This window comes from Butyricimonas sp. Marseille-P3923, assembly GCF_900184685.1.
GTDB classification, from domain to species: Bacteria; Bacteroidota; Bacteroidia; order Bacteroidales; family Marinifilaceae; genus Butyricimonas; species Butyricimonas muris.
Window position 1 is genome coordinate 173014 of sequence record NZ_FXXL01000004.1, and the last position, 115343, is coordinate 288356.

At 47.7% G+C, this 115343-nt stretch carries 95 protein-coding genes and 1 pseudogene (2 of these 96 only partly in view); 37 read left to right on the forward strand and 59 right to left on the reverse strand.

All coding sequences use genetic code 11. The features are described from left to right. The 30 genes from CS948_RS02415 to CS948_RS02560 all read left to right on the forward strand — a co-directional run. On the forward strand, positions 1-1096 hold the end of the coding sequence (locus tag CS948_RS02415; RefSeq protein WP_099290164.1) for an ATP-binding protein. Its footprint begins 2009 nt before the window's first position; the window shows 1096 of its 3105 coding nt (coding positions 2010-3105); its start codon lies off the left edge, out of view; the stop codon is at positions 1094-1096. Between the two features lies 1 nt (position 1097). Continuing rightward, a complete protein-coding gene (locus CS948_RS02420; RefSeq protein ID WP_099290165.1) occupies positions 1098-2111 on the forward strand; it encodes an endonuclease in 1014 nt (337 codons plus the stop codon). Positions 2112-2261: 150 nt separating this feature from the next. Further along, positions 2262-3188 carry a magnesium transporter CorA family protein gene (locus tag CS948_RS02425; RefSeq protein ID WP_099290166.1) on the forward strand — a complete coding sequence of 309 codons (927 nt, stop codon included), beginning with the start codon at positions 2262-2264 and terminating at the stop codon, positions 3186-3188. 145 nt (positions 3189-3333) lie between these two features. Beyond that, positions 3334-4419 carry an efflux RND transporter periplasmic adaptor subunit gene (locus tag CS948_RS02430; protein ID WP_099290167.1) on the forward strand — a complete coding sequence of 362 codons (1086 nt, stop codon included), beginning with the start codon at positions 3334-3336 and terminating at the stop codon, positions 4417-4419. Between the two features lie 115 nt (positions 4420-4534). After that, the gene (locus CS948_RS02435) at positions 4535-7585 is read left to right on the forward strand and encodes an efflux RND transporter permease subunit (RefSeq protein WP_099290168.1); all 3051 of its coding nucleotides are present in this window, start codon (positions 4535-4537) and stop codon (positions 7583-7585) included. Between the two features lie 61 nt (positions 7586-7646). After that, entirely contained in the window at positions 7647-9011 is a 1365-nt protein-coding gene (locus CS948_RS02440; protein WP_099290396.1) for a TolC family protein, read from the forward strand. A gap of 95 nt (positions 9012-9106) precedes the next feature. After that, the gene (locus CS948_RS02445; RefSeq protein WP_099290169.1) at positions 9107-9637 is read left to right on the forward strand and encodes an RNA polymerase sigma-70 factor; all 531 of its coding nucleotides are present in this window, start codon (positions 9107-9109) and stop codon (positions 9635-9637) included. Positions 9638-9925: 288 nt separating this feature from the next. Continuing rightward, the gene (locus tag CS948_RS02450; protein ID WP_099290170.1) at positions 9926-11086 is read left to right on the forward strand and encodes a FecR family protein; all 1161 of its coding nucleotides are present in this window, start codon (positions 9926-9928) and stop codon (positions 11084-11086) included. Between the two features lie 144 nt (positions 11087-11230). Then, complete coding sequence (locus CS948_RS02455) at positions 11231-14614, forward strand: SusC/RagA family TonB-linked outer membrane protein (RefSeq protein ID WP_176554877.1); 3384 nt, start codon at positions 11231-11233, stop codon at positions 14612-14614. Positions 14615-14625: 11 nt separating this feature from the next. Then, on the forward strand, positions 14626-16026 hold the full coding sequence (locus CS948_RS02460) for a RagB/SusD family nutrient uptake outer membrane protein (protein ID WP_099290172.1): 1401 nt from the start codon (positions 14626-14628) through the stop codon (positions 16024-16026). 44 nt (positions 16027-16070) lie between these two features. Further along, a complete protein-coding gene (locus CS948_RS02465) occupies positions 16071-16841 on the forward strand; it encodes a DUF4843 domain-containing protein (protein ID WP_099290173.1) in 771 nt (256 codons plus the stop codon). A gap of 17 nt (positions 16842-16858) precedes the next feature. Then, entirely contained in the window at positions 16859-18493 is a 1635-nt protein-coding gene (locus CS948_RS02470; protein WP_099290174.1) for a PKD-like family lipoprotein, read from the forward strand. A gap of 44 nt (positions 18494-18537) precedes the next feature. Then, entirely contained in the window at positions 18538-19719 is a 1182-nt protein-coding gene (locus CS948_RS02475) for a TlpA disulfide reductase family protein (RefSeq protein ID WP_099290175.1), read from the forward strand. Between the two features lie 251 nt (positions 19720-19970). Further along, positions 19971-20501, forward strand: a complete 531-nt coding sequence (locus CS948_RS02480) for an RNA polymerase sigma-70 factor (protein WP_099290176.1) — start codon at positions 19971-19973, stop codon at positions 20499-20501. A gap of 360 nt (positions 20502-20861) precedes the next feature. Beyond that, positions 20862-22028: a FecR family protein gene (locus CS948_RS02485; RefSeq protein ID WP_099290177.1), complete on the forward strand. Its 1167-nt coding sequence runs from the start codon at positions 20862-20864 to the stop codon at positions 22026-22028. Between the two features lie 86 nt (positions 22029-22114). Beyond that, complete coding sequence (locus tag CS948_RS02490; protein ID WP_176554878.1) at positions 22115-25684, forward strand: SusC/RagA family TonB-linked outer membrane protein; 3570 nt, start codon at positions 22115-22117, stop codon at positions 25682-25684. Positions 25685-25695: 11 nt separating this feature from the next. Further along, a complete protein-coding gene (locus CS948_RS02495; protein ID WP_176554879.1) occupies positions 25696-27144 on the forward strand; it encodes a RagB/SusD family nutrient uptake outer membrane protein in 1449 nt (482 codons plus the stop codon). Positions 27145-27175: 31 nt separating this feature from the next. Next, complete coding sequence (locus CS948_RS02500; RefSeq protein ID WP_141560865.1) at positions 27176-28171, forward strand: hypothetical protein; 996 nt, start codon at positions 27176-27178, stop codon at positions 28169-28171. A gap of 51 nt (positions 28172-28222) precedes the next feature. Then, positions 28223-29317 carry a thioredoxin family protein gene (locus CS948_RS02505; RefSeq protein WP_099290181.1) on the forward strand — a complete coding sequence of 365 codons (1095 nt, stop codon included), beginning with the start codon at positions 28223-28225 and terminating at the stop codon, positions 29315-29317. A 354-nt stretch (positions 29318-29671) separates the two neighbouring features. After that, on the forward strand, positions 29672-30205 hold the full coding sequence (locus tag CS948_RS02510) for an RNA polymerase sigma-70 factor (protein WP_255301841.1): 534 nt from the start codon (positions 29672-29674) through the stop codon (positions 30203-30205). Between the two features lie 170 nt (positions 30206-30375). After that, complete coding sequence (locus CS948_RS02515) at positions 30376-33723, forward strand: hypothetical protein (protein WP_141560866.1); 3348 nt, start codon at positions 30376-30378, stop codon at positions 33721-33723. A gap of 100 nt (positions 33724-33823) precedes the next feature. Next, on the forward strand, positions 33824-34996 hold the full coding sequence (locus CS948_RS02520; protein ID WP_099290184.1) for a FecR family protein: 1173 nt from the start codon (positions 33824-33826) through the stop codon (positions 34994-34996). Positions 34997-35087: 91 nt separating this feature from the next. Continuing rightward, entirely contained in the window at positions 35088-38492 is a 3405-nt protein-coding gene (locus tag CS948_RS02525; RefSeq protein ID WP_099290185.1) for a SusC/RagA family TonB-linked outer membrane protein, read from the forward strand. An 11-nt stretch (positions 38493-38503) separates the two neighbouring features. After that, positions 38504-40081 (forward strand): RagB/SusD family nutrient uptake outer membrane protein, encoded by a 1578-nt coding sequence (locus CS948_RS02530; RefSeq protein ID WP_099290186.1) that lies wholly within the window; start codon positions 38504-38506, stop codon positions 40079-40081. Positions 40082-40100: 19 nt separating this feature from the next. Next, positions 40101-40856: a DUF4843 domain-containing protein gene (locus tag CS948_RS02535; RefSeq protein ID WP_099290187.1), complete on the forward strand. Its 756-nt coding sequence runs from the start codon at positions 40101-40103 to the stop codon at positions 40854-40856. 18 nt (positions 40857-40874) lie between these two features. Beyond that, entirely contained in the window at positions 40875-42461 is a 1587-nt protein-coding gene (locus tag CS948_RS02540; RefSeq protein WP_099290188.1) for a PKD-like family lipoprotein, read from the forward strand. Between the two features lie 36 nt (positions 42462-42497). After that, complete coding sequence (locus tag CS948_RS02545; protein ID WP_099290189.1) at positions 42498-43433, forward strand: ABC transporter ATP-binding protein; 936 nt, start codon at positions 42498-42500, stop codon at positions 43431-43433. A gap of 1 nt (position 43434) precedes the next feature. Further along, the gene (locus CS948_RS02550; protein ID WP_099290190.1) at positions 43435-45747 is read left to right on the forward strand and encodes a Gldg family protein; all 2313 of its coding nucleotides are present in this window, start codon (positions 43435-43437) and stop codon (positions 45745-45747) included. Between the two features lie 7 nt (positions 45748-45754). Then, positions 45755-46687, forward strand: coding sequence for an ABC transporter ATP-binding protein (locus CS948_RS02555; protein ID WP_099290191.1), 933 nt, complete (start codon positions 45755-45757; stop codon positions 46685-46687). Positions 46688-46701: 14 nt separating this feature from the next. Then, entirely contained in the window at positions 46702-49002 is a 2301-nt protein-coding gene (locus CS948_RS02560; protein ID WP_099290192.1) for a Gldg family protein, read from the forward strand. A 71-nt stretch (positions 49003-49073) separates the two neighbouring features. Here CS948_RS02560 and CS948_RS02565 read toward each other — a convergent pair whose 3' ends face one another. Beyond that, entirely contained in the window at positions 49074-50366 is a 1293-nt protein-coding gene (locus CS948_RS02565) for a carboxymuconolactone decarboxylase family protein (protein WP_176554880.1), read from the reverse strand. Between the two features lie 183 nt (positions 50367-50549). Between CS948_RS02565 and CS948_RS02570 the strand changes: the two are divergent. Next, positions 50550-51158: pseudogene (locus tag CS948_RS02570) on the forward strand (AraC family transcriptional regulator); the annotation flags it as partial. A gap of 207 nt (positions 51159-51365) precedes the next feature. Continuing rightward, entirely contained in the window at positions 51366-52685 is a 1320-nt protein-coding gene (locus tag CS948_RS21810; protein WP_240053562.1) for a phage integrase SAM-like domain-containing protein, read from the forward strand. A 332-nt stretch (positions 52686-53017) separates the two neighbouring features. On the opposite strand, the gene CS948_RS21545 is transcribed toward CS948_RS21810, so the two are convergent. After that, complete coding sequence (locus CS948_RS21545; RefSeq protein ID WP_176554881.1) at positions 53018-53245, reverse strand: hypothetical protein; 228 nt, start codon at positions 53243-53245, stop codon at positions 53018-53020. A 338-nt stretch (positions 53246-53583) separates the two neighbouring features. Between CS948_RS21545 and CS948_RS02590 the strand changes: the two genes are divergently transcribed. After that, a complete protein-coding gene (locus tag CS948_RS02590; RefSeq protein WP_099290195.1) occupies positions 53584-53802 on the forward strand; it encodes a hypothetical protein in 219 nt (72 codons plus the stop codon). 23 nt (positions 53803-53825) lie between these two features. Here the strand turns inward: CS948_RS02590 and CS948_RS02595 are convergent, their stop codons facing one another. The 23 genes from CS948_RS02595 to CS948_RS02705 all read right to left on the reverse strand — a co-directional run bounded on the left by CS948_RS02595 (position 53826) and on the right by CS948_RS02705 (position 73125). Continuing rightward, positions 53826-54413 carry a hypothetical protein gene (locus CS948_RS02595; RefSeq protein WP_099290196.1) on the reverse strand — a complete coding sequence of 196 codons (588 nt, stop codon included), beginning with the start codon at positions 54411-54413 and terminating at the stop codon, positions 53826-53828. A gap of 8 nt (positions 54414-54421) precedes the next feature. Then, positions 54422-54703: an HU family DNA-binding protein gene (locus CS948_RS02600; RefSeq protein WP_099290197.1), complete on the reverse strand. Its 282-nt coding sequence runs from the start codon at positions 54701-54703 to the stop codon at positions 54422-54424. A 206-nt stretch (positions 54704-54909) separates the two neighbouring features. After that, positions 54910-55191: an HU family DNA-binding protein gene (locus tag CS948_RS02605; RefSeq protein WP_141560867.1), complete on the reverse strand. Its 282-nt coding sequence runs from the start codon at positions 55189-55191 to the stop codon at positions 54910-54912. A 32-nt stretch (positions 55192-55223) separates the two neighbouring features. After that, positions 55224-55679: a co-chaperone YbbN gene (locus CS948_RS02610; protein ID WP_099290199.1), complete on the reverse strand. Its 456-nt coding sequence runs from the start codon at positions 55677-55679 to the stop codon at positions 55224-55226. Positions 55680-55691: 12 nt separating this feature from the next. Next, a complete protein-coding gene (gene arsB, locus CS948_RS02615) occupies positions 55692-56732 on the reverse strand; it encodes an ACR3 family arsenite efflux transporter (protein ID WP_099290200.1) in 1041 nt (346 codons plus the stop codon). Between the two features lie 16 nt (positions 56733-56748). Next, positions 56749-57204 carry an arsenate reductase ArsC gene (locus CS948_RS02620; protein ID WP_099290201.1) on the reverse strand — a complete coding sequence of 152 codons (456 nt, stop codon included), beginning with the start codon at positions 57202-57204 and terminating at the stop codon, positions 56749-56751. Between the two features lie 21 nt (positions 57205-57225). After that, a complete protein-coding gene (locus CS948_RS02625) occupies positions 57226-58224 on the reverse strand; it encodes a hypothetical protein (RefSeq protein WP_099290202.1) in 999 nt (332 codons plus the stop codon). Positions 58225-58230: 6 nt separating this feature from the next. After that, positions 58231-59571 (reverse strand): permease, encoded by a 1341-nt coding sequence (locus tag CS948_RS02630; RefSeq protein ID WP_099290203.1) that lies wholly within the window; start codon positions 59569-59571, stop codon positions 58231-58233. Positions 59572-59580: 9 nt separating this feature from the next. After that, positions 59581-59817, reverse strand: coding sequence for a thioredoxin family protein (locus tag CS948_RS21815; protein WP_227225891.1), 237 nt, complete (start codon positions 59815-59817; stop codon positions 59581-59583). Positions 59818-59987: 170 nt separating this feature from the next. Beyond that, complete coding sequence (locus CS948_RS02640) at positions 59988-60695, reverse strand: aromatic aminobenezylarsenical efflux permease ArsG family transporter (protein WP_099290205.1); 708 nt, start codon at positions 60693-60695, stop codon at positions 59988-59990. A gap of 5 nt (positions 60696-60700) precedes the next feature. Further along, complete coding sequence (locus CS948_RS02645; protein WP_255301833.1) at positions 60701-61117, reverse strand: nitrophenyl compound nitroreductase subunit ArsF family protein; 417 nt, start codon at positions 61115-61117, stop codon at positions 60701-60703. 21 nt (positions 61118-61138) lie between these two features. After that, the gene (locus CS948_RS02650) at positions 61139-61645 is read right to left on the reverse strand and encodes a TlpA disulfide reductase family protein (RefSeq protein WP_176554882.1); all 507 of its coding nucleotides are present in this window, start codon (positions 61643-61645) and stop codon (positions 61139-61141) included. 59 nt (positions 61646-61704) lie between these two features. Next, positions 61705-62031: a helix-turn-helix transcriptional regulator gene (locus tag CS948_RS02655; protein WP_099290207.1), complete on the reverse strand. Its 327-nt coding sequence runs from the start codon at positions 62029-62031 to the stop codon at positions 61705-61707. A 153-nt stretch (positions 62032-62184) separates the two neighbouring features. Further along, positions 62185-63081, reverse strand: coding sequence for a permease (locus CS948_RS02660; protein ID WP_099290208.1), 897 nt, complete (start codon positions 63079-63081; stop codon positions 62185-62187). Between the two features lie 61 nt (positions 63082-63142). Next, positions 63143-63601, reverse strand: coding sequence for a MerC domain-containing protein (locus CS948_RS21550; RefSeq protein ID WP_176554883.1), 459 nt, complete (start codon positions 63599-63601; stop codon positions 63143-63145). A gap of 187 nt (positions 63602-63788) precedes the next feature. Further along, positions 63789-64091 (reverse strand): helix-turn-helix transcriptional regulator, encoded by a 303-nt coding sequence (locus tag CS948_RS02670; protein ID WP_099290210.1) that lies wholly within the window; start codon positions 64089-64091, stop codon positions 63789-63791. A 149-nt stretch (positions 64092-64240) separates the two neighbouring features. After that, positions 64241-65260 carry a hypothetical protein gene (locus CS948_RS02675; RefSeq protein ID WP_099290211.1) on the reverse strand — a complete coding sequence of 340 codons (1020 nt, stop codon included), beginning with the start codon at positions 65258-65260 and terminating at the stop codon, positions 64241-64243. A 15-nt stretch (positions 65261-65275) separates the two neighbouring features. Further along, positions 65276-66862 (reverse strand): phage terminase large subunit, encoded by a 1587-nt coding sequence (locus CS948_RS02680; protein WP_099290212.1) that lies wholly within the window; start codon positions 66860-66862, stop codon positions 65276-65278. Then, positions 66853-67299, reverse strand: coding sequence for a DUF5675 family protein (locus CS948_RS02685; protein ID WP_099290213.1), 447 nt, complete (start codon positions 67297-67299; stop codon positions 66853-66855). The genes CS948_RS02680 and CS948_RS02685 overlap by 10 nt, the downstream gene beginning before the upstream one ends. 118 nt (positions 67300-67417) lie before the next feature. Beyond that, positions 67418-67684 carry an HU family DNA-binding protein gene (locus CS948_RS02690; protein ID WP_176554884.1) on the reverse strand — a complete coding sequence of 89 codons (267 nt, stop codon included), beginning with the start codon at positions 67682-67684 and terminating at the stop codon, positions 67418-67420. Between the two features lie 45 nt (positions 67685-67729). Then, on the reverse strand, positions 67730-68980 hold the full coding sequence (locus CS948_RS02695; protein ID WP_240053686.1) for a TolC family protein: 1251 nt from the start codon (positions 68978-68980) through the stop codon (positions 67730-67732). Positions 68981-69004: 24 nt separating this feature from the next. Beyond that, the gene (locus tag CS948_RS02700; RefSeq protein ID WP_255301834.1) at positions 69005-72112 is read right to left on the reverse strand and encodes an efflux RND transporter permease subunit; all 3108 of its coding nucleotides are present in this window, start codon (positions 72110-72112) and stop codon (positions 69005-69007) included. Beyond that, positions 72109-73125: an efflux RND transporter periplasmic adaptor subunit gene (locus CS948_RS02705; protein ID WP_099290216.1), complete on the reverse strand. Its 1017-nt coding sequence runs from the start codon at positions 73123-73125 to the stop codon at positions 72109-72111. The genes CS948_RS02700 and CS948_RS02705 overlap by 4 nt, the downstream gene beginning before the upstream one ends. A 177-nt stretch (positions 73126-73302) precedes the next feature. Between CS948_RS02705 and CS948_RS02710 the strand changes: the two genes are divergently transcribed. Next, on the forward strand, positions 73303-74151 hold the full coding sequence (locus tag CS948_RS02710) for a helix-turn-helix domain-containing protein (RefSeq protein WP_176554885.1): 849 nt from the start codon (positions 73303-73305) through the stop codon (positions 74149-74151). A 271-nt stretch (positions 74152-74422) separates the two neighbouring features. On the opposite strand, the gene CS948_RS02715 is transcribed toward CS948_RS02710, so the two are convergent. From CS948_RS02715 to CS948_RS02765, 12 genes are read right to left on the reverse strand one after another with little or no spacing between them, the layout of a single operon-like run. After that, positions 74423-75016, reverse strand: coding sequence for a DUF6549 family protein (locus CS948_RS02715; protein WP_099290218.1), 594 nt, complete (start codon positions 75014-75016; stop codon positions 74423-74425). Next, the gene (locus tag CS948_RS02720) at positions 75009-75221 is read right to left on the reverse strand and encodes a hypothetical protein (protein WP_099290219.1); all 213 of its coding nucleotides are present in this window, start codon (positions 75219-75221) and stop codon (positions 75009-75011) included. The genes CS948_RS02715 and CS948_RS02720 overlap by 8 nt, the downstream gene beginning before the upstream one ends. An 8-nt stretch (positions 75222-75229) precedes the next feature. Continuing rightward, positions 75230-75703 carry a glycoside hydrolase gene (locus CS948_RS02725; protein WP_099290220.1) on the reverse strand — a complete coding sequence of 158 codons (474 nt, stop codon included), beginning with the start codon at positions 75701-75703 and terminating at the stop codon, positions 75230-75232. Next, on the reverse strand, positions 75700-75990 hold the full coding sequence (locus CS948_RS02730; protein WP_099290221.1) for a hypothetical protein: 291 nt from the start codon (positions 75988-75990) through the stop codon (positions 75700-75702). The genes CS948_RS02725 and CS948_RS02730 overlap by 4 nt, the downstream gene beginning before the upstream one ends. Continuing rightward, positions 75987-76163, reverse strand: a complete 177-nt coding sequence (locus CS948_RS21555; protein ID WP_176554886.1) for a hypothetical protein — start codon at positions 76161-76163, stop codon at positions 75987-75989. The genes CS948_RS02730 and CS948_RS21555 overlap by 4 nt, the downstream gene beginning before the upstream one ends. Next, complete coding sequence (locus CS948_RS02735; protein WP_240053675.1) at positions 76156-76680, reverse strand: hypothetical protein; 525 nt, start codon at positions 76678-76680, stop codon at positions 76156-76158. The genes CS948_RS21555 and CS948_RS02735 overlap by 8 nt, the downstream gene beginning before the upstream one ends. Before the next feature lie 29 nt (positions 76681-76709). Further along, positions 76710-76976, reverse strand: coding sequence for a hypothetical protein (locus tag CS948_RS02740; RefSeq protein WP_099290222.1), 267 nt, complete (start codon positions 76974-76976; stop codon positions 76710-76712). A gap of 4 nt (positions 76977-76980) precedes the next feature. Then, a complete protein-coding gene (locus CS948_RS02745; protein ID WP_099290223.1) occupies positions 76981-77754 on the reverse strand; it encodes a PolC-type DNA polymerase III in 774 nt (257 codons plus the stop codon). Positions 77755-77775: 21 nt separating this feature from the next. Then, on the reverse strand, positions 77776-79953 hold the full coding sequence (locus CS948_RS02750) for a hypothetical protein (RefSeq protein ID WP_099290224.1): 2178 nt from the start codon (positions 79951-79953) through the stop codon (positions 77776-77778). Then, entirely contained in the window at positions 79950-80489 is a 540-nt protein-coding gene (locus CS948_RS02755; RefSeq protein WP_099290225.1) for an NUMOD4 domain-containing protein, read from the reverse strand. Before CS948_RS02755 ends, CS948_RS02750 begins: the two co-directional genes overlap by 4 nt. Continuing rightward, the gene (locus tag CS948_RS02760) at positions 80479-82203 is read right to left on the reverse strand and encodes a PHP domain-containing protein (protein ID WP_099290226.1); all 1725 of its coding nucleotides are present in this window, start codon (positions 82201-82203) and stop codon (positions 80479-80481) included. Before CS948_RS02760 ends, CS948_RS02755 begins: the two co-directional genes overlap by 11 nt. 1 nt (position 82204) lies before the next feature. After that, positions 82205-83242 (reverse strand): toprim domain-containing protein, encoded by a 1038-nt coding sequence (locus tag CS948_RS02765; RefSeq protein ID WP_099290227.1) that lies wholly within the window; start codon positions 83240-83242, stop codon positions 82205-82207. Between the two features lie 140 nt (positions 83243-83382). Between CS948_RS02765 and CS948_RS02770 the strand changes: the two genes are divergently transcribed. Then, the gene (locus CS948_RS02770; RefSeq protein ID WP_099290228.1) at positions 83383-84882 is read left to right on the forward strand and encodes a hypothetical protein; all 1500 of its coding nucleotides are present in this window, start codon (positions 83383-83385) and stop codon (positions 84880-84882) included. A gap of 27 nt (positions 84883-84909) precedes the next feature. On the opposite strand, the gene CS948_RS02775 is transcribed toward CS948_RS02770, so the two are convergent. The 13 genes from CS948_RS02775 to CS948_RS02835 all read right to left on the reverse strand — a co-directional run bounded on the left by CS948_RS02775 (position 84910) and on the right by CS948_RS02835 (position 98792). Further along, complete coding sequence (locus CS948_RS02775; protein WP_099290229.1) at positions 84910-86283, reverse strand: DnaB-like helicase C-terminal domain-containing protein; 1374 nt, start codon at positions 86281-86283, stop codon at positions 84910-84912. Beyond that, positions 86280-86900, reverse strand: coding sequence for a hypothetical protein (locus tag CS948_RS02780; protein ID WP_099290230.1), 621 nt, complete (start codon positions 86898-86900; stop codon positions 86280-86282). Before CS948_RS02780 ends, CS948_RS02775 begins: the two co-directional genes overlap by 4 nt. After that, a complete protein-coding gene (locus CS948_RS02785) occupies positions 86884-87486 on the reverse strand; it encodes an RNA polymerase sigma factor (protein ID WP_099290231.1) in 603 nt (200 codons plus the stop codon). Before CS948_RS02785 ends, CS948_RS02780 begins: the two co-directional genes overlap by 17 nt. A gap of 86 nt (positions 87487-87572) precedes the next feature. Further along, positions 87573-88058 carry a crossover junction endodeoxyribonuclease RuvC gene (locus tag CS948_RS02790; RefSeq protein WP_099290232.1) on the reverse strand — a complete coding sequence of 162 codons (486 nt, stop codon included), beginning with the start codon at positions 88056-88058 and terminating at the stop codon, positions 87573-87575. Beyond that, a complete protein-coding gene (locus tag CS948_RS02795; protein WP_099290233.1) occupies positions 88033-90357 on the reverse strand; it encodes an AAA family ATPase in 2325 nt (774 codons plus the stop codon). The genes CS948_RS02790 and CS948_RS02795 overlap by 26 nt, the downstream gene beginning before the upstream one ends. Then, positions 90345-91412, reverse strand: a complete 1068-nt coding sequence (locus tag CS948_RS02800; RefSeq protein WP_099290234.1) for a phosphoesterase — start codon at positions 91410-91412, stop codon at positions 90345-90347. The genes CS948_RS02795 and CS948_RS02800 overlap by 13 nt, the downstream gene beginning before the upstream one ends. Before the next feature lie 75 nt (positions 91413-91487). Further along, positions 91488-92714 (reverse strand): hypothetical protein, encoded by a 1227-nt coding sequence (locus tag CS948_RS02805; RefSeq protein ID WP_099290235.1) that lies wholly within the window; start codon positions 92712-92714, stop codon positions 91488-91490. Positions 92715-92998: 284 nt separating this feature from the next. Further along, the gene (locus tag CS948_RS02810; protein WP_099290236.1) at positions 92999-93532 is read right to left on the reverse strand and encodes a hypothetical protein; all 534 of its coding nucleotides are present in this window, start codon (positions 93530-93532) and stop codon (positions 92999-93001) included. A 116-nt stretch (positions 93533-93648) separates the two neighbouring features. Further along, a complete protein-coding gene (locus CS948_RS02815; protein WP_099290237.1) occupies positions 93649-95718 on the reverse strand; it encodes a hypothetical protein in 2070 nt (689 codons plus the stop codon). Then, entirely contained in the window at positions 95715-96287 is a 573-nt protein-coding gene (locus CS948_RS02820) for a hypothetical protein (RefSeq protein ID WP_099290238.1), read from the reverse strand. Before CS948_RS02820 ends, CS948_RS02815 begins: the two co-directional genes overlap by 4 nt. Then, a complete protein-coding gene (locus CS948_RS02825; protein ID WP_099290239.1) occupies positions 96277-97164 on the reverse strand; it encodes a hypothetical protein in 888 nt (295 codons plus the stop codon). Before CS948_RS02825 ends, CS948_RS02820 begins: the two co-directional genes overlap by 11 nt. Positions 97165-97168: 4 nt before the next feature. Continuing rightward, positions 97169-98110, reverse strand: coding sequence for a hypothetical protein (locus tag CS948_RS02830; protein ID WP_099290240.1), 942 nt, complete (start codon positions 98108-98110; stop codon positions 97169-97171). Beyond that, complete coding sequence (locus tag CS948_RS02835; protein ID WP_240053680.1) at positions 98103-98792, reverse strand: hypothetical protein; 690 nt, start codon at positions 98790-98792, stop codon at positions 98103-98105. Before CS948_RS02835 ends, CS948_RS02830 begins: the two co-directional genes overlap by 8 nt. Positions 98793-99056: 264 nt before the next feature. Between CS948_RS02835 and CS948_RS02840 the strand changes: the two genes are divergently transcribed. After that, the gene (locus CS948_RS02840; RefSeq protein ID WP_099290241.1) at positions 99057-102188 is read left to right on the forward strand and encodes an SIR2 family protein; all 3132 of its coding nucleotides are present in this window, start codon (positions 99057-99059) and stop codon (positions 102186-102188) included. Positions 102189-102256: 68 nt separating this feature from the next. Here the strand turns inward: CS948_RS02840 and CS948_RS02845 are convergent, their stop codons facing one another. The 7 genes from CS948_RS02845 to CS948_RS02875 form a co-directional block, all read right to left on the reverse strand. Beyond that, entirely contained in the window at positions 102257-102571 is a 315-nt protein-coding gene (locus tag CS948_RS02845) for an RNA-binding protein (RefSeq protein WP_099290242.1), read from the reverse strand. 23 nt (positions 102572-102594) lie between these two features. Continuing rightward, positions 102595-102897 (reverse strand): hypothetical protein, encoded by a 303-nt coding sequence (locus tag CS948_RS02850; protein ID WP_099290243.1) that lies wholly within the window; start codon positions 102895-102897, stop codon positions 102595-102597. Positions 102898-102962: 65 nt separating this feature from the next. Further along, positions 102963-106802 carry a hypothetical protein gene (locus CS948_RS02855; protein WP_141560868.1) on the reverse strand — a complete coding sequence of 1280 codons (3840 nt, stop codon included), beginning with the start codon at positions 106800-106802 and terminating at the stop codon, positions 102963-102965. Positions 106803-106922: 120 nt separating this feature from the next. Continuing rightward, positions 106923-107096, reverse strand: a complete 174-nt coding sequence (locus CS948_RS02860; protein WP_099290245.1) for a histone H1 — start codon at positions 107094-107096, stop codon at positions 106923-106925. A gap of 66 nt (positions 107097-107162) precedes the next feature. Further along, positions 107163-109418 carry a hypothetical protein gene (locus CS948_RS02865; RefSeq protein ID WP_099290246.1) on the reverse strand — a complete coding sequence of 752 codons (2256 nt, stop codon included), beginning with the start codon at positions 109416-109418 and terminating at the stop codon, positions 107163-107165. A gap of 8 nt (positions 109419-109426) precedes the next feature. Continuing rightward, positions 109427-111109, reverse strand: coding sequence for a hypothetical protein (locus tag CS948_RS02870; RefSeq protein WP_099290247.1), 1683 nt, complete (start codon positions 111107-111109; stop codon positions 109427-109429). Beyond that, a complete protein-coding gene (locus CS948_RS02875; RefSeq protein WP_099290248.1) occupies positions 111106-111999 on the reverse strand; it encodes a hypothetical protein in 894 nt (297 codons plus the stop codon). The genes CS948_RS02870 and CS948_RS02875 overlap by 4 nt, the downstream gene beginning before the upstream one ends. Before the next feature lie 88 nt (positions 112000-112087). On the opposite strand from CS948_RS02875, the gene CS948_RS02880 reads away from it, so the two are divergent. Then, positions 112088-113407 carry a hypothetical protein gene (locus tag CS948_RS02880; RefSeq protein WP_099290249.1) on the forward strand — a complete coding sequence of 440 codons (1320 nt, stop codon included), beginning with the start codon at positions 112088-112090 and terminating at the stop codon, positions 113405-113407. Positions 113408-113415: 8 nt separating this feature from the next. Here the strand turns inward: CS948_RS02880 and CS948_RS02885 are convergent, their stop codons facing one another. Both CS948_RS02885 and CS948_RS02890 read right to left on the reverse strand, forming a co-directional pair. Continuing rightward, positions 113416-114768, reverse strand: coding sequence for a hypothetical protein (locus tag CS948_RS02885; protein WP_099290250.1), 1353 nt, complete (start codon positions 114766-114768; stop codon positions 113416-113418). Next, positions 114759-115343, reverse strand: the 3' portion of a protein-coding gene (locus tag CS948_RS02890; protein ID WP_099290251.1) for a DUF6046 domain-containing protein. Its footprint extends 408 nt past the window's final position; only the last 585 of its 993 coding nucleotides appear in the window; its start codon lies beyond the right edge, outside the window — the gene reads right to left on this strand; the stop codon is at positions 114759-114761. The genes CS948_RS02885 and CS948_RS02890 overlap by 10 nt, the downstream gene beginning before the upstream one ends.

Sequence of the window (115343 nt, forward strand, 5' to 3'; positions counted from 1 at the left end):
GAAGTCGGCTTTCCTCGCGAATATGAGCCACGAGATCAGAACGCCGTTGAATGCTATTGTCGGTTTTTCCAATATATTGGCTTCTGCGGAAGAGGAGCGTGAAAAGCAGGAGTACGTGAATATCATCGAGAATAATAACAAGTTGCTCTTGCAGTTGATTAATGATATTCTCGATCTCTCGAAAATCGAATCCGGTTCGATGGAGTTCGTTTATTCGGATTTTGATTTGAACGCTTTGTTGCATGAACTGGAGCAAACTTCCGCATTGCGATTGACAACTTCCGCGGTGGAAATTGTTTTCGAGGAAGGATTGCCGGAATGTTGTATACATATGGAGAAGAACCGATTGACTCAAGTTATAGCGAATTTGATTAATAACGCGACGAAATTCACGGAAAAGGGAAGTATTCGCTTCGGGTATCATTTACTGGAAAAGAATACCTTGTATTTTTACGTGACGGATACCGGTTGCGGAATTAGTGCCGATAAGAAAGAGGCTATCTTTGAACGTTTCGTGAAGTTAAATTCTTTCGCCCAAGGAACGGGGTTAGGATTGCCGATTTGTAAAACTATCGTGGAACGGATGGGTGGAAAAATAGGGGTGGAGTCGGAAATCGGTAATGGTTCTACATTTTGGTTTACAGTACCTTATAATCCCGTGAAATTACATCGCGAGGAGAACAAAAAAGACGAGTTTGTCATACAGGAAGCGGTGGAAAAGGACAAATTGAAAATTCTGATTGCCGAGGACAACCCGAGTAATTATATGCTTTTCGAGTCTATTCTGAAGAAAGATTATAAGCTGGTACACGCGTGGAATGGGGTAGAAGCGGTGAATTTGTTCGAGGAACATCGCCCGCATTTGGTGTTGATGGATATTAATATGCCGGAATTGAATGGATACGAGGCGGTTCAAAAGATACGTAAAATATCTTCAACCGTACCCGTTATTGCCGTTACGGCGTATGCTTATGCCTCGGATGAAGAGAAAATCATGGCGAGTGGTTTTGATGCTTATGCCGCCAAGCCGATTAACGCGAATGTGTTGAAAAGTAAAATTATTCATTTGCTGGAAAAAAGGATTATTTTATTGTAGCATGCAGTCGAGATGTGTCTTTGGATGTTTTGTTCTTCTTTTCTGCCTGTTTCACTGGAGAGCGTCGGGACAGACGGATTCTTATCGTGTGGTGTTTTATAATGTTGAAAATCTGTTTGATACTCGTAAAGATTCTTTGAAAGTGGACGGAGATTTTACCCCGCGTGGAAAAATGTATTGGACAAAAGAACGTTATCACGGGAAAATATTGAATATATCAAGGGCGTTGCTCGCGAGCGAAAGATTGCCGACGATTATCGGTCTCGCAGAAGTGGAGAATCGACAGGTTTTATTTGACCTGATTCGAAAAACCGGATTGGCTGACGGGAATTACGGGATTGTACACGAGGATTCGCCCGACGCGAGAGGGATTGATGTGGCTCTTTTGTATAATACAACGGTGTTGCGGGAATTGAGAAGTCAATTTTTCCCCGTGGAATTGAGGAAAGGGGAAACTACCCGGGATATCCTTTATTGCAAGGGGGTATTGAGGGAAGTCGATACGTTGCATTTTTTTGTCTGTCACTTCCCTTCCATGCGGGGCGGGGAGGCTAAAAGTGAATGGAAACGGGTGAAAGCGGCTTCTGTTGTAAAGGAGAAGGTCGATTCAATACAATCGTGTCAGCCGGAAGCGATGATCGTGATTATGGGGGATATGAACGGACGGGCAAATACTCGTGCACAACAGGCGTTGGGGACTAAAAATCCGGAGGGACAAGAAATAAACTCCCGCGACCTTTATAATACCGGTTATTATTTGTTGGGAAAGACTCGGGGAAGTTATCGTTTCAAGGGAGAGTGGCAGACGCTGGATCACGTGATTGTTTCCGGGACTTTGTTGGACGGAAAGCATGGTTTGCGTTCTTCCGGGCGAATGGAAATTGTGGCTTCCGATTTTTTGATGGAGGAAGAAAAGGGAAGTTTTGGAAAACGTCCGAAACCGACTTACAGGGGGCCAAAGTATATCGGTGGGTATAGCGATCATCTTCCCGTGTTTATTGATCTGAAAAAATAAAACCAGTTGTAAAGCAACTATCTTAAAAATAAAAGATTACTTTTGTGGCAAAATTCATAGAACAAGATATGGACGACTATCATCAACGGTATTAATCTGAGTAGGGGTTCCGAATAAAGCCTCTATTCATAAATTGAAGGAGGAATTATTATGAGAACTTTCCTAATGGGTAAAGTAGGGTTCGTTGAGAAAAAAATATGGGAACCCAATTGCTGGATTAATGTTGTTTCACCAACTCAAGAAGATATTCGATATTTAATCGACGAAAAGGGTGTTCCCGAGGCTTTTATTGATGACATCGAGGACGTTGACGAGCGTTCCCGTCTGGAAGTGGAAGAGGGATGGACGCTGATGATTATGCGTATTCCTTTCAAATCGGTAGATAACAGTATTCCTTTTATCACGGTGCCTCTGGGTATTATCGTGAAAGGAGATGTGTTCGTGACCGTGTGTTACCACCAGACGGATATGATACCGGATTTTATCAATTACGTGATCCGGAAGAATCTGGAGATTGCGAATAACTGGGACTTGGTGTTCCGTCTTTTCCTGTCTTCTTCGGTTTGGTACTTGAAATACTTGAAGCAGATCAATGCGCAGATGCACATGGCGGAGGTGGAACTGGAGAAGTCCATTCGTAACGAGGAGTTGCAGCGATTGTTGAAGATCGAAAAGTCTTTGGTCTTTTTTATCACTTCGTTGCGAGGAAATGATAATTTGCTGATCAAGATGAAGACGTTGAAGGTGCAACGGCAATTTTTTGACGAGGATCTGGTGGAAGACGTGGAGATCGAGTTGCGGCAGGCACAAGATTCCGCTCGAATATACAGCGATATATTGAGCGGGACGATGGATGCTTACGCTTCGGTGATATCCAATAATTTGAATATCGTGATGAAACGATTGACTTCTATCTCTATTATCTTGATGTTGCCGACGTTGATAGCCAGTTTGTACGGGATGAACGTGCCCAATTCACTGGAGGAAAACCCGTATGGTTTTTTGATCGTGATCGTGATTTCCATTCTTTTTTCCGTGTTCGGGTTCGTGGTGTTCAAGTGGAGGCATTGGTTCTGAAATTAAATTTAAAATCCTTGGTATTTTAACAAAGTCTTAACGGTTTGCCAATAAACTTTTGAAGATATTTGATGTCTTAACAATAGTGTCGTGAATGCCTGTGAAGTAAGCGAACACTAAGGTAATTGTATGTAATGTTTTTAATATGAACAAAGGATTAAAAAGAGTTTTACAGATAGGTATACCGATTGTTGTTGTGGGTATTATATTGATCCCTCGTTTGGATTTTTCTTCAAGTGATAGTGCTGACGATAGCCCGAAAACGGCTGCATCACCCCGTGCCGCATCGAGGGGGGCGCTACCGGTAACCGGTATTGTGGCTTCTCTTGCAACTTCTTCAACCGGTATTCCGGTGACGGGATCGTTGGTGGCTAACGAGGAGGTGGAGTTGGTTTCGGAAACTGCCGGGAAAATTGTTGAGATTGCGTTTAAGGAGGGAGCTCGTGTAAAGAAGGGTGATTTGTTGGTGAAGGTGGACGATTCCGATTTGAAGGCTCAGTTGGAGCGGTTGGAGTTTCAAAAGAAATTGCAGGAAGCGAAGTTGGAGCGTTTGCGGGTGTTGTTGAAGCGGGAGTCGATAAGCGTGGAAGAATTTCAGCAGTTGGAAACGGAGTATAATATGAATCTGGCGGATATCGAACTTCTGAAGGTGAAGATTATCCGTACTGAGATTCGGGCTCCTTTTGACGGACAAATGGGTTTTCGATACGTGAGCGTGGGGAGTTACCTGCAACCCAGCACGAAAGTATCCACAATCGTGGATAATTCTTTTCTGAAAGTAGAATTTGTGATACCCGAGAAATATACCGTGGGAGTTCCTATCGTGGGCAGGAAGATTGCTTTTGAAGTGGCGGGATTGGAGCATGATATTAGCGCGGAAGTGTATGCCGTAGACCCGCAGATCAATGATAAGCATGCAGCTATATTGCGTGCCCGTTATCGAAACACGGATAACCTGATGGCGGGAATGTTCGTGAAGGGACAATGGAACACGGCGGAAGGATTGAAATTTATCTTGATTCCCACGGAAGCCGTGGTGCCCGAAATGAACGGTAAGCGTTTGTGGGTACTGAAAAACGGCAAAGCAACCAGTGTCGCCGTGCAGACGGAAAGCCGCGATAATAAGTTTGTTGAGGTAACGGCAGGAATCCAAATCGGGGATACTGTGTTGACCGGCGGATTGATGCAGTTACGTGAAGGGATGGCGGTGAATGTAAGCCTTAATAATTGAAAGTTGAAAATTGAAAATTGAAAATGAAAAGGTGCGGGGCTTATGGAGGTGAAATCCTAAGCGTCGGTCTTGTGCGGTAGGAATCTAAAATCTAAAATTTAAAATCTAAAATTAGATGAGTTTATCTTCGACATGTATAAAACGTCCCGTGTTGGCTACCGTGTTGAACCTGCTTTTGGTGATTGTCGGTTCAATCGGGTTGTTGTATTTGGGAGTACGCGATTACCCGAGTGTTGATCCCCCGGTGATTTCGGTTTCCACGTCTTTCGTGGGGGCGAATGCCGACGTGATCGAAACGCAGATTACCGAGCCGTTGGAGTCGGCGATTAACGGTATTCAAGGAATCCGTTCGCTAAGTAGTACCAGCCGTGACGGGCAGAGTCGAATCACGATAGAATTTGAGTTGGACGTGGATTTGGAAACTGCCGCTAATGACGTGCGTGATAAGGTTTCCGGTTCTTTGCGGCGTTTGCCGAAAGATATAGACCCGCCTACCGTTTACAAGGCAGATGCGGATGCTCAACCGATATTTGCTATTTCTTTGCGAAGCGGACAACGTTCTCTGATTGACTTGAGCGGTTATGCCGAACGTTATTATAAGGAACGGTTGCAGACGATTCCCGGGGTTAGTAGCGTGGATATTTGGGGAGAGAAGCGTTATTCGGTGCGCTTGCGGATGGACCCGGCGTTACTGGCAGCTTACGGGCTGACGCCGATGGACGTGCAGAGTGCTGTGGAAAAAGAAAATATCGAGTTGCCTTCCGGTCGTATAGAAGGAGATAACACGGAATTGACGATTAGGACGTTGGGGCGTTTAATGTCGATAGATGATTTCAATAATCTGGTGATAGCCCGCAATGGTGCACAGATTATCCGGTTTAGCGATATCGGTGTCGCGGAAGTTGATGCCGAGAATACCCGAAGTATAGCCAAGCGTAACGGGATTCCGATGGTGATGTGTGCCTTGATACCGCAGCCGGGTGCAAACTATATCGATATCGCGGATAGGGCATACGTGGTGATGAAGGATTTGGAGAAGGATTTGCCGGATGATATTGACGCGACAATCGCTTTTGATAATACGGTATTTATCCGTAGTTCTATCAACGAGGTGCAGGATACCATATTCGAGGCGTTTATCATGGTGGTATTGATTATATTCTTGTTCCTGAGGAGTTGGCGGACGACATTGATTCCCGTGCTGGCAATCCCGATATCATTGATAGCCTCTTTCTTTATCATGTATATTGCCGGTTTCACGATCAATATTCTGACCTTGCTTGCCGTCGTGCTGTCGATCGGGTTGGTGGTGGACGATGCTATCGTGGTGATGGAGAATATCTTTACGAAGATAGAGCAGGGAATGTCGCCTTTGCAAGCGGGATTCAAGGGGGCTAACGAGATTTTCTTTGCCGTAATCGCTACCACGGTGGTGCTGGTGGCGGTGTTCTTTCCAATTGTATTTTTGGAAGGGACGACAGGACGGTTGTTCCGTGAGTTTAGTATTGTTATTGCCGGGGCGGTTTGCGTGTCGTCATTCGTGGCGTTGACGTTTACCCCGATGATTTCCACTAAATTATTGACCCGGGATGCTGCCAAGAATTGGTTCTACCGGAAAACGGAACCTTTCTTCGTGGGGATGACTGATATGTACAGACGATGGTTGCAGATGTTCTTGAAAGTGCGTTATGTATCTATTATTATCCTTTGCGCTTCCGGGGTGGCTATTTATTTTCTTTGGTTGTTGATACCGTCAGAGATGGCTCCTTTGGAAGACCGTTCCAATATTCGCTTGAATTCAGTGGCGCCGGAGGGTGCGACATACGAATACATGAGCCGGTATGCGGATGAGATTTCAACTTTTGTTGAGGATTTTGTGCCGGAGCAGGAGAAAGTCATCGAGTTTATCGGGGGCGGACAGACGAATCGGGCGAGCTTGCAGTTGTGGTTGGTTGATGCGGATGACAGGAAACGTACACAACAGGAGATTGCCGATGAACTTGCTTTGAAGGTAAGACAATTTACAGGGGCTCGTACTTTGGTTTCACAACAACAGACGTTCGGAGGACGTCGCGGTGGATTGCCTGTGGAATACGTGATTCAGGCGAAGAATCTGGAAGATTTGAAAGAGATGTTGCCCGTGTTTATGGATGAGGTGAATAAAAGCCCGATGTTCTCGGCTTCTGATTTGAACTTGAAATTCACGAAACCGGAGTTGACCGTGAACATTGACCGCGATAAGGCGGCAGCCATGGGGGTTTCCGTGCAGGATATCGCTCAAACGTTGCAGTTGACGATGAGCGAGCAACGTGTCGGGTATTATATTATGGACGGGAAGCAGTACCAGATATTGAGTCAGTTGGAACGTAAAGACCGGAATAAACCGAGTGACCTGCAAGGTATATACGTGAGAAATGCCAATAAAGAGTTGGTGCATCTGGATAACTTGATTTCTATTAGCGAGAGTTCGATGCCGCCGCAATTGTATCGTTACGATCGTTTCGTGTCGGCAACCGTGTCGGCAGGATTGGCGAAAGGGGTAACGCTTTCACAAGGATTGGAGGAGATGGACCGGATTGCGGATCGGGTGTTGAATGACGATTTTAAAACTACCTTGTCCGGTACTTCGAAAGATTTCGTGGAAAGTTCTTCCAGTTTGATGTTTGCTTTCATGTTGGCTTTGGTATTTATTTATCTGGTATTGGCGGCGCAGTTCGAAAGTTTCCGGGATCCGTTGATTATCATGTTTACCGTGCCTTTAGCCTTGATAGGGGCAATGGTGACCTTATGGTACTTCGGGCAGACGATGAATATTTTCAGCCAGATCGGTATTATCATGTTAGTCGGATTGGTATCTAAAAACGGTATTCTGATCGTGGAATTTGCGAATCAACGTAAGGCGGCAGGCTTATCCATGAGGGAAGCAATCGAGGATTCTGCCGTGGCACGTTTGCGCCCGATTCTGATGACCAGTTTATCCACGATATTAGGTATTTTGCCGATGGCAATGGCGACGGGAGCCGGGGCAGAAAGCCGTGTCGCTATGGGTATAGCCGTGGTGGGTGGTATGGTCTGTTCCACGTTATTGACTCTTTTTGTGATTCCGGCTATTTACACGTATTTGTCTGCAAAGAAAGTGCGGATCATAGAAGAAATTGAAAATTGAAAATGCAAAATTGAAAATGGATATATTCATGAGTTTTTTGAAAGGAATAAAACAAGTTGATATGATAAAATGTGGGTTACAATATAAGAGAATTGCATTGAAGTCAATATTTTTATTGCTCATTTTCAATTTTCAATTTTCAATTTTCAATTGTTTCGCCCAAGAGCGAAAGACTTTGCCGGAATGTATAGCGCAGGCGTTGGAGTCGAATTATTCTATTAAGATTATCCGGAATGAAGCCCGTATGGCAAAGAATGATTTGAATTACTCTACTTTTTTACCTACCGTGGACGCGAATGCAAAGCAGACACAAACACGTAATGATTCCAAAACGGAAAATAGTGCGGGAGAGGTGAATAAGATGTCCGATATAAAGACGGATAATTATTCTGCCAGGGTTGCACTGAACTGGCGTTTGTTCGACGGGTTGGAGATGTTTACCACGCACGAGAAGCAGAAAGAGTTGCTGGCGATAGGAGAACTTGCCGTTCAGCAGGCGGTGGAGAATCTGATCGTGAATGTAAGCGCTGCCTATTATAACGTGCTGGTGCAACAGCATAAGTTGAAGGCGGCTTTTCGTTCGTTGGAGGTTTCTAACGAACGCTACGAGGAAGCACAGACCCGCTACGAGGTGGGTAATCGTTCCGGTTTGGAAGCCCAACAGGCAAAGATAGATTTAAACGCGGACAGTTCTGTTTACGTGAAACAGAAAGAAGCGTTAAAAGGAGCCTACATCACGTTGAACAAGTTGATGAATACTGACTTGCAGTTGGTGGAATACGTGCGGGATACGATTTTATTGGGACCTCTTTTGTCTTTAGGTGTATTGGAACAAAGGACGTTACAAAGTAACACGACTTTGTTGCTGGCAAAAAAGGAGCAGAAAATCTCGGCTTTGGATTTGAAAAATACCCGGGCTGTGTTGTTCCCCACGTTGGATTTTACTTCCGGGTATAACTATAATAAAACGGATGCACCGTCTTCCGCGACCACGTTAAACAGGACGAACGGATTTTACTGGGGCTTCTCGCTGAACGTACCTATTTTTAGTCGTTTACAGAATCGTACGAAGATCAAAAACGCGAAGATCGAGTTGGAGAATACCGAGCTTTCATACCAAGAGGCAGAAAAAGAGATGCTCGGGGATTTGGCGTTGTTGTATAACACGTACGAGAATAACTTGTTGATGGTGAATTTCGAAAACGAGAGTGCTGATGTTGCGGCGGCAAATCTGGATGCGGCTTTGGAAAAATACAAGATCGGTTCTCTTTCGGGAATCGAGTTCCGTGAATTTCAACGTAGTTATATTGATGCCGTAGACCGGAAATTGTCGGCTATATATCAGGCAAAGGTTTCGGAGTTGTCGTTATTGCTGGTGAGCGGGGAAATCCGTGATTCTATTGTGATGGAGAATGTCGAGGAATAGCGGTTGTTCGCGTGAAATATAAAAATGTTTGTTTGTCATATCCGAAAAAAGTTTACTTTTGTGGTGACGTGTGATTGTTACTGAGACATACAAACATGGGGAATATTGATTTTAATGATAGCACTTTTGAAGATTTATTCAAATCTTATTTCCAAGATTTGATGCGATTTGTATGTAGCTACGTGAATGACGAGGAGGTGGCGAAAGATATCGTTCATGATGTATTTTTTGCCTTGTTGAGAAACAAGAAGCGTCTGGATGTTTCCTATTCCATGAAATCGTATTTATTTACTTTAGCCCGGAATTATGCGTTGAATTATCTGAAGCATTTACGGGTGGTGGCAATGAACGAGAGGGAGGTTTCGGATTTGTTGGAGAATGCAGGTGAAGAACTGGGAGTTTACGAGGAACGTCTAAACCGTTTGAATGAAAAATTGGCGGAATTGCCGGAGAAGCAGCGGGAAGTATTGATGAAATGTTTTGTCGAGGGACGGAAATATAAAGACGTGGCGGACGAGATGGAGATCAGTGTAAATTCCTTGAAAACTCATATATCCCGCGGATTGAAATTCTTGAGAAACGAGTTGCGGGAAGATGTGGTGTTGCTGATGTTCACTTTAAAATAATCATTGGAAAAGTATAAGAAATGAGTTGAGGACATCAAATGTTCAAAATCGAGAGTGCTTTAAGGAGCACTCTTTTTTGTGCCATTCCGAAAAAGTTGTGATTTTTGGGGATTTGATTCCGAAAAAGTTGTATTTCTGAAAGAAGTGAATTGAGAAGTGTTGGGTATTTTGATGAATAACAGATTGTTATAGTCGGTTGGTCGGAATGAAAGAAAAGTATAAAATAATTGTAGTTGTTTGTCACCCATTTCACGGGTGTTGTTGTGTTATTGTAAAATTTAAATAATCATGAGATATTGTGATGAAGATATAGAGTTTGCCGGACAGATATTGACGAATCGGGAAGAATTGGATGATGCTGCCGTTGAATTGTGGATGAAAGATAAGGAACACGTGCGGTTGCTGGATGAGTTGGCTACCATGAGGGAGAGGTTGGCTGTTGAAGAGTTCGGGCATTTGGAAACGGAGGAGTTGACTCGTTTGAAACAATCCGTGGCTGACCGGAGAAGCCGGAGGATGACATTGCGTTGGTCCGTGGCGGCTTCAATTATCTTGATTGTGGCTTTGTATGTTGGTCGAGGTGTAGATGAATGGAAAAATTTGAACGAGGAAAGATTAATGGTTCAGACAGAAAGGGCGATGCCGGGTGTAAAAGCCGAACTGTTGTTAGCGACAGGGGAAAAAGTGCGATTGGGACAAAGAAATGAAATGATTGCCGGTAAGAAGGAGATTGGTATTCGAAACGATTCGTTGGGTGGTTTGGATTATGCCATGGCAGGGTTGTATAAAGATGCGGAAGAGGTGTATAATACACTGGTGACACCTATCGGGGGGGAATATCCTTTGGTGTTGTCGGACGGAACGAAAGTGTTTTTAAACGCAGAAACCGAGTTAAAATATCCGGTGGTTTTTGTAGGAGATAAGAGAATCGTCGATTTGAAAGGTGAGGCTTATTTCGAGGTGGCAAAGGATGCGAAGAAACCTTTTATCGTACGGGTAAATGGAGCCGAGATAACCGTGTTGGGTACATCATTTAACGTGAATACTTACGGGGATGACGGACACGTGTACACGACGCTGGTGAACGGGAAGGTACAAGTCGTTTCCGGGAAAAACGGACAGGAGGAGGTGTTGGCTCCGGGAATGCAGGGAATTATGAATATGGAAACCGGGGAGTTGACAGTGCGGGAGGTGGACGTCGATCTTTACGTGTCTTGGCGGGAAGGACGATTCGTGTTTCGGGCGATGACACTGGATTTGATTATGCGTCAATTGCAACGTTGGTATGATTTTGATGTGTTTTACCAGAATCCGGAGTTGAAAGATTACGAGTTTTGGGGAGTGATTCGGCGGGATATGGATTTGAAAGAGGTGTTGTCCGTGATGGAGGCAACGACAAATGTAGATTTCAAGGTGAAAGGAAAAGTAATAACTGTGATAAGACGTTAGAGGAGAAACGAGGATTGCCGTTAACAATCCTCGCCAAACTTCTTGATGAAGTATTTTTATTAATTAGTACACAAAACTATGAAAAAAAAGCGAAGTGTGTGCATAAATGGCACATTCAGGGAATTATTTAGTCTATTCCGAGTGATGAAAATCATGATTTTATGTATGTTAGTGGGGCTTACACACCTTTCGGCACAGGAACAAGAGCAAAATGCGAGGGTTACTTTGAAGCTAAAGGATGCCACGGTGGAGCAGGTTGTGCTGGAAGTGGAGAAACAGTTGAAACAAGCTTTCTTTTTCAGTAAGCGGGAGGTTGATGTTACTCGTAAGATTTCCGTGAATTTTAAGCGGGCGTCATTGAACGAGGTGGTGCTGGGGATTTTTGGAGAGGGGTATAGGTATCGGTTACAAGGCAATATGATTGTGATTATGCCTAAAGTCCCGGAGTCGAAAAAAGAGGAGAAGTCGGTGTTGATGAAAGGTGTCGTGGTGGACAAGGATGAGGTGCCGTTGCCGGGGGTGACTGTGTTGATAGAGGGAACCACGGTGGGGTGTGCCACCGATGTGGATGGAAAGTTTAGTTTATCTCTACCGAAAGAGTTGAAGGGCGTGGTGGTGATTTTTCGGTTCGTGGGAATGGAAACTCGGAGCGTGAATCTGGAAGATATTCGGGATAAAGGGATTCTGGCGGGGACGAAGGAGTTGAAAGTGGTGATGCAGGAGCAAGCGGAGGAGATGGATGAGGTAGTGGTGACGGGTATTTTTACCCGGAAGAAGGAAGGGTTTACGGGATCGGCAACACGGGTGTCCGGGGAGGAGTTGAAACGGATGACTTCGGGTAACGTGTTGAAGGCATTACAGATGTTGGATCCCGGTTTTAAGATGAACGCGAGTAACTTAATGGGCTCGAACCCGAACGCTATTCCCGATTTCCAGATGCGCGGCCAAGCGAGCATGGGGAATTACCAGAGTGATGACGTGGTGGTATTACGTGGTGACGTGAACACCCGTCCTAATCAGCCGTTGTTCGTGTTGGACGGTGTGATTGGGGTGGATGCCACGACAATTATGGATTTGGATCCGGAGCAAGTCGAGTCGATAACATTGTTGAAAGATGCGGCAGCCACGGTTATTTACGGTTCGGAGGCAGCTAACGGGGTGGTCGTGGTGGAAACGAAAGCTCCCGTTTCCGGGAAGTTGAGATTCACGTATAATGGGAATTACGAGTTGCAGTGGCCGGATTTAAGTGTTTATGATTTGATGAATGCGAAGGAAAAGTTGGAAGTAGAAGAATTGGCAGGTTATTATATAACTAAGGATGATGTTGAATTAATGAATTATTACACTCGTCTTAAACAGGAGGTTATGAGAGGGGTGAATACCTATTGGTTGGCAGAGCCTGTACAAACAGCTTTTGCGCATCGGCACGGGTTGACGGTAGAAGGGGGTGACCGGATGTTGCGTTACAAGATTTATTTGGGTGCAAGGTGGGCTCCCGGTGTGATGAAGAAGTCGGATTTGAACACGAAGACGGGGAAGATTGATTTGAATTATCGAACAAATAAAATATTGATTAATAATTCTTTGTCCGTGGATTATTCAGATGGAGCGAGGACTTCTCCTTACGGGAGTTTTCAAGATTATGCTCAAGTGAATCCTTATTATCGCAAGAGAGATGAACATGGAAATGTTAAGCAAGTGTTGGATGATTATTATGCCGGGGGAACGAGTAAGATACTCCCGACGCTGAACCCGTTGTGGAATGCGCAATTCGAGTCGAAGGATGATAGTCGTAATTTTGGGGTACGGGAGGCTTTGAAAGTGGAATATTTGCCCGTGGAAAGTTTACGATTGAGTTTGGATTTCACGTTAAGCCGGAGTGACGGGACAGTGGAAGTTTTCAAGTCTGCACAGCATAATGATTTTTATTTTGAAGCGGATCCGGCTAAAAAAGGGAGTTTTGAATCGACGAAGAGAGAAGAGAATCAGTACAGATTGAGTTTATCGGGGGCGTATAATAAGTCCTTTGGAGATCATTTGTTGGCTGCTTTTGCTCGTTATAGTATAAATGAGAGTTCCATGAAGACGACAGCCTTTTCCATGAAGGGTTTTCCCAATGATAAATTGAGCGAGGTGTATATGGGTACAGAGTTTCGGAACACAACGGGGAGCGAGAGTGTTGCCCGGTCGTTGGCTTTTGTGATGACGTTGAATTATTCTTACAAACAACGGTATGCGTTGGATTATAGCATGAGCGTGAACGCTTCTTCGGAGTTCGGGAAGAATAATCGTTACGCTCCTTTTTGGTCGTTGGGTGTACGTTGGAATTTGGATCGGGAGAATTTTATCCAAAAATTGGGGATTTTTGATGAGTTGATATTGCGGGGAACGTATGGAATCACGGGGGCGCAGGGTTTCACTCCTTATCAGTCGTTGCAGATGTACACTTACACGAATTTGATGAAGACATACAAAAGTTCGGATGTGGTGGGTACGGAGATTTACGGTTTGGGAAATCCCGATTTAAAATGGCAACAGACAGAGAACTATAACGTGTCGTTGGATTTCTTGATGTGGCGTAATATCTTGAGTGCCAAGTTAGAATATTACGAGAAATACACGAAAAATACGTTGTTGGATTATTCGATGGCACCTTCAGTGGGTTTTTCCACGATGAAGGAGAATTTGGGAAAGATATCCAACAAGGGATACGAGGCGACATTACGAGTGATGCCGTATAGTAACCCGGCAAAACAGGCTTATTGGAATATTATTTTTACCGGAAGTCATAATAAATCACGTATCGAGGAAATTTCTAACGCATTGAAGGTGATGAATGAGAAGCAGATGGAGATTGCAGAGAGGGAGGAAGATGTTACAGATAAACGCAAGAAACGTCCGTTACCTCGGTATGAGAACGGTTATTCACAAACCACGATTTGGGCTGTACGTTCCATGGGAATTGATCCGCAGACTGGGCGTGAAGTGTTCATGACTCGAAACGGGCAGTTAACGAATGAGTATTCGGCTGTAGATCAAGTGCCGGTGGGGGATACTGAGCCAAAATTTCAGGGTACGGTTTCCACGACGTTTACTTACAAAGGATTCAGTTTGACTCTTGCAGGGCAATACCGTTGGGGAGGACAGGTTTTTAATCAAACTTTGATAGATAAGGTCGAAAATGCGAATTTACATATGAACACGGACAGGAGAGCTTTGTACAACCGTTGGAAGAACCCGGGGGATCAAGTGTTTTTTAAGGCGATTGATGGAAACGTGTCTAGGGTAGACACGAAGGAAAGTTCTCGTTTCGTGATGGATGATAACGAATTTTATTTTTCCACGATAAATTTGTCTTATCGTATGGAGGGACAGAAGTTTCAGTGTTTGCAACGAGTCGGTATCAGTTCGGTAACGTTAGGTCTGTACATGGAGGATATTTGTCGTTTCTCCACGGTGAAAATGGAACGGGGTATTGATTACCCGTTTTCTCGCGGGGTGTCTATGTCGTTGAATGTAACCTTTTAAATTTATAAGGTATGAGAAATTGTATTGTTAGTATTTTTTGGGGAATGTTGCTTTTTTGTTCTTGTTCCGACTGGTTGGATGTAAAACCAAAGACGACAGTGGAGGAGAATGATATATTTAGTCGTGAATTGGGGTTTAAGGAAGCTTTGACTGGAATATATATTAAAATGGCATCAACCGATTTGTATGCCAGAAACTTGAGTTATGGTTTTCTGGATATATTGGGACAACGTTATGAAAATGACGAATTATTTTACAGCGGAGCATTGTTTTATACTTTTCCTTCCACTAAAACAGAAAGTTATACCGAGAAAATATGGGGAGAAATGTATAATGTGATCGCTAACGTGAATAATCTATTGTATTATTGTGACAAGAACCGACAGGTGTTTACGACCGAACATTATTACGAGATTATCAAGGGTGAGGTCTTGGGGCTGCGTGCGTTTTTGCATTTTGATTTGTTGCGGATGTACGGACCGATATACAAAGATCATCCAACGGCTAAGCGGATTGCTTACCGGACGAAGTTTGATAATGAACCCAAAGAGATGCAGGCGTCGAACGTGGTGGTGGATAGTATTATTGCTGATTTGAAAAAGGCCGAAATATTGCTTAGAGATACCGATCCGTTGTATTTTGAGTTTCCTGTAACGGATGAGAGTGAAATGATGTCGGACAAGGATGCTTTTTTGGTGTATCGGCATAAGCGAATGAATCTATATGCGGTGAAAGCTCTATTAGCACGAGTGTATCTATATGCGGGGAATAAGAGTGAAGCGGAAAATTATGCCAACCAAGTGATTGAGAGTGATTATTTCGAGTTAGTTGGAGAGGCTTCGGATATTTTGCGTTCGAAGGAGATTGTTTTCTCTGTTTACGTGGACAAGTTTGACCAGCAAGTAGAGGAAATAACAAATAATACATTTTATAGTATCATGAATAAAAGTTTTCTGAATGAGATGTTTGATGTCGCTAATGACGGTATGAATGATGTGAGAGTACGAGAAGGTGTGGCGTTTGATTACGCTAGTAATGGTCGGAGCACCATGCGGAAGTATAAACAAGAGAATTTATGGGTATCCACGAAAGGTACCGTCGTTTTGATACGTTTATCAGAAATGTATTATGTATTAGCCGAATGTGCTAAAACACCGGAAGAGGCTGCCGTGTTCTTGAATAAAGTTAGGGAGATACGTGGTATTGATTACGTGGTATGTACTGAGAGTAATCTATTGAACGAGATCGAGAAAGAATATCGAAAAGAGTTTTATGGGGAAGGACAATTATTTTTCTTTTACAAACGACATGGTTATCCGACATTCTTGCATTGTCCGGTGAATAATATGGTTGAGAATAATTATATGTTCTCGTGGCCGGATAACGAGAGTTTATTTGGCAAGACGAATTGAGTAATGATAAGGTTTGAGAATATTTACAATCAAATAAGTGATGTATGAAAAATTTGACGACTGTATTTCAACTATTGGTTCTGTTTGTATTTCTTCAGAGTTGTGAAGAATATAAAATGGTACAGTATGACGAGGGGGAAAGAATTAATTTCATGGGTGATTATTACAGAGGTAAAAATGAGAAGCCACATTGGGGTGACGATAAGGATTATTTGAATTACGAGAATAATTTCGGGATTAATCCTTTAGGAGATTCTTTATTGATGGATACGGTACAAATCGGGGTTAAAATTAGTGGACCTATAACAGATTATCCCCGTAAAGTAGTATTCACGACAAGGGGTACCGGGAAGAACGCTTTGGAGGTTATTTTCCCGGAAGAGTATTATGTTCCGGCAGATACGGGGATAGCCGTATTTCAAATTTGGTTGAAACGTCCGGCAACTCGTAATGTAGAATATTCGGTTGATTTGACATTTGATTACGAGAAATCCGATTTTAAAGCCGGTACGGTGGAGCGACAGGTTTTTAACTTAAAAGTGGAAGATTCGGTAAGTTTGGAATTATGGGGATCGGACGAGAAAGAGTGGAACGATTATTACTCCTTGTTTTTCGGGGCTTACAGTGAAACGAAGGTGCGTTATCTGATCACAAAGTATGGAGAAACGGACTTGAAAAAGTGGAATTATAGTGCAATCCTTAATTCGAATGGTTTTTATCGGGATTTCGAGGCATATAAAGCTAATCCGGCAAACAAACCTTTGATTGATGAAAATACAGGAGAATGGATTGAAATACCGGATTACCGAAATTGATTTAATAATAAGCTGTTATGAGAAAATTGATATATGTAATAGCCATATTGCTAGCTTCTTGCTATGATGATAAGGGGAATTATGATTATAAGGATGTGAATACTTTGAATGTAACAATGGATGACGTTTATACTGTTCGTCTGGATAGGGACACGGTTATTACGATAACACCCCGGCTGTCGCAGACTTTGCAGGATAACGAGGAAAATCTGAAATACACGTGGATACATTCGGATATAAATTATAATTTTTATAATCTGGCCTTGATATATGGAACAGATTTGGATACAGTAGGTACCGAAAAAACATTACGTTTCCATGTTGATCCGAATGCGGGAAATTTGAAATACAAGCATTATTTTCGGGTGAACGTGTATGATGAATCCACTGGACTCGAGTATCCGGTAAATACGACTTTACAATTGACTAAACCGTATGATGGGGCTTGGATGATTTTGCATAGTAAAAATAGCCAGACGGAATTAGGATCGGTAGAGTATATTGGGGGCGATATTGTGGTTGAAGATGAAGCTTATTTTAAAAGTTCCGGCAAGAGGTTGGTGGGTAAACCGCTTTGTCTTGGGCAATACACGACGGTAGTTAAATATTACGGATATGGGACTTGGAATATGTTTTATGTTTTGACAGATGTTCCCGATGAAGCCGGGGTGTATTGTCAATGGGAAAGGTTTGCGAAGAAGGATAGTCTTTCACGAATGGTGGCACCAATGGCAAAACCCGGTTTTGATTTCCAACGTATTAAGTTGATGGATGGAGATGGGTCTGCTTGTGCGTTTTTATTGTCCGAGGGAGGAGTTTTTTATCAAACTCCTAGGGCAGGAAAGTTTTATAAACCGGCTTACGAGTTGGAAGGTGACGTGAAGTTTACCTTGGCTTCTAAACTGATGAACACGGTTTTGTTGTATGATGAAGCAGGACATCGTTTCGCGTATTATTATAATACCGACGATTCGGGTATGTTGTATTATGATCCTTTGCGTTTTAATGAAGGTTGGGAGAATTGGGATGCGATTACATTAATTCCGATTCGTGATGGTAGTACGGTGATGATAGATCCTAATAATTTACCGGCGGATCAAAAAGTATTGTATGTGGGTACAGGGTATCAGTTTGATTTTAGTGGGACTGGCGTGTATGGTTATGCTTTGGCTACAAGCGGTGATAAGTGTTTTGTTTACGAATTTAATTTGAAAGGTTTAATCTCGTCTGCGGCTGCAGCATTTAATGCTTATTATCAGATTAACTTACCAGAATCTTTGGATGAAAGTACTTGTTTTGCATCAACTCCATCTTATAATGGTATCATTTTTTACGCGTCGGGTAATACGGTGTATCGATTGGATTTTAAACAGGCGGGAGGAAAAGCCACGCCAGTGTACACGCACCCGGGAGGTAAAGCGGCAAAGATGAAGTTTGCCAAGAGAAGCATTCCATCCGGAGATTTGTTTGCTGCGTATCAGTTTGATGTATCGCGGAGTTTGGGGGTATCATTCGATATGGGGAATGGAAAGAGTGAATTTGTTGTTTTAAATTTATCGCTAACAGGAGGCATCGGTTCTGATAGTGAAGATTATCCGGCAACGCAGGTGTATTCGGATTTCGGCGAAATAGTAGATTTTGTGTTTATTTGAAAAAGGAATAAGGAAAAATTAGTATTTATAAAAAGAAAAGTAAAATGAAATCAGTAGTTACATTTAGTTTTTTGTTGACTTTATTGTCATTGATGGCTTTCCAGAGTAAGCCGAAGGGATACGTGATCAAAGGAATGATTGAAGGAGCCCCGAAAGATGCATGGGTATACATGACAGGAGAGTTTGATTCCCCGATGCATTATTATGATAGTGTGAAATTGAAAAATGGTCGTTTTGTGTTTAAGGGAGAAGTGGACGGTCCGGAATTGCGGTATATCACGTATTTTAAGAATCCTTCTCAGCGGGTTTCTGGTTGGAAGGATATAATTATGATTCCGTTTTATATAGAAAATTCGGAAATCCGCTTTTCTATACCTTTCGAGGAATTACCTTCCAAATTGGTTTTGGAAATACCCCGCAATTTACGAATCGAGGGTTCTCGTTCACATGATTTGTACGCCGCGTATCAAAAACAAGTGAATCCATTAATATTGAAAGATGATAGTCTGTTTTGGGCATACGGGCGTGCGTATTATCATAACAAAGGTACGAAGGAAGATGCGGTGCGGTGCGTGAGAGGGATGAAGGCTATGCAGGATAGCATTCATAAGATTGGTGTAGAGTTTATCCGTCGGAATCCGGAATCTCCTGTCGCCTTGTATGTTGCGCAGAATCTGGGTGTTAGGGCTTATGGAAGAGAGGAAGCTAAAAGAATTGCAACATTTTTCCCGGAATCGGTAAAAACAACTCCCCAAGGTCAAGAAACGATGAAGGCGTTGTTGGAGAGACCCGTTTACGTTGGGGACGTGCTACCTGATTTTGAGGTATTGAATACGGATTTACAAGCGATGAAATTGTCGGAATTGGTGAAAAAAGGGCATTATACATTGGTCGAGTTCTGGGCTTCTTGGTGCGGTCCTTGTCGGGCTGATATCCCGCATTTGAAGGAAACTTACGAACAGTATCGTGAGGATGAGTTTGATATAATTAGTGTTTCTATTGATGATGATCGGGCGGCTTGGAAGGACGCCGTGGAAAAGGAGAAGATGAAATGGACGCAAGTGTGCGGGGCGAAGGGAAAGAAGTTTGATAAAGAGTGTGTGAAGTTGTTTGGTTTTAATGGTATTCCATCATGTGTGTTGGTGGATAAAGAAGGACGAATCTATAGCTTGAGTTCCCGGGGTGGTTGGCTGAATATGCACTTGGAGAATATATACAAACATTGAGTTCTTACTCGACCCGCAAGGTAAGAGCATGTTGACGAATGCTCGCGGCGGGTGGCTGGATACGAAATTGATGGAATTATTTAGTAGATAACAATACTCATTTTTGATGTTTGGAGAGGAATTGTCTTGTGAAAAAGATAATTCCTCTTTTTTTGTAAACATATAATTTCTCAGACTCTTTTTTTAATTTAATAAAAAGTATATTTTTGTGAATGTGAAGTTGGGAGCGTCCATTACGAGAAAAATGTAAAATGAAGCAGGAACTTTTGGATAATCGTGGTTTTGAGGAGTTATTCGGGTTGCATTTCAACAACCTTGCGGGGTTCGTGTATAATTACGTGCGGGACGAGGAGGTGGCGAAAGATATCGTGCATGATGTTTTTCTGACGCTCTGGAAGAACCGGAAACACTTGAATCCGGTGTATCCGGTAAAGTCTTACCTGTTTACTCTGGCACAAAACAGCGCGTTGAATTATTTACGTCATTTGCGGGTAATCGAGGTGAACGAACGAATGGTTGGGGAGTTGTTGGAGTCGGCGGCGGAAGAGTTGGATGATTACGAGAAGCGTCTGGAACGTTTGGAGGAAAAATTGGCATTGTTATCCGAGAAACAACGGGAGGCGTTGGTGAAATGTGTCGTGGACGGGAAGAAATATAAAGAGGTGGCGGAAGAGATGAACATCAGTTTGAACACGGTGAAAACGCATATTACTCGTGCGTTGAAATTCTTGCGGGACGAATTGCAGGATGATTTGGTACTACTTTTTATATTGGGAAAATAAAGTATAATTCGGGGTTGACCTACCCCGTTACTGGGGTATTACTCTATTTTTAGGTGGCTTTTGCTAGGGTTTTAGGCGACTTTTAGGCGGCATCGCCCACTCTTAGCCCGTAGTTCGCCCACACTTAGCCCACGTTTTAGTGAAAAATAAACAAGTTTAACACATCTGGTGTTTCTGTGGATTTGCCTTTTGCCGGGGCTATTCAAAAATCACGGGGATATTACGTTATAGGATAACGGGAGCGTATCCTCTTTATTGGTATCGGTCGGGTTGATTCGTGATAAAAAAAGGAAAAAACTTTATTTTTCTTGTCGCCCATTTTCGGGGGGTACGTGTATTAGCTGTGAAAAGCGAAAAGAAATGAAGCATAGAGAAGAAGATATAGAGTTTGCAAATCAGATACTTGTGCGCCGGAATAAGTTGGATGACGGGCTGGTGGAGAAGTGGATGGACGAGCCGGGACACGTGGAGTTGTTGAAGGAATTATCGGCACTTCACGGGCAATATGTTCACGTGGATTTCGAGAAGGAGCGGGCGAAAGAGTATACCCGGTTCGAGAAAGCGATCGGGAGAAAAAGTCGTCGTCGGATTATGACGTGGTCATCGGTTGCGGCTTCAATTATTCTGTTACTGGGGTGGTATGTAATTTGGATGGCGGGAGGTCTGCCGGGAGAGAGGAGTATAGGGGTGGCTGAGCAAGCCGGGAGTTTCAAGCCGGGAAGCAACGCGGTGGAGTTGATTCTGGATAACGGGGAGAAGGTCGTGCTTGACGGGAAAGGGAAACGTATCGGGAATGATGTCGTGTCCGGGATACGGGATGATTCCTTGCGGGGATTGACTTACGTGCAGGCACAAGTGAACGAGAGCGAAGAATTGGTGTACAACACGTTAAAGGTGCCGACGGGCGGTTTCTACCAGCTGGAACTGGCGGACGGGACGAAAGTGTGGCTCAATTCCGAATCCGAGTTACGGTTTCCCGTGCGTTTTGCCGTGAACGGGCGGAATGTATATTTGAAGGGAGAGGCGTATTTTCAAGTGAAGCGGGATACGATGAGTCCGTTTCGGGTTTATTTGAACGAGTCGAGCGTGACGGTGCTGGGGACATCTTTTAATATAAAGGCTTACAAGGACGAAGAGAATATATACACTACATTGGTGGAAGGTTCCGTGCGTTTCTCGGAAGAGAGGGGCGGGGAACAAATTGTGTTGCAACCGGGAATGCAGAGTGTCTGGAACGTGGAATCCGGAAAAACGGAAGTGAAGGAAGTGGATGTGAACCAGTTTATCGCTTGGAGGGACGGACGCTTTGTATTCCCCTCTACCACCTTGGAGGAGTTGATGCACCAATTGAAACGCTGGTATGATATCGAGGTGAAGTATCAGGCTCCCGAGGTAAGGCGGTATGAATTTCGGGGAGCGATCAACCGGGATATGGATTTGCGCAAGGTGTTGTCGCTCGTGGAGAAGACGAGTAACGTGATATTTAATGTTCAAGGAAGAAAAATATATGTAGCAATTAAGAACTGAACCGGAGAAAAATGAGGATTGCCGTCAACAATCCTCATCTGATTCTCCCGAAGAAGAACCTCAATATTAATTTGAAATTCAAAGTTATGAAAAAAGTACGAAAGTTGTGCCATTCCGGCACGAACAGGGAATTTTTTAACTTATTCCGTGTGACTAAAGTAGTGTTTATGATCTTGTTGGTGGGGCTGGTACACGTGTCCGCCACCGTGGTGAGCCAGACGGTGCTCAACCTTAAATTAAAAGATGTTACGTTGGAAGAAGCCGTGCGGGGAGCGGAAAAGCAGTTGAAACAGGACTTCTTTTTCAATAAACAGGAGATCGACGTGAACAGGAAAGTATCCGTTGAGCTCGTGGACGGCTCGCTGGCTGATTTCGTGCGGTTGGTGTTCGGGAGGAATTATAGTTATGAGGTGGTGGATAACGTGATCGTGATTTCTTACAAACCGGTGAATCAGGAACAGGTGAAGTCCGTCACCATCACGGGGATGGTCATGGATAAGGATAGCGTGCCGCTGCCGGGTGTGACGGTTCTCGTGAAGGGGACGAGCACGGGTACGGCGACGGATATTAACGGGGAGTATAAATTGTCGCTCCCGGAACAGGCTTCTATCGTGTTGGAATTTTCTTTTATCGGTATGAAGACGAGAGCCGTGACGTACACGGGGCAGAAAGTGATAAACGTGGTGCTGGAAGAGGACGTGAGCCAGATGGAGGAAGTGGTGGTAACGGGATACCAGAAGATAGAACGTCGTAAATTGACTTCTTCTATCACGACGGTGGATATGGAGCGCTTGAAAATGGTAAATCAGCCGAGTATCGACAAGTTGCTGCAAGGACAGGTGCCGGGTATGACGATCGTGAGCACGAGCGGTGCCCCGGGTGCTGTTCCGCAAATCCGGATACGGGGTACTTCCACGATTAGCGGGAACGTGCAGCCGTTGTGGGTGGTAGACGGTATCGTGCTGGAAGACCCGGTAGACGCGAACGTGGACGATTTGCTGAATAACCGGAACTTGATCGCTTCCGGTATCGGGGGTGTGAACGTAGATGATATCGAGTCGATCAACGTGTTGAAGGACGCGGCTGCCACGGCTATTTACGGTACGCGAGCGGCAAACGGTGTCATCGTGATTACCTCGAAGAAGGGAACGGCGGGGAAAACCCGTGTGACTTATAACGGTAGCGTGAGCGTGGGAATGCGTCCGAAGTTGAAAGACGCGTATATGTTGAACTCGAAGGAACGGGTGGATATTAACATGGAGATGTTGGAAAAAGGATTGCTGAAGGCAAATTCCAATAAAGCGGGCGAATACGGTACGGTTTCCGATTTCGAGCGTTATTTTATCGACGTGCATGATCACAAGATGACGTGGGAACAGTTCCAGCAGAAAGTGAATCGGTTGGAAACGGTGAACACGGATTGGTTCAAGTATCTTTTCCGTAACGCGATCACGCAACGGCATAGTATCAGTATTTCCGGCGGCTCGGAAACGACGACGTTCTATCTTTCCGGTAGTTACATGGACGAGCAGGCAACCGCGAAGGATGTCGGGATGGAAACGTACACGATGGCAGCCAAGGTGTTTACCAAGTTAAGGCATAATTTACGGGTAGGCGGAATGCTCGACGTGAATATGCGCAATAACAAGAGTTTCTTCGCGGTGGATTCACGGGAGAATCCTTACGAGTGGGCGATTTACACGACTCGTGCCCATAACGCTTACGACGAGAACGGGGATTTTAATTACATGTATTATAATGATTTGAAATTTAACTTTCTAGAGAATCGGGAACAAAGTTGGCGCAAGTCAAAGAGTTACGGGTTGAAAGGAACGGTGGATATCGAGTGGAAGATATTATCCGACTTGACATTCAGCAGCTTGTTCTCGTTCTCGAAACAGAATACCACGGACGTGGATATCGCCACGGAGGATAGTTATTTCGTGCGTTCCCGCCAGAAGACGATGCAGGATAACACGACGTACGAGTCCGTGTGGCATGACGGGGGATACCGCCGGAGCAGGGGAACGAATAACAGTTCGCTTACTTTCCGTAACCAGCTTACTTATATGCCGGTGATTAACGAGGAGCATCGCTTCGACGTGATGGTGGGACAGGAGATACGGACCACGAAGTACGAGGAGGAAACCACGCAGATTTACGGTTACGCCCATGATAGGGGACACCAGCAAATTTTGCAATTGGATTTGATGGCGAAAATCGGGGAGCCTTACTGGGTGGAAAACTTGAACGAGTCGGCTGCCGTTTCGTGGTTCGGCGTGGCGGGGTACACGTTTATGAATCGCTACACGGTGAGTTTCAATGCCCGTACGGACGGCTCGAATCGTTTCGGGGTGAAGACCAACGATCTTTTCCAACCGCTGTGGTCTGTCGGTTTCAACTATCAGGTGAAGGAAGAGAATTTCTTGCGGGACGTGAAATGGTTGACTTACCTGACGCTGAAAGGTTCTTACGGCAGTCAGGGGAACGTGGCGGATGCTTATTCCGATCTGGTAGCGAAGGTAGGTACTATCGATGCCGTGAAGAAGGAGAATTATCTGGTGATCGAGGCGCCGAAGAACCCGAATTTGAAGTGGGAAAAGAATTACTCGACGAATTTGGCTTTGGAATTCGGGCTTTTCAACCGGAGGGTGTACGGTTCGTTGGAATACTATTACAAGAAGGCTGTGGATTTGTTGGGTAAGAAAGAGGTATCTCTCGTTTCCGGTTTCCCGTCGGTGTCGGTGAACTGGGCTTCGATGAAAAACACGGGGTGGGAGTTTGCCTTGAACACGGTGAATGTTGATTTGCAGGATTTTCGGTGGACGTCCAACTTGAATTTCGGTTATAATAAAAACGAGATACTGGACGTGTATTCCACCCCGACGTATGGTTCTATGACCAATGCCCAGCGGACGGATTATGCGTCGGCGGCTATCGTGGGTAAGCCGATCAACGGATTGTGGTCATACCGCTATGCCGGGTTGAATGAAGACGGACGGGCGCAATTCTATGACGCCGAGGATGAAAAAGTGTTGAAGGGTATGCATGATGTCGAAGGCTTGGTGTATTCCGGGACGACGATGCCGAAGATACAAGGGGGATTCACGAATACTTTCGAGTACAGGAATCTGGCGTTGTCCGTGTTGCTCGTGGGCAATTTCGGGAACGTGATCCGCTTGAGGAATATGACCACGGGACAGGCTTTCGCTTACCCGGAAGCGACACAGAATATGTCGAGAGAATGGGCGAACAGATGGCGGAACCCGGGTGACGAGGCACACACGGATATCCCGCGGTTGGAAGCGAACGAGTTCGACGATGCCGTGTTCTACCCTTATCCGTCAAATGCCACGATGTACAATAATAGTGATCTGCGGACGGTAAAAGGTGATTTCGTGCGGTTGCAGAATGTTTCTTTGAGTTATGACCTGAAACTGGCAAAGTTGAAAGAGTGGGGGATACAGAATATCCGTTTCATGTTGCAGGGAAATAATTTGCACGTATGGAAGAATTCTAGGCTGAAAGGACAAGACCCGGAAGCGACGGGGGCTATCATGAAATATAGTTCGGCAAGTAATGCGAATGTTTCTTTCGGGAATACCTATTTGCCGTTGCCCCGTTCTTATTCGTTCTCAGTATCTGTACAATTTTAATGCTTTTGATTATGAAGAAGATATTTTATACATCCGTGTTTTTGCTGCTGACGTTGTTCAGCGGTTGTGATTTGCTCGATATAAAACCGGTGAACAGTATGTTGCCGAAGAGCGTGGAGGATTTCGAATCTGTCCTGCTGGGCGGCTATCCCCGGGAGAATTTCTTTATCAATACCGATTTGGCGACCGATAACGTGTACGCGAACCTGAGCGTCACGTCGGCTGTTACCAAGTCGTATGAACCGTGGTTTGTCTGGGCGGCAACGCACCAGTATAACGAGGCGGAGGATACGTATTGGAAACAATTGTACTCGTCTGTATTTTACGCCAACACGGTGCTGGACGAGTTCGCCGGGAAGACTCCCACTACGGAAGAAAAGGCTTTGTTCGAAACGGTTCGGGGGGAGGCTTATGCCCTGCGTGCCTATTGCTATTTTTATCTGGTGAATCTTTACGCCGAGAATTACGCGGACGAGAACATGGATAAACCGGGTGTCCCGATGCCGCTGAGTGCCTCGGACGTACACCAGAATACCCAGAATAACGTGCGCGTGTCCGTCGGGAAGGTATGGGAACAGATCGAAAAGGATTTGGACGAGGCTTCCAAGGACTTGGTAGGCAAGGAAAGTAAAGGCAAGTATCGTTTTGATTATATCGCCTTGCAGGCTTTCAAGGCTCGTGTCTATTTGTTCACGGGTAAGTACAGGGAAGCGATCGAGGCAGCAAGTTACGTGATCGACGCGAAGTCTTTGTTCGACATGAACGAGATTCAGTCTTACTTGGACGGGTTGGATAAGATTTCAAACGCTTTCAGCTATACTTACGGGTTTATTGACACGGATTACCGGAACGAGGTGTTGTTCTTCGTGGGCGGCAAGGGAAACGGGAACCCGTATTATTATTACAAAACCCGTTTTAAACCGACGGAAGAGTTGTTGAATCTTTGCAAGCGTGATCCCGGTGTGGTGGATTACCGGAGGTATATTTTCGAATCGAATGCCGATCCGGGGAGTGCCGATTACGCGGAACAGGGACCGACGGTGTACCGGATGTTCGCGACTCAGCAGAGTGATTGTTATTATAGCGGGTTGAAGTTGAGCGAGGCTTACGTGACTCGCGCGGAATCTTACGCCCGGACGGGAGAGAAGGATTTGGCTATCGAGGATTTGAACCGTTTGCTGGTGACTCGTATCAAGAAAACGGATTACGTGGCACTGGATAAGGCTGATTTCACGGCAGAAACCGCCTTGCAGCGGGTTTTGGAAGAACGTCGGGTGGAATTGGCATTCGACGGGGGAATGCGCTGGTTTGATTTGAGGCGGCTCGGTAAGCCGGGTATCCGGCATGCTTACGAGAACGGGCAGGTACACACGTTGAATCAAGGGGATTTGCGTTACGTGTTACAGATACCGTTGTCTGAACAATTGAATAGCCCGAATATGCCGATAAACCCGAGATAGATGACGGATTATAAATTTGTAAATGTATATCATGATGAAATCTAAGACTATATATTTGATGTTGACCGCGCTCGTGTTGTTTTTGAGCGGTTGTAACAAGGAGAGTAAATTGTCCCCGACGGATGATTTGGGGATCGTCGAGATGTTTGGTCCGGACGAGAATGCCGATCCCCGGGTGAAATCGATGTATAACGATTACGGGGTTTGGGTGCGTACTTATTTCAGTAGTATCGACGAGTTGACGAATGCTATCCTTGCACAGGACGCACTTGTTGCCATGAGAGGGGCGCAGAATCTGGACGAGGAGAAAATCCCGGAAGTGTTGTATTACTCGGAAGCATTGTTGAGTAACGTGTCGAAAGAATACGCTAACTCGTATTTCCCGTTGGAGTTGTTTTACGTGAAGGAATACGGTTCGCTTTATTGGATTTACCCGGTGAAAGCGTTGGGGCGGAGCAGGCTGATTCTGATGTGGCCGAACACGTCGGAAGGGGCGATAGAGGTGACCGATCCCGTGAATCACTATTACCGGGATTCCGTGTTGGCGTCGGAGGTGTGGAGAAAAATAGGTACCATGATTGTTGCCCGGATGGAGGAGCCTCTGAAAGATTTCGTGGCGGCAGGCAAGGCGTATGATGACGGAGTGGCTTACGAGAAGCTGGGAGATGAGTTCGATAAGGATGAGGATGCTTGGAAAGAGGAGAATCCGGACGCGAATGATGATGACGAAGATGAGGTGAACAGTCGCCCTTACGTGATCAAGTATAAAAAAGCCGTGGCTGAATTGTGTCGAAACGGGGGATATATTACAGGAGGCTCTTCCCGCTCGTTCGAGGGGGATTTCGCGGAATGGCTTCGCTTGTTGGTTACGGAATCTTACGAGAATATTAAGAAGGAGTATCTGGATAACAGTAAATCCCGTGCTTTGAAATACGAGGTGATTACCAAATATTTCAAGGAATACAATTGGGATATTCAGGCTGCCGGTAATAGGTATCGTGAGAGATTTGACGGGTATAAGGAGTAGAATGGGGGACTTTATGGACCTTATAGACTTTACGGACTAAAAAAATACATCATGAAAAGAACATTTTTAATATTGATAATATCTCTGTTGTCCGGATGGCTTTGGGCGCAGGAGGGGGTGAAGTTTGAAGAGTTGACATTTCAGGAAGCCTTGGAGAAAGCGAAAGCGGAGAATCGTTGGATTTTTCTGGATGCTTATACATCTTGGTGCGGTCCTTGCAGAATGATGGCAGAGAAAGTGTTTACACGAGCGGAGGCAGGGGACTTCTTCAATATCCATTTTGTCAACGTGAAGTATGACATGGAAAAAGGAGAAGGACCCGCTTTAGCAAAGAAACTGGGAATTGGAGCTTACCCTACATTCGTGTTGATAAAACCGGACGGGACTGTGCATGATAAATTGGTCGGCGGTTCGGATGTTGCCGGAATTATCAACCGGGTGGAAAATTCCATGAAAAGCGAGAAGACCGTGGGGACTTTAACCGTGCGTTACGAGCGGGGAGAACGGGATAAACAATTTCTATTGGAGTATTTGGAGGCTTTGTTGAAGGTAAGCGATATCCGGCAAGTGAGGGAAGTTGCCGCATTGTTGACAGAGCAATTGACTGACACAGAAAAGGTTGAATCGGCGTGTTGGAGTTTGTTTGATAATAATGATCTGGCTCCTTTCGGTTCTGCTAATTATCATTTTTTACTGGAAAACAGAAAACAGTTCTATCGGCACGTGGGGCGAGAAAAGGTAGATACCCGCTTGGCAAATCTATACGCGGGAGTGCTTTCCTCTATTGTTTGGGGACGGGATACTAAAACGACCCCGGACGATGTTAAAGTGATGGAACGTGTTATCCGTGAGTTGCAAACAGACCGGAAGAAACAATTATTAGCCTACGTGGCTATGGCAAATGCCTATAAAAAGAAGGATACGGGTAAGTTGTTGAAGCTATGCTGCAAGGAATTTCCCCGCTTCTCGGATGCCGATGTGATGATGATGGTTATGCCTGTGTCTGTTTATTTCCGGTCACAGGAAGATAAAGAGGCGTTGAAGGAATTCGTGGAGATTGGGAAAGCGTTTATTCCGAATTTGAATATTCAGGCTAATGTTGATTACGTGTCGTATTATTTCACGGAGTTGGAGAGGCAGTTGTAAGATTATTTGTTTGTTTTCGGTTTATAAGACCGCCCTGTTTACGGGGCGGTTTGTTCGTTTTAAATAAACGGTTCAAAAAAAAATGAGATGAGGTGTTGTGTGAACGGAATTTCTAGCTATTTTTGATAGCAAGAAATGAACGTTTGATGATGTGCCAAAAAACGAATTTCATTATTTACTAAGGTCTAAGTCTTTTTTATACATTAATTTGTAACACAACAACTTATCCATATTCGATATTTTGGATAATCTTTATGATTTTATATCTTAACAAACGTTCATTTAATGGAATTTAGATGTGAATATAAATAATTGGAGTTGACTGATTTATCTAATCCGGATGATGTACATGGGTTGCGAAAGCGAGATCCTCGTGTTTATGAGATAATATTTAAGAAATATTATCCGAAACTTCTCGTGTTTGTGAATCGACATGTTGGAGATCAGGATGTTGCGCAAGATATAGTACAGGATATTTTTTTCAAATTGTTTGAGAGTAGCCGTTCTTTACCGGATAACTTTAATTTGAAATCGTGGCTTTATAAAGTTGCTCGAAATGCCGCACTGGATTATTTACGTCATTTGCAGGTGATAGACCGTCATAAATTTTTGATGGCTGACGCTATGATCGTGGCTGAGGATGTGGACGAGAATGTTGATGAGGAAATATATGATCGGGTAAATCAAGCTGTTGAAAGTTTACCGGAACAATGTCGCTTGATTATAAAATTGAATGTAATCGAGGGCAAAAAATATTTGGAAATCTCGGAAGAGTTAGGAATATCAATTAATACGATTCGTACACAAGTTTCCCGGGGATATAAGAAATTAAGGGATATATTGTCCAATGAAAGGGATACATTAATTCTTGTCATTTATATACAGTGAAGAATACTCTTTGGTAGTAAATTAGTTGTAGTTTTCAAAAAAAATAAAATTCTTGTCACACAAAACAAGAGGCAAGCCGTTATAGGAGTGCGTTTGAACATTGAATTGTGAGAAACAAGGAGGGGAGTATAGAAGACAAGTTTGTACTTTTTTATAAACAACTCGAAAGCATGAACAAAAGTAACATTTGGATTGAGGCATTGTACGAATTTAAACGTGCACGCAGGAGTATCTTATTTCGATTATTTCTGGTTTTGGCAATTTGTGGGCTTATCCTTTACCAGTTCACATCTTTAGGAAGCAGTGATTCCGGTTCGGTAAAGCATGCGTTGCAATTTGCTCCGGATTGGACTTCTTTAGCCTTATCCTCGGCAATACCTTTTAAAAGTGCTTATTACTTTAATGTTATCCAGTTACTTTTTGTCGTGTGTTTTGTGGTGAACGATTGGAGAATGCTAAACATGGGTACCAGAGATGCGTTGTACGTTCGTTCACAGGGGAACAGCGAGATGGTTACGGGGTATGCTTTGGGGCTATTGCTTGTTTTTACCCTGCTCAATTGGTTTTTATTCCTGACTTCAATTATTTTTAATCTTGTCTTGTATCCCGGGTCTTTTAATTTGTTTTATTATTTATTCTATTGGATCACTCTTACGTTACCTGCTTCTGTTTATTTTCTTGGTTTTTCTTGTCTTGTAATCCGTGTTATCCGTAACCCGGGGATAAGTTTAATTGTGTCGTTTTTGTTACTGGGCGGGATAACTTTTTTAGGGGCTGGATTTTTGCATGGGGTGTTGGATCCTTGTGCCCGTTATCTCCCGAATATGTTTTCAGATTTCACGGGACACGTGAATCCGGGGAATTATTTGTTGCAAAGAGGAAGTATTTTGTTGACGGGAGGTAGTTTTGCGGTGTTTTCGATTATCCCTTACCCGAGAATCTTTAATTATGCGCGGAGTCGGAAAGTCTGTTTAAGCATTGCTTGCATTTTACTCGTGTTTGCCGCGGGAGGAGCGTTTATTTATCTTGGTCGGTACGGGAAAAAAGAGGAGTTAAGGGAAGTTTACAAGGGAGTGTACGAGAAATATGAACGAGATTCCAAGATTCGGGTGGTAAGCAATGGCTTGCACGTGAAGGAACTTGCAGACGGGGGGATTTCCGTGAATAGCCGGATGACTGTTAAGAATAGGACTTCGGGCGAGGTGCCTTTGATCATGTATTTGAATCCGGGTTTGAAAGTTGCTTCTATCAAGGTGGAGGGACAGCCTGTTTTTTTTCGGAGGGAGCATCAGGCTGTGCTTGTGGACGAAAAACTGGTTCCCGGCGATTCGTTGGAAGTTTTGATTGATTACGAGGGGAATATTGAAAATACCTTTTGTTATTTGGACGTATCTTCCGACGAGTATTATTCCCCGGACGTGAATGTCGGCGGGATCTTTCGTCACGGTAATACTTCAGCCTTTTGCGAGAAAGGGTACAAATTGTTGCCCCCGAAGTGTTTGTGGTATCCCGTGGGACTTCCCCCGTACGGTGCCTCGGGAGGAATGGATTTGAATTTTACCCGGTATTCGTTAAGGGTGGAGCATGATCCCGCGTTAACCGCGATAGCCCAAGGAGAAACAATTGAAGAGGGAAAAGGGGTAACTTCGTTCCGTTTTACTCATGACATGCCCGGCATTAGCCTTTGTATTGGTAATTACAAAAAGCGGACAATAACGATCGCACTAGGTCTTCAGTTTGATACAACCCGATTGACACTCTATTATCATCCGGGGCACGAGTATCTTCTCGAACGATATGATTTTCCCGATGAAGAAATTGCCATGAAATTGAAGGATATGAAGGGTATATTGGAACAAGAGGAGTGCTTGAGTTTTGGTGAAGAATTCACGAAGGAAGATTGGGTGATGGTGTACAAGTTGAAAGACAGTTCCAGAGATTTAAAAGAGGCTTTTGAAATCGTTCTCGAGAGGAAAGGTTTTGACCCGACCCGTCATTACCCGTACCGGTGGTTTACCCTTTTGGAAGTACCGTGTGGCTATCATGTTTTCCCCGATTTGATGCAATTAACCGGGGAAAGAGAACAGGCCGGTCTTGTGTTTCTCCCAGAAAAATTACATACCGTGAGAAATTACCGGTATGAGGTTCCAAAGGGGGAAGAGGAGAAAAAAGGAGTAATGAGGATGTTCAAGTACGAGACGTTTGACCCGATTTTCGGGAAAGGAAGTTGTAATATAAGACCTGCATTCTGCGGAAAAACGACTTTTATTTCCTCTGCCGAGATACCACTAATCAATGAAGCTATAAATTATGCGTTGTTTCGTTGTCAACGGAGTATTGTTTATTTTGAAGAGAATAATTTTGACGTGATAGAATACTTGAAACATGGAAGTTTAAAGGATGCGTTGCATGATAGGTCGTTATCCCCGGAAGTGTTGCGAAGTATAATTCAAAAGAAAAGCGAAGAATTATGTATGTCTATCATGTTAAATGTCAAAAGTGACTCATTCCTTAAATTTCATCATGACATTTTGAAGAAAAATAGTTTTAAAGAGATGGCTTGGGAAGAGTATTGTCAACAATTTTATCAATCTTTCGGTTTGCGTTTGGATTCTCTCGCTGAGCGCTGGTATGGCTCCAATCGGTTACCTTTGTTTGACATCCGGGATGCACGTGCAATCAAGTTCGGGGAGAAAAATACCGACGTGGTGTTCTGTTTTAAAGTGTTTAACCGGGGTGATGTGCCGGGGCTTATTGCGACAAGTGACTTTCAGGTATGGACAATCCCACCGCACGAGGGGAGGATGATCACGGCAAGGGATCGAGGGAGGATATGGAATTTTTATTGTATCGAGACACCTTTAGCTCAAAATCTTCCGGATAGTTGGAAGTTGTCGTTAGAGAAGGATGTTCGAGGATGGGTGGATACTGCGACTCGTGTGGTTAGTGTCGATTCTTCCGTTTTCTTTCAAAATAGAAATGCGGATGAGATTATCGTTGATAATGAGGATCCCGGCTTCAGGGTGGTGAAGTCAAAAGATTTTAATCTCTTGTCTTTGCTGCGAAAAGATGAAGAACGTCCTGAATATGATGCCAAATATTCTCGTCAAACTACATGGACTCCCGTGATAAATGGCGGTTTTTATGGTTATCCCATTCGAAGCGCGTATGTGAAGCAGGCGGGGACAGGCAAGCAAAAAGTGGAATGGAGTATCGAATTGCCTCGAGAGGGTAAATATGAAGTATTTTTTCATCATGCAAAACCAACGTATATCGATATGGATGGAAAACAAGAGTTTTATTACTCCATTTTCGACGGAAACGGGGAGCATGAGGTGGTGGCGTTCGTGAATGGAGATGACGTGGGATGGATCTCTTTAGGTGTGTTTGATTTTACGAAAGAGGCGAGAGTGACCTTAAGTGACAGGGATAGAAAAGAGCAAATAAAAATGAACGATAGAGTTATTTCTCAAGAGTTAACCGCCGATGCAGTGAAATGGGTTTGGCTAAAAGAATAATTTACACGAGTGAAAAATGATTTTTTCCCGAAAAAAATAAAATTCTTGTCACACAAAACAAGGGGCAAGCCGTTATAGGGGTGTATTTGAACATTGAATTATGGGAAACAGACAAATATCAACCCGGTTAATATATCGAAAGATAGAAGGACTTCTCTCTCCGGCAGAGGAGGAGGTTTTTGACACGTGGTTGAATGAAGACGTGAAACATCGTCGTTATTACGAGAAGATACGGGACGAGTTGCTACGGGATGAAAAACGGGAGTTGTCGAAGACCGAGTTACAGGAAGCATGGTCGATATTTGAAAACCGGATGCAGAAGCAGAGAAAAGTAGAGAAGAAGCGTTTTTTTATCTGGAGTGCGGGAATTGCGGCGGCTGTGGCTGTCGTGTTGGGTTGTTGTCTGTTTTTGTACACGTATAAACGCTCGGAGCTTAAAATACAATCTGTCGTTCAAAAGATTGTACCCGGGCAGAATAATGCGGTATTGGAGTTGGCAGATGGGTCAGTGTATTATCTGGGAGAGAAACATTATTCACTTCAAGAGAAAACCGGAAACCGGATTATTGCGGATAGTACAAGATTGAGTTACGTGTCGCCACAAGAAGAACAAGGCACAAGAGAAATCGTGTATAATAAATTGAGTGTACCGAGAGGGGGAGAATACCAGATTGAACTGGAGGACGGGACTAGGGTGTGGCTTAACTCTGCTTCCCGGCTGAATTACCCGGTTGCTTTTGCCGGAGAGAGCCGGGAAGTGTACTTGGAGGGTGAGGCTTATTTCGAGGTAAAGCGGGATACGGCAAGACCGTTTGTCGTTCATGCCGGGGAACAGGATATCACTGTTCTGGGAACAAGTTTTGGCGTTACTTGTTACGCGGGTGAGGTGAGCGACTATACGACTTTGGTTTCGGGAAAAGTGAAAGTCAATTTTAGAAAAACGGATAAAAGCTATGTTTTACAACCGGGGATGCAAGTTGCTTTTAATAAGGAAAGCGGTGTGGTGACGGAACGGAATGTGGATGTGGCGGAATACGTTGCTTGGAAAGATGGTGTGTACGTGTTCAAGCAAAAGCGTTTGGAAGATATTCTTACCACGTTGGCACGTTGGTATGATTTTCAAGTTTTCTACCGGAGTGAAGACGTGAAGAATGTTATGTTCTCGGGAGAAATAAAGCGATTCGGTGATTTCAGCTATTTGTTGAGTTTGATAGAACGCACGAGTGATGTGAAATTTGTAATAGATAAAAAAGTAGTACAGGTGATGAGATAGAAAAATGAAACAGGAGAATACGGCAATATTCCCCTGTCACACGATAAGCCGGCAAGCTTATTCGATTGTTTAATTTTTACAACACAAATCTATGAAAAAAAGAGGTAAAATGTACACGCCTTTCAAAAAAAGGTGGTGTAAAAAAATGATTTTATTAATGAAACAGCTTTGTATCTTTTTGCTGGTGTTTAATTTCGGATTGAATGCCGCCGTTCATTCACAAAATCAACGGGTCACGGTTGATTTGAGGAATGCGGGAATCGAGGAGTTGATTACCGTTATCAAAAGTCAGTGCGACATGGGATTCTTGTATGATTATAACAAGATCAAAACGGTGAATAATATCACTGTAAAAATGCGGAATGCCTTGTTGTCCGAAGTCCTTGTAAACGCTTTGAGAGGTACCGGATTTATTGCGGAGATCGAGAATGACATGATTATTATCAAGGAGGCTCCCAAGGATGAGAAAAAGGAAGCCAAGACGATCATGGGAAAGGTCACGGATCATAAAAAAGAAGCACTTCCGGGAGTCACAGTGTTGATCAAAGGTACTTCAGTAGGTGTGGTGACGGATACGGCTGGAGTGTATAAAATCACGTTGCCGGATCAGAAAGACATCACGCTGGTATTCTCGTTTATAGGTATGATTTCCAAGGAAGTGAAGGTGACGAATCAGAAAGAGATTAACGTGATGATGGAAGAGGACGTGGAGGCTTTGGATGAAGTGGTCGTGACGGGGTACAACAATATCAGGAAATCGAGTTTCACGGGAAACGCGACTGCGGTGACAAGGAGTGAGTTAATGAAAACGAATAATAAGAATATTATCAGTGCGCTTCAGGTGTTTGATCCTTCTTTTCGTATCCGGGAAAATTCGATGTGGGGTTCAGACCCGAATGCTTTGCCTGAGTTTAATATTCGGGGTGAATCGAGTATCGGTATGAAGAAAGGGTTGGATGTAGAACAAATGAAACAAGAACAACATACCGATTTGAAGGATAACCCGAATCTCCCGATATTTATTATGGATGGTTTTGAAGTAGACGTGCAGAAAGTGTATGATATGGATATGAACCGGGTAGAGGGAATTACCATATTGAAAGATGCTGCGGCCACGGCAATGTATGGATCCCGTGCCGCGAATGGTGTTGTGGTTATCACGACAATCGCACCCAAACCGGGACAATTGATGGTGAGCTATAATGGAACATTCTCTTTAGATCTTCCGGATCTTTCTGATTATAATGTATGTAATGCCGCGGAGAAACTTGAATTGGAACGTTTGTGTGGGGTGTATAGTTCAGATAATGAGTCCCTTGCTGTGGATTACGAGATGAAATATAATGAGTTGTTGCAACAAGTGTTAAGAGGGTATGACACGGATTGGATGGCTCAACCTCTGCGGAATGTGTTTAATCATAAACACAGTGTATATGTCGAAGGAGGTGTTGAAAGCATTCGTTATGGGGTTGATTTGAAATATGAAACGAATGGGGGAGTGATGAAGGGGTCATATCGGGATCGCATGGGGGCAGGATTAACCTTGGATTATCGCTATAATAAATTGCAAATACGTAATTATGTTTCTTATAATTCAACCCGTTCTCAAAATTCTCCTTATGGAAATTTTAGTACCTACGTTGATATGTTGCCTTATTGGCGAATTCATGATGATGAGGGTAAACTGATACAATCGTACAGACCTCTATTAGGTCGTGATATTGCTAATCCGTTATACAGTGCTACATTAGATAGTTATAGTGGAAAGACCAGATATAACGAGTTGATAGACAATTTTAATATTAATTGGTATTTAGCGGAAGGATTGCAGTTTAAAGGACAGTTTAGTATCACGAAAACGGATACCAAAACAGAAACGTTTAAGGACCCTCGGGACCCGTATTTCGACACGCAAAGAGTATTTAATACTATTGACGAATTGGGACGACTGGATCGAGCTTTGACAGAAAGTTACAGTTGGACGGCAAAAGGTCTTTTTCTGTACAATCGTCAGTTTAAAAAACATTTTATTAATGCAACTGCCGGAATTGAAGCGGTGGAATCCCACTCTTCAACGAATAGTATGACTTTTGAGGGCTTTCCTATGGGAACGGTACATTCTTCCGAATTTGCCGCTCAGCAAAAGGACAAAACAAAACATGATGAAACGAACTCTCGTTTGTTCGGTTTATTGGCTAGTGTGAACTATTCTTATAATGATATTTATCTTTTTGACGGATCATGGCGTTTGGATGGTTCTTCTCAATTTGGTGCGGATAAGCGTTTTGCTCCTTTTTGGTCTGTGGGTGCCGGTATCAATATTCATAACTATGATTTCTTGAAAAACATGGGAATGATTACCTTGTTAAGGATTCGCGGATCATACGGAAGTACCGGTAAGGTGAATTTTCCTTCTTATACGGCAGTAACTACTTATTCAATGGATAGTGACGCGTGGTATTACACGGGACCTGCTTCTTATCTTTATTATTTAGGAAATGAGAAATTGAAGTGGGAAACGACTAACACTCTTGATGCCGGGATTGAATTCGGTTTATGGAATGGATTGTTGGACGTGAAGGTAAATTATTACCATAAGGAAACGGAAGATATGATTGATGAAACTTCAATACGCCAATCATCGGGTTTTGCAACTTATTATTCGAATGCGGGGACTGTTGTGAACAAAGGTGTGGAAGTTGATTTAAGAGCCACTCTATATAGGGATAAAGACTGGATGGTAACAGTTATCGGTAGTGTCGCATCCAATCGTAATGAAATAACTAAATTAGGTAAAGCGGCAGAGGCTTACAATAAGGCTTTGGATGAGAATTATAATGACCGGGCAGAAAGTGGTTATTATATCGGTTTACGGAGTGCTCCATTAAAAAGATACACGGTGGGGGCTTCTACAACAGCAATTTATGCCGTTCGTTCTGCCGGAATAGATCCGTCTAACGGTAAGGAAAAGTTTATTAAAAAGAACGGGACCAGTACCTATACATGGGATGCCAATGATCAGGTTGTTGTTGGCGACGAGACTCCGGATGCTCAAGGGGCTTTCGGGTTGAATGTATCTTATAAAGGATTTTTCCTGAATGCCTCTTTCCTTTTCCAATGGGGTGGACAGACTTATAATGAGACTTTGATTAATCGGGTTGAAAATGCCGATATTACAAATAAAAATGTGGATAAACGGGTATTGGCTGAACGTTGGAGCCAACCGGGAAACAGGGTGCCTTATTATGATATGAAAGCGAATCCTTATATTCGTCCGACTTCCCGTTTCGTGCAAGATTATAATTATTTGTCTTTTAATAGTCTGTCTATGGGATATGACTTCCCCACTAATTTGATTAGCAGGTGGCATTTGGCTTCTTTGGGAATACGTTTTAACGCGAATGATCTGGGACGTTGGTCAAGTGTGAAAGAGGAACGGGGAATCAGTTATCCTTATGCCAGAAATTATAGTTTAACCTTGAATGTCGGATTCTAAAAAATAAAGAGATGAAAACACGTATAAAATTATTATTATTCGCGACGGCTTTTATCCTGTCTTCTTGTGAAAGCTGGTTGGATTTGAAGCCTGTGACGCAAGCCACGGAAGAGCAAATCTTTAGTACGGCGGAAGGTTATCGTTCTACATTGAACGGATTGTACAAGAATATGGGAAAGTCATCGCTGTATGGAAAGAATCTGTCATTCGCGATGTTGGACGGTTTTTCTCAGCAATATGATCTTAGTCCTGAAAATAATGGGGTGGAAGAATTTCAAGCTTGTGGAGAGATGAATTACGGGCAGGTACAACTGGCAGCAAGTATCGAAAAAACTTGGATGGCTGCTTATAATGTTGTTGCCAATGCAAATAACCTGATTCAGAATTTAGTGGAAAATACAACTCCTGAATTATTTGAATTCGGGGCAATGGAGCGCAATATGATATTAGGAGAGGCTTACGCGTGCCGGGCATTGATGCATTTTGATATGTTACGATTGTTTGCTCCCGCTCCGATAAGCGATGACGGGGCAAATTATGTTCCTTATGTAGAGCAATATCCTAATATTCAACCAGCAGGAATGTCAGTAAAAGAGTGTATCAATAAGGTTATAACCGATTTGGAGCAAGCGAGAGAACTTGTGTTTGATTTTGATACGTCAGCACTCGCGATGAATGCCGTGTGTACGGGGGATGCCCGGTTTTATAATAAATTCCCGTCTTACACGGAATTAGGGAGTAAGCCTAGTGCGTTGACGGATTTTTTCAAGGGACGCGGCTATCGATTAAACTATTATTCGATAACGGCTTTGTTGGCTCGCGCGTACCAATACGCAGAGAGATATGATGATGCTTTTGAAGCAGCAGATGCGGTGTTGAAATTTAAATATGAAGCCAGCCAGTGGGATAAATTTACATTTTATGAATTCAAGACCACGGGTATAACGAACGGGACAGATAATAGGGCTGAGACCTTTGAAGGTAAGTCCAACCTGCGTCTGGTCGACAATCTGATATTTGCAGTGTATAACGCGAAAGCCTATGACGAATTGTGGTTAGGAACGTATTTCTTGAAAGAATCCACGGGAGCTGGGGCACAATATTTTGTTGTGCGGACAGATAATATTTTTAAATCTTCAAAAGGTAGCGATGAATCCGCCAACGACATTCGTTACTCGAAAATGATTTTCTTGGCACAAGACATATATCCCGTTTCCGGTAAATGGTTCTATCATGAAGATGAAGCGATGCGTAAAAAGAATGTGACGATACTTCCTGTTATCCGGGGCACAGAAATGCAATATATCATGGCGGAGTGCTATGCTCGAAAAGGAAATTGGACAGAGGCTGCTAATATTTTGAACGAGATTCGCAGAGCTAGAGGATGTTGGGATGATATCTCTTTTGATAAATGGGAAGATTTTGTGAAAGAGTTGGTTATTGACGCTCGTCGGGAATGGATTTCTGAAGGACAATTGTTCTATCTCTATAAACGATTGAACGCGGATGTCGATTTCGGAAAAGGCGTAAAACGTCCTTTCAAACGGCAGGAAGCTGTTGTTCCTATGCCGGCAAGCCAATCTATGTAAAATTTAAAAGTAAAATGAGATGAAAAAACAATATGTGATATTTATGTTACTGTTGGCTGTCGTGTTCGGGGCGTGTGACAGGAGAGAGATTGAAATATTTACTGATAAGAATGAAATTTATTTCGAGAAGTTCTATATCGATGAAGTGTATCCCGGCTTGGCGCAGGCTGATTCTACTGTAGCTTCTTTTTTCTTTTATCCCGATGGAACCAAGGATATTGAAGCAGCCTTGACCGTATTATTATCCGGGGATACGTTGAAAGAGAATCGAGAATTTCAATTGAAAGTGGTAGAGGAGGAAACTACGGCTAACCCGGAGGAATATACAATAGATCCGGCGTATGTTTTTCACACCAATACAGTGAACAAAGACTCTAATGATGTGCGTGATGTAATCAAGATAAAATTTCACCGGAGTGACCGGATTGAGTCCATGCCGAACGGAGTTACTTTGGTTGTTGAAATTATACCCAACGAGTATTTGAAATTGGGACAGATTGAACGGACTCGGGCTAAACTGATCTTGACAACAGCAACAGACAGACCAACATGGTGGAATAAAGAGGTCGTAAATAATTTGTTAGGAGTTTATTCCGATAAGAAGTATAAATTGTTTTTGAATGAGATTGATAAAAAAGCGGAGATGAGTGAGGAGTTAATCGCCGAGCGTCCCGATAGAGCTATTCAATTGACGCTGGAATTTAAAAATTGGCTATTGAATCAAGATCCGGAGATTCTGGATGAAGATGGAGAACCCATGAAAGTTGCTTTATAATTTTTAATTAGATGTCCTATGAGAACCAAATATATATACATAACATTATTTGTTGCATTGTTTATGGCTGGATGTTTTGAAGATGAGGGAAATTACACTTATCTGCCTGAATCATCTCCAACTTTTCTTTTTAAATACCCCAATAACATGTATTGTTACGAGGGAGAAACTACAATTATGAAAGGGGAATTCCGTTTTGATACGCCGGATTCGTTGGAGAGAATGGCTGATTTGAGTTTTGAATGGAAAGTGAATGGCGTGGTGTTATGTACGGAAAAAGATTTTAATGTTCCCACGGATGAAGCGATGGAAATGCTCGGGCTTACGGAATTTCCGTCATCACATTTACTCGGGAGTTATAGTATAACGGAAAATTCGACAGGATTAAAGTATATGACTACCGTGTTATATAATTTTATTCCTAGATATGGTAAAGGAAATTGGATGATTCTTTCTAAAGACGGAGGTAATTCAAAACTTTCTTACCAGCGGATGACGAAAAAGAATAACGGAAATAAAGTAGATACGACTTTTGAAAATACGATAGGGATTTATCGGATGATGAATGGAGAGCCGATACCCGGGAGTCCACGGAGATTATTAGATCATCACGCTCCTGCGCTATCTGCTTATTCCGGTGCCACGTTGATTCTTACGGATAAAGTCGCTTATGAGGTCAGTAATGAAAGCCTCAAGAAAGCAAGTGATTTGAAAGATGAGTTTCTGGATGGAACTCCGGTGAATTTTAGTATTGTTGATGCCTATTATACGAAGCAGCTGACTTTTTTGGTGGCAGAAGACGGTCGTCTTTTCCGTCGGTTATTTTCCGATAATTATTTAGGCGGGAAGTTTTTGACGGAACCGTATGAGGTGGATGCTAAGGGATATGAGATAGATTTTATTGCTAATGGTCAGACGGCAACGTGGACTTCCCATCGTTTAGTTTATGACAGAAAGAATCATAGAGTATTGTCAATTAATCAGTGGTATACTCCTTTGGGAGCGGTTTTCCCGATAACACCTGCCGGTACCGGACATAGCGTTCCTGTTTGGGATTTGGGTGAGGATGTAGAAGTCTTGGCTATCAGTGAAAAAGGAGAAGAATATTTAAGTCCTTATACTGCAAACTTGTTCAGGATGCTTTATAATAAAGCCGGTAAAACTTATATTGCTGATTTTGTTCTGGATAGTAATCCTCCAGCCTATTATGCCAGTGCACTGAATAATTCTTATATGAAAGAGGTGGAATGTCCGGTACAATTGACAAAAGCGAATAAAATTTTAATAACATCTGCCAATAGTCCGGGTAATTACGGAAAGTTTATTTTTTACACCAAGGATAATGAATTGCGCTATATTGATTGTGGAAGTAATTATCAAGAAGGTATATTTATGACTTTTGACGATAAGGTGACTGCGATACATTATGACTTATCTTCTTCTAGGCATAAAGAAGTCGGTGTCGGATTGGCTAACGGAGATTTTATGAGAGTGGATATTCGAGATAAAAATAAACCTTTTATAATTAAAAAATCGGTGTTTAACGTAGGAGGAGAAATTGTAGATGTTTCTCAAACTTCGACACGAGAGTATAATGCAGAATAGGAAACGTATTTGTATGTAAATCACTAATTGTATCGTATGGAAAATTCTATTGTAAGAGTGGAACATTTGTCCCACAGGTACTCTGTGCAGTGGGCTATCAAGGATATAAACTTTGAAATAGCTGAAAATGGGGTAGTTGGCTTGTTGGGTTCGAATGGAGCGGGGAAATCTACTACCATGAATATCATTTGCGGGGTATTGAATCAGACTGAAGGGAATGTGTTTATAAACGGAATTAATTTGAGGGAAGATTCGGTTGAAGCCAAAAAGTATATCGGTTTTTTACCCCAACAGCCGCCGTTGTACACGGACTTGACCGTGGGAGAATATTTAAAGCATTCGGCTTTTTTGCGGTTAATGCCTGCCGAGGAGGTACCCGGGGCTGTTGAGCGAGCTTTGGAACGTTGTGCCATTACCCATTTTCGGGATCGTTTGATAAAGAATTTATCGGGCGGTTACCAACAGCGGGTGGGGATCGCGCAAGCTATCGTGTACAATCCCAAGTTCGTGGTATTGGATGAGCCCACGAACGGGTTAGACCCGAATCAGATCGTGGATATCCGGAATTTAATCCGGGAGATTGCGGAGGATCATGCTGTTTTGTTATCCACGCATATTCTGTCGGAGGTGCAGGCTATTTGTGACGAGATCAAGATGATAGAACACGGGCGATTGGTATTTTCCGGCAGCATGGAAGATTTTGACAATTATATCGCTCCCGAGAGTTTTGTCATCAAACTCGGACGCTCTCCCGGTAAAGTTGTCTTGTCTTCTTTGTGTGAGAATAAAGGTATCGAGGAATTGGAACCGGGATGTTTCCGGATTTATTTTAAAGAAGATAGCGGGATCACGGAAAAATATATAGAAGCAAGTGAGGCGAATGATTGGGAATTAAGAGATTTGGTGGTAGAACGTTGTTCTTTGGATGAAATATTCGCGCAATTGTCAGGAAAAACAAAAAATATGGAGTAAGATGAAATGGAATAATAATATAAAGACTGCTATTCGCGTAGCGAAGATCGAGTTGAATTCGATGTTCTATTCCCCGGTGGCTTGGCTTGTTTTAGTGATATTCGGTTTTCAGATCGGGATGGCTTTTGCCCGGGTGTTTGGCGAGCAAATCCGATATCAGGATATGGGATATGATTTGTGGCAGGTTACTTCTGCCGTGTTCGTGGGGATGAAGGGTATATTACCTCCTATTCAAAGATATATTTATTTGTATATCCCGTTAATTACCATGGGATTGATGAGTCGGGAATACCAGAGTGGGTCGATCAAACTTTTGTATTCTTCCCCGGTAAAGAATGCTTCCATTATCATGGGGAAATTTTTATCGATGATGATATACGGTTTGGCATTAATGGCAGTGTTGGGTGTATTTGTGTTGTTTGCCGCGATTACCGTCGTGAACTTTGATTACCCGATGATACTTACCGGAATGCTGGGGTTGTATTTATTGATACTGGCTTATTCCGCGATAGGATTGTTTATGTCGTCAATTACCAAATATCAGGTGGTTGCGGCTATCGGAACATTAGCGATACTTGCAATTTTGAATTTTATAGGCGGTGTCGGACAGGAGTATGATTTCGTGCGTAATATCACGTATTGGTTATCTATCACCGGGCGTTCGGATTCATTTATCGAGGGGTTGATGGCAAGTGACGACGTGCTTTATTTCTTGATTGTCATCGGTTTCTTTCTCTCGTTGTCCATACTGAAATTGAACACGGAAAAGAGTATTATGTCTTTCAAGACAAAGGTGATGAAATACAGCGCTATTGTTGTGATGGCAATAGCCTTGGGGTACGTTTCCTCGCTTTCTTCGATGAAGTATTATTATGATGCGACGTACACGAAGTCAAACACGCTTTCCAAGGAAAGTCAGGACGTGCTTAAAAATTTGGAAGGAGATTTGACGATTACGACTTATGTCAATTTGTTGGACGAGAGTTTTTATTACGGTTTACCCCGTAACAGGAATAAGGATTTTGAACGGTTTGAAAAGTATTTCCGATTTAAGCCGGATATAAAAATGAAATACGTCTATTACTATGATAAGGCTAATAACCCGAGTCTGGAATGGAGGTACCCGAATAAGACGGACGACGAACGGGTTGATCTGTTATGCAAAGCGAACCGTTTGGATATAAAGATGTTTATGACGCCGGATGAGCTCAAGGAAGTGATTGACTTAAAACCGGAATTGAACAGGTTTCTCCGCATCGTGGAGCGGGAGAACGGGCAAAAGGCTTATTTAAGAATGTTCAATGATAATAATAAACATCCGGATGAGGCGGAGATTTCGGCTGCTTTGAAACGTTTTATTTCACCTTCACCGATGGTTGCTTTCTCCACGGGGTACGGTTCGCGGGAAATGGATAATTACGGGGGAAGAGGATTTTACCTGTTTGCCAAGGATAAGTGGTTCCGTCAATCGTTGTTGAACAATGGTTTCGACACGAAAACAATAGATTTGGATAAAGATGAAATTGACGATTCGATCCAAGTGTTGGTTATATCCGACCTGCGGGAACCATTGTCTGACGTGGCAATGAATAACGTTCAGAAATATATTGATAGAGGCGGGAATTTGTTTATTTTAGGTGAATATAACCGGGAAGTGAATATGAATAAACTGGTTGCGTCTTTAGGTGTTAAATTTGAAGAAGGCGTGGTGGTGAATAAAAATGAATACACTTCTCCGACGGTACTTGTCGGTTTCTTTACCCCGGAAGCGGCGAAGAAATATCCGACATACGAGAAATTGCAGAAATATGATTACGTGGTAGCCTTACCTACGGCACAAGCGATTGATTATTCCGGCGTTAAAGATTTTGAGGTGACTCCGGTATTGGTTTCAGATCAGGATGCTTGGATCGAGAAAGAAACAACGGATTTTGTTGACGGGGAGTTTGGGTATAACCCGGAAGCGGGAGAGAAAAAAGGAGTACATGCCGTGTTGGTCACGTTAAGCCGAAAGGTCGGTGATAAAGAACAGCGGATCGTGATTTCAGGGGATGCCGACGTGGTGGCTAACGAAGCGTTGACCTCTCAGTTCACGGGAATCAGTGCATCCAATTACAGTATTATCAATGGTTCATTTCGTTGGTTGTCGAATGAACAATTCCCTGTTGACACGAGAAGAGCGGATTATATAGATACCAGCCTGCGTCTTCCGAAAGGATGCCGTTCGTGGGTAAATTGGGGTAGCATGTGTGTTTTCCCTTTGCTTATCTGTATGTTAGGAATCGTGGTAATATTTCGTAGGAAACGGAAATAAATAAGTTATGGCAAATAAAATAGTTGAAGTGAAAGGTCTTTCACACCGTTATAGTGTGGATTGGGCTATCAGAGATATAAATTTCGAGATTGAAACGAAAGGAGTGTTTGGCTTGTTGGGCTCCAATGGAGCCGGTAAGTCCACGACCATGAATATCATATGCAATGTATTGACTCAGACGGAAGGAGATGTTTTTATCAACGGGGTAAATCTTCGGAAAGATCCGATTCAGGCGAAGAAGTTTATCGGGTTCTTACCCCAGAAAGCCCCTTTGCACATGGATATGACCGTTGATGAATACTTGTACCATTGTGCTGATATTCGTTTGATGCCGAAAACGGATATTCCGGCTGCAGTGGAACGGGCTAAAGAAAAATGTGGCATCACTCATTTCAGCAAAAGGGTGATTGGTAATCTTTCCGGGGGATACCAGCAACGCGTGGGGATAGCGCAAGCTATTATCCATGATCCGATGTTCGTGATTCTGGATGAACCCACGAACGGGTTGGATCCGAACCAGATCATGGAAATTCGCCATTTGATTCGGGGAATAGCGGAAGAACGGGCTGTATTGATTTCGACACATATACTTCCGGAAGTACAGGCAACATGTGATTATATCATGATGATTGAACATGGAAATACGGTATTTAAAGGAACGATAGAAGATTTTAATAACTACATGGAACCCAGTGTGCTATTGGTGATTATGCACAATGCCCCCAAAGAAGATGCCGATTTTTTAAGTATAGAAGGCATGGAGCGGGTGGAGCGATTGACACGAACCCGTATCCGTTTACACTTCACGGATGGGGATACCGCTATTGTCGGGAGAGTTGTAAATAAAGCGATTAGCAATAACTGGCATCTGCGAGAGATATCTTTGGAAAAAGAGTCTTTGGATAAAGTATTCGCTAAATTATCTGGAAAATCATTCTAAAAGAATTTATATTGATGAGGACAATAACAAGAATAATGAAGACAGAACTGAGAGTTCTGTTCTTTTCCCCGATAGCTTGGATGGTACTGATTGTTTTTGCTTTTCAAGCAGGATTGGCTTATTGTGATGAATATGCTAATCAGTTGCGTGATCTGGCGATGGGATACAGACCTTATTATTTGACGAGGTCTTTATTGGCAGGGTATGGTGGGGTATTTACACAAATGTTGAATTATCTCTACTTGTATATCCCACTTTTAACGATGGGATTAATGAGCCGGGAGTTGAGCAGCGGTTCTATCAAACTGCTTTATTCATCTCCGGTTTCAAACTTGCAGATTGTATTGGGAAAATATCTCTCGATTGTAGTTTACGGTTTGATTTTGGTATGTATATTGTTGATTCCCTTGTTCTTCACGGTATTCACGATAAAGGACCCGGATATTCCGTTAATGTTCACGGCTTTGTTAGGTGTGTTTCTTACGGTATGCGCTTATGGGGCTATCGGTTTATTTATGTCCACGATCACGAAATACCAAGTTGTAGCGGCAATCGGGACTTTGGCGGTACTAGCCGTGTTGAATTTTATCGGCGGTGTTGGGCAAAATATTGACTTCGTGCGGGATTTGACTTATTGGTTGTCCATTTCCGGTCGCTCGAAGATATTTTTGGAAGGTATGATTTGTAGCCGGGATATTTTTTATTTCGTGTTGGTTATTTTCATGTTTTTGGCATTCACGTTCATTAAATTGCAAGGGGAACGGTTGAAGAGGACCGTGTGGCGGACGTCCGGTAGTTACTTGTTTGTTTTCGCTATGGTGTTATTGGCAGGATATGGTTCTTCACGTCCTCAAATGATGGTTTATTACGATGCAACGGCGACGAAATTGAATACCCTTACAGAGAATAGTCAGGAGATAGTGAAACAACTGGACGGGGGGCTGACCTTGACGACATACGTGAATTTATTGGATGATACTTGGTACAACGGTGCTCCGGATTCTAAAAATTACGATATGGAGCGTTTCGAGAACTACGTGCGCTTCAAACCCGAGATGAAAATCAATTACGTGTATTATTACGGGAAAGGTACAAACCAGCACTATGACAAGGTGTACAAAGATTTGTCCGTGGAAGAACGAATGAAAAAAGTATGCGAGGGATACGATTATAACCCGGAAATGTTCATTTCTGCGGAGGAGGTGCAGAAAATGGATGATATCTCGGAAGAAAACGGACGTTTTGTTCGGGTTTTCAAACGGGATAACGGTCAAAAAGCATTTTTGCGTATCTATAATGATATGTATGTCCATCCCTTCGAGAGTGAGATCACGGCGGCATTAAAAACGTTGGTCGGCAAATCACCTCTGGTAGCGTTTGTCAAGGGACATGGGGAACGTGAATGTAATGATTACGGGGATCGGGGATATGCCGCTTTTGCCAAGAATCCGACGTTCCGGAGTGCACTGATCAATCAAGGTTATCAAGTTCGGGAATTGATGCTTGGGGAGCCCGTTCCGGATAACGTGGATGTATTGGTTCTTGCCGATATGAAATCAGCTTTTACCCCGGAAGAACAAGCGAATTATGATGCTTATGTGGAGCGGGGTGGTAATTTGATTGTGTTAGGGGAACCGAAACGCCAGACATTCATGAATCCCGTGGTGGAGAAGTTGGGATTGCGTTTTTCTGATGGAATTCTGGTAGCTCCGTCCAAAGAATATTTAGATGATATTATTGCCGTGAATGTCATGGAGGGAGCGTTAAAAGCTTCGCCCTATTTTATGGATATGATAAGACGGGGATATACCGTAATAACCCCTTCGGCGTGTGCCGTTCAAGTGGTGGATGGGAACAAAGGTTTTGAAATTTCGGAAGTGTTGGCAACTTCTCCCCGGGGCTCTTGGCTTGAGTATGAAACAACGGATTTTGTGAATGAAACTTCCAAATTGAATCCGGAAAAAGGAGAAGTCGAGCAATCCAATTCGGTCATGCTATATTTGACACGGGATATACCGGATAAACCGCAGCAACGGATATTCGTGCTCGGTGATGCCGATTGCTTGTCCACGAAAGAATTATCAACCCAACGGGCTGGATTGAACGGTGCGAATTTTAGCATGATCACGGAAATGTTCCGCAGCCTCTCTTATGGGGAATATCCGATAGAAACTGCTCGGGTGCGTCCACCGGATGATAATGTCAACATCCCGCAGGATTCAATGTTCTGGCTTCAGCTATTTTTTATTTGGTTGATTCCGCTTTCCATTCTGGCGTGGTGCATCATGTTCTTGATCGGGAGAAAGAGAAAATAATTTTAAATCCCATTACTTGCAATTGAAGTAATGGGATTTTTTAATTATCATGTGTTTAATGCGTGGAGTTATCAAATCTCTTTTATAATATGTATCGCATTCAGTGCCAGAGGAAAACCGATATATGGCAGGCATTGAATTATGGCAGCGATGAGGGTTTCCTTGTTGTTTCCCGCTTTAAGGTTGCCTTGCGCGTGCGATTCGATTTGCCGTTCTGCACCGAGGGTTGCCAAGATGCAGAGGGATAATAATTCACGAGTTTTAATATCCAGCCCGCTCCGGGTGTAAAAGTCGCCGAAACACATTTCCGTGAGGAGGCGGGGAAGAGTGTCATTCATTCCGGCGGGGAGAGTTTTCAACGCTTCTTTCATTTTTTCGCCGTAGAGCGCGTGTTGGATTTCTTTCCCTTTCTCGAATCGTTTTTCCTCTTTCACGGTTTCTTGGGATTCCAACGGTAGGGCGATACCACGTTCTTTGAATACCTCGTTGATCGTGCCAAGTGCGTTCAGTGTTTTCGGGAAACCGATAAACGGGGCGCACAAGTAAACTAATTCCCGCAATTCAACGGGAGTTACTCCTGCGTTCAAGGCTGCCCCGGCGTGGGCTTTCAGTTGTGGCAACGTCTGCATCGCGGTTAATGTAATGCAGGTGATCATCTCGCGTGTTTTCATGTCCAGATTGCCGGTGCGGAAAATATCCCCGAAGATGAACTTCTGGAGAATATCCATCATTTCCGGATCCGAACCTTGTCCGGTTAATGCTTCTCCGCCGAACAAGGTGGTATAATTCTTTTTACATAATTCGATTCTATCCGTATCTTTTTCATTTTTAGGCGTTTCTTGCGCGAAAGTAGAAATCGCTTCCGAGTATTCCTCGTCAGTCACTTCGCCCATCCATTCCGTGTTGTTCTCGCTGACTCTGGGCGTAATTCCGATATGCGTGAAGCGGCTGTCCGGGGCGGCTCCATGCCAGTGAATCGTGTTGGCGGGGATATTCACCACGTCGCCGGGTTGTAAGCGTCGTGCCGGTTTACCTTTTTCTTGGTAGTAACCGATGCCTTCCGTGCAAAGCAAAATCTGACCTATCGTGTGCGAATGCCAGTAATTGCGTGTTCCCGGGGCAAAAGTGACATTGTACACGTTACACTCGTACTCCGGTTGACCGGATAGGTATTGCAACCAAGCTTCCCCGGTGAAATTTGCCGTAACGGGTGTGCCTAAACCTAGCACCGGCTCCGTTTTCTTTGTAGATGCTTCCATCGTTAATTTGTTTTGATTATTATTTTTACTGTAAGTGCCATTCTTGCATGAATTTGTAAATGTCATGACCATGCAAACCATTATTAAAACGAAATTCTTTCTCATGTGTATTTTGTTTTAGGTTAAAATTTCAGTTTAATTCTATCCGGTTTCTTTATTACAAAGATATTTCACCTCGTGTGATAGGATGGTATATGGATTACGGATGTTTGTACCCATTTTACAGGTCGGGAATAAATTCATAAAGAAAATTTTTAACTTTGTATCAGACATATAATAATAGAACCCATGGACGAGATATTGAATATTGAAACAATAGACCAGTACAATAAGCTGTACAATCAGGAAACGTTGCACCCTCTCGTGAGTGTTGTCGATCTTTCGAAATCAAAAGAGAGAAGGTATTGCCGGATGAATTTTGGTCTTTACGCTCTTTTCTTGAAGGAAGTCAAGTGCGGGGATATGCGTTACGGGCGTAATTATTACGATTACCAAGAAGGGACGGTAGTTTGTATCGCCCCGGGACAGGTGGTCGGTTTCGAGGACACGGGCGAGGTCTATCAGCCGAAGGGGCGGGGATTGGTGTTTCATCCCGATTTGATTCGGGGTACGTCATTGGCGCGGGATATCAAGAATTACTCTTTTTTCTCTTACGAGTCGAACGAGGCTTTGCACCTTTCGGAACGGGAGAGGGGAATCGTGCTCGACTGTCTGAATAAGATATTGATGGAATTGGAACACTCGATTGATAAGCATAGTAAACGGCTTATTGTCACGAATATCGAGTTATTGCTTGATTACTGTACCCGTTTCTACGAGCGGCAGTTTATCACTCGCGAGAGCGTGAACAAGGATACGCTCACGAGGTTCGAGAATCTGATAAACGAGTATTTCCAAAATCAGGTACAGACACCTTGGATTTTCCAACTCCAATAAAGTCAAAATCTGCATAGACTAAAACAACTACATATCAACAAGTTAATTGATTCGTCGGGTAACGGATTACCTCCGTTTCCACCCGAATACGGTGGATAGTTCTATTCTTATGTAGGCTCCCATGTAGGGAACCGGCAGGAATACATGAGCCACTAAAAAATTAACGATATGTATTGTTCGATCACATTCAAAGGTCGCAAAGACCCCCAGGACCCCAAGATGGTCAAACTGGAAATGATTTTCTACAAGACCGGTTACACCCGCATTCCCCGGGTCGTCAGCATCACCGGAGCTTACAAATGCTGGAACAACGAAACCCAGAGTTTTGAATCCGCTTCCAGCGAGTACCTCAAGAAAAACCAGCTGTTGCTTGAACTCAAAGAGAAGTACATGTCCGTCGCCGAACGGTGGGAAAAAGACGGACGCAACTTCTCCGTACTGCAATGGGCCGACTGCTTCAAACCCAAAGAAGAGGAAAAGGCAAAGCAGGAATCGAAAGTGCTGACCGTTCTCCAGCTCATCAACGCCAGAATCGAATACTTCGAGAACCACGAAAAATTCAAGAACGGCAAACTCGTCAAAAGTGTCGGCACTGCCGGTATGTACAAGCAGTTCCGCACTTCGCTTTCAGCCTTCACCCAGAAGCAGTACAACAAAGACCTGTCCCGCTTTTACTTCACCGACATTACCCAGAAATTCCTTTGGGAATACATCGTTTATCTGGAACGACGTGGCATCGAAAACGGGAACCGTGCCGGGTTGCGCCAACTCCTTCGCATCTTCCGTGCATTGGTAAACTATGCCAAGGACGAACTCCACATGTACGGAGCCAACCCAGCAATCTTCGAGGCGGCTACTGAAAAGATGGCGTGGGGACAGTTCGAGTCCAAAGCCGTCAATCCGAACATCATCCGCCGGATGGAGTTCATGGACCGCAGCCTCTTTTCCGAGCAGGAGCAACTCTGTCTCGACCTTTTCCTCTTCAGCTTTTACAGCGGCGGTATGGCCAACGTCGATGTCGTCAACCTGACATGGGACATGATTAACGAAAAGGAAGGCATGATTGTCTATGAGCGTACCAAATTCCCCAAGCTGGCCAAGCCCCTGCTTATCGACCGGCTCATCGTGATTCTGGGGAAATACAGGGGCAAAGGCATCGGCAACTACATCTTCCCGGTCTATACCGAGAAACACGTAACCGACAAACAGAAGATGGGGCGTCGTAACAATTTCTCAACCCTCGTCAGCGAAACACTGGACAAGGTTTGTGAGATTCTGGGAATCGACGAGAAAATGACGTGGTACACGGCACGAGGCACGTTTATTTCCAGCGAACTCGATGCGGGCACTCCGATTACCCACGTCGCTGAAATGGCCGGCAATAGCGTCCGAACCATCGAGAAACACTACTACAAAAACACCAAACAGGAAGAACTGCGCCAGCGGATGAATGCCCGTTATGGCAGTTGGGGGCAGCAAGCAGTATAGCAGGTGTTGTTTGTTCCCAATAATATATTCGGCAAACATCAAATTAAAGCTATCGGAATTTTCCCGATAGCTTTCTTTGTTATATTTCCTGTTTTTTCAGGCAGAATACCTATCTTTGTAGAAGATTTAAGATATTAAAAGCGTTAGCTTTTGTTCTTGCACCGAAATCTGGCAGTTTCAAACCCGCAAGACAGACAGTGGACGCCTGCGCGTAGCGTGGGCTTAACTTGTTTGCGGGTGGGCTTGCCAGAGCCTCGGTGCGGGCGGGTTCTGTCCCACGCTTTTCGCATGTATAACCGACCTGAGAGGGACATAAGGTCTCAACATTCAGGTCAATGGAAAAATCGCTCTTGGAACAGCTCATGTCGCTGCCCGCCGATGTCACCACCGCAACCGTACAAGGTGTCGCCATGCAGGTAATCGACGAAACCACCCGGCAATCCCTCCTTCAATCCGACCCCGAAGATACGCACATCCACGAATGCACCCTCTCCAACGGTACATTCATCACCGATATGCAAAACGGCCGACTGATTGCCTTGTACAAAGTCCGCTGACATATATAGTTTTCGGGTGTCGGAAAACGAGCCGTAAGAACTGATAAATGAGGTATTTTCATAAGTTCTTGCGGCTTCATTATGCAAACACTGCAAATAATCGCTATCTTTGCAGTGTTTTAAGAAAAATATTGGAAAGCGTTTGGCTTTTATCCCGTAAATCGGAATCTGGTAAATTCACTACACATGGGATAACAAGACTGAATGCTCACGTTATGCGTGGGCGTTACTTGTTATGTGTAGGGTTTACCAGAACCTCGATTACGGCAAGCTGATGTCCCACGCTTTTCGTATCAATAACATAACCGGTCTGTAGGGGCAACAGCCACCCTTACAAGGCAATGGACAAAAAACAGAAACACCCGTCCGCATCGCAATCAGAACCTGTTACCGGCAATAGTTCTCCCCGTGAACAGCAAGCCCGGGAAATCATGCAGCAACTCGTGGCGGGAGGCATTTTAGCTCCTAATGAAGCCGCCGAAGTTACTTTCTCTGACACGGCATTCATCTGCATCCCGGATACAGAACAAAAGCCTGCCGACAAAAAAGGCGAGAAATAAACCATCCCACGCCTTTCATCTTTTCAGTCCGATTTACGCTTGCACAGCTCGTCATACTGCGAGGCTGTCAACGTAAAATCCGTAATATCGAATCCGAGCACTTTCCACCAATATCGGAACGAATAACCCGTCTCCGATGACACCCGTTTGGTTTTGCAGAGCCTGTCGATAGCCTTTTCCCGCAGATTGGTCATGGATGCCACATCCTTCAGAGAACGCATCACGGCCTCCAACTTTCCCTCTTCATCGAATACCAACACTTTGCGTTCCTTAGGCGCCGATTTACCGCCACGCTTTTTAGGTTCTTCCTCTTTCACATGTTCAATGTTCGGGACAAGTTTTTCCGCCTGCTGTTTCAGCAATAACTTCGGTTGTAATCCGGATAACCAGTACACCTGCTCACCGCTGACCCGAAAAGTGACGCTGCGTCGCCCGGCAAGCTGTTCAGGCTCGAACAGACATCGGTACACCGAGTCATTTTTCTTGTCGATGACAATTTCGACAAGCAGAGAATCGCCCTCTGCCAGTTCCTTGATGTCGATTCGGTGCGGCATCTTCTCACCGCTGCGGCGACCTTTCCGGAGGATAATCCGCTCTCTGACTACGGCCATCGGTTTCGTTATTTAGTTTCCCTCACGGCATCCAGGAAAGTCTTGGCCGGTTTAAAAGCAGGAATGTTATGCGCAGGAATCGTAATCGTCGTGTTCTTCGAGATATTACGGGCTACCTTCTCGGCCCTTTTCTTGATGATGAAACTGCCGAATCCACGCAGGAACACCTCATTCCCCGCAATCATCGAACCCTTCACGCTTTCCATAAACGCCTCAACGACATTCATTACTACCGTTTTTTCCATTCCCGTCTGCTTCGCAATCTCTGCTACGATTTCAGCTTTTGTCATAATGCTCGATATTTTTTAGTGATATATTCGTTTTACGAACGCAAATATAGCAAAAATCGTGTAATAAACCGCTGATAATTAACACCTCCTGCAAAATGGTCGCCAATTAAAATATAGAGTAATCTTTTGGAATGAGCAACATACGGCGATGATTACAAATCACTTACAGGCTATCATACAAGCAGTGCCCCAAACAGAGCAAAAAATTATACCGACCTTGTACGCTTCTTTTTACCTGATTCCTTGAATACTATTTTCCAACCGCCTTTCGTCATGATATATTTCCCCAGTTTGGGAGAATAAAGTTTTTTGGGAAAGACTTCTTTAATAACCAATGACCCGAATCCCGACCATTTCACAGGTTCTCCCGTTTCAAGCGTCCGGGTGGTTATTTCAATAGCCTTATCAAGAATCATCGTGACTTTTTCTTGTGATATAGGCAATTCAAGCTCTGTCGAAATAATACGGACCAGGTCTTTTTTATTCATAATCTCATAAAACAAATTAGCATTCCCAAAACTTATCTAAAATGTTTTGACAAATCATCCGCAGACAAATACCCATTGTGTCTGAAGTATTCTTTTCCTTTCTTATCGAGTAGAACCTGCGTGGGTATCGTAACGATTCCAAAGTAATCGACCAATTCCCTGTTTTCTTTTTGGCTTACATTTATAAATACCACCTTTACCCGGTTACTGTATTTTTGCTTAATTTCAGCCATAACAGATTCCATTTGGCGGCAGGAATTACAACCAACCGAACCAAATTCGAGAAATGTACATTCGTATCCTTTCGTGTTTTTGCTATAATCATATTGTTCCGAAATGATATTTTCAACAATACTCTTTTCTTCCGGTTCCATTCCATTCGTCATGATACGGGAAGCATATCGGGTCAGACTTCCCCGAAATAATATTAGGGAACAGAATGACATAAGGATAAGAATTACTGGGATATAGCAACTGTATTTTCTCATGGAATATCTTTTTTACTTGAAATACTGACGTGTATTATTCGCAATCCTAACTAACAACAGCATAACGGGAACTTCGACCAATACACCGACTACGGTTGCCAGTGCTGCTCCGGATTGTAGGCCGAAGAGCGAAATCGCAACAGCGACCGCCAGCTCGAAGAAATTGCTTGCTCCGATCATTCCGGCAGGGGCAGCAACATCGTGCGGTAATTTCAGATACCGACACCATCCGTATGCCACAAAGAAAATCAGGATGGTCTGTACTATCAGCGGCACGGCTATCAGTAGTATATGCAACGGATTGGCAAGAATTGTTTCCCCCTGAAAAGAGAAAAGAATAACAAGCGTAAGCAACAGTCCGATGATGGTTACTTTATCGAATTTGTGAATAAAGATATTGTTGAAATAATCAATGCCTCTTTTCCGAACTACACATATACGTGTCACGATACCTGCTGCCAGCGGAATAACAACAAACAGCAAGACAGAGAGCAGCAAAGTAGCCCACGGAATAGCGACTCCGCCCACACCAAGCAACAACGCTACGATAGGGGCGAAAGCTATCAATATAATCAAATCATTCACAGCTACCTGTACCAGCGTATAGGCAGCGTCTCCTTTCGTCAGATAACTCCATACAAAAACCATCGCCGTGCAAGGAGCAGCTCCAAGCAACACAGCTCCCGCCAGATATTGATCCGCGAGGTCGGCAGGTATCCAGCTCTTGAAAAAGACGAAAAAGAACACCCAAGCAATGGCGAACATCGTGAAGGGCTTTATCAACCAGTTCGTAATACATGTCACAAGAATACCTTTGGGGCGTTTGCCCACATTCTTCACGCTCTGAAAATCCACTTTCAACATCATAGGGTAAATCATCAACCAAATCAACAAGGCGATGGGAATGGAAACATTGGCGTATTCCCAACGCCCTAATACATTGGGAAGAGCGGGGAACCATTGTCCTACTGCAATACCTGCTATAATGCACAACGCTACCCAAAGTGTCAGATAACGTTCAAAAAAACCTATACCTTCTTTTTTCTTACTCATATTTGGATGTCTAATATTAACAATTTCCTCCGCAGGTACATTTCGGAAGTTCCTTTTTCTGAATCTCTGTAATGTAAAACTCTGCGAATTTCTCTCGGATTTCATCTCTTACACGACGAAATTTGTCGGTTATTTGTTCATCCGTACCTGTGGCTGTTGCCGGATCATCAAAGCCGATATGCAGACGGTGGCGTACATTTCCCGTAAACATCGGGCATGATTCATGTGCTCCACCGCAAACAGTTATCACATAATCCCATTCCTGATGGAGGTACGTGTTTACATGTGTTGGCACATGAGAGCTGATGTCTATTCCGACCTCCTTCATTACTTCTACAGCTTTGGCATTTACTTGTGTTGCCGGAGCTGTTCCTCCCGAATATACGTTGATATTTTCATCAAATGATTGCAAGAACCCGTGTGCCATTTGGCTGCGGCAACTATTTCCTGTACAAAGAATCAATACTTTCATGTCGTTCAAATAATATAATTTTCAAATTTTACACTCGACGCTTAAAAGCAGAAAATTCTCTCGTTTACCCTTTGAGGATTTCCAACTTTGATAGTTCGGTGATATTCTTATCTGCCTAATGGGAGAATATTCAAATCCACAAATAATGGCGTGTCCCTCGTTATCATATTTCATATTCCCGGCAGTATCAAAATAGTCAAAGCGACCATAAATGTGCATCTTTGGCGTTATATTGATTGTAGTGTAAGCAGAGTATCCATTCGCATCCTGTTTAGAATCGAATTTATAATTAAAGACTCGGTTATACTCCGCTCCAATGGAAAAATATTGATTCTGGTAACCTACGAAAGTTGCGAGAGAATATTGATCTTTCTGAATAATATCCCCGTCAGTTAAAAACTTAGGTATATTGTATATATCTCCGTACAATCTGAATATAAGACCATCTATCGGCTTTACAGTTACACCTGCGCCATATTTGTAATGATTGTCCATATTCTTAAACTTACGACCTTCACCATTCGTAAATGCAATATCAGCAGATATAACCGGAGAAAATTCATATCCGGCTACTACACCTATATCCTCACAAAATGCAATTCCATACTCTTCCTGAAAAGACTTAAAAACATATCGGTGTCCCCAGAAATTTTCCTGTTCGGAAAATTGTTTCAAGTTTACCAAGCCGGCTGACACGAAAAAACCATATCCTCTCCAATCCACCTGTGCGTTTTTCAAATATCCGTTGAATTTGGTATTCCCGTTATCATCGCTCTGGGTTTCTACGTTCATTACAACTTTGGCGGAAAAACCTTTGGCAAAAAATCCTTCATACCCGACAAAAGCACGGTCAAGATTAAATCCGGATACATTATTGACATTTCCCAATCCGGCTTTATAATTGGTAAATACCGTTAAGATAGGCTTTCCTGTAATCGGAAAGGTTTGTTCCGCCTTTTGAGCGGAACAAACCTCGAATCCAATAAATAGACTTGTGATGAATAGAACTATCTTTCTCATTGCAAATCAAAAGAAATTGCCAAATACAAATCCTGAAACTGTTGCCATAACGATAACGAGAGCTACATACACAACCGTCTTCTTTGTTCCCAATACGCCACGGATTACCAGCATATTCGGCAGGGACAATGACGGACCTGCCAGTAGTAAAGCCAAAGCCGGCCCTTTGCCCATACCCGAAGCCAACAGACCTTGAATAATAGGCACTTCGGTCAAAGTAGCGAAGTACATGAATGCCCCGGTAAAGCTGGCGAAGAAATTGGATAACAAGGAATTGCCTCCGACGGCCCATTCTATCCAACTGTTCGGGATGATACCGGCGATAGCCGTATTGTCATGCGTCGAACCGAGCAGGAAGCCCGCCGTTACCACACCGATAGCCAGCAACGGCATTATCTGTTTGGCAAATCCCCACGAAGCGAACGCCCATTCCCGATTTTCTTCATCGTGCTTATCAAACAAGAGAATGACGGAAAGAGCGGTAATCGCTACAATCATCGGCACAAGCGGAACCAGTTTCGCATTGCCGATAAACAGATTAGCAAGGAGTGCAGAGATGGCTGTCACGACTGCACCGAGCACCACCCACAGAACACGAAGTTTCAAGATCCTGACAAGCGACCAGCACAGCAAAAGCGATAAAGCCCCAGTTATGTACCATTTATAAGTGAAGATACCGTACCACAGTCCTGTATCAGAAGCCGCTGGTGCGCCCCAATTCGCAAATACGAGAATGAGAACCAATGTAAAGAAATGGAACGAAGTCTGCCACATCGGGCGTTTTTCGGGCGGCGGAACGATATTCATCTGTTCCTCTTTCTTGGCTTTCTCTTCCTTGCGGAAAATGAAAGACATCGCCAATCCTATAATGACGGAAAAAAGTACAGCACCGATTATTCGTGCAACGCCCATTTCAAAACCCAGAATCCGTGCCGTCAGGATAATTGACAGGATACTGATTGCCGGACCTGAATAGAGAAAGGCGACAGCCGGACCCAATCCTGCCCCCCGTTTGTAAATACTCGTAAAGAGCGGCAGAATGGTACATGAACATACGGCAAGAATACCACCAGAAACGGCTGCAACCGTATAGGAGATCCATTTCTTGGCATTCGCACCGAAGTATCTAAGCACGGAACCCTGACTGACGAATACGGCAATGACACCTGCAATAAAGAACGCTGGAAGCAGACACAACACAACGTGTTCCTGTGCATACCATTTCGCAAGGTCGAGGGTAGCATCGACAGCTGTCATAAACCGTTCGCTTCCGAGCGGTAGGAAGAAGACTGCCGCGAAAACCGCGATCATCCAAAAGAGGATTTTCAATTCTTTCCTTGTATCCATAGCCACATCCTAAATACCGAATATCTGTTTTATCTCACTCTCTGACGGAACATGCCCTTTTATTTTCACAACCTCATCCACTACAACCGCTGGGGTTCCCATTACATTATAGCTCATGATTTCTGTAATATCCTCGATTTTCGTGAGCTTTACATCGAGATTGTTCTCGTTGATTACTTTCTCGATAACCTGATAGGTCGATTTGCATTTGGCGCAGCCCGGCCCCAATATTTTTACTTCTTTTATGCCCGTTTTTGTCGTCGCGGCATTGTCTTCGCAACAACAAGAGGCTGCCGGTTTTTCCTCTTCCTCTATAATCAGGTTGTTGCCACATGAGCATGAGCAGGGCTTCGGAGAGAATAACGATGCCCAAAATCCTTTTTTGTTTTCTTTTTTAGTTTCCATATTATTACCTTTTATAAATACATAACCACACAATAATATACACCGATAGCCATAAACACGACTCCGACAATCCAATTCAGCCACTTTTGAATCGTCTGCATCTTACCGTAAAAGCTACCGATGTGCTGTACGCTGAATGCTAATATCCAAGCAACTATCAAGACAGGCAGTGCAGTAGCAATAGCGAAAAGTACAGGCAAAAGATAGCCTGCGGTTGCCGTTGCGGACATTGGAATCAGCATACCGAAATAGAACACGCCGCTGGTAGGACAGAATGCCATCGCGAACAATATTCCGAGCAACAAGGCACCCCAGCCACCTTTGCGAGCCAGCCCCTCACCGTTACCTTTGAAACCGAAAGAGGGCAGTTTGAGTTTGCTGCCGAACAACATGAACAAACCGATACATACCAAAGCCGGCCCAAGGATGAGTTCTCCGTATTTCCCGATAAACTTCTGGATACCGAACAGGCTTGACCCTTCTCTCAATACCAAAATCAACACGACACCCAACACCGTATAGGAGACGATACGACCGAGCGTATATAAAAGCCCGTTTCTGAAAATCCGGCGACGGTTTTCAATATCTTTACTGATGAATCCGATAGCGGCTATGTTCGTAGCCAAAGGGCATGGAGATATTGCCGTGAGCAACCCCAATAGGAATGCAGTCAAAGCAGGAGTTGTGCTGCTATCCAACAATGTCTGTAACCATTCCATAAGTTCTATTTTAATAACGTTTTGACTTTTTCAATCACTCCGCTCTTGAACGTATCGGGGGCAGTTCGGGCATTGGCGAAGGCGTACTCCGTCAGATTTTCATGCGTCTCTTTCCCGTCTTTCCATTTGCAGACGAAAAGAGACGACCAAGTAACCTCATACTTTTCAGCAATCTTCTCGTTCTCTGCTTTGGAAATGTCGATTGCCTTGAAAACGACCGTTCCGTTTTTCAGTTCATCGGCAAATTGCGCCTCTACCGCTTCTTTGGCATTCTTTTCTATCGCCATACAGGTAGCGCAACGCTGTTTGCCGTGAAAATAGAGAACTTCCACACGGTCTTTTTGTGATTGTTCTTCTGTTGCCTTGTTACTTTTTGCATTGCTGTTACCACAGGCAAACATTCCGAGGCACATGGCCATCATTAACATTACTTTTTTCTTGTTTTAATTGGTTTTATTCATTTCAGTTATCAATTCGTCAAAATATATGGCGGAATCCAATGTTCCGTTCGTCACCTTGCTTCGATATATGATTTTTCCAAAAGAATTAACAGCTACCCATTGTGGCGGCATTGTGATATGATATATTCTGGCTAAATCTCCATTTTTATCCATAACAACATCCCATAACCAACCATTACTGCCGACTATCGGCTTGACTCGTGATGCAGTACGTTGGTCATCAACAGAAACCAATACTATTTTTATCGGTTTTTCCGAATTATCATATTCCTGCCAGACTTCATTCAATTCATCTATCATTGTGATATTATTGGGGCAACAGGTTTTCCAAAAAACGAATAGCGTAACTCCTTTTTCAGAAGCATAGTCCGAGAGCGAATGAGTACGACCTCTCAAATCTTGTACGGAATGTTCTGGCCAGTGATTTTGAGCCATTCCCGTAATTGTTGCCATTACCAATCCAATTGATAAATAAAATGCCTTTTTCATTGTATTATAGATATTTGTATTTCGCCAAACTACGAACATTGATTTCAAAAAAATTGCCGCTATTCGCAACAATTTCCTTTTTTATACATACATTGCCCGAAAAATTCGGAAAAAATCATGGAAGCGATTTTCCAATTTTCTCGATTGATGCAATATTTCACTTTCGGTGTTTCTATCTCACCCTGTATCAGCCCTGCATCTTTCAACTCTTTCAGATGTTGAGAAACTGTCGCTTTCGAGATAGGCAACACTTCGTGGATGTCGCCGAAAAAACAGCAACTCTGCCCCGCTAAAAACTCAAGGATAGCCACTCTTGCCGGATGCCCCATCGCTTTGGCAAAACGTGCAAGTTGTTCCTGTCTTGTTGTATATTCTTTATTTTCCATCTTCACTGTTGTTTGTTGTTCGCAAAATTACAAACATCCCTCAAATGCACAAAATATTTCCGGCACATTTTTTTCAAAAAGCCTAAAATTATTGTTCCAAAACCAAGTTTAGGCTTCACAATCCGTATTATGGCTATTTGCTGGCAAGCCAAACTATAGCAAAATATTGAATAGATATCCCGATATTACAGCAGTCAAAAAGATTGCAGTAATGATAGCGGCAACCAATTTCTTGCGGAAAATACTTGCAAGCATCGTCATTTCGGGAATAGCCATACCAGCACCTCCGATAATCAGAGCAATGACTGTACCGATACCCATTCCCTTAGACATCAATGCCACGCCAATAGGAATAGCCGTTTCTGCACGTATGTAAAGCGGAATACCCAGTACTGCTGCAACAGGGATGGCAAAGATATTGTCCGGCCCGGCGATTTTCAATACGAAATCCTGCGGCATATATCCATAAATGCCTGCACCGAGTGCGACACCAATCAGCAAGTAACCCATGATAGGACGCAGACTTCCCCAAGCACCGGAGAATGCTTCTTTCAACTTTCTTTTCAGCGGCCATGCCCGTTTATTTTCACCCGGTTCATCGTTTCCGCCTTTCAACCGGACATTCTTGACATATTTCTGCATCCCTGCTTTTTCAAGCACAAAACCAAACAATACCGAGGCTATAAACACAAGGATAAAATAGGTTATCATTGCCTTTACACCGACCATCGCTCCGAACATACCGATGATGATAGGATTAAGCAACGGTGAGGCAATCAGGAACGACATCGTGCTGCCGAAAGGTACACCGGCATTGAGAAACCCTACAGTCATTGGTATAGTGGAACAAGCGCAGAACGGTGTCAGCGCACCGAATCCGGCTGCCATCACATTACCTAAAATGCCGCGTCCAGAAAGCCATTTCTTGATTTTTTTTTGCGGGATGTACATCAGGATGATTTCCACTGCCGCGCTGATCAGCATGAACAGCGCGATTAGCTCAAACGTGATGAATACAAAGTATTCTAATGTTACAATTAAAGAGTTCATGTATGAATGATTTTATGAATTAAAAACTAAATCAGATTGAATTATTTGTCATTTTCAAAAGTTAATTTCCGCAACAACTATTAGATGGATTACGCTCTGTTTCCGATGGACAGCACGTTGCCGGCTGGGGCGAGCCGCAACAAGAAGACGGTTCTTCTGCGTTATCACTGTTTTCTATATTTCCGCAGCAACCTGAAGGAGTTATTTCCGTTTGTGATTGTGTAGAACAGCACCCCGAAGAAGTTGTTTCCCCTCTTCTGCCGACAAAAAGCAGTGCGGCTACTATCATTGCTCCAATCCACAGGAATGCCCGCTGAATAGCTATGGAACGCGCTTTCTTTCGTTTGGCTTCCTCCGAATCACTTCCGCAGCAGGCACACGACCGGAAATAACTTTGGTAAAAACCGAACAAGAGTGATACTATGGCAAATCCAATAAACCATCCCCGATACTCGGCGAAGAACGAAAGCTGCGAAGCTCCAATTCCGAATGCTGCAAGAATACCCGCAAGAATGGGCATGCCACAACAACTTACGATTCCTAAAAATGCCAACACCGAGGACAGAATACCTGCCTCTGTTGACCAGACTGTTTTTTTGTTACTCATATTTCCTATTTTTAGTTTATTATATATTGTAAATATACGATGATGTGCAGCATAAAAAATCTAATCGTTGATATGCGATTACTGGTTATAAATAGAAAAATTACATAAATAAATCTTTGAAATACAATCGAGCTTGTTCAAAGTTCTCACGATTGATGCAATAACGTACCTTAGGCGGTGTTATCTCTCCGTCAATCAGCCCCGCATCTTTCAACTCTTTCAAATGCTGCGATACTGTTGCCTGTGCAATAGGCAAGTCATTGACCAAATCGCCGCAATAACAGGAACTTTGTTTATTGAGCAACCGGAGAATTGCTATTCTTGCCGGGTGACTTAACGCTTTGGCATATCGGGCAGCCATCACGTCCCGGTCTTCAAAATGCTGTGCTTTACTATATGCCATAATCACTTCTCATTTTTAATTCATCGCAAAATTACGATAAACGATTAAATCTACCAAACAATCGTGCGGTTTTTTGTCGTCGAATCTTTCTTTTTTTGTCCGTTTAGATGATATAACATTGAGTATCAGCACAAAATTAGCAATCGTTTTTATGTCATCCACGGATTTTTCCACGGGTCATAGTCCGTCTGGAACGTAGCGAGCTGCCAGTCCGTCACGGGCTTATTGTCCTCCGCCACCTTTCGGGGAATCTGCGGATTCAACCGCAACCTCGCCGCATCCGCAAGCCACTTCATCGAATCCTCGTAATCCCGCATCCTGACCACGCTCACGTTGTTCGGAGCGATGAGTTTCGTCAGTTCGTACAACGCCAGCCGCACCATGTGTTTCTTCAAGTTGTAGTTGCGCGGATCATGCGGCGAGAGGTTCACTCCTCGCTGCGGCAGGTCGGCATTGACATCTGTTCCGGGATAAAACACACGTCCCTCGTACACCACATATTCGTGTTCCGAGAACTCATATTCATTATAGGCGGGATCGTAGTCCGCAATGGCTCCCCAGCAGTCGGATTCCATCGGCGTGACGTTATTGTCGAATCCGTCCATGCTCATCAAAGTATAGAACGCTCCCTCGAACTCTACCACGTCCCACAGAAGGTAGTTTATCGGCTGCCATAAGGTATATTCCGCCTCCAACCAGCCCTCGACCATCGGAATGCGGATTTCGCCGAATTTATACCCGTTCTCGACCATACAGACATATACTACATCGTTGTACAGTACGAGGTCATTCGGATAATAGGTGCCGAACTGCGAATAACGTTCGACGGTCGCCGTGTCCAAATTGACATCCACGTGCTCCTGCCAGTAGGTCTTCACCGCCGGCATTTTGTAGCCGCTCATGGAGCGGATAACCTCGCAAATCGTCCCCTCATGGTAGATATGCGCTCCCACGGGGAACGTAATCCGGCGGTCGTATTCCGCGATATATTTGCCCTTGCCGAGCTCCTGTTCGATTTCGTAATTCTCCGACAGGTACTCCACAATGCTCATCTCGGCCGACTCCTCCGCCTGGATAAACCGGTCGCTGTTCCCTCTGGTCATCTGCGAAAGGGCCTCTTGCGTGATGATGCCCAAATAGTCCTCGTTATTAAGAAATCTTCTGTACATGTATAGTATTTTTCTTTAATAGTTGAATCCTTCGTGAAGCATTGCCGTCGATACCACCTGGTAGTTTCCCGTATTGCCGTTTTTGTACTTGTGCCAGCTATCCCGCAGGTAGTAGCAGAGCAGGTAATCTAAGCAGTCGGACAGGTGGCCGTACTTCTCGTATTTTACACCGGTTTTAGGGTCGGTCACCTTCTGCTTGGACTTGGTGCCGTCCTCGTTTTTCGTCTGGTATATCAGGTCTTCCGTCAGTTTGCGGCAGCGCAGGTCGATGCGCAGCTCCCAGCCGTTATAACCGTCAAATAGTTCATTGACGAACTCGCACCGCGTAATCTGGGGAGGCTGTTTCTTGAGTAGCTTCACGCGGGGATGCAGCACTCCTTGTCCGAGCATTTCCGAGATGACCGTAAAGTTGTTGATACCGTCCTCGGACGCTGTGGAACGTTGCAATCCTGCCGGGTCGCCCGTTACGTCCACACCGCCTATCTGTTTATCCAAAAGCAGTTTCTTTTTTATTCGGCGGGCCAATGCCGGTGTGTTGTTCTCTTTGGCGGCAGCCGTGCCCAATACCTCTTCCAGAATGTAAACTTTCCGCGTGTCGTAGTCGATTTGGGCAAGCAGCACACTCATGTGCGGAGCCACATTGAAATCCCACACGGTAATCAGCGGCCGAGTCGGGTCGTACACCCGCTCTTTCAGCCCCGTGATCAAATGCACGGCTCCATCGAATCGGTTGTAGATAGCCATGTCGTTGGCCTCCACGAAGTCCCAATTGCCGTAAAGCAACCGCTCTTTCGTCGCCTGGTCGCTGATTTTATTCAAGGCGGCTTCGTAGGTCTGGCGGAAAGCAATGTCGGGATTGTCGAACACCGAGAACGGCACGTAGGCTTCGCCCTCACGGAGCGTCACCCGGTCGCCGTTGTCGTCCTGCACGAACCGTCCCCGTATCCAGTTGGTCGTGGGGTTTGTCGTGAGCAGCATTTTCGAGACCTTGAAGGTTTCGTGGGTCTTCCAGCGCAAACGCGAGAACAACACCTCGATGGCCTTCTGGCTGACCTCTGACACCTCGTCGCAGGCGGCAATCGTCGCCTCCATCGAACCGAACCGCTCGAAGTTGGGGTCGGACGGCTGATCGGCCAAATCGAGCATGATGATGACCGAATCGTTCCAGAACCGCAGCGTACCGGCCACATTGTTGATGTGGTAGTGTTCGTCTTCCACCAATCCCCACTGCTTGATGACCATGCGGATGGTGTTCCACGTCGATTCTTTCAGGCTTTTCAGCGTCTTTCGGGCCACTACGGCACGGATATCCGGGAAGCGGATGCAACTGCTCACAAGCCATACGCTGGATACGAACGACTTACCACCGCCCGCAGCTCCGCCGCCCAAAACCAACTGCGGAATGTTTTGGTTATTGCAACGCTTGCAGTAAGGTTTGTAACGTGGATTGTGGTTGGCGTCGTACCCGATAAGCATCTGTTCCACCTCGCCGCCGCACAACGGACATTCGGGCTGGAGCAGCTTCCAGAGTTCGTATTGCTTGGGCGACGGGCAAAAGTCGATTTTCAGACTTTCGGGAGCCTTCAGTTTCTTCAACGCCATGCTTCCACAATCTCGATTTCAATGTCAGAAGCCTTTGCAAGCAGGGCGTTCAGAGCGTCCGATGTCTTGCGCGATTCGGTGACCTTGCCCTTGACCGTATTTTTCCCCACGATGATACACCCGGCGGAATCCGCCTCCGTGTTACCGCTGTGAATCAGAATGCCTAAAAAATGCGGCACATTATGCAGGTACGGCAGCACCCGCTTGAACCGCGCACTGTATTCCATCGTCACCTTGTAGGTGCCGGCCGGAATCGCCGTGCGGGCATACACTTTCTCCTTGCAGCGGCACGAGCGTCCCGACGGCGTATCGGGGCACCGGGCAGGCAATTCACGGACTTTGTCTTCGATGGTATGGCAAAAGAAACGCCCGTCGATTGACAGGTCGCCGATGGTATAGTTTTCCGCCTTGTATTTGCGTCTGAGAAGCAGTTTCATTCTTTGATGCAGTTAGAGTTACATCAAAGAATAGCGGTACGGCAGCCGGAAACGGTTACAGCAAAACGACCCCGGCACTGATAGTACCGAGGTCGCTTCATAAATGAATCCTATAACCTTATTTCCTCCGACGTGGCTCCACAAAAACGACTTTCCGTACCCCTTCGGTTACGATATACTTTTTCAATGAAGGAGAGTAAAGCCGTTTCGATGAAATGTCCTTGGCAACGAAAGAACCGAAACCCGACCATTTCATAGACTCACCTGTCGCAAGGGTGCGCTTGGTTATCTCGACGGCCTTATCGAGCACCAAAGTTATTTTTTTCTGCGAAATAGGCAATTCGAGTTCCTGAGAAATGGTACGAATCAAGTCTTTTTTATTCATTGGAGATTCAGTAATCGGGATATATATCATATTTCGACAAACAGCTTACCTACCCGTCGCTTGTAGATATTCCGTTTTCTTTATTTCATAATTCGCATAGCTCTCCGCATATTTGTCTTTGCTCTGCTTGAACAGCATTTCTGCATCCAGCAAATCGCTCATGCTCGAAGTCCCGGCCTTGTAATAGTTCTCGTTCAGACGCAGATTTTCCGCAGCCTGATCGATAGATTTTTGGGCGATAAGTACCTGCTGATAAGCACTCTGCAAATCATTCTGCGTTTTCTGCATGCGGATTATGAGCTGCTCCCCGCCGTCGTTGAGTTTCGTCACCGCATTCCTATACCGGTATTTCTGCTTTTTGACGCTGTACGGGGCTTTCCATGAGATAGGAACCGACACGCTGACCATGCCTATGAATGAGTTCTGCGAAGGCCCCATGAAGTCCTGATACATATATCCGCCGCTGACAGAAACGGTGGGCAGGTATTCTCCCAAAGCCATCCGTTTTTGCAATCTGGCTGCATCCACATTCTTTTGCAGCAGGCGGTATTCGGGTGTTGTTTCGAGGACGTCGGTATGATTCACGAACAGCGCATCGGGAGAAACGGGTGCCGTGTCGAGCGATATTGCCACTTCCACTTTATCCGATTCCACTCCCATGTACTGCGCCAACAGCATCTTGCATACTTCCAAATTCTTCTCCACGTCGATGAACGCACTTTGCGTATCGTTCTTGCGGAGCTGTACTTGAAGCAGGTCGTTGCGCTTGCGGATACCGGCTTCAACGGCATGGTTCACGTCGCGGTTCATGTTATCCAACAACTCTCTGACACTTTCGAGTGTCCGCAGCTTCTCGGTCAGGACGACAATCTGCCAATAGTACCTGGCAACCGTCAGCTTCACTTCGTTTTGGGTCTGATGAAGTTGCAGTTCGCTTATTTCGACACCCAACTCGGCCAGCTTATGACCGTTCAGAATCTTTCCTCCGGCATAGATGGGAAGCGATGCCATCACACTGCCGTACATTCCCCCGTCCATCAGTTTCATGGTCTGGTCTCCCATTGCCATCTGCAACATGGCGTCATCGGCTTTCATGGCTCCGCCCATCAGTGAAACCGAAGGCAGAAAATTCGTGAAGGCTTCTTTCTTTTCCATCACTGCGACAGAACGGTCGTTCGTCGCCGTTTTTATTTTTGCGTTCTGCTCCAATGCCAGACGGCAGCACTCTTCAAGCGTGTAGGTCTGTGCCGTTCCCGTCAAGGGGAGCAGAATTAGCGAGATTAATAAGTATTTCATGTTCATTTTCTTTTTTCGTTAATCTTAACTTCGTTCAAAATGCTTCCGCTCGGCTGAAACGGAGCAAGCTCCTTTCCGCTCTCGCTTACCCGCAATTTTCCAATAAATGACCGGCAGCACGGTAACGACCAGTACGAGCGCACCCAGCCCGCCGAAAAGAATCGTGATACCCACGGGTTTCCACATGGCGGAACCCGCAGCGATCATCGGCACGACACCTACGGCAGTCGTTACCGTTGTCAAGAAAATGGGAACCATACGTCGCTTGCCCGCTTCGAACGCGGCTTCGCGTGCCGACAGCCCGTTTTTCATCCCTTCCTCGGCGTGCTCGAAAATGAGAATCTCGTTACGCATAATAAGCCCCATAAGCGTGATGAACCCGAAGATGGTCGTCAATCCCATCGTAGTGTCGGTAATAAAAAGTCCGAACATGGCTCCGGGGATGAACAGAATGACGGCCAACATGCAGACGAACGTCAGCTTGTATTTCTTGAAATTGAACAGCAGGAAGAAGAAAATGATAATCATAGCAATGAACAGACCCGCCCCGAGCTGCGGCAGACTCTCCTCGTCGTTTTCTATTTCTCCGCCTATCTCGGTCGTGACACCCTGCGGCAGGCGCATCTCTTCCTCTACGAACCGCTGCAAATCAGGGGCGAAGTCCTCCGCTGTCATGGTTCGTGGAAGTTCTGCCGTAACAGTCATGCAGCGCACTCCGTTACGGTGGACGATTTTCGCCTCGCTCCACTTGGGGGACACTCCGGCTACCTGTTGCAACTGCACCTTTGAGGGAGAGGTCATCGGTTGTAGGTAGATATGATCGAAGTCCTCGAATCCAGCATCGTCCCAGCGGTCATCTTTCAACACGACCGGCATTCCGTAATCCCCCTCCCACAGGGTCGTTACCGGACGGGCATCGATCTGCGACATCAGGCCGAGCGAGAGGGACTGGCGACTGATACCCAACTGCGCGGCGGCTATCTCGTCCGGCGTAACTTCCACGATCGGTTCCGGCTGTTCGAAGTCGGTGCGCACCCACATCAGGTCGGGATTGCGGCGCATGTAGTCCATAAGCTGTCCGGCGGCACAATGCAAAGAATCCAGTTCTTCCCCGTAAAAACGGAACTCCAATGCCTGAAACACTTGGGAATCCAACTGTTTGAACTTGACAAAAGCATTCGGGAAGGCTTCCGAAAGCCGTTCCGTGTATTCGTCCACGAGTTGCTCCGTGGCCTCGTTCGAGGTGGTGTTCACGATGAACTGCGCATAGTTCTTTCCGCCTTGCTTCGGGGTGTAGGAGGCTTGGAAGCGGGGCGATGCACAACCTTTGAACGAGGTGATGGCACGCACTCGTTCGTCCCTGCTCAACACGGCATAGACCGAATCGGCCACTTGGACTGTTTCGGCCAGTCCCGTTCCTTTCGGCAGGTAGATTTCTACGGCGAACTGGTCACGTTCCGAGCAGGACATCATGCGCCGTTTGACCTCACCGGCATAGAACACCGTGGAGAGCAGGACGGCGGCGGCCATGCCCAGCGTCAGCCACGCATGACGGAAGACCCAGCCGAGCAGCCGATCGTATATTTCCTGCACATGATCCGTGATGCTTTTATGACCTTCCCTATGGGTTTTCTTTTTAATCAGCGTTACTAATAGGATCGGAATGACTACCAGAGCCACGAACAGCGAGGTCATCAGGTTGATGGCGATGGTAATCGGGAAGTCATGTAGAAAATCGCCTTTCTGCCCCGTACAGGTAAGCAACAACGGGAAGAAGATGGCACTGATACAGGCCGTGGCCAGCAGCATAGGCATGAAATAGGTCGAGATGCTCCGGCAGGCGGCGTGCCAGCGGCTCATCCCCGTGTTCAGGTATTCCAGATATCCGTCGATGACGATGACTGAATCGTCCACGACCATACCGAGCACCACAATCAGGGCTGCCAGCGTAATCGTGTTGAGTGGGATACCGGCCAGATACATGATGCCCACCGAGATGAACGTCGTTACGGGAATGGCAGTGGAGGCGACCAGTGCCGAGCTCAACGGGAAGAGGATCATCATTGTGAGGATGATGACCGCCATCGAGATGAACAGGTCGCGCAGAAATGAATTGACGCTGGCACTAACCACACCGGCCTGATCGCTGATGGTGTGTATGCTCACGTCCTCCGGCAGTTCGGCGGCCTTGATCTCCGCCAGCATGGTTTCAACGTCCCGCCCGTATTGCACGATATTGTTTCCAGCCAGCATTTCCAGCGAGATGATGACGCAGCGATGCCCGTTGTATTCGATGAAACCGTCCGTCAGGTCGTACCCGCGCTCCACACGCGCCACATCCTTTACCCGGACTACCCGGTTGTCGGCGTCACTGTATATAATCAGTTCGGCGATTTCATCTTCGCCCCGCAAGGCGGGCGACACATGGACAGGCATGTCCTTCTGCCAGCCGCTCACGCTTCCGCTGACGGTGGTGATGCCCTGCGCGGACAAAGCATCGGCCAACTGCTGGCTGCCAATGCCGTATGCCGACAGCCGATTGTAATCGACGATGACGGAAATCCGCTCCTTCACGTTCCCCAGAATGCGCACATTCGAGACGGAAGGCAATGTCCGCAGGCGGTCGCCTATCAGGTCGCAATACTTTTCCAGTTGCCGGTAATCCCGGCTGTCGCTTTCGACGGCGACAAGCAGCGCGGACGTGTCGCCGAACTCGTCATTTACCACCACATCCGCCACACCTTGCGGCAAAGTGCTCTTGAACGAGTTCAACCCATGCTTGATCTTGCTCCATACTTCATCCTTGTTGTCCACGTCGTCATTCAGCTCCACCATGACGCTGCAAATCCCGTTCTGGCTCGTGCTGGTGGTTTTCGCACGCTTCACCTCCTTGAAGGTGAACAGGTAGCGTTCGAGCGGCCTTACGAGCTGCTCTTCCACCTCTTCGCTGGTGGCCCCCGGATAGACACCTACCACGACACCCGTCCGCAGGGTGAAATCGGGAAACTCCGCTTTCGGCATTTTATCCAGTCCATAAATTCCCAAGATAAACATCAGCCCCACGACCAGAAAGGTGAGGCGGTAGTTGCGCATCATCCACGCCACCCACCGGCTGTTCTTTTCCTTGCTCATAGCGCTGACACTTTACTTCCGTTACTCAATTTCTGCATCCCTTTCACGATGACGCTATCTCCGGCCTGCAAGCCCTCCGTGACGACGATACGCCCGCCATAGGCCATACCCGTCCGGATGTCCTTCCGCTTTGCCGTTCCGTTTTCCACGACCCAGACATAACGGGAATCGCCCGTGCCCGCCATGACAGCGGTAATGGGAACCGAGAGAGCCGGGGTGCCCGTCTGCCCGAACGTCACGTCGCAGACCATTCCCGGCAAGAGCCGGCCTCCGGGATTGTCCACGTGAATGCTGATGGGATATGTATGCGTCATGGGGTCGCTCTGTACGCTCTTCACGATACGTCCGCCCTTGAACGAAGCCCCGTCGAGAGCCGCGACGTACACGCCGCACTCCGTATCCGCGTGTATGCCACCGATCTCTTTCTCCGGAATGGATACATTCACTTTTACCTTGTTTATGTCGAGTACGGTCATCACGGGTTGAGCCGGCATGACCGTCTCTCCAGTCTGGGCGAACTTGCGGCCTATCACACCGCTGATGGGCGCGAGCAGACGGCTGTCAGCGAGGTTTTTCCGAGCAATGTCGTATGCCGACTGTGCCTGCGAAAGCCGGCTCTGCGTTTCGACCCATTGTATCTCGGGCAAGCTGTTGTTGTCGTGCAGAAATTTCATACGCTCATAGGCGTCCTGTGCCTGCGAAAACAATGCTTCGGCAGACTGTAACGCCTTTTGCAGTATCATCGGGTCTATCTCGACCAGCAGCTGACCTTTGTTTACCCGTTGCCCCTCATCGACGTAAATCCGTTTGATCGTACCGGCAGTGGGAAAACTGACGGAAGAGGCGCTGTTGGCCTCGACCTGTCCTACATAGGGTTTTACCATGTAGTCGCTCACAGCGACTACCGTTTCCGTTTCGACCTTGACGGTCGGGGACTCTTTTCGCTCACTCTTACTGCCGCAGGCGCATAAGAGCACAGCTACCATTGAAATCAAAATCGACTGTTTTTTCATATCGCATCTATTTATGTCATTGAATTTTTTAGCAAAAATCCGCTTTTTAATCTGAGAGGAAGTTTTCGTTCTGGATACAAGAGTGGTAAAAATAGAACCATGGAGCAAAATAGGACACTCATAATACCTCGCAAGACACGAAGAATGGGTATATTTGCTGTTGAGATTCGACGTAATATGGAAATAAAGGATATATACTACATTGATGAGGATGTCGCACTGATGACTGATGTAAGTGATTTGTCAGAATACAACGGGGCGAAGATGGATTCCTACGTTTTTCTGGCTTGCCGGCAGGGACGGTTACAAATGGACATCAACGGGAAAAGCCATACGGTTCATGCGGAAACGAATATCACGTTTCTGCCCAACAGCTATATCGACAACATTCTGGTCGGCGTGGATGCAAGTATCGTCATGTTGAAACTATCCGTTAGGATCGTATCGGATCTGATGCGGGAACATATCGACCAATGGAACCGAATGATTTATATTTACAAGGCGTACACTATGCCGTCGGGAAAAGATTTGGAGGAGCAGATGCAGTATTACTATCGGCTTATTCTTTCAAAAATAACCGGCGCACCCCAGCCCTATCACAGGGAGATCATTCGCTCGATAATACATGCCATCCTGCTGGAGATGCTTTCCAATATGGAAGCGCACAACCTGCCGGAAGAAGCCGATGAATCTCAGACGAAAGTGCATTTCAACCGCTTTTTGGAGGTATTGTCAGATACGCCGGTCAAACATCGTCCGCTTAAATATTATGCCGACAAATTGTGTCTGACCCCCAAATACCTTTCAGTGATATGCAGGAAAGTCAGTCGGAAATCGGCCAGTTTATGGATTGAAGAATATACCAACGAAGATATCCGGTATCACTTGTTCAACACGAATTTGACAATCAAGGAAATCGCATTTAGACTGGGATTCGATAACCTTTCGTTTTTCGGGAAATACGTCAAACGGCATTTTGGACACTCTCCTTCTAAACTGAGACAGATGGCAAGAGGAATCAATTAACGTATTGATATACGATTTGATTTTTTTGGGGGGGGGCGTCAGGGCAATTGGCAAATTATAGTTTATTACTCTTTACTATTTGATGAAGTATCACTGACACCCGTATTTCACCTCGCAGTCGGTTGCCCTCAATGATTTCTATAAAACAATCGAATTTGTTTTAGTTTACGTGGTTCTACGAAAACGATTTTCCGCATACCCTTCGTCACGATATACTTCTTCAACATAGGCGAATAAAGCCTCATAATCGGTACTCGAATAATTAGATGGCTCATTTAACGAATATATACTCCGAATACCGTATTTCCGCATACGGATTGTCACTTGAAATGGTCTGATGAACGGCCTTTACCCGCCGCCAGAACCACCAGCCCTTATATTCCATCCACACCGCCTGGTGTAGCGTAACCGGCACCCGTATCTCACCCCGCAGCCGGTTGTCCTCGATGATTCCTGTAAGCTGGATGTGCGGCGTGATCATCTCCACCCTCTGGCGCAGAATCGGCACTGTATCCCGCACAACCACTGTGTCCCGTATCACGGCATCTATCGGTCCGGCTACCTCGACCTCATGCCGTGCCGCCGCTTCGAGGTGTTTGATTTTCACCCCGAGCCGCCTGATTTTCTCAGCATCCTCGGCACGCAGCCGCTTGTATTCGTCCACCCGCAACCGCAGCGCGTTCACATCCACCGCCATCGTCGTCGAATCCACCCGGATGCGCTTCATATCCGACAGCAACGCCTCGGTATTGCTCCGGTAGCGGTTGCGTTCCTCCTTGAGATAGCCGTTGCGCTGCCATAGAACTGCGACAGCCCCACCGAGCAACAGCACGGTGAGGCTCAGATACAGGGTACTCTTACGCATGGCAGACCGATTCGGCGGGGATGAACCACTCGTATTCCTCTTGGTACGGGTCTTTGAGAAACACCATATACCCCTTGCATCCGCGACGTTCGGGACCGGTGAGGTCTTCCGACACGACACCCGTTTTCCCGACCAGTTCCTCCAGCATCATCTCCGTAAGCTGGGACGATGCCACTATCTTCACTTTTGAATTTCTTGCAATCATAACGCTTTTTATTTGATGAATAGGATTTTGAATTCTTCTTCGCGTCGCCTCCGGATGGAGGGTACGGCTTTCCCTTTGTAGTGGCAGAATGCCGCATACTCGGAATAAATGTCCCGGTCTCCGGCTTCGAGCTTGCACACCAATCGGCTTTTCGGCCGTTTTTCGTACCCTAACAGCCGGTATTCACCCACATTGTAGGCCAACACGCCGAGCAACAGGGAGTCCGCTCCGAAACGGCGGAATACGGCGCATTTCTTTCTCAGGTCGGCACGCAATAACGAGTCCGCGAGTTTCTCGGTCATTGTCGGGAACGATTCGCCCGGCAGGAGTTTGTGCCCGTAACCGACATACGGGAGATGGCGGTGGTCGTGCATGCCTTCGTAATGTTTGATACAGGCCACGGCCGACTCGAAGCGTGCGTCTTGCGCCCGGATATGCCCGGCGGACAGGAGGAGCGCAACAGACAATATCCATCTGCTCATCGGTTGTGTTTTAAGAGTTCCTTGATGTCCTCCCGCATTTCCCGGATGTCAGTCTGCAAGGAGGTGAACTGGGTCATGGTGGCCTCGAAGACAGCCTTGTCGAGCTTGATGGCGTCGATGCGTTCGTACTGGTCCTGTACTTTCAGCTCCAGCGTCTGGCAGCGGCGTGTCAGTTCGTTGATATGCTCGGTGTTGCTGACATGCTGCACATAGAGGGTCACGACGAACGAGACGATGATGATAATCGTCCGAAAGTTGTCGCTGATGAAGTTTCTTACTTGTGTCATGATGGATTTTGTATTAAGATGGAAAAAGCATTCGTAATGGCCTCCATAAGCCGGGCGGCGACCTCGGAGTCCCGTAGCAGACCGTATAACAACAGCCCGAGGATAACGAGGATGTAAATCACCCGTTCCGCCGTGCGGCGGCTGAACTTCGGTCGGTTCCTATTTTCACTCATGGGGCGTGGATTGCGGTACGATGACGTTGAAGACTACGCCGCCCTCACCGCCGTCGATACGGAGTTTGGTTTCCTGCGAGCACTTGATGGGATAAAGCTCCATGAGGGCTTTGGCGGCATTGACGGCTACGGCACGCAACGGTGCCGGGGAAAGCGGCACGCCGAATTTGTCGGTGTACTCGGCCGAGGAGGTTTCGCTCATCACCGCTTTGAGTGTCTCGGCCACCTGCAACCGGGTGGCGATGGTCTCGACGTCGAACTGCACACTGTCAATCATCTCCCGAATACGGGCCGAGATATGCGGACGCCCCAGCAGCAGACGGCTGGCGATGGGTACGTTCTTGCCCTTGCCGAACACCTCCTCGTAACACTTGCGGTGGTTGCCGGCATAGAGCGGACCGCCGGAGACGTACAGCTCGCAGAACTTGTCTTCCTCTTCGGTCAGCGGCTTGTCCGCCAAAGGGACAGGCACCGCCGGCAGCACCTCGTTCGTCTTATCGCTATCTTTCTTTTTCATCACATTGTCGTTTGAAAAAGAATAGAGAATTACGGCTTCGGCGGTTGAATAAAATCCGCCTTTCTGGAGATAAGCTGCTCCATCAGTGTCTGGTAAAACACATCGGCCAGCGCGTCGGCACACGCTTCGGCATCTGCCAGCGAGTTGATGAGCCGCATGTTGAACATCACGTTCAGGTCATACCCCGTAATGGCGGCCATCAGCTCGTTGCCGTCGTAGTTCAGTATCCCGTAGGTCATGCGGTCTTCCACCCGGAACGTGACCCGTTCTATCTTGTCTCCTTTCTTCTCTTCCATAACTTCAGATTTTGAAATGGTTCCTCATCTTCGGTGTCCGCTGCTGCGAAATATCCGTATCCCCGTTCTGCCGCAGACGGCGGCTGCACAGAGCGGCCACTTCCCGTGTGGCCGTCACATCGGCATCGGCATCGTGGGCATCGTCCAGTTCGATGCCGAGACGTTCGGCCACCAGCTCCAGCTTGTAGGACGTGACCTGCGGATCGGCGGCTAAACAGAGCCGTGCCAGGTCGATGGTGTCTAAGTAATGAGGCTGGAAGTTCCCGTAAAAATCCGTCGTGCCGGCGAATACCTGCGCGAACTCTTTCTGTAACCCGGCATAAGCCATCATCTGTTGGAGAAAGCCCACGTCGAACGGGATGTTCTGCCCGATAAGCACGGGCTTGTAACGGACGCCCTTGCACAGGGTATGTTTGCGGGCGAAGTCGATGACATCCGCCGCCACCTGTTTCAAGAGGATGCCCCGTGTCCGCAGTAGGTCCATCGTGATGTCGGTGTAGTTCAGCGCGGCGGCCTCGTAGTTCATCGATTCGGAGGTGCTCTCCTGTTCGATCTCCCGACGTGTCTTGAGCACTTTGCGTTTGGGTGCCCCGCCCAAAGGCTGCTTGTCGTAAGGGGCGATATAGTTCGCATAGCGTCCCAGCACCTCGAAGGTGTCGAGCCGCACGGCCTGCATGGCGATCTGCGTGCAGGCGCAGCGCGTGCAGTCCAGACCGCCGGTCTCGAAGTCGAGCACGACGGCCGTATAGATTCCTTGTTCTGTCTTGGGTGTTGCCATATTATCCGAATAAGTTGATTCTCATACGATATGAATGATAGTCGATTTGGTGCTTTGGAGGTTGTTTGTGCCGGAATAGTCGCTGTACTTGACCATCCCCGACACGATGACGATACGGTCTTTCAGTGCGGAGATTTCCTCCCGATGGGCTTCGCAGGTCTCGCTCCAGCAGACCATCTCCGCCACGTCGTTATTCTGCTGGAGCGTCAGCTTGATAAACCGCTTGCGTTCGCCGCTCGTCCGGTCTTTGTACGTGTGCTCGGACAGCTCCGTGACGGAGGCGCATACGGCGGCACGCCGTCCGTCGCTGGCCGGGTCGAGCACGTCGTGCAGACTCAGGTAGGAGGCTTTGCCTTTCACGAGCGCACGGGCTTCGGATGCCTCGAAGATGCGGCGGTAGTCCACCGAACCGATGCCCGACACGGCAATCTGCTGGCGGCTCCAAAAGTAATGCCGCCCGACCAGCTCCTCGGGGAAGTCTTTCTCCGAAAGCGTGAAGCCTAATTCTGCCGCTGCACGGGCAAGCAGACCGTAACGCTCCGTCACCGTACCGATACCTTCCACCTTGTCGAAGCATCCAGACAGAATCATGTTCCGCACATGCCGGGCATTGACCGGTACCCGCACGGATTCTTCAGCATTGTCGGGGTCGTCCCAGTAGGCGTATTTCTTCAATTTGTACCGGAATATCCGGTGGATGAAGTGCTCGATGGAGGTGTAAGGACCGTTTTTCTCGCGTTCCTCGACGATGCAGGCAACGGCTTTGGCTCCGAGCTGTTTGATGCGGCCGAGTGACCAGAAGATTTCATCCGTGCCGTAGTCGGTGAAGAATACCTGCCGGGAGGTGTTGATTTCGGGCGGCACGATGCGGGCTTTCGAGCAGAGCTCCATCTCGGACATCAGCAACGGGATTTCTTTGTCGTCGGCCCACTGCAATGCCACGGTGTAGAACGCTGTCGGATAGTTGGCTTTGAGATAGGCTCCCACGTAGCTGGTGACGGCATAAGCGGTGGCATGGCTGGCATTGAACAGGTAACCGCCGCCGGCTTCGATCATTTCCCAGATGTGTTCCGCATCTTCTTTGGGACACCCTTTGGCGGCAGCTCCCGTCATGAACTTCTCCTTCATGGCGCGGATGACATCGATTTTCTTTTTGGAGATGAGTTTCAGCAGCCGCACGCCCTCGGCCAGCGAGAAACCGCCGACTTCACGCGCCATCTGGGCGAGCTGTTCCTGAAAGACCAGTACGCCGTAAGTGTTTTTCAAGGCATCGTAGGTTCCCCACAAATAAACGGGGGCCACTTCCTCACGGCGGCAGAGCAGGTATTTTTCGGCCGAACCGGAATCGAGCGTCGCCGGACGGTACAACGCTCCGGCGGCAATCAGGTCGCCGATGCACTGCGGCCGCATGTCTTGCAGGAAGCGGGTCATGCCCGGCGAGGAGAACTGGAAGACGTTCTGCGTGTAGCCCTCCGACAGGATACGGAAGGTCTTCTCGTCGTCCAAGCCGCTGCGCACGATACCCTCGAAGGAGAGCCCCGCACCGTATTCCCGGTTGCAGATGTCGATGACCGCCTGTATTTTCGACAGCTCCTTGATGCCGAGACAGTCGTTTTTCAGCAACCCGACCTCGTCGATGGAGTATCCGTCCAGCTCGGAAATGAGCAGGTCGTCCACTTTCTTGATGGGCGTGTAGTCGAAGCACTCCATCGGCTCGCCGTCCTGCTGCTTGGGCGTGATGATGATGGCCGAGGCATGGACGGAACCGGAACGGGGCTGACCCATAAGCGGCCGAATGTCCTCGATGACCCTCGGGTACCGTAGGATGAAGTCCCGGACTTTCTTGTTGGTGGCGGCCAACTTGAACAGGTCGGTCCAGGTCATGTTGTCGTCCCCGAAGATGGCCGTGATGTAGTTCACCACACTGACCGGCACACGGTGTACGCGGCTGACATCTTTCAGCACGGCTTTCATTTTGAGGGTCGTGAGCGTACCGGCGGAGAAGACCTGCTGTCGCCCGTCGGTGTTGTACCGACGCTCCAAATACTCCTTGACCTCCTGCCGGCGGTCGGACTGGAAGTCGATGTCCACGTCGCTCATGGTTTTACCGGAACCTTGAAGATAACCGTCACCGACCTCACAATCATACGCTTTTACAATGTGCCGGGATTCAATCTTCCTTATTGATTCTATTTTCATCGGACGTAGGTTTTATTGTTCACGATGTTGCATATTGCCTGTTTGCACACGCCGAACATACCGGCCAGTTCGACTTGGCGGATACCCCACAGATAGTGTAATAACCGAATTTGACAAGCCTCCTCGTTTGTTAATTTCGCGTGGGCATGGTTCTCACCGTAATCTCTTTTCAGATTCTGTTCTATGGCATGTCGATAGTTTTCTTTCCGCGTGCACATTTCGAGATTATCGGCTCTGTTGTTCAGTTTATTGCCGTCTTTATGATTGACTTCCAGGACTGAATTCCAATCCGGTAAAAAAGCACTGGCGACAAGCCGGTGAATCAGAAAGTGTCTGGTGTTGTTTCGTGTACTTAATTGTACCTGAAAATAAGGGGATGTTCTGCCTTGAGCGGGAGTCAGGATATGGCCTTTGAGCAGACGTTCTTTTCTATTCTGCACGAGCACTATCCTGTCCAGGCTTCGTACTTGCCCGAAATTACTGACTTGATAACACTTTTCGTAACCGGGTATATCTTTCCATATTTCATCTTCCATATCGCATATCTTTGTTGATTTCAAATAGTAAATCCCGATTGTCGAACAGGATATCATCCCCCTCCCGAAGCTCATCGGCATAGACCTCGATCTGTTTTTCGCCACGGCGTACCGCCAACCGGGCATCGCGGTCAAAAAGCACTGTCTGACCATTACTCAAACATAGTTTCACGTAGCTCGTAGATGCAATCGTTCCGACAAGTTTGGTCGCTTTGGCCGGATAGAGCCCGGCACGCTCGGGCAGCAGGAAACGCTCGAAGAGCAGGTTGTACCGGATGGGGTCGATAAGCGTGATACCCAACAGGTACAAAGCCAGACAACCTCCTGCCGAACCGCGCCCGCACCCCACAAGAATACCGTTGCGACGTGCCCAGTTTACCGTATCGTACTGCACGAGCATGTAGTCAATGTTATCTGTAGATTCGAGAATGTAGATCTCTTTATCGAGTCGCTTCCTGTACTTGTCCTTTTGTTCGGCGGGTACCAGTTTGGAAAAACCCTCTTCGAGCAGGGAAAGGAACATCGTATGCGTATCGCCGTAACGCTGCCGCTCCTCCGCCGTCATGTCGTAGCGGGGCATGTAGTTCCGCTCGGTCTGGTAACGGGCTTCGGCACCCTCGGCAATCTCCACCGTGTGGCGGCACATCCGCTCGAAGAGCGCGTCCGTGTTCCACCGCTCGCCGTCGAAAAGCGCACGGACGGCGGTATAGTGCTCGTCGATGTCTTTGAAGTATTGGTCGTCGCTCTGGGCATGGGCGGCACCCGTGGCGATTTTGTTGAGCACGGTTTTCGTGCGGGCGTCGTCCTTGTCCGGATAGTAGCAGTCGGCGATGAGTATCGGCTCCACTAAGAAACTGTCGTTCTTCTCGTCGTAGAAGGTGTGGAAGAAATGGGCGGCAGCCTTCAGCACCTCGGCGTCCAGCCGCTCGGCCTTGTACTCCGACAAATCCACCTGGTAGAACACCTTATCGAAGGTGTCTTTAATGGCCTTGACCACATGCAGATTCTTTTCCATCCAGCACGGCGAGAGCTTGCCGAACACCAGCACGTTCCCTTCGCCCCGGCGGAGCAGTTCGGGAAGCGGGACGGTCGCGTCCGCAGCATCCACCATGACGGCTTTCTGGATGCGCAACAGGTTCCTGAGTCCGCGCTGGCTCTGACAGTAGATTTTCACCTCCACTTTCTCGCCCTCATGCGCCAGCGTGCAGGTGTATCCGATGACGGGACGGATGCCGGCCTTGTCGCAGGCTTTCTGCAACGCCAACGTCGCACCCATCGTGTTCCGGTCGCAGATGCCGAGGGCGGTATGGCCCATCCACACGGCTTTCCGTACCCACTGCGACACATCACCCGAGGCATTTAGCAGTTCATAAGGGGTATGGACACCTAAGTTCACGAACGGGGTTTTCTGCTTGCAGGGAACCCGCCGCCCCACGTATTTGAGGATGTTCAACCCGAAGCCCTCCCGGAGGGAGTAGTAGTACCAGTTGTCCCCGAACGGGAAGACGACGTATTCGATGCCCTCGGACAGCAGCACCTCCGGATGTTCCATCAGGTTGAATTCCACCTCTGCGCCTCGCACACGGAAAATCGACTCCACCCCGGAAAGGTCCGCGAGGAACAGTTTGCCGAGCCCTTCAATTTCGACCACTTCACGGTCTATGGGCCGGTAAGCGATGCGGTGCGCTTTCAGCCATTCATGTAATTCGTTCATGCTATTTCTGTTGTATTTTGGTGAGTTGATATTCGACAGGCGTTTTCAACCCGTAGGCGAAAACACGGTAAATCTCTTCCGCCGTCAGGTCTTCCCAGTCTTTCTCCGGATCGGGAATGTCCGCCACGAAGACCTCGAAATAGGCGGAGAGCTCCGAGGCGGTGTGTTTGACGGCTTCCACGGCATCTCCGTCGTAGCCGATGACCACCATGCGGACGCCTTTTGTCTGGAGTTTGTAAATCTGGGTACGGGATATTTTCTTTCCGAAGGTGGCAACGGCGACGATACGGCGGTTGTCGTACAGGTCTAATTTGCGGGTCAGGGCGACCACATCGAAGATGCCTTCGGTCAGGATGACCGTATCGGTCTCACCCTCCACGATGCCGTCGTAATGATAGAGCAGCTTCACGAAGTCGTTCTCGGTGGAGTTGCGCCAGCGCAGCATCTTGTACTCCCCGTTGCGTGCGGCACGACGGTTATGGAGGTCGATTTCCTCCTTGCTCCACGTATGGCGGGCCACGTAACCCACCGTGTCGCCCTCGTCGATGACGGGAAAGATTACGTAGTCGTCCCAACGGCGGTTCAGCCGGCAGGTAGTGCCCACCGGAAAGCGGTCGTAATCGTCGTAGGTAAATCCCCGGCTTTGCAGATAAGGATGGGTAAAGGTACGCCGCCAGTATTCCGGAAGGGATACGATGCCCAACTCGTCATCGACCTCGTCCTCTGCATCCTCCAACGGAAACAGTGCATTGGGAAGCGGCTCGTCGAATGCCACCGTTTCCGTCGGCAGCAGGTCCATCCGGCCGAGGCTTTCGAGCAGCTTTCCCAAAGTGGTGGTCGAGCGTCCGCACGAGAAGCAGTGCGCCATGAAAGGTTTCTTGCGCACCGTCTCCTTGCCGATATAGACCCCGAATTTTCCGTCCTTGCCACAGAACGGACACCGCGCGATGAGGTTCTTCCCACCGCCGTCCGTCCGCGCCCCAAGCTCCGCCCGGAGCTCGGCCACCAACAAATCATATTCTTTCCCTGTGATGTACATATAAAGAAATAGCCCGCCTTATCATGAAATGGTTATTAAAAATGATTTTAGTGAGAAACTTTTTAGAAAACACAGGGAAAGAATAAGCAATAGTGTACTTTTGCAGATAATGTAATATATTTATAGAAAAAACAGAGATTATGGATAAGCAGAATTGTTATATAGATTATTTAGAATGGGAAGTGTTAGATAATAAGGTTGTTATTCAACATTTAGAATCTCAAGGCAATTTGTACCATTTTAATGATACTTATACAATCACGATTTTCAGAGATGACGATTATAAGTTGAGAGGCATTTTAGAGGGACAAGATGCTATTAACTCTGATTTGTTGTTCCCTTCTATCTCAAAAGGTGAAATGACATTTGGTGAGACCATTTTAGGGATAGGAAATGATGGGTTTACATATATATTGCAGGGCATGATAATAGACACTTATAATGTAATGCCAAATATTGATGATTTAAGTCGAAGTTCGTTTAAGGCAAATCTTAGTATTGCATCCATTACCAAATCAAAGAAACAAGTTCCTCAATTCAATAAGGTTCAATATTGGTATCTATGCTCAAAACATGATATTCCATTTCCAGCTACGACACAAAGAACTAATAATCCTCAATTTCCCAAACAGAGAATGGGCTTAGACGAAGAATGTTCTATTGAAAAAATGTTTATACCAGGAGGAACATACCAAACTTCTCGTGATTACCTTCCTATATCACTTAGTGATAAACAAATTATTGTTCTATCAAAGGTCCCTCAACTATACCTTCCCCAACAAGCAAATGGATTATGTATTGAATGTAGAGAAAATTTTGGAGGAATTCCTGACGATAAAGAAATTTTGGCGGCAACAGAATTGTTAAGTTTTGTTATTGGGACACAAATGACATTAGTTGGCATATCTTATTATAAAGACCATGACTTCTTATGTCAAATCAGTATCTCACCATCAATATCAAATCTACAACAAAAATTGCAGCAAGTCTCCGACCCTCCTATTGATTGTCATCATTATGCCAATTATCAAACTTTTATTAGTGCAATATTTACTCTTATGCCACAATATCTACAAAAAAGAGAGGTGCTTCAATTAAATTATGCTTTAGCCCATTATTGGATTGCCAAAGATGCTCCCATTGGTGTAAATCTGCCAATCTTGTCCAGTGCATTAGAAGCTATCGCAAGTGCTTCATTGAAAGATCTGACTAATGATAGACAACAAAGTACGTATATGCCAGCAAAAGAATATAGAAATCTTATAAAAGATGAGGTTGAAAAAATCAAAGCTAAACTTGAAGAAAAAAATGTGGTATATAGACAAAAGATTCTCAATAAAATCGATGGAGCATACAATATGGGTGGAAATGAAAAAATAGATTTATTGTTTGACCGTTTTGGTATTATTATAGGGCCTTTAGAAAAAGAAGCTCTTAAAGCTCGTAATTTGATGGCTCATGGTACCATGAAAACCTTGGATTATGAGAGGTATAAGGAAATTATTCGAAAATCTTATGCGTATAGAACATTATTTCATAGAGTTATTCTAAAAATATTATCATATAATGGAGAATATATAGACTATTATACATACGGTTATCCGTCGAGAAATATAGATGATCCAATACCAACAGAATAAAATTGATTGGGAATCTCCCAATCAATTTTATGTTTCCTCCATCTGCTGCAACGCCATCGACCGCTGCGGGTCATAGAACACTTCGTTGTCGTAGTCGGTGGCGATTTTGATGGTGTCGCCCTTCCGGAAAAACCGGCTCTTGGCCACATGCAGGCGCATCAGGCACTCTTTCCGCTCGGCCGACGACTGGTTCAGGGAAATCAGATGTGTGCAGGGCCGCGCCAGTCCCTTCGCCTCCGAACAGTTGTATTCGGTCAGCACGTTCCGCTCGTTGTTGAGCCAGTCCCGGTCTTCGATGGTACTCTGGTAGGTCACCACCATCCACACGTTCTCGTCCGCCGCCAGGTCTTTGAGGTCGTTCGCTACGGCAATGCGTTTCGAGCGTTCATGCTCGGCGCCCCACTGGCGGCGCGTGGCGTCGGTCAGCAGGTCCATTGAGTCCACGATGACCACATCGGGCGAGTAACCGTTGATTTTGCGGTATTCGGCAATCCCGTTCTTGATGTCCATCGTCGAGATGCGGGCGGCAAAGCGCGGGAACGAACGCACCGTGATACTGCCGGCGTAGCTCATCACCAGCTCCTCGAAGTGCTTGAATTCCCGGTCGGAAATCTTTCCCTGCTCGAAGTAGTAGGCATTGCGGGAAATCATCCCGCCCGAATAGGCGTCCAGCGCCTCCTGCTCGGAACCTTCCAACTGGTAGTGCAGCACATGCAGCCCGTCGTCGATGTCGGCACGGATGCCGATGTGCTTGGCAAGATGGGATTTACCCACGCCTGTCGATGCAAGAAAGCAGGTCAGTTGCCCCCGGAGGTCCCGGCCGCCGTTCAGAGCGTCGAGGTACGGGATGTAGAAGCGGCACACCTGCGGTAGGCTGTTCTCGCGGCTCTCGGCTTCGCGGCGGCGGTTGTGCTCGAAGCGCTCCCGGAAGGTTTTCGCCACGTCCACGAATGCCGTGGTGCGGAGCGTGAACGACGAGAGCCACCCGGCATATTCGGCGAGCAACGCCTCGGCCTTGTCCTGACGGTTCTGGTTGTAGAGCTTGCCGACCTCGGTATAGACTTTCTGCAACCGCACGCCCTTGATGTAACCTTCGAGCAGGTCGGTAAGGGACTCCGTGTTGGTGTTCTCCTCCTCGTATTCGCGGAAGGTCTCCAACAGCTCGATGGCATCGTAGTCGCCCTGGAATGTCTGAGAGAGCGTGGCATACGTCGGCGGGGACTTATAGGTACGGTAGTGGTTGGCGATGACCTCCTGAATTTTCTGGAAGCTGCGGTCCGGCAGGAACTCCTTGCGCATATTCTCCGCCACCACACCGCACAGGGTGTCGTAGCGCAGGGCGGCGGCATAAAGCTCGTAGAGAAACTCCGCCGATAAAGGATTGACAGATGCGTTTTTCATGGGCGGCTTCTCCTTTCAGCTTCTTCGTGGCGCAAGCGATAGAGTTCCGGATAACGGGCTGCTGTACGCTTGCGGCAGAGCTCGACGCGGGAGCATCCCCGGCAGGCGGCCGAGAACGGATTCCACAGCAAGGTCGAAATACCGCAGACGTAGTAACCCACAGGCGTGTTCACCACCCGCTGTTTGGTCGCCTCCTCGTATGCCGGATCGAGGAACTGCCACAAGGGATGTTCCCGACGGTCTTTGAGCAGCAGCGGCAAGGCGGCACGGTTGAGCCCGGCCTCCTGAAGCCATCGGTCCTCGTGGTAACGGCGTACCGGTGTGGTGGCGGCAAAACGCTCCCGGGCTTTGGGTCCGAAGGAGTGCGACGGCATCCATCGGCACGACAGGTAGCTTTCGTCAAACCGGCTGATGGCATGCACCTGGCAGATGCAGAAGTCCGCGATACGCTCGTCGGAGAGCTCCCCGCCGCCGTGGGTACGCAGGAGCTCCAAACAGGCCGCCACCGTCCGCCGTCCCGACTCTCCGCCGGGAAAGCGGAACGAGGCATCGATGAGCCGGCGCACGAGCATCTCGAACAGTGATACCGTCACACGGGTCTTATCGTTTCTCTCCATCGGGCGTAATGAGTTTGCGCATCTGCTGTTTCGCCAGGAAAATCCGGCTCTTCATCGTGTCGAGGCTCCGGCTTTTCATGTTGCCGTTGCGGTATGAAATCTCGACGATCTCTTCCAACTTGTATCCCGCCTGTTGAAGCAGCAGGGCTTCCCGGTAGATGGGTTTGAGCGAATCGAGGGCATTCAGGATGTCGTCGTTGTAAAACTCCCGGTAGTTCTCCATACCCATAGCGTTGCCGTGCGTGTCGTCTTCATCGCTCAACGACGAAGCCAGCGAATAGACGTCCACGTTTTCCGAAACGGGCAGGCGGCCGTGACGGCGGTTCTGCTCCATGACGAACCGTTTGGTCACGATGTGTATCCAGTTGAGAATGCTCCGCTGGGGATCGTAGGTGGTGATGTACTTGAAAAAGTTCACTAATGCCTCGCTGTAATTGTCCGCAATGTTCTCCTGCAAGTAGGTGTAACGGATGCAGAGCCGGTACACCAGATTTTTGTTGGGCAGGATGTAGCGGTTGAACAGCTCGGTACGCAGTTCGATATTTTTTAACTCCTCTTCCGGGAGTGGCTTTCCCTGTTGCTCCATAGGCCGACGGATTGATGGTTCAATCTGAATCTCAATCTGTCAGCAACTCTATGTGCGTCAATTCTATAAATGTTTGTCATAACTTCTTAAATACGATATTTGCGGATATAGTAATGATAAAGATGGCAGGCGTCTGCGGCGTTGTCGTCCACCGGCACGATGCCGTATTTGTTCTTGCACGCCGCGATCATCTGCGCCTTAGTGGCGTGTCCGTCGCCCGTCGCCCATTTTTTCAATGTCGCAGGATTTACGAATTCGGGTTCCGGCAGGTCCAATTCGTCGCAGACCTCCAGCAGAATGCCCCGCAGCTCCGAAAGACGGCGCATGTCGTAGAAGTGGCGGTTCACAGCCACATCCTCGGCCACGACCTGCCGGATACCGTAACGGCGCATGTAAGCGAGGAGCATCGTGCGGAATGCGCCGTGCATCTTGTTGCCGTTGCGGCGTTTCGACTCGGTGAAATTCCATACTCCGGCCTCGTGCAGCGAGAAGTATCCCGTGTGTGTGGCGATGTCCAACGCCAGCACCTGCTCCCTTGTCAGGAGGCTATTCTCCGATACGCGATTCTCCATGCTCCTTGACGATTACCAGTTTGTTGGGATATCCCTCCGCGACATTCCCGTGCGATACCACCAGCACGGTCCCGCCGAGGGCGTTCAGTGCCTCGAACATGGACGCCAGACCGGCCTCGTCCACCGCCTCCAGTATCTCGTCGAGAACGAGCAGGTCCAGCCCTTTTTCGTCGTCGCAGTTGGCGTTGACGAGCTTTTGCATGGCAAGGATTGTCGCCAAATTCACGCGGGCGGCTTCACCTGCCGAGAACTTGCCGAACGAGCCGCAGTCCACGCCGTCACGCAGCAGTGAAATGGAGATTTTCTCGCGCACCTTGCCGCTTTTGAGCACCGTGTAACCGTCGAAACGGATGCGGATGTCGCTGCCGATACCGATGAGGAACTCGTTGGTGATGCGGCTGAGGGTCTCGATTTTCGTGTTGGCCAAGTAGGTCTTGAACTGTACGAAACGCTCGCGCTGCACTTCCAATGCCCGCACTTTGTCGTCCACGTTGAACTTGCGTTTGGCGGTCTCCATCGAGCGTTGCTTTTCCTGTTTCAGCGTAGCGCGAAGCGACTGGGTCAGGTCGGCCGCGGCAGCCTCATTGACCTCGCGGATGGTCTCCTGCAAGGTCGCTACGGCGCACTCGGCGGCGCGAATCTCCTCTTCGGCTTTGCGCTTCTCCCGACCGAGTGCGGCACCCCGCTCGTCGATGAACCCGAACACCTCGTCGAATACCTTGCGGCGAATGCCGTCGATCTCCTCCTGCATGGCGGTAATCCCGGCTTGGATGCGCTTGCGGTTATGCTCCGTATCCTCGACGCTGCTCGTGGCACTGCGCACGGCTCGCTCGTGTTCCGACAGTTTCTGTTCCCAATCCCGGTGCTCGTTCTCCATGTCGCGGCGTTCGGTACGGATACGGTTCTGCCGCATCTCTACCTCTTCGGATTGTCTCTCCCCGGCCTCTATGCGGCCGTTCAACTCTCCGAGTTGTTGCTGGCGAAGACGCAGCTCCTTCGTGCCTGCCTCGATGTCGAACTGAGGCTGTGCCACCAAGAACTCGTGCCCGCAGGCAGGACATGTAATTGAACCGGCCAGTTTGTTGGCCAGCTCGTCGATACCTGCCGAGACGGTACGGCGCTTGCGGCGCAGTTCGTCCAGACGTCCGGCAAGGTCGCGCAACTGGTTGTCTATCTTCTGCAACCGCGACTGATAACCCGCCGTCTGTTCCTCGTACTGCGAGCAGAAATTGGCGTAATCTTTTTTGAACTGTTCCCATGCCGCACGTTTCTCCGCCAACGTCCTTTCGGCGTGCTTGACCGCAGCATCGAGGTTGTCAAGAGAGGCGCGGGCGATTTCCATATCCTCCTTTTTGAGTCGGAGGGTACGGTCCCAGTCCGTGCGCCGTGTGTTCGTGAAGAGCGGCATAAACGTTTCGATGGCTTTCAGGCACTCTTCCAACGAGGTGTCCGAAGATTCCAGCTCCTGCAACGCTTCGTCCGCCTGCCGGACTTTCTCCATCATTCCGTCAGTTTCGTCCGCCGACGCTTTCCGGGCACGTATCTGTTCCCGTTTGGCAGCGATGGAGGCTTCGAGTTCCGCAATGCGGGCCGCACGATTGCGGCCGCGCTCTTCGCCTGCCGCCGTCTCGCGGTCGATTTGCATTAACAACATCTCGATGCGCCCGTCAATACCGGCCAGTTCGAGGTTTATCTTCTGCTGTTCGCTGCCGAGAGGCTCGATGTCCTCCTCGACACGGGCGATGGCTTCATCCACAAGGATGCCGTTCGAGAAGCGGTTGATGATTTCTTTTTTCTCTTTGTCCGATGACGATAGAAAGTCCTCGTAACGATATTTCGAGAGAATGAAGTTGTTCAACAGCTCGTCGCGCGTGATGCCCAATTTGTCGAGGATGTAGCGGTTGTAGGCATCGACCGAGGGCTGTACGGCCTCGTCTGTCTCTACGTTCTTGCCGCCTCGCCGGAGCGTACAGGTAACCGTCGATGTCCCTTTGCGGGGGATGCAGCGTGAAACGATGAGTTCCTCATTGGAAGCGTCGTTTGCCAGATGTAAATTGATACGGCACTCCTCGGCAGCATCGTTGATGATTTCCTCCGAACGTATCTTACGCAGCGGACTGCCCGTGATGCCGATGGCGATGCTCTCCAACAGGGCGGATTTTCCGGCACCGTTCGACTGCTGGGAGTCGTTGTCGCGGTTGTCGCCGAATATCAGGGTCGTAACGCCTTGCTGCAAGGTGTACGACAGGCGGCGGAAAGCGCACAGGTTTTCCGCCTCTATATTTCTCAGTTTCCACATGGTCTGTTCTCGATTTTAGATAAGTATTCCAGTCCGACAGCCACCTCATCGATCTGCTTCTCGCGGCAGAACTCCTCGTAAGTCTCGCGGATACGGCGGCTGTCGAATTTCTCGAAGAGCGACGAGGACGATGCTTCAAGCATCTCTTCCTCATCAGCGATAAGCTCTACCTTGGTGGCGCCGGCCTCCAAGAGCGCAGCCTTGTCCACCGACTTCATGGCCGCCTGTGGGGCATGGACCCGCACCTTGACCTTGTAGCGGCCGTCGGCATCGATCTCCCTGAGCTCGTCCATGAGGTGCAGGCTCGCCCGCTCGGCCGACACGTCCAGCACTTTGTAGCGCGTGTTCACCTTGTTCTTGATGAACTCGTGCGTACCGTCGGTGTAGATGACCGTGTATCCCTTCTCCTCGTCCTCGCCGAAATTGTGCTGGCGCGAAGAACCGATATACTCGATTCGGGTTTTCGGGATGATGCACCGGTTGTGGTAATGGCCGACGAACACCTTGTCGAACGCCTTGAAGAGGTGTACAGGCAGTTCGTTGTCGGAAGGCTGGGACAGTGCCCCGTTGATGCCTTCATGGATGTACAGGTAGTTCAACCGTTCGGGGTCGAGACGCACCCGCTCCAATTTCTCCGGAAAGCTGCCGTTCTCCGGAAAGTAAGCGACCATGTGCAGGATGAACCGCTGCCCGTCGGGACAGGGCAAGGCGATGTAGTCGTCCGCGACCAGCACGTTGTCGTGTTGGTCGAATATGTGGCAGTAGCCGCGCGGCGATTCCTGGTTTACCTTGTCATGGTTGCCGTTAATCATCGTGACGCGCATGCCGTACTCGGCAGCTAATAGCAGGGCGTCGTGAACGGCCAGCAGCACGTCGAGGGTCTGGGCGGCACGGCTCAGAAAGAGGTCGCCGCCGAGGGCGATATCCCGGATGTCCATCTTCCGGCAGATGTCGAGGGCCTCCCGCCAGTTGGCCGTAAATTCGGGTATGTTATCTTTGGATACGTGTATGTCGTTCAGTAACAACAGACACGGATAATTCTTTTCCTTTGGCATAAGCATGTGATGTAGGAAAGGGAAGCGCAGCACAAGGCTGCTCCTTCCCTGAAATGAATAACTCTATGTGTCTGTTTATCTGCGACGGCGACGGGGTTCCTCCTCGGCCGACAGTTCGGGTGCTTCCTCCTCTTCGGAAGGGACGGGACCCTGCATCGCCTCCTCGATCATATCCAGCAGCTCTTTGTTCGAGGTCGAACGGGTCACGCGGATCTGGAGACCTTCCTGCTCGATGTAGGCGCGGATAAGCCCGCGAAGTTCCTGTCCCTGCTCGGTGCGGTCGCCCAACCCCTGCTCCTGCAAGCTGTCGAACCGTTCGAACAGGTCGTCGAGGGTGGCGGCTCCGGCCGCCGGGTTGTCCTTGTTGTCTTTCGTGCGTTTGTCGAACGAGAAGGAACTGGTGTCCTCTTTCGGGAGGGCGGCCATGATGGTTTCGATGGCCTCCTTCATTTCGTCCGTCTCCATGATGGCCATACCGTAACGGGCATCGCACTGCTTGAGGTACTCGACGGTCGCCTCGGCCTGATAGCGCGAGTAGCGGTAGATGATGTCGGGAATGCGGGGCGCTGAGAGCAGGGCCGAAAGTTCCTCCTTCGAGAGCACGTCGGTGTCGCTTTCGTTGTCGATGCTCACGAGGTATTCGGTCTTGCCACCGTTCTTTTTCTTCTCGATTTCTACCGGATAGGCATCGTGTACCGAGCACACGGGACAGGGATGGTTGGGATTCTTGGCCAGTTTCTTCTGCCAGAGTTTGAATTTCCGCTCGTCGAGGTCTTTGAACTGGCTGTGCGAGAGCGTAAGAAGCTGGAGGCCTTTGGCCCGCTCGTCGAGGTCGAGGACGTAGAGCGCATGGCCGTAGCTGTATTTGAGACCGCCGCCGAAGCTGCCGCCCCCGATTTTCTCGGCCAGTTTGTCGTCCCCCTGTGCCTTGGCTTCCGCCACGGCAGCCTTGCGGTAGATGTCGATCAGGTCCAGCGGATAACCGGCATCGGTAGCTCGCGGGACGGTCACGTACAGGTACGAGGCTTTGCCGCCCGTGGACGGTTTCTCCAGTTCGAGCAGCAGTTGGTGGACGGGAAATTCGTAACCCGGACGGGCAAGGACGCCGTCGGTGGTTGGTGCGATGGGCAGCACGCGCAGGCGGTACACGCCCAACTTGTCCATGCGGAAGAACTCGGTGCGGGCGAATGCCTTGTTCTCTTCCTGCGCCCGCTGTTGCGCCTGGGCATAAGTCTCCTGCGAGGCAAGGAATAAATCCTCCACGGAAACCGGATTCTCTCTTTCAAGATTTTCGTCTTGCATAGTGTTGAAAGTGATAAAATTACTAATGCCGAAGAATCTAAAAGACGACGAGGGACGGGTTCGGATGCACCGCCGCTCTTCAGTTTAGAAACTGGATGGAAAGCCGGACGATACCGTTCCGTTTATCACTTTCCCTATGCGCCGCCCGAATGGGCGGATTCAATTGAATGTTTACAAAAATAGCCTCCTTTCACGAGCGGGCAAAATAAACGGTTGAATGTTTGCTGAAAAAGTGGATAACCCACTGTTTTCAAACGATTTATTTTATCCTGCAAATAATCGTTTCAGGGTTTTCCCGTCGTAGGGTTCTGCCACGGAAGACGCAGGCGCTCCGCCGGATAGAGGCTCGACGTGTCCACCTTCGAGGCGTCCTCGACCATCTGGCGGCGGATGGCGGAGATGAGTTTCCGGTTCCGACAGATGAATTTCTCCAACTTGTGCCGCCGCATCTCGTCGTAGAAGGGTTTCTTCGCCGGGGTCATCACGGTAGCGCGGCGGCAATAGAGGCCGTCCCGTTCGTAGAGTTCCATGTAACGCCGGAACTTGGGTTTGCGCAGGGACGGGTCTTTGGAGGCCGAGCAGACGATACGGATCAGCGGCAAGGGCGGAGCCCGGTGCCTGCCCGCCGGCAACGACTGCATGATGAGCTGGAACACTTCGGGGACTTCGTATTTGAGGAAGAATCCCAATTTGGTCTCCTCGAAAAGGTAACGCTTATACGTCCCCTTCGGCCTTCCGGACTTTCCGGGACGTTTTGCGGGGTTCTGCTCCGCTTTGCGGGTGATCCTCGCGCCCCGGTGTTTCTTCGCTTGTGCCATGTGTTTCGGGTTTTACGGGTTCGACAGATGCCTGGGCGACGCTGTGCGTGCGGCGGCGTTTTTCGCTGATGGCGGCGCGGCTGTTCAGGTCACGCTGGATGTTGAGTTTTTTCATGTTACGTCATGTATGAAAAGTGAATATTGATTTCAGTGTTGTACATGCCCCGTTCGTAGATACGGACGTAGCGGCTTCCGGCATCGATGGTAAAGGACGAACCCCGGTTGTATTTATGGTCGTCGTTCCAGTGTGCCATCGTGGTGCGCAAGCCGTATTTGGGCGGCTCGACCTTATTGGGAATGACAGCGATGATGCCGCCCTCGTTGCTTCCGTCACGCCGGGCGGTGTTGATACGTCCCTGTATGCAGACGATGCTGCCGATCTGACGCACGAACAGCTTGCTGGTATCGGTTCCCGAACCGCTGTTCGACATCTGGAGCCAGCCGGTATCGAGCAGTTTGGGCTGGTAGTCGGCGGCGTAGGCAGCCCCGATATTTTTGCAGGCTAATTTACGGGCATCGTCATCGGGTAATGCGAGGTCCGACAATTTCTTATCCCGCCGCACATAGTTGTCCGCAAGGTCTTTGCTGCCGGCGGCGGCCAACCTCTCCCGAAGCATCTGCTGGGCTTGGACCGAACTTTTTCCTTGACGGACCAAAAAGGTGATGTAGTCCTGGAACAGCTCGGCAAGACGGCCGAAACGGCTGTCCGCGTCTTTCTTGGAATAGACACCCAGATTCCCGGCGGCGGTCTGCCGCTCACCCTCGTCCAGACCGTCAAGCAGGCGGTCTGCCTTTTTCCGGAGTTCGGCGGCGACCTGCGTTGTGGTGACGTATCCCTCGCTCTGGGGTGTGTCCTCCCCGGCGAAGTTGCCGCTGGCAATGGCGCTCAGTTTGTCGTAGAGTTCTTGGGTGAAATCTTTGGTCGATAGCCCCTTGCCCTCGACGGCATCCACTTTCTTATTCAGTCCGTCGATCAGGGCCTGTTGCGTGGCGTAGGTCTTGGCAATGGAGATACCGTTTACCTGCAAATCGCCCTGCACATCGACGAAGTTCTTCGGGACGAGCAGAATACCTCCTGCCGTGTTGGTGATGGAAAAATGAGGGCGTTTGTCTTCGGTATAGCCCACAATGGCGGCTTCCGCTCCCGATAGGTCGCACCAGCGTATCACCCCGCCGAATGCGGCATCCGTCAGGACGTGGTCTGCGTCCGAGAGCGTGATGCCATGCGCCGAATCGACGGCCAGCACGGCATGTACCGCCACCCGTTTGTCGGCTCCGCAGACCTGCAACAGCGGCAGCGTACACCGCTTGCCGTCGTACACCTCGAAGTTCCGGAAGTAGGCCGTGCCCTCATTGTAGCCGTCGTAGTTGATGCGGACGGTTCCTTTGTCGCTACGCTCGGCGATGTTTTTCAGTTGGTTGCCCGTCAGGTAAAGCGATCCGGCACGCACCGTGTCGCTGCGCAGGTCGGACAAGGTGCAGAGCCGCTCCGTGAAAGTGGCGGCGACAACGCCCTTGCTTTCGATGATGATGCGACCTTTAAGCAGGTCGAATACGACAGCGGCGGTGGGAGTCGCATTCGTGCCGGCTTCGAGGCGGGCGACGGAGGCTTCGGAAAAGTAACCCCGCAGAATCTTTTTGCTGCCTGTCGGGGAGACCAGCAGCGAATGTTTGCTCTCGATGCCTTTCTCGACGGTCAGGGTGCCGGTCAGCAGGAGGTCTTTGCGGACGGTCTGCCTGGCAAAAGGACTGTCGGTCATCAGGGCGTAGCGGCCAAAGAATTTATCCGCCAGCCGGGGTGCATAGTCGGCCGTCACCTCGATGTACTGGGGCAAGGCTCCCGTAACGGAATCGACGGTATCGGGCACGGAACGGCCGCCCGAAGCCAGGTAGCAGGCACGGCCGCGTTTGTTGACTTCGTTGGCATAGGTGACCGACTCGTTGCTGTTTTTCTCGTAGATGTAGTACGGATACGAAGCGTCGGCACACCCCTCGAAACGGCGGATTTTATCGCCCAACCAGACGTATCCGGGGGTAATGACGGCACCTTGGCACTGGCAGCCGGAGACGATGAAGTTGGAACAGCCGTCTAATAGGCTGCCGACGGCCAACACCATGTCCTGTAAGTTGATGATATCGTCGGCGTAGGTATAACGGCCGCCGGGTTCCGCGATGAATTCTTTCATGATTTCGTTTTATTGGGTTTGAGCTCTTCGCCGTCTATTTTGATCAGATAGGTCTTGCCTGCCGTGCGGTAGGTGTTCACCGCATAGGAAAGCATGTAAACAAACTCCTGCGTGGGGATGGTGATGGACGGCACGCACACCATGAAGCTGACTTTCGCAATGGCTTTCTCTTCGATGAACAGATGGAACGGCCGGGGATTTTCATCGTCGCTATCCGTCGTGACCTGCTCACCCTCGTACCACACCGTAAACGGCCGGCCGACCGTCGCACCCTCGTGGTAGAGGTCCACGCCGAGCGGTGTGCTGTCGGTGATGTAAATGGCGTCAGAGGCGTCGCGGAAGTAGCGACGGAACCGGTAGTTCAGCCACCACTCGAACCACATCACCTGCGAGGTCATGCGCGCCTCGATCTGCCGCTCCCGTGCCCATGCGCAAAAACGGTCATTCAGGCTTTGCAGCGGCCACACGAGGCTCTGCAACAGCAGGATGTAACGCCGTCCCGACAGATAATGCGGGGTCAGGCAGTTGATGAGCCTGTCGGTTGGCAATCGGTATCTGTTATTGTCCATCGACGCTGAGTTTTAGGGCTTGTCGGAAATTGGGTATCTGCTCTTCGTCGCCCTTCCCGGAGGACTGGCGCAGGTATCCCGAGGCGGTATGCCGCATCCGGACGATTCGTTCCATCGGCATTAAAATACCTTCGCTGTTGTGGCAGGCTAAAAAGACACCCTGCCGGGGCGTGGCCTCTTCGTCGATCCACACGTCGGTCACATGCTCGGCCGAGCGGATGGCTTCCATGACCTTGGAGACATAGACGATGGCATTGAACTCGATGTTCATCATGTACTCCTTCAGCTTCTCTTCGATGTTGTCGAACACCTCCGCCTCGGAGATGGCACCGTCCCAGAAGACGGAGAGCCGGGGTACCAGTAGGTCGCCAGGCAGGGAGGTAACCTCGACGCGGGTGCCGGCGAACTTGATTTTGGCGAGATAGGCGCGAATCTGCACCAGTTCCTCCTCATCTACGGCGGACAGGTTGCCCTTGTCCCCTGTGGCGACTTTCAAGACCAGTTTGCTGTCGAGGTTCACGTCGTCGCTGCTTTCGTCATACGACACTTGCGTGATGATACGCTTGCTTTCGTCCACGGAGGCGTACCCGAAAGCCAGACCGTCTTCGCGGACGGTCAGTTCGTCGCCTTTCTGGTACTGGAGCAAGGCACGGGCGTAGTAGTCCGGAGTACCGTTGATACGTCGGTTGATGGTTTCGGAGATGTCGTAGGCGAAGACATCGAGCAGGGTCTCGAAGCTGTGGATGACGGCAGCGACCGTCCATGTGATACCGTTCAGGATGGAGAGCTTCGAGTCGCTGGAAAACTCGTTCAGCTCCATGCGCTTGTTGCGTTCCCGGACGGCTTCATCGTATATTTCTTTCAGGGTTCGGCTCATGGGTTCAAGGTTGATTGGGGATGTAACGATAGCATTTTTCAGGGGTACGGATGACCCAGGCGCCGCCTTCGTTCCAGCTCTCCTCGTGGGTGAGCAACCAAACGGCTTCCAGACCGGTGGCGGGGACACATGCACCGACCGCATCCCGCACGGGTTCCGCGTATGTGCCGGAGGGAACGACAGGCAGTGTGAGGTCGCAGCTGCGGCGGCCGTAATGATGGGTGACCAACCGGATCAGGTATTCATCGACGGCAGCACGGCTTATGTCGGCATCCGTCAGATCGAGTGTCATCAACTGCCGGCACTCCGCCAACGGTAGCAATGTTCCGCAGCTTAGGCGGCTGAGGTCCATCCGGAAGACACCGTCTAACAGAGGTACGAAGTCCAACGGGTATGAACCGCCGCAAAGCGAGAACCGTTCGCAGCGAAGCGGCTCGGACAGACGGATGCGACGGGCACTACACGCGCTCAAATCGAGGCTCTGAAAGGTGAAGTCCCCGTAAAGGCGTACCTGCCGGGGTGTGACGACCGTGTTGTCGAAACGGTGCTCGATAAGCCGCACGGAGGAACTCAACACTACGGGTTCCAACGCGGAGTTGTCGCCCCAGTCGATTTCGGCGGTACCGCTGCCGGAAAGGGAGAAAGCCGTAGCGATTTGTGCGGCTTCCAGCGTGAACCACAGACGGCGGTTGCCAGACGGATACTTGGGATAAACGTTACGTTCTCCGCCGGCCGGTACGATTTGTTCCCGACGGTATCGGGCGACCACATCCGCGTTGATGACGAAATCGTCCGTGTAAAAGAGCTCGTCCCCGCTGTGGAGCGTATCGGCCAGAGAGAGTGCGGGATTGCAGATCAGCAGGTCCACGATGCCCTCGATGGAACCGGTCAGGTGCAGGGCTACATCATACAGGTTCTGACCTTCGGTGACGGTATATTTACCCATTCTGTTCCTCCTTTTCTTCGGTTTCTAATAAGAGTTCTCCGGTAACGGAATCCATGTAGGCGTTGATGATAACCATGTTGTCGCCCTTGAACTCGGCTTGCAGTCTGGCAGCGAGGTTGTTGTTCTCGAAGTTGCCGTGCAGGAAGTCGATCAGCCCGACTCCGGTGGTGGGATACTGGTACAGGTTTCCCGGAAAGGCTTTCAGCAGGAACACCTCGTTCTGGTATTTGGCGGCACCGATTTCCAGATCGGTGTCGTCACCGGAATAGAGAAGCAGGCAGCCGTCCCGAAGGACAAGGTGGTAACGGCCCTCTTCATTGATGGTCTCGTATTCGGAGAGCCGTATGACCTGCGTCGCACCCTCGCTGTCCTGCAAATACACGGGAAACCAGGTGGTGTTGTTCGTGGAGTTGACGACATATTCGGGATGTCCCGTCCCGGTGTCCAAACGCAGGCGCACGAGCAGCTCCTTGTAGAGTGGCGTGTAAGGGATTTGGACGTAGAAACCCTGTTCGCCACGGCGACGCACGGTGAAGTCCGCCGGGACGGTAATCTCCCCGCGAACCCGTTTTTCGTCCTGCTCTCCCGACAGACGAAACGGGTAGAACACCTTGCCGGCCAGACCGGTCGAGGTGTTTACCTCACCCAAAGAGGGATTCATCGTGATGTCCATGCGTGCCATAAACAAGTATTGAAAAGCCCCGGACACAGGTGCGCCGGTACTGCGTGTTACTGATAAAGATTAGCGACAAAAAAATAGAATGGTTTATAGATTTGCTGTGAAGTGGATTTATTATCAATTATAAGCTGAATAGTTGATTATTCTATTTCCGTTAATTATTAAGCCTTTATATTTGTTCGCATTAAGTCAAATTGTTAAATTTGCAACAGCATTTATGTTTTTATAGAAAGGATGCTGTAAGTTGAGATAAAGATTCAGTAAAATATGGACCAGCACAATTTATATTTGGATTTTGATGCTTTTATTCGTTCGTTTGTCCAGAACCGAGATACATCTTTTGCATTTCTATTAGGTGCTGGTGCATCTATTACTTCAGGAATGCCTTCTGCTAACGATTGTATATGGGATTGGAAGAAACTTATTTATTGTTCTTCCCAGTCTTCAACTCCTTCATTTATTGATCCTAAATCAGATACATGTAAAAACATCATTCAGAAATGGCTTGATAATCAAGGTAAATATCCACCTGTTGGGGATGCTCATGAATATTCCTTTTATGCGGAAAAAGCATTGCCCATTGAGGGGGATAGAGTAAAATATTTTGAGCATTTAGCTCAAGGAAAGCAACCCTATATTGGGTATAAACTTTTATGTCTTCTGAACAAATACGGCATTGTCAAATCTGTATGGTCAACTAATTTCGATGGCTTGGTTGAACGTGCGGCTCAACAAGCCAACATAACGCCTATCTGTATAAACCTGGATTGTACTGATCGAATATATCGGACTGAAAGTAACAATGAATTACTATATATAGCTTTACATGGGGACTATAAATACACATCGTTAAAAAATACTTCCAAAGAGTTGGATAATCAACACCCGACTTTTGTGGCAGCATTGAAACGATATTTTAGCGATAAGAATCTCATAGTAATCGGTTATAGCGGTCGTGATAAATCGCTAATGTCGGCATTAACGGAAGCATTTTCAGAAAGAGGTTCTGGACGCATATATTGGTGTGGTTATGGTTCTGATATACCACCAGAAGTGGAAACCCTATTAAAAGCTGCAAAAAATGCAAAGCGGGAAGCGTTTTATATTGATACTGACGGTTTTGATAAAACGATGCTTTCGCTGGTTATGAATAGTTTCCATTCAGACGTAGAAAAACAAAAAGAAATTATGTCTATATTGGAGAGCGTCCCTGAAGACGACAATACATCTCCATTTTCTATTCATATCACGAAGACGGACAAATACTTGAAAAGTAATTTGTATCCCATAATCTTTCCTAAGGAACTATTTCAATTTGAGATTGAATATAAAGAAGATGAAAGACCTTGGGCTCTTTTAAGGGAGCTAACTAAAGACCAAAGTATTATAGCTGTTCCATACAAGCAAAAGGTATATGCTTTATCTACCGGTTCTGCCATTAACAATGTATTCGGATCCCGACTCAAAAGTGATATTGAACGGATTCCTGTTTCAATAGACGATATAGAGCAAAAAAGCAGTTATAGGGAACTGTTTTTAAGAGCAATACTACAAAGTATATCGACAATTCGGGGTCTCAACGTTGATGTTAGGCATAATACACTTTGGCGACCTGATATTTTCAGGAACGATAATGGCATATTGATTCATGAAGCAATAGAATGCTCACTTATTTTTGTGCCACAACAAAAATACGCCCTGCTTTCCTTGCGACCAACAATATATATAGAAAACCCACGCACGGTTTCAAAAGAGAAAAAGCAGGAGTATGCACGGATATATCTGGATAAAATGTGGAACCAGGCATATAGCAATAAACTTATCCAATGGGAGAATATTGTATTTGGCAATGCACGCCTTATTTTTGAGTTCCCTCAAAATTCTGGCAGTGGATTTAAATTCCAAATAAGCAACAATAGCGGATTTTCCGAAATACAATATCAGGACAACAACGAACGAGGATATTTTTCAAGATCGTATGATAATAGAAGAACGATTTACCGGGGACTTCAACTCAAAGAACCTGAATTAGAATTCGTAAATACATTTGCAGACAGACCTTTTTTAGATTCAAATCCTATGAGAGGATTATCTAATCATAAGCCTTATGATTCTTGGCAAAAAGATGTTTTGCCTCAAAATGTAAGACTGGGTGTGATCTGCCCTCATGCTCACACGGATAGATTCAACTCTTTTTTACAACGCTTAAACACAACCGTACAGGCAAACGATAATTCGGATTACATTCAGCCATATACAGGATTTCACAGTATATATAAAACATTACTGGAGATTCCTGACCGCAATACAGATAAGTGGATAAAAACAGAAGATACGCCGAGAGATACGATAAGCCTTGCACAATCAATATGTCACCAAGCCGGTAGTTTAGCAGATAAATATCCGGGAATTGTGGTTGTAATTTACATACCTACATCTTGGAGTATTCACAAACAATTCAAGCATAACAGCGAATCGTTTGATTTACACAATTATATAAAGGCTTATGCAGCTCAGCACAGTTTTACAACTCAAATTATAGAAGAAAAGACTCTGAGTGATCCAATGGTGTGCGAAATCTGTTGGTGGTTGTCGTTAGCTTTATTTGTTAAGGCAATGCGTATCCCTTGGGCATTAGCCAGTCTTGATTCAGATACGGCGTATGCAGGCATTGGTTATAGCGTCAAAACGAATAGTAAAGGAAAAGTGGACATCGTTTTGGGTTGTAGCCACATATACAACGCTAAAGGTCAAGGGTTAAGATACAAATTATCAAAAGTTGAGCAACCTCAATTTGATGGGAAAAAGAATCCTTACTTAACTTATGAGGAAGCATTCAAATTTGGAATTACCATACGAGAATTGTTCGTTAAATCTATGGATAAATTACCTCGCAGGGTTGTCATTCACAAACGAACACCATTTAGAAATGAAGAAATTGAAGGCATTACTCATGCGCTAAGTCAAGCGGGAATTAAAGACATCGACTTGATAACCATCAATTATGAATACAATGCTAAATTTATAGCACAAAGAGTTTATAACAACAATATTTCTGACGATTCATATCCGGTATCGCGTGGAACTTGCATAAAACTGTCATCAAGAAATGCTTTACTATGGACACATGGTGTTGTTCCATCAATTCGGGGTGGACGGCGCTACTATCCCGGTGGCAGGTGTATTCCAGCTCCTCTAAAAATAACTAAGTATTATGGTAAAGGAGATCTATCTACTATTGCTTCTGAAATTATTGGATTTACGAAGATGAACTGGAACTCATTCAATTTATATACGAAATTGCCAGCAACAATTGACACTTCTAATACATTGGCACAAGTAGGTAATTTACTGCATCAATATAATGGAGCAACATACGATTATCGATATTTTATTTAGTTCTATAAAACATTAGTCTGGCAATGCCAGACTAATGTTAATACGGAAATTTGTGCTGCAAATTCATACTATTTCCCGTCATAAATTTTCTCCACGACCATCCACATGTCGTCCGGCAGCTTCTCGTCCGAGATTTTCTCGCACGCCTGTTTCAGGTAGGCCAGTTCGTCGGCAGTGAAAGCGATGGACTGCGGCGTGTCTTTCTCGATGTCCCACTCGATGCGACCGTTCTCCTCATTCTCGTGCAGACCGACCGCTTCGCGCTCCTTGGCGGAGATTTCGATTTTGCGGAGAATCTCTTTCTTGGTGTTGAACTCCTTGAATGTGCCGTCTTTGGGCAGGATAACCGGAATGTAGAGCCGGTCCTTGATGTTTAATTCCATATTGCTGATAATTGGTTTTCGTGTTATTCGGTTGCTGTCTCGGCGGTAACGGCGGACTGGATCAGAGCCATAAAGTTCTCGAAGTCGGCCATCATGCCGGCAATGGACACTTCTTTGGGCAGAGAACAGAAGATTTGTCCGTTTTCGTAAGTAACGGTGCCGATAAAGACCGGAGGCGTGTCGCTGTCGGGGCGGCTTTCCGGGGTGTAAACAGTCGCCACCACCCGCTCCAATGCGTTGTCGGTGATGGTGAAGTCCAGATTGTAGAAGGCGCGGTCCGTGCGTTCCTGCGCCGTCTTTGTCGTCGTGATACGGATGATGTTCATATAGCAGGTTTTATGAAAGAATAGCATATTAAGGAACGGAACAGGTGACAATGCTCCAAAAAAGATCACAAATCCCAGTCCGCCGTACTGATTACCTGAAAATTGAACGAGCCGTCATTCCGGGAAGCATCGTCCTGCGTGTAGATGTCGAAATAGTAGGAATAGATCGCTTTTACTGTCGGGTAAATCGGGGTGTTTTCCGCCGTGGAATAGATTCCGGTAGCCATGACGAGGTAACGGCTCGACAATCCCCACGAAGAGGGAAGATAGACGCGGTACATGCCTTTTCCCAATCGGCTGACGGATACGGATTTTGAACCGTCGAAACAGAAATAGCGGATAGATGCGCTGGAAGTTGTTCCGGTAACAATGCCTGTAACAAGAATTTGCTGAAACTTTCCGTATCGGCTGGTTGTCATCAGGTCCCGGCGGTTGAGTATAATCCATCCGAAAAAGGTCTTGTCGTCCCCGTAACCGATCATCTCGATGACCTCTCGGGAAAATTTGAGCGTCGTTTTCGAGATGCCATCTTCGTAGAAATATTTCCCGCTCGGAGCCGTGATGCTCATCACTCCCGTGGAGACGGTCGAGCCCCATTTATAATTGACCAGACAAATCCGGCGGCCGGAGTTTTCCAGTGTCCATTGCAGGTTGATGTTTTCGTTCCAGCCTCCGGATTGCGTACACACCACGTTGTCGTAATGCACGGGGTCGGTCTGTACATCACTGGTCGTGCCGCCGCCTACGACAATCCAGATGGAAGGGTCGTTCTGGACGAAGGCACTGCGGATGGTCCCCTGTATGGTCACGTCCTTGAATTTACCTCCTTGGGCGATGATGTTGCCGGCGGCATCCCACTTGAATTTGCCGTTGGCCACCTGTCCCGAGCCATCCGTGTTGAAAAGGCTGCGTCCGGAGCCGAACGAGGCGGAACCGTCGTTGTTGAGTTTCCACCGCGTACCGTTGGTGATGGAGCCGTCGGCGCCCAACGAGACGTTGTTTTTCCAGATGCGGCTGTTGTCGAAAGCCCAGCCGGCAATGCGGTTATAAATCTCCTTGGCTCCCGATTTTGTGTAGTTGGCCGACAGACAGAAGTATTCCACGTTGTCCCAGGTCATCATCTGGATGCCGAGAAAGCCCGTCTTGACCGTACTGCCCGAAGCGGCGATCTGTCCGAAGACCACATGCCCGGCATTGCTGCTCTGACGCCATGTCATTACGATGCCCAAGGGTTTATAGGCACCGCTGTACCAATAGCCCGAGCCACTGGCCGCCGAGCGAATCTGAATCGGCATGGCACCGACAGCACCCACACTGCCGGCCGTGATGTTGTCCGCCCCGATGGTCCAGCCGCCAATCTTGCCCCGCACGAATGTACAGGTCAAACCGTTGATATAGTCCGTGTTGATGATATTGGCTTTGATGCTGGTCGCGTCGAGTTTGGAAGAGTTGATACTCCCCGCAGCAATACGGTCGGCACTGAGCGTCCCCGTCCGGATACTGCCTGCGTCGATGGCGATGGCATTGACCTGCGTCGCAGTCAGTGTACCGGTATAGATACCGTTGGCATCGATGGTTGTGGTGTACCGTTCCGATGAAGTGACATCGAACACGGTCGCGTATGCCACCTGCCATGTAACCGGTGCTTCGGCTGTAGCGGCCGCACCACCTGTCAGATAAAAAAAGTTGGTCGAGGAAAAGGATGCAGTGCCGCAGACTACTTTATAGATATACTCGCACCAGTCTCCCGTACCGGCTGTCGGAGTCAGCCATTTGCTGGAGCCGCCCGTACCGATGTTATTTGTCGCCCAGGCAATTTTTCGCCCGGCCGGAATTTTGGCTATGATACGGACAATGAATATCTTTTTATATCCGGTTTGGGTATAGAACGTGAAGCCTCCGAATCCGGGAGAGGCACTTCCGGTAGTTTTAATCTCCAATACATAACCGCTGTCATTGGGAGCCGATGCGCCGGTTCGGGTTATGGTCACCGTACCGTTACCTGCATTGTTATAGACATTGGCGCTATTATTGCCGTTACGGAAAGTCGGATCACGGTAGAGCATTTTACCGAATGCCATCGCCCGTGCCAGTTCTTTGGCAGCATCGGACTTGCTGGTGGCATCTGCTGCCGCTGCATTGACGGCTTCCGTTTTCTTGGTATCAGCATACGTTTTGGCGGACGCCAATGCCGAATTGGCCGCATTGGTCCAGTTCAGCGATACCGCCGCCGAAAAGGTTACCGCACCGGCTGCATTCCATGAGATATTCCCCGACGCGATGCTGCCGGAACCGTCGTTGTTGAGTTTCCACTTGCTGCCGTTCGTGATGGAGCCGTCCGCACCCAATGCGATGCTGTTTTTGTAGATACGGTTCGCATCGATGTTCCACCCGGCAATCTGGTTGGCCGAGCCGAAACGGGCAAGACAAGTGCCGGCGGCATCCGTGGCATAGAAACCGAAATCCGTATCGGAATTGTAGTAAAGCTGCACCCGCTTGCCGCTTGTCGCTCCAGAGCTTGCCCCGTACACGACCACCCGTTTGTTGCCGCTGTCCAACAGGATGTGGCTGTTGGATAACGTGGTTGCACCGATGGTCCAGCCGCCGATGGTGCCCCGAACGAAAGCACACGTCAGACCGTTGATGTAAGCCGCATTGATGATGTTCGACCGGATTTCCGCAGCATTCAGACGGGCGGTAGCGATGGTGCCTGCCGTAATCTGCGAGGCGTTGATGTTGATGGCGCTGACGGTGTTGGCGGATAGTTTCCCCGTGAATATGCCGTTTGCATCGATGTAGGTCAGCTTGTTCGACCAGCCTTCCGTATTGGCTTTCGAGGTGATAGCATCCGCCACGGCACGGGCATCTGTACCGGCTTTCTTGGCATCGGCAATGGAGGCGTTCAGCGTAGTGGTCAATGCAGAGATTTTACTGTCCGCATCTTTGCCTGCCTGCGTGATGGCTTCGTTTTTTTTCGTGTCGGCATAACTTTTGGCCGAATTCAAAGCCGCATCGGCCTTACTTTGGGCGGTAGCGGCAGCACTGTTAACGGCTTCGCTTTTTTTGGTATCGGCATAGCTTTTGGCACTACCCAATGCGGCGTCCGCTTTATTCTGGGCAGTAGCAGCAGCGGCGTTAAGCGTTTCAGTCTTGGCTTGCTGGATGGCATTGGTCCAGTTCAGGCTGACACCCGCACCGAACGTGATTTTGCCGGTTGCAGCATCATAGCGGACAAACTGGTCGCCATAACCGAGCTGGACGTTGCCGCCGTTATCCAAAAGAAAGGTTTTGTATCCGTTCTTGAACCCGCAGATCCCGTCGATGGTTTCGGTGGTAATACTGCCCGAAGCGGTTTTCGTACTGAGGGCAAAACGGCCGATGGCAGTACCCGTAATGGTTCCGTCTGTGTTCTTCACACCGGCAAAGAGTTTCGGCGTGATGACGGTATGGCTGTCGATGAGCGTTTTCCCCGTATTCCATTCTCGTACCCAGTCCAGCAGGTTGGCATCGGCACCTGCTGGACCCGGCGTACCGGCTTTCGCTTTCGACCAGACGAACGACAGGCGGTAAACCGTCCCCGCAATGGTAATGGGAATATCCAAAGAACCGTGGTCGGCAAGGATTGTTGTTCCGGAAGCAACCGTATAGGTTACGGTCTTCCGGCTGTTGTCCACTGTTATGGAGGAAAAACCCGTCGGCTTGATAATCGCTCCGATGGTAAAGTCCTTGTATTCCGAATCACCCAATACGACCTTGATGGTCGAGGTCAGGGTAACGGCAGAAAGTAGCTTCCCCGAATGGTCTGCGGGGAAGACATATTCCCCGAGCGATTGGCTGATTGTGTAGGAATCTTTCTGTATGTAAAGCGTGGTTTGCCCACGGGCGATAAGTTGTCGGCTGCTCATACGTTTTGTTTGTATAAGAATAGCCGTATGTGTGGGCAATGAGTTTATAGAAAAGAACGGCAAAAACAAAAGAAGCATGATCCTCTGACCATGCTTCTTTTTCGATGTTGTCGAACAGGCTTACTTCGAAGCCTCAATCGAAACCTTACGGAATTCTTTCAGTGCTTTCTCCAGTTCCAACGATGCTTTGCGGGCACGTGTACCGGCAGCTTTGTTGCCGGCTTCGATCTGAGCCTTGGCATCTTTCGAGAAGGACTCCATCAGTCCGTTGATTTTTTCTACAAGTTCTTTCATATCAATGTTTTTTATTTTCAAGGGAAAAGATAGAAATTTTTAGGGATTTCACATGTAACGCGGTTCCTATTTGAATACTTCGCAGTTGAATACCGCCTTGCGCCATACATCCTCTCCGGTAATCCGCAGCGTGCGTCCCCGATGTTCCTCCGCATTCCAAAGGGCATCGCTCTCGGCATCGTCGCTCATACGGCTCCAGAGAAACTGTTCATCGGGAATCCGGTCTGTAATCTCTGTTCCCGCTTTGTAAAGGCGGGCGCGGAGTGTCGTCTCGACCATGTGGTTGCGGAAAACGGTACCCGAATCGGACTCCACATGCAGAGAATAGCTGTCACTGCCGTCGTATTGTTTGGAGACGGTATGGGTGGCATGATACGACGCGCCGGAGGAGCGAACGACGAAGCGGAGTGTCAGCACGTTCCGACCTTCCCAGCCGGGAAAGTCCGGCGTGAGCGTGTAAACGGACGAGTTTCCTCCGGTGTCTTTCCACCCGCCGTCCGCAGCAAGGTATTCCCAACGGCAGGAATCCGCTGTCAGATTCTGCGCCGTGCCCGTCAGGAGGATTTCCGCCGGGTCGCAGAGATTGTCTGAAACGGCATCGGGATAATGAAACACCGTACCGCCCTCGATAGTGACGAAACGGGGTCTCATCTGTTCCTGCATTTCCTCGTCCAAATCCTCCCAGCGGATGGTGACATCCTGCAAGATGATGGAATCTTTGTTCCAGCGGAAACGGCCGCCGGAGAAGTATCCGCTGCCGTCGGGGTTGATGACGAACGAATCGTTGCCGGCACGGATGGAACCGTCCGGCTCCAACCGCAGCAGAGGGTGCTGGATCGTGCCGCCCACACCGCCCCGGCAGAACCATGCCCCGTATTCGTCGGTCTCGTTCAGAGTGTCGTCCGTGGGCTGGTACAGTGTCGGCACGTTCCCTTTTTCGAATTGCGGGGAACTGAAAAACCAGACCACCCGGTTCTCGGTGCGAAAATCGATGCAAAGGTCGTTGCCGGGGACAGGTTCGATGTCGAAAGCCACATGTACCCGTTGCCAGGATTGGGGCATTATAAGGCTGGCAAGCACCTTTCCCCCGTGAAGAATATCGAACGAGGTCTCTTGCTTGGACGGGCAATAACACCAGAACGAAAGGCAGTAACGCTCGCCTGCGTGTTTCTCCGCCCATGCTTCTTTCTGGCATAGCAAGGTCCCGCCGCTAACGGGAAGCAGGATGTTTTTGCCGATACCGCTCGGAGAGTGGGACGAAAGGCGGACGACCGTCGTGGTGAAATTACCGTTCAGAGAATCGAGGATACAGTTCTTGTGAATGCGTCCGGCGTAGAAGGTGCTGCCGAATCCTCCCTCGTCACCGGCGGTCAGCGTTCCGGCCACATGAACGTCCCGCGTGGCGTAGAGACGCTGGAAGTAAGCCCCGTAGCCTTGCAGCATGCCGAACAGCGGGTCTGCGATTCCCGTGATGCGGCCGATACGGATTTTGGCGGCTTCGGAAAAAGAGGAAAGGTGTTCTGACAGGCAGACATTGAGGTCGCCGACCTCGCACCAGTCGCCCGGATTAAGATGTTTGGAAAGGCCGAAAGCCAGTACACGGGCATATTCCGCAGGAAAGTCCACCGTAATCAGGCTCAACCCGTATTGCCACTCGGTCGTAACGTCCACGGTGTCCTGTCCGTCCGTCTCTGTACCGTCAGCATACCCGAAGCGCAGCGGCACGGCGGACAACTCTTTGGAGGCACGGATACGGAAGGAAATCACCAGACGCTGGGGATGGGAAACGGACCGGGGAAACGGAATCTGCAAACCGCCTGAAACTGCCGCCTGATCGGCAGAACGGGTAATTCGGATAATCCGGCTGGCCGGACCTTCCGAGGGAAGATAACGATAGCTCCATGTCGCATTGTCACTGCAACCGAATGTGGCAAGCGATGCCGGACGGTACAAGGAACGTTCCGTCCCCATGCCGTCGATGACATCCATGTACGGAGCTTCTTCGTCCGAGGCGGTCAGGTACATGGCACCGCTGCGCCGTTCATCGGTCAGGCTCGTGAGGCGGACGAAGTCCAGCAGCTCCCCGTCACGGGGCTCGTCGCCCTCGATGAGCGCACCAATGAAATACGGCGACGACGCCTCCTTCCCGTCAGGCAGCAACACGGAGTCCTCGCCGGTGGTCAGCACGACCATCAGGCTGTAAAAGGTCTGTGCGCCGTCTACGTACTGGCGGCGCACGACGTCTCCGGTGTGCAATCCCTGCCGTTTCTTGGAACCGGGGTCGATACGTATCTTGAATCGGGAATATTCGTATAGGGCCATAGTCGGATTTACAGTTTCTCGACACTGTCCCCCGAACAGGTATCGGTAACCCACAAGGCTCCGTTGGTCGCCGAGGAACGCTGCACCTCCAATTCGTAAAGCCGCATCCGTTTCCGGACGGTCAGTTCGTCGAAGGTCGCCGAGATGCTTCCCGTCGTTCGGCTGCGCAGGATCGCCCAACCGGTGCCGGCCATTCCGGAGGTGAATCGCTCCGAGGAGAGACTGCCGTCGAAGTAGGCGTTACCGCTGTGACGGATGCCGTCCTTGATCTGTCTGAGACAAATGTCGTCGGTAAAGAATAGTCCCTCCGCCGTAAGACGGGTGAAGCTCCCGTCGATGCCGATGTGTCCCGTGACCTCGACGGGATTCAGGGCGACGATAAAGTCCCCGAATGTACCGATGCGCAAGGAGTTCGAAGTACGGTTTAGCGGAGCGTAACGGCTGGTGGAGGGTGAATGAAACAATAGCGTCGCAACCTGTTCGTATTGACCGCCGGGAGTCAGGGTGTGGTCGCTGCGGGAAACGAAAGCCAGCATGTCGTCTTCTCCGGTCAGATAACAGCCGCCCGTGCTCCCGAAACGCAGTCGCTTATGGATGACGATGCCCTCGTCTTCGCTGTCGGTGCGGTACGAAGAGAGCAAATCCCCGCCGTAATTGTGCCGTACCCGGATGGAGTCGGGAAAGTACGCCGCCCCGTATGGGGAGAGCAAAACGTGCTCGCCGTCGATGTCCGTGAGGTTCGACATCAACCGGATTTTAACCGTGCGGTCGCCGCCCACGAGCAGGTCGCCATCGGCACCCTCCAACCGGATGTCGCTCGCACCGAAACCTTTGAGTACGGTAATTCCGCTGATTCGCACACCACATCCGGCTGAAAAGGTCAGGTCGCTCAAACAGGATACGGTCTCCCCGAGAACAGAAAAGAGCAACCGGCCGCCGTCGCCCAACTCCACGCCATGCAAGGCTCGCAGCTTTCCGGAGAGTGTCGCCGCTCCCGAGACTTCGAGAGAACCGGCTACGGTAGCGTTGTGCATCGACCAATCCACAGTGGGAAGGTTGGCATTACCGCCGTGATAGACTTCCCGCCCATGAATGAGCAGGCTGTCCGAAGTCAGGAGCACTCCGTTTTCTTTGGACTCGCCCAGCAGGATACTTCCGGTCAGGGAAAGGTGGGCATCGGCGAAATCGACCCGGTTCCCGCTTAGGTATATCGTACCGGTAGCCTGTTCGCAACGGAGCGGCTGCATACCGCCCACAAAGAGTTGATTGCCGCCGACGTGTACGTCGCCTGTCAGGCGGATACCATAGGTGTAACCGATGATATTTCCCTCGTCATCGCTTTGAGAGGTGCGGTACGTTTCCAGCAGACGACGGTTGTCGATGCCGGCGGTAAAGCCGTAATCGGCACATAACGGTCCCTGCATGTCGCCGCCGCTTTTGGGCAGATAGCCTGCCCAGCTACCCGTACCGCCGCCCTCTCCGGAAACACCGGACGAAATCGCCTCGGCAAACCCGTAAGCCGTGTTGTGCAGACGGATGGACGTGTCGTCACCCTCTTCTACACCATAAGGATTGTTCTCGCTCTTGCGCTCCTGGGCGTTGAAGAAAGTCTGGTATAACTGGCGGTAGATACTGTAACACAGGCTCTGCGGATCCAAACCGCCGATGCCAGGATGAAGGGTGACGCTCATTTGGTATAGGAGGTTTTGGATAGGAACTTCTGAATCTTGGAGGTCAGCGAGAGGAAGTTGGGGAAGTTCAGCGGCTGCATGGTCCCCATCAGCGTAGGCGTCATGATCTTGCTACACTCCGTCAGGAAGTCCAGCATAAGCTGCGCCAGCTCGTTCCCCAAAACAAGCGGTTCGGTGGCGTTCTCGTCGCCGAGCGTCACTTTGTTATCCGCTACGGCAACTGTCGTGGAATTTACTTTCTGCACGATTTTGTCGGCGGTCTGTTTGACTTCCGACTTATCGACGGTCTGCGTGATCTCTTCCGCACCCTGCACGACCGACGACTCTTTGCCGCTGTCGTTCTTGACCGTTGCCGTGATACCTTCGGCCGTGTAGCTGGTATGGGCTTCGTTTCCGGTCGGTTCCAGTTCGTCGTAGTCGGGCGAAGAGTCGTTGTCGGGGTCGAGAGCCTCGGTTTCCGTCATGCCGATGCTGACCTCGGAATGCGCCTCCATGCGGATGGTCTCGGCATGGGAGTAATTGACGATATAGGCATGGCGGGTGGCGGCGTCCAGTACGATGGTTACCTCCGAAAAAAGGGTCGGCACGATGAGAAAACCACCCTCGTTGTTCCGGGCGGCAGCCAGCAACACGCCTTTGTGGATGATACCGCCTGCCGAGGCGGTTTCGTCGGGATATTCGCCCACGTCCACCGTGCCGCCGTAGTCGGCAAACTCTTCATCGCCGGGGTCGTCATGTATCTTGGCGACATAGCCGTGAATCATGCGGGCCGTACCCACACCGCCCATGCCGCCCGGAGCCATCTCGATACGCTCGATACTGCGCCCCAATGCGATTTTGCGGATCGCCTCCTGTATCATCCGCCGGTTGTTGTCCTGTGAATTCTTCATATTCAAAGAATAGATAAATTCGACAATAGACAGTTGGATGAAGGCTTTTTACTATCTTTGAATACTTATAAATGAAACTTTATAAAAAATGAATATACAAGAGAAATTATTATCGTTAGGAGTATCTGAAAAAGAGATAGCATCTATTTTGCGGGGAGCTTACAATACTTCATTCTTCCATATTTACACAGCAGGAGATTTCAACACCGATTTAAGCCTAATAAGCCAAGAAGATCGAGGGACTTTCATTCATGAATACATCCACTATTGGCAAAACATAGGTACTTTATGGGGATTATCTTCCAGTATTTTACGCTATGAAATGATGTTAAAACTGAAAGAGGAAATAGCCGTTCTGGATGAAGTCAAGTTACCGTATTCCATTTCTCCGACAGACCGAATGAAGCATCTTGACAGTATGTTCAGAGTTGGAAATGGATTTTTCAATGACCGTCAATTTTATGGATTTAAAATAGACCAAACTAAACGAATCGAGATTAGAACAGGTGTGAAAAATGTCGAAGTGAAAAACATGCCTGTAATATCATTGATTATAACATTTGAGAACAAGGTTACGGATACTTTAGAACTGGGAGCACACATCATCAAGGAAAGTATGGCAGCATTGTATCAAAGTTTAGTTGACCCTGATGCTACGCATGATGATGTACCGTATAATGTTGTGAAAATATTATGCAAATACAACTATCCTTCATTATGCCACAATACCAAACTTCTTATCTGTTGTTGCCATGCAGCTCTTTTCAGTATGACTCCAGGTGAGACTTTAATTATGTTATTGGCAAAAGCTGAAAAAGAAAAGATTACCGATGGTATGCAACTATTTTCTGACTATATCAATCAGTCTACAATTACAACACCACAAAAGAAAAACATTCCTATTCCCGATTTTTTCGATGAAAAGGTCAATGACTTTTTGGAAATGTTGGACCGGAACCTGATAGCTCCGTTAGATTATATTAAGACGGTTCTGGAGCGAGTGCGTTTATCCAATAAGATGCTTCCTCTATTGACAGTTCTATATGAAGAAAAAACAGATTGCATTTCGATAGAAAACTTAAATGCTATTATTAGTTGGTTAGGCATCCCTTATATTCAAACTCATAGTTGTGGGCATCATAACCCTGCAACAGCAACAAAACGTGCTGAAGATATAGTTGAAGGCGATGATTCGATGGATGTTCTTGAATTGATCGCTTTGGAGGCAATGTATAAATTTTTATTAGGTAATTCATCCTTTCGATGTTGTCCACTCTATGGTATGATGTGTAGTGAATCACCCATAGCGAAATCCGAATGTTTCGATACCCCGTGGTTGGGAACTCCTTGTGCATTCACGGTCGTAAGTTTACCGCTGGAATTGGATAAGAAAAATGTTCATTGGTAAAATCATCTTTAAGAGTTGTTTCCATACGTCGTTTTTGTTCCTTTGATTTTATGCGGTATCGTGATTTTCTGTCGGTAGCCTCCCGTCCCGAAGGTGGTCGTGACCTCCTCGACGATGTAAGTGCCGTTCTTGGCCGGGTTCCGGTCATCGGTAAGCTCCACCTGGCAAGCCGGATATAACCCGAAATCCCCGAAGAGCGTCACCGAACCACTGATACCGTTCAGGTTGTAGCTGCGGAAGTATTCGATGGCCTCCTCGACGAGCTTGTCGGAGTTGATTTTCATGTTCGGCGACATGTAGGGCACGATGGTGTAGGTTGAGAGGTCGGCTTTCGTGCGGGTCTGTGCGCCACTGGCCGTGGTGTTACCCGTCACTTTGTGCGTCTTTTTGCTGATTTGCGTGGCGTTCACGGTCTGAAACTCTTTGCTGCCGGGGGTATCCGGGTCGTAATCGGGGTTCAGGCGCACCGTCACCTCGAAGAATTTCTCATCCGAGCCCAATGCCTTGGCCTGCACGGCAAGGAATTTCGGATCTGTTTTGAGCACTTTCAAATCCGACGATGCCACGTGCGTGTCGAAGCGTATGCGGAAAGGGCCGGACGAAGTGTCTTCCGGAAACCGGGGCTGGCTCTTGGCCGATGAATACGGGCGGCCGATGGCGATGGCAGGCATCTGGTCGGGACTGTTCTCGTCGTATTTCAGAAAGCAGTAAATGCGATAGCGGCTCCACGCCGAGAGAATATCGGCCACGGTGAAGTTGTCGGTGATTTTGATTTTCCCGATCTGGATGTCGAACCGTTTGGTCTCGGAGTGCAGTTTGAACCCGGTATCTTTCAGAAGGTTGTACTTGCCCTCCATCACATCGTTCACGCTCGTACCCGATGCCGACGTCTCGAACTTGGGCGCCTGTTTCAGCTTGAGCTTGTAGGCCATATTTTCGCATTTCAGCTCGAAACTGCTCTCGGTGTTATAGCCGGTGATGTACCCGTCGAACATCGTGCGCAACATCCCGTTATACCCCAAGCGGATACGCACCCGTTGCCCGATTTTGAAGGTCGTGGCGTCCATCGCCGAGTAACTGGAACGTTTCTCGATGACCACGCCGTCCTGCATGACCTCGGTGGTTATCCGGCTGGCATCTTTGCCTTCGAGGGTAGCCGTGCCGACAATGGTGGAACGGAAAACGGTCCCTTTGGGAAAGCGGATGGTCGCCGTGCCGATGAGTTTCTTGTAGGTCTCGACGATTTCGACCTCCTGCACCTCTGTGAGTGTGACAGGGTTCTGTATCGCCATTGGGTTCCCCGGGTCAGGATCGCCGATGGTAATCCGGCAGCATAGTACGTCAAGCGGTGCTACAGCCATAGGTTGTTCAGTTTTAGTATGGAGGTCGGGTCGATGACATCAGTGCCGAACCGTACCCACTTGATCCATTTGTTCGTATGTTCGATGGCTTCATCTACCACCTCCGCATCTTTGGAAATCAGCTCTACCGCCTCGGACGGCTCGACAGCCACACAATGTAAGGTATAGGGCTGAACGTTCCTGTACTCGGCAGCCGGAAGCGAGTAGCCCAGAATGATAAGCTGCGAGATTTTCAACTGCCGCAGGATGGTGTTGTCACAGTCTATGACACCTTTGTACTGGACGATTTTCAGGAATTTCGACAGCTCGGCTTCCGGGTACACGTCGGGATATTTGCTGGTTATCCGACCGTTTACGGTAAATTCCAAATCGCCGCCCGAAATGAACTCCTTGCGGGTGTAGTCGCGGCCCTGCACCGTGGTCAGCACGATGTTGTTTTTCGAGGAGAGCTGTACCTGCGGACCCAAATCGACGAAAGTGATCAGCCCGTATTTGCTGTTGGGCTCCACCTTGCCGCTTTCCTTGTCGTAGTAGGTTCCCTCACCGCTGATTTTCAATTCGATGTAGTCTGCCAC

Bases quoted from the DNA above. Each gene is read 5' to 3' on its own strand.
- CS948_RS02835 (WP_240053680.1), bottom strand. From the start codon at position 98,792: ATGGCACGCATGGACATCACGATGAATCCCTCTTTGGGTGAGGTAAAC.
- CS948_RS02475 (WP_099290175.1), top strand. From the start codon at position 18,538: ATGAAATCAGTAGTTACATTTAGTTTTTTGTTGACTTTATTGTCATTG.
- CS948_RS02735 (WP_240053675.1), bottom strand. From the start codon at position 76,680: ATGAAAAAGAAAGATAGCGATAAGACGAACGAGGTGCTGCCGGCGGTG.
- CS948_RS02645 (WP_255301833.1), bottom strand. From the start codon at position 61,117: ATGATGGCCATGTGCCTCGGAATGTTTGCCTGTGGTAACAGCAATGCA.
- CS948_RS02725 (WP_099290220.1), bottom strand. From the start codon at position 75,703: ATGAGCAGATGGATATTGTCTGTTGCGCTCCTCCTGTCCGCCGGGCAT.
- CS948_RS02885 (WP_099290250.1), bottom strand. From the start codon at position 114,768: ATGGCTGTAGCACCGCTTGACGTACTATGCTGCCGGATTACCATCGGC.
- CS948_RS02720 (WP_099290219.1), bottom strand. From the start codon at position 75,221: ATGATTGCAAGAAATTCAAAAGTGAAGATAGTGGCATCGTCCCAGCTT.
- CS948_RS02480 (WP_099290176.1), top strand. From the start codon at position 19,971: ATGAAGCAGGAACTTTTGGATAATCGTGGTTTTGAGGAGTTATTCGGG.
- CS948_RS02675 (WP_099290211.1), bottom strand. From the start codon at position 65,260: ATGTACAGAAGATTTCTTAATAACGAGGACTATTTGGGCATCATCACG.
- CS948_RS02535 (WP_099290187.1), top strand. From the start codon at position 40,101: ATGAAAAAACAATATGTGATATTTATGTTACTGTTGGCTGTCGTGTTC.
- CS948_RS02800 (WP_099290234.1), bottom strand. From the start codon at position 91,412: ATGCCAAAGGAAAAGAATTATCCGTGTCTGTTGTTACTGAACGACATA.
- CS948_RS02470 (WP_099290174.1), top strand. From the start codon at position 16,859: ATGAGAAAATTGATATATGTAATAGCCATATTGCTAGCTTCTTGCTAT.
- CS948_RS02815 (WP_099290237.1), bottom strand. From the start codon at position 95,718: ATGAAAGAATTCATCGCGGAACCCGGCGGCCGTTATACCTACGCCGAC.
- CS948_RS21550 (WP_176554883.1), bottom strand. From the start codon at position 63,601: ATGCCCATTCTTGCGGGTATTCTTGCAGCATTCGGAATTGGAGCTTCG.
- CS948_RS02500 (WP_141560865.1), top strand. From the start codon at position 27,176: ATGATGAAATCTAAGACTATATATTTGATGTTGACCGCGCTCGTGTTG.
- CS948_RS21545 (WP_176554881.1), bottom strand. From the start codon at position 53,245: ATGTCAGCGGACTTTGTACAAGGCAATCAGTCGGCCGTTTTGCATATC.
- CS948_RS02425 (WP_099290166.1), top strand. From the start codon at position 2,262: ATGAGAACTTTCCTAATGGGTAAAGTAGGGTTCGTTGAGAAAAAAATA.
- CS948_RS02490 (WP_176554878.1), top strand. From the start codon at position 22,115: ATGAAAAAAGTACGAAAGTTGTGCCATTCCGGCACGAACAGGGAATTT.
- CS948_RS02700 (WP_255301834.1), bottom strand. From the start codon at position 72,112: ATGAGCAAGGAAAAGAACAGCCGGTGGGTGGCGTGGATGATGCGCAAC.
- CS948_RS02845 (WP_099290242.1), bottom strand. From the start codon at position 102,571: ATGGAATTAAACATCAAGGACCGGCTCTACATTCCGGTTATCCTGCCC.
- CS948_RS02870 (WP_099290247.1), bottom strand. From the start codon at position 111,109: ATGAGCGTCACCCTTCATCCTGGCATCGGCGGTTTGGATCCGCAGAGC.
- CS948_RS02685 (WP_099290213.1), bottom strand. From the start codon at position 67,299: ATGAAACTGCTTCTCAGACGCAAATACAAGGCGGAAAACTATACCATC.
- CS948_RS02670 (WP_099290210.1), bottom strand. From the start codon at position 64,091: ATGGCATATAGTAAAGCACAGCATTTTGAAGACCGGGACGTGATGGCT.
- CS948_RS02860 (WP_099290245.1), bottom strand. From the start codon at position 107,096: ATGAAAGAACTTGTAGAAAAAATCAACGGACTGATGGAGTCCTTCTCG.
- CS948_RS02565 (WP_176554880.1), bottom strand. From the start codon at position 50,366: ATGAGAAAGAATTTCGTTTTAATAATGGTTTGCATGGTCATGACATTT.
- CS948_RS02600 (WP_099290197.1), bottom strand. From the start codon at position 54,703: ATGACAAAAGCTGAAATCGTAGCAGAGATTGCGAAGCAGACGGGAATG.
- CS948_RS02435 (WP_099290168.1), top strand. From the start codon at position 4,535: ATGAGTTTATCTTCGACATGTATAAAACGTCCCGTGTTGGCTACCGTG.
- CS948_RS02865 (WP_099290246.1), bottom strand. From the start codon at position 109,418: ATGGCCCTATACGAATATTCCCGATTCAAGATACGTATCGACCCCGGT.
- CS948_RS02750 (WP_099290224.1), bottom strand. From the start codon at position 79,953: ATGAAAATAGAATCAATAAGGAAGATTGAATCCCGGCACATTGTAAAA.
- CS948_RS02625 (WP_099290202.1), bottom strand. From the start codon at position 58,224: ATGAGAAAGATAGTTCTATTCATCACAAGTCTATTTATTGGATTCGAG.
- CS948_RS02740 (WP_099290222.1), bottom strand. From the start codon at position 76,976: ATGGAAGAGAAGAAAGGAGACAAGATAGAACGGGTCACGTTCCGGGTG.
- CS948_RS02520 (WP_099290184.1), top strand. From the start codon at position 33,824: ATGGGAAACAGACAAATATCAACCCGGTTAATATATCGAAAGATAGAA.
- CS948_RS02420 (WP_099290165.1), top strand. From the start codon at position 1,098: ATGCAGTCGAGATGTGTCTTTGGATGTTTTGTTCTTCTTTTCTGCCTG.
- CS948_RS02430 (WP_099290167.1), top strand. From the start codon at position 3,334: ATGAACAAAGGATTAAAAAGAGTTTTACAGATAGGTATACCGATTGTT.
- CS948_RS02770 (WP_099290228.1), top strand. From the start codon at position 83,383: ATGGATAAGCAGAATTGTTATATAGATTATTTAGAATGGGAAGTGTTA.
- CS948_RS02590 (WP_099290195.1), top strand. From the start codon at position 53,584: ATGGACAAAAAACAGAAACACCCGTCCGCATCGCAATCAGAACCTGTT.
- CS948_RS02850 (WP_099290243.1), bottom strand. From the start codon at position 102,897: ATGAACATCATCCGTATCACGACGACAAAGACGGCGCAGGAACGCACG.
- CS948_RS02825 (WP_099290239.1), bottom strand. From the start codon at position 97,164: ATGAGCCGAACCCTGAAAGAAATATACGATGAAGCCGTCCGGGAACGC.
- CS948_RS02795 (WP_099290233.1), bottom strand. From the start codon at position 90,357: ATGTGGAAACTGAGAAATATAGAGGCGGAAAACCTGTGCGCTTTCCGC.
- CS948_RS02730 (WP_099290221.1), bottom strand. From the start codon at position 75,990: ATGACACAAGTAAGAAACTTCATCAGCGACAACTTTCGGACGATTATC.
- CS948_RS02525 (WP_099290185.1), top strand. From the start codon at position 35,088: ATGAAAAAAAGAGGTAAAATGTACACGCCTTTCAAAAAAAGGTGGTGT.
- CS948_RS02440 (WP_099290396.1), top strand. From the start codon at position 7,647: ATGATAAAATGTGGGTTACAATATAAGAGAATTGCATTGAAGTCAATA.
- CS948_RS02830 (WP_099290240.1), bottom strand. From the start codon at position 98,110: ATGGGTAAATATACCGTCACCGAAGGTCAGAACCTGTATGATGTAGCC.
- CS948_RS02540 (WP_099290188.1), top strand. From the start codon at position 40,875: ATGAGAACCAAATATATATACATAACATTATTTGTTGCATTGTTTATG.
- CS948_RS02620 (WP_099290201.1), bottom strand. From the start codon at position 57,204: ATGAAAGTATTGATTCTTTGTACAGGAAATAGTTGCCGCAGCCAAATG.
- CS948_RS02680 (WP_099290212.1), bottom strand. From the start codon at position 66,862: ATGGCGTTGAAGAAACTGAAGGCTCCCGAAAGTCTGAAAATCGACTTT.
- CS948_RS02560 (WP_099290192.1), top strand. From the start codon at position 46,702: ATGAGGACAATAACAAGAATAATGAAGACAGAACTGAGAGTTCTGTTC.
- CS948_RS02780 (WP_099290230.1), bottom strand. From the start codon at position 86,900: ATGGAGAGAAACGATAAGACCCGTGTGACGGTATCACTGTTCGAGATG.
- CS948_RS02875 (WP_099290248.1), bottom strand. From the start codon at position 111,999: ATGAAGAATTCACAGGACAACAACCGGCGGATGATACAGGAGGCGATC.
- CS948_RS02790 (WP_099290232.1), bottom strand. From the start codon at position 88,058: ATGGAGAATCGCGTATCGGAGAATAGCCTCCTGACAAGGGAGCAGGTG.
- CS948_RS02445 (WP_099290169.1), top strand. From the start codon at position 9,107: ATGGGGAATATTGATTTTAATGATAGCACTTTTGAAGATTTATTCAAA.
- CS948_RS02460 (WP_099290172.1), top strand. From the start codon at position 14,626: ATGAGAAATTGTATTGTTAGTATTTTTTGGGGAATGTTGCTTTTTTGT.
- CS948_RS02515 (WP_141560866.1), top strand. From the start codon at position 30,376: ATGAACAAAAGTAACATTTGGATTGAGGCATTGTACGAATTTAAACGT.
- CS948_RS02775 (WP_099290229.1), bottom strand. From the start codon at position 86,283: ATGAAAAACGCATCTGTCAATCCTTTATCGGCGGAGTTTCTCTACGAG.
- CS948_RS02810 (WP_099290236.1), bottom strand. From the start codon at position 93,532: ATGGCACAAGCGAAGAAACACCGGGGCGCGAGGATCACCCGCAAAGCG.
- CS948_RS21555 (WP_176554886.1), bottom strand. From the start codon at position 76,163: ATGAGTGAAAATAGGAACCGACCGAAGTTCAGCCGCCGCACGGCGGAA.
- CS948_RS02555 (WP_099290191.1), top strand. From the start codon at position 45,755: ATGGCAAATAAAATAGTTGAAGTGAAAGGTCTTTCACACCGTTATAGT.
- CS948_RS02855 (WP_141560868.1), bottom strand. From the start codon at position 106,802: ATGAGCAGCCGACAACTTATCGCCCGTGGGCAAACCACGCTTTACATA.
- CS948_RS02695 (WP_240053686.1), bottom strand. From the start codon at position 68,980: ATGAAATACTTATTAATCTCGCTAATTCTGCTCCCCTTGACGGGAACG.
- CS948_RS02610 (WP_099290199.1), bottom strand. From the start codon at position 55,679: ATGAGAAAATACAGTTGCTATATCCCAGTAATTCTTATCCTTATGTCA.
- CS948_RS02595 (WP_099290196.1), bottom strand. From the start codon at position 54,413: ATGGCCGTAGTCAGAGAGCGGATTATCCTCCGGAAAGGTCGCCGCAGC.
- CS948_RS02660 (WP_099290208.1), bottom strand. From the start codon at position 63,081: ATGAACTCTTTAATTGTAACATTAGAATACTTTGTATTCATCACGTTT.
- CS948_RS02630 (WP_099290203.1), bottom strand. From the start codon at position 59,571: ATGGATACAAGGAAAGAATTGAAAATCCTCTTTTGGATGATCGCGGTT.
- CS948_RS02785 (WP_099290231.1), bottom strand. From the start codon at position 87,486: ATGGAGCAACAGGGAAAGCCACTCCCGGAAGAGGAGTTAAAAAATATC.
- CS948_RS02530 (WP_099290186.1), top strand. From the start codon at position 38,504: ATGAAAACACGTATAAAATTATTATTATTCGCGACGGCTTTTATCCTG.
- CS948_RS02715 (WP_099290218.1), bottom strand. From the start codon at position 75,016: ATGCGTAAGAGTACCCTGTATCTGAGCCTCACCGTGCTGTTGCTCGGT.
- CS948_RS02545 (WP_099290189.1), top strand. From the start codon at position 42,498: ATGGAAAATTCTATTGTAAGAGTGGAACATTTGTCCCACAGGTACTCT.
- CS948_RS02880 (WP_099290249.1), top strand. From the start codon at position 112,088: ATGAATATACAAGAGAAATTATTATCGTTAGGAGTATCTGAAAAAGAG.
- CS948_RS02710 (WP_176554885.1), top strand. From the start codon at position 73,303: ATGGAAATAAAGGATATATACTACATTGATGAGGATGTCGCACTGATG.
- CS948_RS02495 (WP_176554879.1), top strand. From the start codon at position 25,696: ATGAAGAAGATATTTTATACATCCGTGTTTTTGCTGCTGACGTTGTTC.
- CS948_RS02485 (WP_099290177.1), top strand. From the start codon at position 20,862: ATGAAGCATAGAGAAGAAGATATAGAGTTTGCAAATCAGATACTTGTG.
- CS948_RS02705 (WP_099290216.1), bottom strand. From the start codon at position 73,125: ATGAAAAAACAGTCGATTTTGATTTCAATGGTAGCTGTGCTCTTATGC.
- CS948_RS02455 (WP_176554877.1), top strand. From the start codon at position 11,231: ATGAAAATCATGATTTTATGTATGTTAGTGGGGCTTACACACCTTTCG.
- CS948_RS02820 (WP_099290238.1), bottom strand. From the start codon at position 96,287: ATGGACAATAACAGATACCGATTGCCAACCGACAGGCTCATCAACTGC.
- CS948_RS02450 (WP_099290170.1), top strand. From the start codon at position 9,926: ATGAGATATTGTGATGAAGATATAGAGTTTGCCGGACAGATATTGACG.
- CS948_RS02465 (WP_099290173.1), top strand. From the start codon at position 16,071: ATGAAAAATTTGACGACTGTATTTCAACTATTGGTTCTGTTTGTATTT.
- CS948_RS02765 (WP_099290227.1), bottom strand. From the start codon at position 83,242: ATGTACATCACAGGGAAAGAATATGATTTGTTGGTGGCCGAGCTCCGG.
- CS948_RS02745 (WP_099290223.1), bottom strand. From the start codon at position 77,754: ATGGCAACACCCAAGACAGAACAAGGAATCTATACGGCCGTCGTGCTC.
- CS948_RS02650 (WP_176554882.1), bottom strand. From the start codon at position 61,645: ATGAAAAAGGCATTTTATTTATCAATTGGATTGGTAATGGCAACAATT.
- CS948_RS02505 (WP_099290181.1), top strand. From the start codon at position 28,223: ATGAAAAGAACATTTTTAATATTGATAATATCTCTGTTGTCCGGATGG.
- CS948_RS02690 (WP_176554884.1), bottom strand. From the start codon at position 67,684: ATGAATAAAAAAGACTTGATTCGTACCATTTCTCAGGAACTCGAATTG.
- CS948_RS02655 (WP_099290207.1), bottom strand. From the start codon at position 62,031: ATGGAAAATAAAGAATATACAACAAGACAGGAACAACTTGCACGTTTT.
- CS948_RS02755 (WP_099290225.1), bottom strand. From the start codon at position 80,489: ATGGAAGATGAAATATGGAAAGATATACCCGGTTACGAAAAGTGTTAT.
- CS948_RS21810 (WP_240053562.1), top strand. From the start codon at position 51,366: ATGTATTGTTCGATCACATTCAAAGGTCGCAAAGACCCCCAGGACCCC.
- CS948_RS02550 (WP_099290190.1), top strand. From the start codon at position 43,435: ATGAAATGGAATAATAATATAAAGACTGCTATTCGCGTAGCGAAGATC.
- arsB (WP_099290200.1), bottom strand. From the start codon at position 56,732: ATGAGTAAGAAAAAAGAAGGTATAGGTTTTTTTGAACGTTATCTGACA.
- CS948_RS02605 (WP_141560867.1), bottom strand. From the start codon at position 55,191: ATGAATAAAAAAGACCTGGTCCGTATTATTTCGACAGAGCTTGAATTG.
- CS948_RS02840 (WP_099290241.1), top strand. From the start codon at position 99,057: ATGGACCAGCACAATTTATATTTGGATTTTGATGCTTTTATTCGTTCG.
- CS948_RS02805 (WP_099290235.1), bottom strand. From the start codon at position 92,714: ATGCAAGACGAAAATCTTGAAAGAGAGAATCCGGTTTCCGTGGAGGAT.
- CS948_RS02640 (WP_099290205.1), bottom strand. From the start codon at position 60,695: ATGGAATGGTTACAGACATTGTTGGATAGCAGCACAACTCCTGCTTTG.
- CS948_RS02760 (WP_099290226.1), bottom strand. From the start codon at position 82,203: ATGAACGAATTACATGAATGGCTGAAAGCGCACCGCATCGCTTACCGG.